The organism is Dactylosporangium sp. NPDC006015 (assembly GCF_040614215.1).
Taxonomy (GTDB): domain Bacteria; phylum Actinomycetota; class Actinomycetes; order Mycobacteriales; family Micromonosporaceae; genus Dactylosporangium; species Dactylosporangium maewongense.
On sequence record NZ_JBEXUD010000001.1, the window covers coordinates 309,881 to 424,268 of the forward strand.

The 114,388-nt window shown below is 71.6% G+C and carries 104 protein-coding genes, 1 tRNA gene and 1 pseudogene (1 of these 106 only partly in view); 50 read left to right on the forward strand and 56 right to left on the reverse strand.

Annotated features, from left to right (window positions below):
* Positions 1-325: 325 nt before the first annotated feature.
* Together hemQ and hemG are read right to left on the reverse strand one after the other, a co-directional pair.
* The gene (gene hemQ, locus ABZ321_RS01350) at positions 326-1,024 is read right to left on the reverse strand and encodes a hydrogen peroxide-dependent heme synthase (protein ID WP_354888414.1); all 699 of its coding nucleotides are present in this window, start codon (positions 1,022-1,024) and stop codon (positions 326-328) included.
* Positions 1,025-1,028: 4 nt separating this feature from the next.
* Positions 1,029-2,402 (reverse strand): protoporphyrinogen oxidase, encoded by a 1,374-nt coding sequence (hemG, locus tag ABZ321_RS01355; RefSeq protein ID WP_354888417.1) that lies wholly within the window; start codon positions 2,400-2,402, stop codon positions 1,029-1,031.
* Between the two features lie 58 nt (positions 2,403-2,460).
* Between hemG and ABZ321_RS01360 the strand changes: the two genes are divergently transcribed.
* On the forward strand, positions 2,461-3,216 hold the full coding sequence (locus tag ABZ321_RS01360) for an SDR family oxidoreductase (RefSeq protein ID WP_354888420.1): 756 nt from the start codon (positions 2,461-2,463) through the stop codon (positions 3,214-3,216).
* A gap of 126 nt (positions 3,217-3,342) precedes the next feature.
* Positions 3,343-4,494 (forward strand): HEAT repeat domain-containing protein, encoded by a 1,152-nt coding sequence (locus tag ABZ321_RS01365; RefSeq protein WP_354888423.1) that lies wholly within the window; start codon positions 3,343-3,345, stop codon positions 4,492-4,494.
* Positions 4,495-4,500: 6 nt separating this feature from the next.
* Here the strand turns inward: ABZ321_RS01365 and hemE are convergent, their stop codons facing one another.
* Complete coding sequence (gene hemE / locus ABZ321_RS01370; protein WP_354888426.1) at positions 4,501-5,508, reverse strand: uroporphyrinogen decarboxylase; 1,008 nt, start codon at positions 5,506-5,508, stop codon at positions 4,501-4,503.
* 81 nt (positions 5,509-5,589) lie between these two features.
* Here hemE and ABZ321_RS01375 point away from each other — a divergent pair, with 81 nt between their 5' ends.
* Positions 5,590-6,138 carry a DUF3000 domain-containing protein gene (locus tag ABZ321_RS01375; RefSeq protein ID WP_344503155.1) on the forward strand — a complete coding sequence of 183 codons (549 nt, stop codon included), beginning with the start codon at positions 5,590-5,592 and terminating at the stop codon, positions 6,136-6,138.
* Positions 6,139-6,184: 46 nt separating this feature from the next.
* Here the strand turns inward: ABZ321_RS01375 and ABZ321_RS01380 are convergent, their stop codons facing one another.
* Both ABZ321_RS01380 and ABZ321_RS01385 read right to left on the reverse strand, forming a co-directional pair.
* Positions 6,185-7,003 carry a hypothetical protein gene (locus ABZ321_RS01380; RefSeq protein WP_354888429.1) on the reverse strand — a complete coding sequence of 273 codons (819 nt, stop codon included), beginning with the start codon at positions 7,001-7,003 and terminating at the stop codon, positions 6,185-6,187.
* Between the two features lie 93 nt (positions 7,004-7,096).
* Positions 7,097-8,038, reverse strand: a complete 942-nt coding sequence (locus ABZ321_RS01385; RefSeq protein WP_354888431.1) for a trypsin-like peptidase domain-containing protein — start codon at positions 8,036-8,038, stop codon at positions 7,097-7,099.
* 472 nt (positions 8,039-8,510) lie between these two features.
* Here ABZ321_RS01385 and ABZ321_RS01390 point away from each other — a divergent pair, with 472 nt between their 5' ends.
* The 4 genes from ABZ321_RS01390 (at position 8,511) to ABZ321_RS01405 (ending at position 14,364) form a co-directional block, all read left to right on the forward strand.
* On the forward strand, positions 8,511-9,785 hold the full coding sequence (locus ABZ321_RS01390; protein WP_354888434.1) for an HRDC domain-containing protein: 1,275 nt from the start codon (positions 8,511-8,513) through the stop codon (positions 9,783-9,785).
* Between the two features lie 101 nt (positions 9,786-9,886).
* A complete protein-coding gene (locus tag ABZ321_RS01395) occupies positions 9,887-11,080 on the forward strand; it encodes an acetyl-CoA C-acyltransferase (RefSeq protein ID WP_354888437.1) in 1,194 nt (397 codons plus the stop codon).
* Positions 11,077-13,146: a 3-hydroxyacyl-CoA dehydrogenase NAD-binding domain-containing protein gene (locus tag ABZ321_RS01400; RefSeq protein WP_354888440.1), complete on the forward strand. Its 2,070-nt coding sequence runs from the start codon at positions 11,077-11,079 to the stop codon at positions 13,144-13,146. The genes ABZ321_RS01395 and ABZ321_RS01400 overlap by 4 nt, the downstream gene beginning before the upstream one ends.
* 123 nt (positions 13,147-13,269) lie before the next feature.
* Entirely contained in the window at positions 13,270-14,364 is a 1,095-nt protein-coding gene (locus ABZ321_RS01405) for a peptidoglycan DD-metalloendopeptidase family protein (RefSeq protein ID WP_344503162.1), read from the forward strand.
* A 287-nt stretch (positions 14,365-14,651) separates the two neighbouring features.
* Here ABZ321_RS01405 and ABZ321_RS01410 read toward each other — a convergent pair whose 3' ends face one another.
* From ABZ321_RS01410 to ABZ321_RS01420, 3 genes are all read right to left on the reverse strand, one after another.
* Positions 14,652-16,409: a diguanylate cyclase gene (locus ABZ321_RS01410; RefSeq protein WP_354888443.1), complete on the reverse strand. Its 1,758-nt coding sequence runs from the start codon at positions 16,407-16,409 to the stop codon at positions 14,652-14,654.
* An 82-nt stretch (positions 16,410-16,491) separates the two neighbouring features.
* Positions 16,492-17,694, reverse strand: a complete 1,203-nt coding sequence (locus tag ABZ321_RS01415) for a HAMP domain-containing sensor histidine kinase (RefSeq protein WP_344503166.1) — start codon at positions 17,692-17,694, stop codon at positions 16,492-16,494.
* Positions 17,691-18,356: a response regulator transcription factor gene (locus tag ABZ321_RS01420; protein ID WP_344503167.1), complete on the reverse strand. Its 666-nt coding sequence runs from the start codon at positions 18,354-18,356 to the stop codon at positions 17,691-17,693. The genes ABZ321_RS01415 and ABZ321_RS01420 overlap by 4 nt, the downstream gene beginning before the upstream one ends.
* 182 nt (positions 18,357-18,538) lie before the next feature.
* Here ABZ321_RS01420 and ABZ321_RS01425 point away from each other — a divergent pair, with 182 nt between their 5' ends.
* Entirely contained in the window at positions 18,539-19,906 is a 1,368-nt protein-coding gene (locus ABZ321_RS01425; RefSeq protein ID WP_344503168.1) for a PQQ-binding-like beta-propeller repeat protein, read from the forward strand.
* Positions 19,907-20,018: 112 nt separating this feature from the next.
* On the opposite strand, the gene ABZ321_RS01430 is transcribed toward ABZ321_RS01425, so the two are convergent.
* The 9 genes from ABZ321_RS01430 to ABZ321_RS01470 form a co-directional block, all read right to left on the reverse strand.
* Positions 20,019-21,275 carry a hypothetical protein gene (locus ABZ321_RS01430; protein ID WP_354888448.1) on the reverse strand — a complete coding sequence of 419 codons (1,257 nt, stop codon included), beginning with the start codon at positions 21,273-21,275 and terminating at the stop codon, positions 20,019-20,021.
* A 133-nt stretch (positions 21,276-21,408) separates the two neighbouring features.
* The gene (locus ABZ321_RS01435) at positions 21,409-22,782 is read right to left on the reverse strand and encodes a PQQ-binding-like beta-propeller repeat protein (protein ID WP_354888451.1); all 1,374 of its coding nucleotides are present in this window, start codon (positions 22,780-22,782) and stop codon (positions 21,409-21,411) included.
* Positions 22,783-22,813: 31 nt separating this feature from the next.
* On the reverse strand, positions 22,814-24,226 hold the full coding sequence (locus ABZ321_RS01440; RefSeq protein WP_354888454.1) for a PQQ-binding-like beta-propeller repeat protein: 1,413 nt from the start codon (positions 24,224-24,226) through the stop codon (positions 22,814-22,816).
* Positions 24,227-24,411: 185 nt separating this feature from the next.
* Positions 24,412-26,364 (reverse strand): 1-deoxy-D-xylulose-5-phosphate synthase, encoded by a 1,953-nt coding sequence (gene dxs / locus ABZ321_RS01445; protein ID WP_354888457.1) that lies wholly within the window; start codon positions 26,362-26,364, stop codon positions 24,412-24,414.
* Positions 26,365-26,469: 105 nt separating this feature from the next.
* Positions 26,470-27,720 (reverse strand): ABC transporter substrate-binding protein, encoded by a 1,251-nt coding sequence (locus ABZ321_RS01450; RefSeq protein ID WP_344503174.1) that lies wholly within the window; start codon positions 27,718-27,720, stop codon positions 26,470-26,472.
* A 31-nt stretch (positions 27,721-27,751) separates the two neighbouring features.
* Entirely contained in the window at positions 27,752-29,338 is a 1,587-nt protein-coding gene (locus ABZ321_RS01455; RefSeq protein WP_354888460.1) for a hypothetical protein, read from the reverse strand.
* A 486-nt stretch (positions 29,339-29,824) separates the two neighbouring features.
* Positions 29,825-30,094 carry a hypothetical protein gene (locus ABZ321_RS01460; protein WP_354888463.1) on the reverse strand — a complete coding sequence of 90 codons (270 nt, stop codon included), beginning with the start codon at positions 30,092-30,094 and terminating at the stop codon, positions 29,825-29,827.
* A gap of 227 nt (positions 30,095-30,321) precedes the next feature.
* Positions 30,322-31,047 carry a type I 3-dehydroquinate dehydratase gene (gene aroD, locus ABZ321_RS01465; protein WP_354888466.1) on the reverse strand — a complete coding sequence of 242 codons (726 nt, stop codon included), beginning with the start codon at positions 31,045-31,047 and terminating at the stop codon, positions 30,322-30,324.
* A 47-nt stretch (positions 31,048-31,094) separates the two neighbouring features.
* Positions 31,095-31,877 carry an RNA ligase family protein gene (locus tag ABZ321_RS01470; RefSeq protein WP_354888469.1) on the reverse strand — a complete coding sequence of 261 codons (783 nt, stop codon included), beginning with the start codon at positions 31,875-31,877 and terminating at the stop codon, positions 31,095-31,097.
* Positions 31,878-31,965: 88 nt separating this feature from the next.
* Here ABZ321_RS01470 and ABZ321_RS01475 point away from each other — a divergent pair.
* A tRNA-Ser gene (locus ABZ321_RS01475) sits at positions 31,966-32,033 on the forward strand.
* A 111-nt stretch (positions 32,034-32,144) separates the two neighbouring features.
* Positions 32,145-33,686: a TROVE domain-containing protein gene (locus tag ABZ321_RS01480; protein WP_354888472.1), complete on the forward strand. Its 1,542-nt coding sequence runs from the start codon at positions 32,145-32,147 to the stop codon at positions 33,684-33,686.
* A 7-nt stretch (positions 33,687-33,693) separates the two neighbouring features.
* Here the strand turns inward: ABZ321_RS01480 and ABZ321_RS01485 are convergent, their stop codons facing one another.
* Complete coding sequence (locus ABZ321_RS01485; protein WP_354888475.1) at positions 33,694-34,857, reverse strand: TRAM domain-containing protein; 1,164 nt, start codon at positions 34,855-34,857, stop codon at positions 33,694-33,696.
* Between the two features lie 8 nt (positions 34,858-34,865).
* Entirely contained in the window at positions 34,866-36,875 is a 2,010-nt protein-coding gene (locus ABZ321_RS01490) for an APC family permease (RefSeq protein WP_354888478.1), read from the reverse strand.
* Positions 36,876-36,972: 97 nt separating this feature from the next.
* On the opposite strand from ABZ321_RS01490, the gene ABZ321_RS01495 reads away from it, so the two are divergent.
* Together ABZ321_RS01495 and ABZ321_RS01500 are read left to right on the forward strand one after the other, a co-directional pair.
* A complete protein-coding gene (locus ABZ321_RS01495) occupies positions 36,973-37,638 on the forward strand; it encodes a TrkA family potassium uptake protein (protein WP_344503182.1) in 666 nt (221 codons plus the stop codon).
* On the forward strand, positions 37,635-38,345 hold the full coding sequence (locus ABZ321_RS01500) for a TrkA family potassium uptake protein (RefSeq protein ID WP_354888964.1): 711 nt from the start codon (positions 37,635-37,637) through the stop codon (positions 38,343-38,345). The genes ABZ321_RS01495 and ABZ321_RS01500 overlap by 4 nt, the downstream gene beginning before the upstream one ends.
* Positions 38,346-38,414: 69 nt before the next feature.
* Here ABZ321_RS01500 and ABZ321_RS01505 read toward each other — a convergent pair whose 3' ends face one another.
* The 4 genes from ABZ321_RS01505 to dut form a co-directional block, all read right to left on the reverse strand.
* Positions 38,415-39,134, reverse strand: a complete 720-nt coding sequence (locus ABZ321_RS01505) for a DUF3159 domain-containing protein (RefSeq protein WP_354888481.1) — start codon at positions 39,132-39,134, stop codon at positions 38,415-38,417.
* 6 nt (positions 39,135-39,140) lie between these two features.
* On the reverse strand, positions 39,141-39,548 hold the full coding sequence (locus tag ABZ321_RS01510) for an OB-fold nucleic acid binding domain-containing protein (RefSeq protein WP_344503184.1): 408 nt from the start codon (positions 39,546-39,548) through the stop codon (positions 39,141-39,143).
* 63 nt (positions 39,549-39,611) lie between these two features.
* Positions 39,612-40,295, reverse strand: coding sequence for a DUF3710 domain-containing protein (locus tag ABZ321_RS01515; RefSeq protein ID WP_354888967.1), 684 nt, complete (start codon positions 40,293-40,295; stop codon positions 39,612-39,614).
* An 80-nt stretch (positions 40,296-40,375) separates the two neighbouring features.
* Positions 40,376-40,837: a dUTP diphosphatase gene (gene dut / locus ABZ321_RS01520; RefSeq protein WP_354888485.1), complete on the reverse strand. Its 462-nt coding sequence runs from the start codon at positions 40,835-40,837 to the stop codon at positions 40,376-40,378.
* 51 nt (positions 40,838-40,888) lie between these two features.
* Between dut and ABZ321_RS01525 the strand changes: the two genes are divergently transcribed.
* Positions 40,889-41,329, forward strand: coding sequence for a DUF3093 domain-containing protein (locus tag ABZ321_RS01525; protein ID WP_344503186.1), 441 nt, complete (start codon positions 40,889-40,891; stop codon positions 41,327-41,329).
* On the opposite strand, the gene ABZ321_RS01530 is transcribed toward ABZ321_RS01525, so the two are convergent.
* The gene (locus tag ABZ321_RS01530) at positions 41,316-42,113 is read right to left on the reverse strand and encodes a hypothetical protein (protein ID WP_344503187.1); all 798 of its coding nucleotides are present in this window, start codon (positions 42,111-42,113) and stop codon (positions 41,316-41,318) included. The genes ABZ321_RS01525 and ABZ321_RS01530 overlap by 14 nt on opposite strands.
* Before the next feature lie 79 nt (positions 42,114-42,192).
* Positions 42,193-42,489, reverse strand: coding sequence for a DUF4193 domain-containing protein (locus ABZ321_RS01535; RefSeq protein ID WP_344503188.1), 297 nt, complete (start codon positions 42,487-42,489; stop codon positions 42,193-42,195).
* A 357-nt stretch (positions 42,490-42,846) separates the two neighbouring features.
* Here ABZ321_RS01535 and ABZ321_RS01540 point away from each other — a divergent pair, with 357 nt between their 5' ends.
* Positions 42,847-43,383, forward strand: a complete 537-nt coding sequence (locus ABZ321_RS01540) for a LytR C-terminal domain-containing protein (protein WP_344503189.1) — start codon at positions 42,847-42,849, stop codon at positions 43,381-43,383.
* Positions 43,384-43,421: 38 nt separating this feature from the next.
* Here ABZ321_RS01540 and ABZ321_RS01545 read toward each other — a convergent pair whose 3' ends face one another.
* Positions 43,422-44,219 (reverse strand): inositol monophosphatase family protein, encoded by a 798-nt coding sequence (locus ABZ321_RS01545; protein WP_354888490.1) that lies wholly within the window; start codon positions 44,217-44,219, stop codon positions 43,422-43,424.
* 251 nt (positions 44,220-44,470) lie between these two features.
* On the opposite strand from ABZ321_RS01545, the gene ABZ321_RS01550 reads away from it, so the two are divergent.
* Together ABZ321_RS01550 and ABZ321_RS01555 are read left to right on the forward strand one after the other, a co-directional pair.
* Positions 44,471-46,117: an RNA polymerase sigma factor gene (locus ABZ321_RS01550; RefSeq protein ID WP_344503191.1), complete on the forward strand. Its 1,647-nt coding sequence runs from the start codon at positions 44,471-44,473 to the stop codon at positions 46,115-46,117.
* Positions 46,118-46,412: 295 nt separating this feature from the next.
* Positions 46,413-46,646: a hypothetical protein gene (locus tag ABZ321_RS01555; protein WP_344503192.1), complete on the forward strand. Its 234-nt coding sequence runs from the start codon at positions 46,413-46,415 to the stop codon at positions 46,644-46,646.
* A 1,387-nt stretch (positions 46,647-48,033) separates the two neighbouring features.
* Here the strand turns inward: ABZ321_RS01555 and ABZ321_RS01560 are convergent.
* Positions 48,034-49,746 (reverse strand): DEAD/DEAH box helicase, encoded by a 1,713-nt coding sequence (locus ABZ321_RS01560; RefSeq protein ID WP_344503193.1) that lies wholly within the window; start codon positions 49,744-49,746, stop codon positions 48,034-48,036.
* A 142-nt stretch (positions 49,747-49,888) separates the two neighbouring features.
* Positions 49,889-50,167 (reverse strand): DUF3039 domain-containing protein, encoded by a 279-nt coding sequence (locus tag ABZ321_RS01565; RefSeq protein ID WP_344503194.1) that lies wholly within the window; start codon positions 50,165-50,167, stop codon positions 49,889-49,891.
* Between the two features lie 29 nt (positions 50,168-50,196).
* Between ABZ321_RS01565 and ABZ321_RS01570 the strand changes: the two genes are divergently transcribed.
* Together ABZ321_RS01570 and ABZ321_RS01575 are read left to right on the forward strand one after the other, a co-directional pair.
* Positions 50,197-51,138 carry a pseudouridine-5'-phosphate glycosidase gene (locus ABZ321_RS01570; protein WP_344503195.1) on the forward strand — a complete coding sequence of 314 codons (942 nt, stop codon included), beginning with the start codon at positions 50,197-50,199 and terminating at the stop codon, positions 51,136-51,138.
* Complete coding sequence (locus ABZ321_RS01575) at positions 51,135-52,028, forward strand: PfkB family carbohydrate kinase (RefSeq protein ID WP_354888495.1); 894 nt, start codon at positions 51,135-51,137, stop codon at positions 52,026-52,028. The genes ABZ321_RS01570 and ABZ321_RS01575 overlap by 4 nt, the downstream gene beginning before the upstream one ends.
* 80 nt (positions 52,029-52,108) lie before the next feature.
* Here the strand turns inward: ABZ321_RS01575 and ABZ321_RS01580 are convergent, their stop codons facing one another.
* From ABZ321_RS01580 to ABZ321_RS01595, 4 genes are read right to left on the reverse strand one after another with little or no spacing between them, the layout of a single operon-like run.
* Positions 52,109-52,480 carry a DUF3099 domain-containing protein gene (locus ABZ321_RS01580; RefSeq protein WP_344503198.1) on the reverse strand — a complete coding sequence of 124 codons (372 nt, stop codon included), beginning with the start codon at positions 52,478-52,480 and terminating at the stop codon, positions 52,109-52,111.
* A 31-nt stretch (positions 52,481-52,511) separates the two neighbouring features.
* A complete protein-coding gene (gene mscL / locus ABZ321_RS01585; RefSeq protein WP_354888498.1) occupies positions 52,512-52,961 on the reverse strand; it encodes a large conductance mechanosensitive channel protein MscL in 450 nt (149 codons plus the stop codon).
* 10 nt (positions 52,962-52,971) lie between these two features.
* A complete protein-coding gene (locus ABZ321_RS01590) occupies positions 52,972-53,565 on the reverse strand; it encodes an HhH-GPD-type base excision DNA repair protein (protein WP_354888501.1) in 594 nt (197 codons plus the stop codon).
* A 27-nt stretch (positions 53,566-53,592) separates the two neighbouring features.
* Positions 53,593-53,766, reverse strand: coding sequence for a hypothetical protein (locus ABZ321_RS01595; protein WP_354888504.1), 174 nt, complete (start codon positions 53,764-53,766; stop codon positions 53,593-53,595).
* A gap of 106 nt (positions 53,767-53,872) precedes the next feature.
* Between ABZ321_RS01595 and ABZ321_RS01600 the strand changes: the two genes are divergently transcribed.
* The 4 genes from ABZ321_RS01600 (at position 53,873) to ABZ321_RS01615 (ending at position 57,111) form a co-directional block, all read left to right on the forward strand.
* Complete coding sequence (locus tag ABZ321_RS01600; protein ID WP_344503201.1) at positions 53,873-54,532, forward strand: DUF998 domain-containing protein; 660 nt, start codon at positions 53,873-53,875, stop codon at positions 54,530-54,532.
* Between the two features lie 143 nt (positions 54,533-54,675).
* Positions 54,676-54,954 carry a hypothetical protein gene (locus tag ABZ321_RS01605; RefSeq protein ID WP_354888507.1) on the forward strand — a complete coding sequence of 93 codons (279 nt, stop codon included), beginning with the start codon at positions 54,676-54,678 and terminating at the stop codon, positions 54,952-54,954.
* Positions 54,951-55,298, forward strand: a complete 348-nt coding sequence (locus ABZ321_RS01610) for a type II toxin-antitoxin system PemK/MazF family toxin (protein ID WP_344503203.1) — start codon at positions 54,951-54,953, stop codon at positions 55,296-55,298. Before ABZ321_RS01605 ends, ABZ321_RS01610 begins: the two co-directional genes overlap by 4 nt.
* 166 nt (positions 55,299-55,464) lie before the next feature.
* The gene (locus ABZ321_RS01615; protein WP_354888510.1) at positions 55,465-57,111 is read left to right on the forward strand and encodes a glycosyltransferase 87 family protein; all 1,647 of its coding nucleotides are present in this window, start codon (positions 55,465-55,467) and stop codon (positions 57,109-57,111) included.
* Here ABZ321_RS01615 and ABZ321_RS01620 read toward each other — a convergent pair.
* The gene (locus ABZ321_RS01620) at positions 57,095-57,526 is read right to left on the reverse strand and encodes an SRPBCC domain-containing protein (protein ID WP_344503205.1); all 432 of its coding nucleotides are present in this window, start codon (positions 57,524-57,526) and stop codon (positions 57,095-57,097) included. The genes ABZ321_RS01615 and ABZ321_RS01620 overlap by 17 nt on opposite strands.
* Before the next feature lie 139 nt (positions 57,527-57,665).
* Here ABZ321_RS01620 and ABZ321_RS01625 point away from each other — a divergent pair, with 139 nt between their 5' ends.
* The 6 genes from ABZ321_RS01625 (at position 57,666) to sigB (ending at position 62,025) form a co-directional block, all read left to right on the forward strand.
* Positions 57,666-58,127: a heme-degrading domain-containing protein gene (locus ABZ321_RS01625; RefSeq protein WP_344503206.1), complete on the forward strand. Its 462-nt coding sequence runs from the start codon at positions 57,666-57,668 to the stop codon at positions 58,125-58,127.
* A 43-nt stretch (positions 58,128-58,170) separates the two neighbouring features.
* The gene (locus tag ABZ321_RS01630; protein ID WP_344503207.1) at positions 58,171-58,617 is read left to right on the forward strand and encodes a hypothetical protein; all 447 of its coding nucleotides are present in this window, start codon (positions 58,171-58,173) and stop codon (positions 58,615-58,617) included.
* Between the two features lie 56 nt (positions 58,618-58,673).
* Positions 58,674-59,015 carry a hypothetical protein gene (locus tag ABZ321_RS01635; RefSeq protein ID WP_344503208.1) on the forward strand — a complete coding sequence of 114 codons (342 nt, stop codon included), beginning with the start codon at positions 58,674-58,676 and terminating at the stop codon, positions 59,013-59,015.
* Positions 59,016-59,032: 17 nt separating this feature from the next.
* Entirely contained in the window at positions 59,033-60,496 is a 1,464-nt protein-coding gene (locus tag ABZ321_RS01640) for a methyltransferase (protein ID WP_344503209.1), read from the forward strand.
* Complete coding sequence (gene dtd / locus ABZ321_RS01645) at positions 60,493-60,915, forward strand: D-aminoacyl-tRNA deacylase (RefSeq protein ID WP_344503210.1); 423 nt, start codon at positions 60,493-60,495, stop codon at positions 60,913-60,915. Before ABZ321_RS01640 ends, dtd begins: the two co-directional genes overlap by 4 nt.
* Positions 60,916-61,026: 111 nt before the next feature.
* The gene (gene sigB / locus ABZ321_RS01650) at positions 61,027-62,025 is read left to right on the forward strand and encodes an RNA polymerase sigma factor SigB (protein ID WP_354888516.1); all 999 of its coding nucleotides are present in this window, start codon (positions 61,027-61,029) and stop codon (positions 62,023-62,025) included.
* Between the two features lie 355 nt (positions 62,026-62,380).
* Here the strand turns inward: sigB and ABZ321_RS01655 are convergent, their stop codons facing one another.
* Positions 62,381-64,969, reverse strand: a complete 2,589-nt coding sequence (locus ABZ321_RS01655; RefSeq protein ID WP_354888519.1) for a GNAT family N-acetyltransferase — start codon at positions 64,967-64,969, stop codon at positions 62,381-62,383.
* 40 nt (positions 64,970-65,009) lie between these two features.
* On the opposite strand from ABZ321_RS01655, the gene ABZ321_RS01660 reads away from it, so the two are divergent.
* Positions 65,010-65,279 carry a DivIVA domain-containing protein gene (locus ABZ321_RS01660; RefSeq protein WP_344503213.1) on the forward strand — a complete coding sequence of 90 codons (270 nt, stop codon included), beginning with the start codon at positions 65,010-65,012 and terminating at the stop codon, positions 65,277-65,279.
* Positions 65,280-65,444: 165 nt separating this feature from the next.
* On the opposite strand, the gene ABZ321_RS01665 is transcribed toward ABZ321_RS01660, so the two are convergent.
* Positions 65,445-66,605, reverse strand: coding sequence for an acetoin utilization protein AcuC (locus ABZ321_RS01665; protein ID WP_354888970.1), 1,161 nt, complete (start codon positions 66,603-66,605; stop codon positions 65,445-65,447).
* A gap of 203 nt (positions 66,606-66,808) precedes the next feature.
* On the opposite strand from ABZ321_RS01665, the gene ABZ321_RS01670 reads away from it, so the two are divergent.
* Positions 66,809-67,489 (forward strand): metal-dependent transcriptional regulator, encoded by a 681-nt coding sequence (locus ABZ321_RS01670; RefSeq protein ID WP_344503254.1) that lies wholly within the window; start codon positions 66,809-66,811, stop codon positions 67,487-67,489.
* Positions 67,489-67,836: a helix-turn-helix domain-containing protein gene (locus ABZ321_RS01675; protein WP_344503215.1), complete on the forward strand. Its 348-nt coding sequence runs from the start codon at positions 67,489-67,491 to the stop codon at positions 67,834-67,836. The genes ABZ321_RS01670 and ABZ321_RS01675 overlap by 1 nt, the downstream gene beginning before the upstream one ends.
* Here the strand turns inward: ABZ321_RS01675 and ABZ321_RS01680 are convergent.
* Together ABZ321_RS01680 and ABZ321_RS01685 are read right to left on the reverse strand one after the other, a co-directional pair.
* Positions 67,833-68,210, reverse strand: a complete 378-nt coding sequence (locus ABZ321_RS01680; protein WP_354888523.1) for a hypothetical protein — start codon at positions 68,208-68,210, stop codon at positions 67,833-67,835. The genes ABZ321_RS01675 and ABZ321_RS01680 overlap by 4 nt on opposite strands.
* 44 nt (positions 68,211-68,254) lie before the next feature.
* Positions 68,255-68,698: a hypothetical protein gene (locus tag ABZ321_RS01685; protein WP_354888526.1), complete on the reverse strand. Its 444-nt coding sequence runs from the start codon at positions 68,696-68,698 to the stop codon at positions 68,255-68,257.
* A gap of 337 nt (positions 68,699-69,035) precedes the next feature.
* Between ABZ321_RS01685 and ABZ321_RS01690 the strand changes: the two genes are divergently transcribed.
* A complete protein-coding gene (locus ABZ321_RS01690; RefSeq protein ID WP_354888529.1) occupies positions 69,036-69,764 on the forward strand; it encodes an NAD(P)H-binding protein in 729 nt (242 codons plus the stop codon).
* A 22-nt stretch (positions 69,765-69,786) separates the two neighbouring features.
* Here the strand turns inward: ABZ321_RS01690 and ABZ321_RS01695 are convergent, their stop codons facing one another.
* Positions 69,787-70,833, reverse strand: coding sequence for a lysylphosphatidylglycerol synthase transmembrane domain-containing protein (locus tag ABZ321_RS01695; RefSeq protein ID WP_354888532.1), 1,047 nt, complete (start codon positions 70,831-70,833; stop codon positions 69,787-69,789).
* Positions 70,834-70,900: 67 nt separating this feature from the next.
* On the opposite strand from ABZ321_RS01695, the gene lhgO reads away from it, so the two are divergent.
* Complete coding sequence (gene lhgO / locus ABZ321_RS01700) at positions 70,901-72,082, forward strand: L-2-hydroxyglutarate oxidase (protein WP_344503221.1); 1,182 nt, start codon at positions 70,901-70,903, stop codon at positions 72,080-72,082.
* A gap of 17 nt (positions 72,083-72,099) precedes the next feature.
* Positions 72,100-72,633 (forward strand): hypothetical protein, encoded by a 534-nt coding sequence (locus ABZ321_RS01705; protein ID WP_354888535.1) that lies wholly within the window; start codon positions 72,100-72,102, stop codon positions 72,631-72,633.
* Positions 72,634-72,642: 9 nt separating this feature from the next.
* Here the strand turns inward: ABZ321_RS01705 and ABZ321_RS01710 are convergent, their stop codons facing one another.
* Positions 72,643-73,794, reverse strand: coding sequence for an acyltransferase (locus ABZ321_RS01710; protein WP_354888538.1), 1,152 nt, complete (start codon positions 73,792-73,794; stop codon positions 72,643-72,645).
* Positions 73,795-73,839: 45 nt separating this feature from the next.
* On the opposite strand from ABZ321_RS01710, the gene ABZ321_RS01715 reads away from it, so the two are divergent.
* Positions 73,840-75,723 carry a hypothetical protein gene (locus tag ABZ321_RS01715; protein WP_354888540.1) on the forward strand — a complete coding sequence of 628 codons (1,884 nt, stop codon included), beginning with the start codon at positions 73,840-73,842 and terminating at the stop codon, positions 75,721-75,723.
* A gap of 42 nt (positions 75,724-75,765) precedes the next feature.
* Here ABZ321_RS01715 and ABZ321_RS01720 read toward each other — a convergent pair whose 3' ends face one another.
* The 4 genes from ABZ321_RS01720 to ABZ321_RS01735 are packed head-to-tail and all read right to left on the reverse strand — an operon-like array spanning position 75,766 to position 77,861.
* The gene (locus tag ABZ321_RS01720) at positions 75,766-76,362 is read right to left on the reverse strand and encodes a hypothetical protein (RefSeq protein ID WP_354888543.1); all 597 of its coding nucleotides are present in this window, start codon (positions 76,360-76,362) and stop codon (positions 75,766-75,768) included.
* A gap of 11 nt (positions 76,363-76,373) precedes the next feature.
* Positions 76,374-76,628, reverse strand: a complete 255-nt coding sequence (locus ABZ321_RS01725; RefSeq protein WP_354888546.1) for a hypothetical protein — start codon at positions 76,626-76,628, stop codon at positions 76,374-76,376.
* 58 nt (positions 76,629-76,686) lie between these two features.
* On the reverse strand, positions 76,687-77,079 hold the full coding sequence (locus ABZ321_RS01730; RefSeq protein ID WP_344503227.1) for a RidA family protein: 393 nt from the start codon (positions 77,077-77,079) through the stop codon (positions 76,687-76,689).
* Positions 77,079-77,861: an NAD(P)-dependent oxidoreductase gene (locus ABZ321_RS01735; protein WP_354888549.1), complete on the reverse strand. Its 783-nt coding sequence runs from the start codon at positions 77,859-77,861 to the stop codon at positions 77,079-77,081. The genes ABZ321_RS01730 and ABZ321_RS01735 overlap by 1 nt, the downstream gene beginning before the upstream one ends.
* 82 nt (positions 77,862-77,943) lie before the next feature.
* Between ABZ321_RS01735 and ABZ321_RS01740 the strand changes: the two genes are divergently transcribed.
* Positions 77,944-78,444: a LysR family transcriptional regulator gene (locus tag ABZ321_RS01740; RefSeq protein WP_354888552.1), complete on the forward strand. Its 501-nt coding sequence runs from the start codon at positions 77,944-77,946 to the stop codon at positions 78,442-78,444.
* Positions 78,380-78,835 carry a LysR substrate-binding domain-containing protein gene (locus ABZ321_RS01745; RefSeq protein WP_354888555.1) on the forward strand — a complete coding sequence of 152 codons (456 nt, stop codon included), beginning with the start codon at positions 78,380-78,382 and terminating at the stop codon, positions 78,833-78,835. Before ABZ321_RS01740 ends, ABZ321_RS01745 begins: the two co-directional genes overlap by 65 nt.
* Before the next feature lie 53 nt (positions 78,836-78,888).
* On the opposite strand, the gene ABZ321_RS01750 is transcribed toward ABZ321_RS01745, so the two are convergent.
* On the reverse strand, positions 78,889-79,428 hold the full coding sequence (locus ABZ321_RS01750) for a DUF6817 domain-containing protein (RefSeq protein WP_344503230.1): 540 nt from the start codon (positions 79,426-79,428) through the stop codon (positions 78,889-78,891).
* A 575-nt stretch (positions 79,429-80,003) separates the two neighbouring features.
* On the opposite strand from ABZ321_RS01750, the gene ABZ321_RS01755 reads away from it, so the two are divergent.
* Together ABZ321_RS01755 and ABZ321_RS01760 are read left to right on the forward strand one after the other, a co-directional pair.
* Positions 80,004-80,792 carry a hypothetical protein gene (locus ABZ321_RS01755; RefSeq protein ID WP_344503231.1) on the forward strand — a complete coding sequence of 263 codons (789 nt, stop codon included), beginning with the start codon at positions 80,004-80,006 and terminating at the stop codon, positions 80,790-80,792.
* Between the two features lie 239 nt (positions 80,793-81,031).
* Positions 81,032-83,101, forward strand: coding sequence for a S8 family serine peptidase (locus tag ABZ321_RS01760; protein ID WP_344503232.1), 2,070 nt, complete (start codon positions 81,032-81,034; stop codon positions 83,099-83,101).
* A 233-nt stretch (positions 83,102-83,334) separates the two neighbouring features.
* Here the strand turns inward: ABZ321_RS01760 and ABZ321_RS01765 are convergent, their stop codons facing one another.
* The 3 genes from ABZ321_RS01765 to ABZ321_RS01775 all read right to left on the reverse strand — a co-directional run bounded on the left by ABZ321_RS01765 (position 83,335) and on the right by ABZ321_RS01775 (position 87,373).
* Positions 83,335-86,184, reverse strand: coding sequence for a vitamin B12-dependent ribonucleotide reductase (locus ABZ321_RS01765; protein WP_354888559.1), 2,850 nt, complete (start codon positions 86,182-86,184; stop codon positions 83,335-83,337).
* A 65-nt stretch (positions 86,185-86,249) separates the two neighbouring features.
* Entirely contained in the window at positions 86,250-86,798 is a 549-nt protein-coding gene (gene nrdR, locus ABZ321_RS01770; RefSeq protein WP_344503234.1) for a transcriptional regulator NrdR, read from the reverse strand.
* A 266-nt stretch (positions 86,799-87,064) separates the two neighbouring features.
* The gene (locus ABZ321_RS01775) at positions 87,065-87,373 is read right to left on the reverse strand and encodes a LysM peptidoglycan-binding domain-containing protein (protein ID WP_344503235.1); all 309 of its coding nucleotides are present in this window, start codon (positions 87,371-87,373) and stop codon (positions 87,065-87,067) included.
* Between the two features lie 410 nt (positions 87,374-87,783).
* Here ABZ321_RS01775 and lexA point away from each other — a divergent pair, with 410 nt between their 5' ends.
* Positions 87,784-88,464 carry a transcriptional repressor LexA gene (lexA, locus tag ABZ321_RS01780; RefSeq protein WP_344503255.1) on the forward strand — a complete coding sequence of 227 codons (681 nt, stop codon included), beginning with the start codon at positions 87,784-87,786 and terminating at the stop codon, positions 88,462-88,464.
* 696 nt (positions 88,465-89,160) lie between these two features.
* Here the strand turns inward: lexA and ABZ321_RS01785 are convergent.
* Positions 89,161-90,369: a DUF349 domain-containing protein gene (locus ABZ321_RS01785; protein ID WP_344507731.1), complete on the reverse strand. Its 1,209-nt coding sequence runs from the start codon at positions 90,367-90,369 to the stop codon at positions 89,161-89,163.
* 233 nt (positions 90,370-90,602) lie between these two features.
* Here ABZ321_RS01785 and ABZ321_RS01790 point away from each other — a divergent pair, with 233 nt between their 5' ends.
* From ABZ321_RS01790 to dapF, 3 genes are read left to right on the forward strand one after another with little or no spacing between them, the layout of a single operon-like run.
* Complete coding sequence (locus tag ABZ321_RS01790; protein ID WP_354888974.1) at positions 90,603-91,235, forward strand: hypothetical protein; 633 nt, start codon at positions 90,603-90,605, stop codon at positions 91,233-91,235.
* On the forward strand, positions 91,232-92,137 hold the full coding sequence (gene miaA, locus ABZ321_RS01795) for a tRNA (adenosine(37)-N6)-dimethylallyltransferase MiaA (protein ID WP_344507733.1): 906 nt from the start codon (positions 91,232-91,234) through the stop codon (positions 92,135-92,137). Before ABZ321_RS01790 ends, miaA begins: the two co-directional genes overlap by 4 nt.
* A gap of 4 nt (positions 92,138-92,141) precedes the next feature.
* Positions 92,142-92,993, forward strand: coding sequence for a diaminopimelate epimerase (dapF, locus tag ABZ321_RS01800; protein WP_354888565.1), 852 nt, complete (start codon positions 92,142-92,144; stop codon positions 92,991-92,993).
* Between the two features lie 140 nt (positions 92,994-93,133).
* Here the strand turns inward: dapF and ABZ321_RS01805 are convergent.
* Positions 93,134-94,534: pseudogene (locus ABZ321_RS01805) on the reverse strand (NAD-dependent malic enzyme); the annotation flags it as partial.
* Positions 94,535-94,647: 113 nt separating this feature from the next.
* Here ABZ321_RS01805 and hflX point away from each other — a divergent pair.
* Together hflX and ABZ321_RS01815 are read left to right on the forward strand one after the other, a co-directional pair.
* Positions 94,648-96,045 carry a GTPase HflX gene (gene hflX, locus ABZ321_RS01810; protein WP_354888568.1) on the forward strand — a complete coding sequence of 466 codons (1,398 nt, stop codon included), beginning with the start codon at positions 94,648-94,650 and terminating at the stop codon, positions 96,043-96,045.
* A 122-nt stretch (positions 96,046-96,167) separates the two neighbouring features.
* Positions 96,168-97,727, forward strand: coding sequence for a hypothetical protein (locus ABZ321_RS01815; protein ID WP_354888571.1), 1,560 nt, complete (start codon positions 96,168-96,170; stop codon positions 97,725-97,727).
* Between the two features lie 517 nt (positions 97,728-98,244).
* On the opposite strand, the gene miaB is transcribed toward ABZ321_RS01815, so the two are convergent.
* Both miaB and ABZ321_RS01825 read right to left on the reverse strand, forming a co-directional pair.
* Positions 98,245-99,717 carry a tRNA (N6-isopentenyl adenosine(37)-C2)-methylthiotransferase MiaB gene (gene miaB / locus ABZ321_RS01820; protein ID WP_344507740.1) on the reverse strand — a complete coding sequence of 491 codons (1,473 nt, stop codon included), beginning with the start codon at positions 99,715-99,717 and terminating at the stop codon, positions 98,245-98,247.
* Between the two features lie 13 nt (positions 99,718-99,730).
* Entirely contained in the window at positions 99,731-100,513 is a 783-nt protein-coding gene (locus ABZ321_RS01825) for a 5'/3'-nucleotidase SurE (RefSeq protein ID WP_344507741.1), read from the reverse strand.
* 110 nt (positions 100,514-100,623) lie between these two features.
* On the opposite strand from ABZ321_RS01825, the gene ABZ321_RS01830 reads away from it, so the two are divergent.
* From ABZ321_RS01830 to ABZ321_RS01850, 5 genes are all read left to right on the forward strand, one after another.
* A complete protein-coding gene (locus ABZ321_RS01830; RefSeq protein WP_344507742.1) occupies positions 100,624-101,379 on the forward strand; it encodes an amino acid ABC transporter ATP-binding protein in 756 nt (251 codons plus the stop codon).
* Positions 101,380-101,407: 28 nt separating this feature from the next.
* Positions 101,408-102,367: a glutamate ABC transporter substrate-binding protein gene (locus ABZ321_RS01835; protein ID WP_344507744.1), complete on the forward strand. Its 960-nt coding sequence runs from the start codon at positions 101,408-101,410 to the stop codon at positions 102,365-102,367.
* A 146-nt stretch (positions 102,368-102,513) separates the two neighbouring features.
* Complete coding sequence (locus ABZ321_RS01840; protein ID WP_344507745.1) at positions 102,514-103,170, forward strand: amino acid ABC transporter permease; 657 nt, start codon at positions 102,514-102,516, stop codon at positions 103,168-103,170.
* The gene (locus ABZ321_RS01845) at positions 103,167-104,030 is read left to right on the forward strand and encodes an amino acid ABC transporter permease (RefSeq protein WP_344507747.1); all 864 of its coding nucleotides are present in this window, start codon (positions 103,167-103,169) and stop codon (positions 104,028-104,030) included. Before ABZ321_RS01840 ends, ABZ321_RS01845 begins: the two co-directional genes overlap by 4 nt.
* A gap of 52 nt (positions 104,031-104,082) precedes the next feature.
* Positions 104,083-107,235, forward strand: a complete 3,153-nt coding sequence (locus tag ABZ321_RS01850) for an ABC transporter substrate-binding protein (protein WP_354888577.1) — start codon at positions 104,083-104,085, stop codon at positions 107,233-107,235.
* Positions 107,236-107,387: 152 nt separating this feature from the next.
* Here the strand turns inward: ABZ321_RS01850 and rny are convergent, their stop codons facing one another.
* The 5 genes from rny to ABZ321_RS01875 form a co-directional block, all read right to left on the reverse strand.
* Positions 107,388-109,172: a ribonuclease Y gene (gene rny, locus ABZ321_RS01855; RefSeq protein ID WP_344507750.1), complete on the reverse strand. Its 1,785-nt coding sequence runs from the start codon at positions 109,170-109,172 to the stop codon at positions 107,388-107,390.
* A gap of 1,014 nt (positions 109,173-110,186) precedes the next feature.
* Complete coding sequence (locus ABZ321_RS01860; protein WP_354888977.1) at positions 110,187-110,885, reverse strand: regulatory protein RecX; 699 nt, start codon at positions 110,883-110,885, stop codon at positions 110,187-110,189.
* A gap of 923 nt (positions 110,886-111,808) precedes the next feature.
* Entirely contained in the window at positions 111,809-112,858 is a 1,050-nt protein-coding gene (gene recA / locus ABZ321_RS01865; protein WP_344507752.1) for a recombinase RecA, read from the reverse strand.
* 147 nt (positions 112,859-113,005) lie between these two features.
* Positions 113,006-113,206, reverse strand: coding sequence for a DUF3046 domain-containing protein (locus tag ABZ321_RS01870; protein WP_344507754.1), 201 nt, complete (start codon positions 113,204-113,206; stop codon positions 113,006-113,008).
* Between the two features lie 10 nt (positions 113,207-113,216).
* On the reverse strand, positions 113,217-114,388 hold the 3' portion of the coding sequence (locus tag ABZ321_RS01875) for an MFS transporter (RefSeq protein WP_344507756.1). The gene runs 52 nt beyond the window's last position; 1,172 of the gene's 1,224 nt are visible here — the last part of the coding sequence; the start codon falls outside the window, past its right edge; it ends in the stop codon at positions 113,217-113,219.

A 114,388-nucleotide genomic window follows, 5' to 3' on the forward strand; every position in this document is an offset into this window, starting at 1 on the left:
AAAGTCTTCCGGATCACGCGACAACTGCCGACATTGCGCACCCGACGGCGCACCGCAGACCCACGAAACACAAAGTCTTCCGGATCACGCGACCACCGCCGACATTGCGCACCCGACGGCGCACCGCAGACCCACGAAACACAAAGTCTTCCGGATCACGCGACCACCACCCCACGCCGCACCCCAGCCGCGGACCGCAGACGCGCTAGCGCAAGGTCGTCTGAAGTCGCGCGGTCATCGCTCGGCGGCGCGCACGCGGCAGCGCGCCGCGGCCCGGGCGGGCACAGGGCTACCGGGTCGCTCGGCGGCCGTCCCCCCGGGTGGGTTACGGCAGGTTGGCGACCAGGTCGGCGATGTCCCGGCGGCGGCCGGTGTAGAAGGGGACTTCCTCGCGGACGTGTCGCCGGGCGGTCGAGGCGCGCAGGTCCCGCATCAGGTCGACGATCCGGTGCAGGTCGTCCGCCTCGAAGGCGAGCATCCACTCGTAGTCGCCGAGCGCGAAGCTGGCCACCGTGTTGGCGCGGACGTCGGCATACCCGCGGGCCATCTTGCCGTGCTCGGCGAGCATGGCGCGGCGCTCCTCGTCGGGCAGGAGATACCACTCATACGACCGGACGAACGGATACACGCAGACCCAGGCCCGGGCCTCCTCGTCGGCGAGGAACGCCGGGATGTGGCTCTTGTTGAACTCCGCGGGCCGGTGCAGCGCCATCTGCGACCAGACGGGCGCGAGGTGGGCGCCGAGGGCCGTGCGGCGCAGCGCGGCATACGCCTCCTGCAGCGCCTCGGCGCTCAGGGCGTGCCACCAGATCATGAGGTCGGCGTCGGCCCGCAGCCCCGCCACGTCATAGGTGCCGCGGACCACGACGTCCTTCGCGGCCAGGTCGGCGAGGAACCCGGCCGCCTCCGCGGCGACCTCGGCGCGGGCCGACGGGTCGAGCGGGGTCTTCGCCTGGAACACCGACCACATCGTGTAGCGGATCGAGTCATTCAGCTCGCGGATGCGCGCGGCGTTGGTGGTCATGTCCCTATCCTTCCAGTGCCTCGAGCAGGGCGTCGGCAGCAGTCCGCCCCGACGTGACGCAGGCCGGGATCCCGACGCCGTCATAGGCGGCGCCGGCGACCGTGAGCGGCGGATGTCCGGGTGCGGTGCTGTGGGCCGTCAGCTCCGCCCGCAGCTGCCCGACCCGGTCGCGATGATGCGGCGCGTACTGCGGAAGCGCCCCTCCCCACCGGAACACCGCCGCGTCCACGGGGTCGGGCAGCCGGTCGGCGCCGATCAGCCGGGCCACCTCGGCACGGACCAGGTCGAGCAGATCGGCGTCGGAGCGCTGGAGCTGCGCCTCGTCGCCGGCCCGGCCGACGGAGGCGCGGACGATGGTGAGCCCGGACCGCCGCAGGTGCGACCACTTCTGGTCGAAGAACGTCACCGCCTTGACCGCGAACCCCTCCGTCGCCGGCACCAGCAGCCCCGACAGCTCGGGCAGCTTCGTGGCCGGCAGCGCCAGCGCGACGAGCCCGACGCTGGCATAGTCCAGCGGCACGCCGCGCAGGCCGGCGGTGGACAGCAGGCGCGCCGCTGGGGTGGCGGGCACGGCGAGGACGACGGCGTCGGCCGCCAGCGTGGACGGCGAGTGGGTCGAGCCGATGGTGAGCCGCCACCGGGAGCCGTCCCGGCGCAGGTCCCGCACGGGAAGGCCGAGCCGGACGTCGGGCAGGGTGGCGGCGACCGCGTCGACCAGCCGGCTCATGCCGCCGCGGATCGCGCTGAACACCGGCGCGCCGGGCGTGCTCCGCCGGGCGGCCAGGACGGCCCTGACCGCCCCGGTGAGGGTGTCGGAGCGCTCCGCGGCGTCGGCCAGGGCGGGCAGCGCCATCCGCAGGGACAGGTGGTCGGCGCGGCCGGCATAGACGCCGCCGAGGAGGGGCTCGACGAACCTGTCGACGACGAGGTCGCCGCGGCGGGGGCGGACCAGGGCGCCGACGGTGACGTCCTCGCCGGGGCGCAGGAGGGGCGCCGCGGCGGGGCGCTCGGGTGGGTCGGTGTCGACGGGGATGCCCATCAGGGTGCCGGGCGGCAGGTCGTGGAGGGTGCCGCCGGCGGCGACCGCGGCCTTGGAGGTGGCGGGGTGCACGATGGCGTCGCCGAGGCCGACCTGCTCGGCCAGGCGGACGGCGGCGCTCGGGCCGCCGGCCGGGTCGCCGGACAGGAACGACTCGGCGCCGCGCTCGACCGGGCCGCCGGCCAGCTCGACGGTGCGCAGCTTGCCACCTGGCCGGTCGCTCTGGTCGACCAGGATCACGTCGAGGTGCGGGGCCCGCTCGCGCAGCCGGTGCGCCGCGGCCAGGCCGGCGATGCCGCCGCCGATCACCACGACCCGCCGCCGCGCTCCCTCGGTCACGCCCTCGCCCCCCGATCAGGTGCCGCCCCGCTCATGTCCCCGAGTCTATGGTCGGCGTATGACAGAAACGCGAGTGGCAGTCGTCACGGGTGCGGCGCAGGGCATCGGGCGGAAGACCGCTGAGCTGCTGGCTGAGGAGGGGTACCAGCTGGCGGTCATCGACACGAGGGCGGCGGACCTCGACGGACTGATGTTCGAAGGGGACGTGTCGGACGAGGCGACCGTGGCGCGGTTCGTGACCGAGGTCGAGTCGGTGTACGGGGGCTGCGACGTCCTCGTGAACAACGCCGGCATCGCGTCGATCGCGCCGGCCGAGGAGACCGACGCGGCGCAGTGGCGGCGGGTCCTGGACGTGAACCTGACCGGCCCGTTCCTGCTGTGCAAGGCGTTCGGGCGGCGGATGCTCGTGCGCGGCTCGGGGTCGATCGTCAACGTGGCCTCGGTCGCAGGGCTGATGGGTGTGGCCGACCGGGTGGCGTACAACTCGAGCAAACACGGCCTGATCGGCATGACGCGCACGCTCGCGGTGGAATGGGGCGGGCGTGGCGTCCGGGTCAACGCCGTCTGCCCCGGCTGGGTGAAGACGGAGATGGACGACGAGTCGCAGGCGTCGGGGGCGTACGCGGACACCGACATCACCGAGCACGTGCCGATGGCACGGTTCGCGCAGCCCGGGGACATCGCCAAGGCGGTGGCGTTCCTCGCGGACCCGGAGCGGTCCGGGTTCGTCAACGGCGCCGCGCTCTCCGTCGACGGCGGGTGGGCGGTGGACGGCTCGTGGCAGTCGCTGCGACTGGACAGCCGGGGACGGTGAGCCCTGGGACGTACACCCGAAGTGCGTCGATATGTCGTCGGGTCGGGCGATTCTGACCAGCGAGATGTCCATCTGTGGGACGAACCCCTCTGGAAGATCTCGCCGGAGGCGAGCACACTCTCTCGGATGAGCGACCTCGCGTCCTCCCGACCGTCCCCGGACGAGCCGAGCGACCGCGCGCCGGCCCCCGGCGGTGGCCACACGCCCTGGTCCGCCGAACCCTGGTCCGCCGAACCGTGGACCGCCGAGCCCTGGACCACCGACCCGTGGCAGATCGGCACCGGCCAGCTCGAATCGGGCAACGGCGGCTCGGACCCGCTCGCCGACGTCATCGCCGACCTGGCCGACCACCTGGCCGACCCCACCGACCCGGCCGACCCGGCCGTGGCCGCCGCGGCGGCGGCAGCGGCGGCCGCCGCGCGGGCGGTGCCGGTCGACGACGTGGAGCCGACCGCGAGGACGATCTCGGCGCTGCTGGCGGACACGACGACGACGCCGGCCGAGCTCGCCGACGCGGTCGCCTGGTGCTACGACGACGAGGCGCTGCCTCTGCTGCTGCCGCTGATCCACCACGCGGACGCACGGGTGCGGCGGGCGGTCGCGCAGGCGTTGCCGAGCGTCCTGGGTGAGGCACCGCCCGACGACACCGTGCGGGCGCTGCTGGTACTGAGCAACGACCCGGACGACGACGTGCGCGACTGGGCGTGTTTCGCGCTCGGCACCCAGCTGTCGGAGGTCGACGCCCCGGTGCTGCGCGACGCGCTGGTCGTGCGGCTCGACGACCCGCACGACGACACCAGGTGCGAGGCGCTGCTGGGCCTGGCCCGGCGCCGCGACGAGCGGATCCTGCCGGTGCTGCAGGAGCGGCTCGCCCGCGACAACGTGTTCTCGCTGGAGATCGACGCCGCCGGCGCGCTCGGGCACCCGTCGCTGCACACGCTGGTCCGCGGGCACCTGTCGGGCTGGGACGACGACGTGGTCGCGCGGGTGTGCGCGGCGCTGCGGCTGACGGACCCCGACGGCGTCGGCGACGACCTGCTCGACGGGCTGGCCGAGTGGTTCACCTGCGGCGCCCCGCACGCCAGCGACGAGGACCGCTACTGGTGGTCGGTGACGCTCCAGCTGCTGGAGCACGCCGAGTACCGGGCGCCGGAGATCGCCGAGCAGGTGCACGCCCGGCTCGCCGGCGAGGCCCGCGCCACGTCGCTGATGCTCGGCTCGCGACTGGCCCAGCTCGCCGGCGACCACGGCTGGTGGCGCTGGAGCCCGACGTATTAGGACGTACTAGAGGGAATGCACGAGCGAGACGACCCTGGTCAGCACGTCCGGGTCGGTCTCGGGCATGACGCCGTGCCCGAGGTTGAAGATGTGTCCCGGCGCCTTGCGGCCCTCGGCGACCACCCGGCGCACCTCGGCCTCCACGACCTCCCACGGCGCGAACAGCACGCACGGGTCGAGGTTGCCCTGCAGGGCCTTGCCCGGCACCCGCCCCGCGGCCACGTCCAGCGGCGTGCGCCAGTCCACCCCGACCACGTCGGCGCCGGCCTCCGCCATGGCGGGCAGGAGCTCACCGGTACCGACGCCGAAATGGATCTTCGGGATGCCGGCGATCCCGTCAAGGACGCGACGGGAGTGCGGCAGGACGAAGCGCCGGTAGTCGGCCTCCGACAGCGCCCCGGCCCACGAGTCGAAGAGCTGCACCGCGTGCACGCCCGCCTCGGCCTGCACCTGGAGGAACGTGAGGGTGATGTCGGCGAGCCGCGCGCACAGGGCGTGCCAGACGTCGGGCGCCCCGTACATGAGGGCCTTCGTCTTCACGTGGTGCCGTGACGGCCCGCCCTCCACGAGGTAGCTGGCGAGCGTGAACGGCGCCCCGGCGAAACCGATCAGCGCGGTGTCGCCCAGCTCGGCGAGCAGCAGCCGGATCGACTCGGCGACGAACCCGACCGCCTGAGGGTCCAGCGCGGGCAGCGAGTCGACGTCGGCCATCGTGGCGACGGGTGAGGCGACGACGGGGCCGGTGCCGGCGACGATGTCCAGGTCGACGCCGGCGGCCTGGAGCGGCACGACGATGTCGCTGAAGAGGATCGCGGCGTCGACGTTGTGGCGGCGGACCGGCTGGAGGGTGATCTCGCAGACCAGGTCTGGGCGGCGGCACGACTCGAGCATGCCGATGCCGGCGCGCACCGCGCGGTACTCAGGCAGGGATCGGCCGGCCTGGCGCATGAACCAGACGGGCGGGTGCGGCACCGCCTGCCCGCGGGCGGCGAGTCTCAGCAAATTGTCAGTCATAGCGAGGTCATCGTTTCACTGCGTGCACTTCGGCGGCGCGGCGGCACCCCCCGAGCGGCTCCGCGGCCTTACTCTTCCGGTATGGCGCCATCGACCGCGACTCCCCCAACGTTCACCCGGGCGGTGGAGGAGCTGCGCGCGTTCACGGCGCGGCCCGAGATCGAGCTCGAGGAGATGCCGGCGCCGCAGCGGCTCGCGCCGTTCGCCCACGCGATGAGCGGCACCGTGCTGCGCGACGGTGACGAGGTCGCGACCGGGCGGCTGATCCTGCTGCACGACCCGGCCGGCCACGACGCGTGGGACGGCACGATGCGGCTCGTCACGTACGTGACGGCCGAGATGGAGGCGGAGCTCGCCGCGGACCCGCTGCTGCCGCAGGTCGGCTGGAGCTGGCTGACCGACGCCCTGGAGAGCCACGGCGCGTCCTACACGGCGATCGGCGGGACGGTCACGCAGACGCTGTCGACCCGCTTCGGCGACCTCGCCGGCCCGCCGACCGCGGCCGACCTGGAGATCCGGGCGTCATGGACGCCGACCGACGGCGACCTGCAGTCCCACGTGAGCGCCTGGTGCGCGCTGCTCGCCTCGACGGCCGGCCTGCCCCCACCGGGCGTGACAGCACTCCGATAAAGCAAAGGGCGGGCCCTTTCGAAAAAGAGCCCGCCCTCTCAGTGATTCAGAGTCCGAGCAGCGTGTCGGCCTCGTCGCACGGCTTCTTCATCTCGGTGATCTTGTTCTGCAGCGTCGTCTTGTCGCCCTTGTTGGACGCGTCCAGCGCCTCGATCAGCAGCGACAGGCACTTGCCGATGACGTCGCGCTGACGCTTCGCCTCGGTGCTGTCGGCCGTGACGCCGCGCAGCTCCTGCTGCGCCTTGGCGAGCTCGTCGGCCTTCGACTTCAGGTCGCCCTTGGTCTTGTCCAGCTCGCCCTGCGTCGAGGTGATGGTGTCCTGGCGCTGCGACGCGAGCTTCTCCGACTTGTCGAGCTTGCCGCTCTTGTCGAAGTACAGCCCGACGAACACGCCGGCGGCGATGACCGCGAGGGCGAGCAGGCTGGCGAGGATCGGCACCGCCACGCTCTTCTTCGGGGCCGGGCCGGGGGTCTGGTAGCCGCCCTGGGCGTACCCGGGCGGGCCGGAGACGGGGCCGTACGCGGTGGGCGGCGCCGACATCGGCGGGCCGGACATCGGCGGGGCCGACATCGGCGGGTTCGCCATCATCGGCGAGGTCGGCGGCGCGGAGACCGACGGCTCGAGGTTGTAGGCGGCCGGCTGCGGCTCGCCGTAGGCCGGCATCTGCTGCGTGCCCTGGTCGTACGGGTTGAACTGCGGCTGGCCGTAACCCTGGTCGTGGGTCGGGGCGGGCTGCGGCGGCACCGGGGCGCCGTACGGGTTCTGCGGCGCGGCCGGCGGCGGGTAGGCCCCCTGCGGCGCGTTCGGGTCGGGGTAGGCGTAGCCCTCGTTCGGGTTCCCCTGGGGGTTGCCGGGGTATGTCATGGTTGTTTTCCTCCTGAGAATCCTTCCGGGCAAGCGCCCCGGCCAGGGGTGTAGCTGCCGTCGCGACCGGGACGCGGCGGCGTGGTGCAGCTGTCAGCAGATGCTGATCGTTTGGCAGACCACCGAGATCGGGATGGCCAGGCCGATGCCTTCGGCCTCGCGCGCCTTCAGCGTCGCGACGCCGACCACTTCCTTCTTGGCGTTGAACACGGGGCCGCCGGAGTTGCCGGGGTTGATCGCCGCGTCGAACTGCATGAGGTCCTCACCGCTCATCGAGCGGAACGCGCTGACGACGCCGGTGGTGACGGTGTCCTCCAGGCCGAGCGGCGCGCCGACGACGAGCACGGGCTCGCCGACCTTCGGCACCTGCGCGGCCGGGACGAGCCGGGCGAACTCCTCGTCGGTGTGCAGCAGCGCCAGGTCCTTGTCGGGGTGCGCCTCGATGATCTTCGCCGGGAAGCGCTGGTTGGTCCGCTCGATGCTGACGTCGCGCTCACCCTTCTCGTACGCCTCCTGCACGACGTGGTAGTTCGTGATGAGGTTCGTGCCGCCGCCCGAGGGGGCCTTGCCGAGCGCGAACGACGTGCCGGTCGCGTACTTGGTGGTGACGCGGAACACGCTCGGGCGGACGCTCTCGGCGACCGCGGCGGCGTCGAGGTTGCCGCCGGTCTTCGCCTCGAGCTTGTCGGCGCGGTCCTCGAGCGCCTTGAGGCGGGTCTCGTCCGTGGTCTTCGCGGCGGTGGCGGCCTTCTCGGCCTTGTCCAGGCGGGACTCGAGACGAATGATGAACGCCGCCTGCACGCCGACGACCACGAGCAGGACCACGGCGATGACCAGGGCGAGGACTCCGCTGCGGCCACGGCCCGCGGCCGGCTGCTGCGGGTGTTGCACGAGGTGCGGCGGCCCACTGTGCGGCGCCGGCCCGGCGGGTGCCGAGACCGGCCAGGCGCTGGTCGGCTGGGCCGGGAAGCCACCGGTGGCCGACCCGTCCGCGGGCGACACGCCGGCGGCCGGGAACGCTCCGGTCTGGGTCATACGTGGAGGAAGTGGACCGAGCCGCTCCGAATCTTCGCCGAATCGGTCCGTGTGCCGCGGACGATCGTACGAATCGGAGGTTCCGGAAGCCACCGGGTTGGAAGGGTCATACCCGGCCGTCATGCTTCTCGTTTCCTTCCTGTCACTTTTCCACCCGTTTGTCCTGCGACCCGGTCGATGTGCGGCCTCGCAGTCGGCCCCACCCTAAACCGCTCACACAAGCCCCGCGACCTCCGAGGCAACCAACGGACAGAACCGGAAGTACCACTTCCGCCCGCGCTCGCGACCGTACCGGCACGGGCGGGCTTTGTCCGTCCCGAAATGACGTGTCGCGGGCCACCGGAACGGCCCGTGAACCGGCCGCCGGAACGATCCGTGAACCGGTCGCCGGAGCGGTCCGCGGGCGGACGGAAACCGACGCGCCGGACCCGGCTGCATCGGCGTTCCGGTGCCGCAACGTACCGTGGTCCGGGTGACCGACGAACCCCCCGCGCGGCGTCGGGACGAGGAGCCAGACAGTCCGGACAAACCGGACGACAAGACCGAGCCCGTCCTGCTGACCGCCCCCCGAGACGGGACGCCCGAGCCGATCACCGACCGGGCCGAGCTCGCGCGTGCCGTTGAGCGGTTCGCTCAGGGCAGCGGCCCGGTGGCCGTGGACGCCGAGCGCGCCTCCGGCTACCGGTACACGCACCGGGCCTATCTCGTGCAACTGCGCCGTGCCGGTGCCGGCACCGTCCTGATCGACCCTCTGCCCTTCGGACAGCTGCCAGAGCTCGACGAGGTGATCTCGCCCACCGAGTGGATCCTGCACGCCGCCAGTCAGGATCTGCCGTGCCTGACGGAGCTCGGGCTACGCCCCACCCGGCTCTTCGACACGGAGCTCGCGGCGCGGCTGTGCGGCTTCGAACGGGTCGGCCTGGCCGCCCTGACGGAGTCGCTGCTGGGGTACACCCTGGAGAAGCACCACTCGGCGGCCGACTGGTCGACGAGGCCGCTGCCGACATCCTGGCTGACATACGCGGCGCTGGACGTCGAGCTGCTGCTACAGCTGCGCGACACGCTCGCCGAGGAGCTGCACGAGCAGGGCAAGACGGAGTGGGCGGCGCAGGAGTTCGCCGCGCTGGTCGCCTCCGCCGGCGACCCGCCGCGGGTGCGGGCCGACCCGTGGCGCCGCACGTCGGGCATCCACCGGGTCCGGGGCGCCCGCGCGCTCGCCCGGGTCCGCGCGCTGTGGCACGCCCGCGACGAGATCGCCGCCCGCCGTGACGCGAGCCCCGGCCGGGTCCTCGCCGACGCGGCCATCATCGCGGCGGCCGAGGCCGACCCGAAGGACGAGCGGACGCTGCTGGCCCTGGCCGGGTTCGGCGGGCGGTCGGTGCGCCGGCTCGCGCCGACGTGGCTGGCCGCGCTGTCGGACGCCAGGACGCTGACGGACCGGGAGCTGCCCACCACCCCGCCGTCCGACGGTCCCCCGCCGCCGCACCGGTGGGCCGAGCGGGACCCGGTCGCGGCGGGCCGCCTGGCGCGCAGCCGCGAGCTGGTGACCAGCCTCGCCACCGCCAACCGGGTGCCACCGGAGAACCTGATCACCCCGGATTCGGTACGGCGGCTCGCCTGGTCCCCTCCGGAGGAGCTCACCGAGGAGGCGGTCGGCGCGGTGCTGTCCGGCTACGGCGCGCGCCCGTGGCAGGTCGCGCTGGTGACGCCCGGCCTCACCGCGGCGCTGGAGGTGCCTTCCGAGTAGGGCGCCTTCCGAGCAGGACGGCGGGGTGTGGGCGGATCCACAGGCGCAGCGGACTTACTGGCGAGTAACATTGCCGGTAATTCGTCGCTAGGAGGACACCCGTGCCCCGTCCCGTCCGCGACGTCGTCTTCGTCGACGGCGTGCGCACCCCGTTCGGCAAGGCCGGTGGGATGTATGCCAACACCCGCGCCGACGACCTCGTCATCCGCTGTATCCGGGAGCTGCTGCGCCGCAACCCGCAGCTGCCGCCGGAGCGGGTCGACGAGGTCGCGATCGCGGCCACGACGCAGATCGGCGACCAGGGCCTGACCATCGGCCGCACCGCCGCCCTGCTGTCGGGCCTGCCCAAGACCGTCCCCGGCTACTCGATCGACCGCATGTGCGCCGGCGCCCTGACCGCGGTGACCACCGTCGCCGGCGGCATCGCGTTCGGCGCCTACGACGTCGCGATCGCCGGCGGCGTCGAGCACATGGGCCGCCACCCGATGGGCGAGGGCGTCGACCCCAACCCGCGCATCATCGCCGAGAAGCTCGTCGACCCCTCGGCGCTCGTCATGGGCGCCACCGCGGAGAACCTGCACGACCGGCTCCCCGGCATCACCAAGGAGCGCGCCGACAAGTTCGGCTACGCGTCGCAGGTCAAGACCGCCGCCGCCTACAAGGCCGGCAAGCTGCAGCCCGACCTGGTCAGCGTCGCCACCCGCGACCCGGAGGCCGGCTGGGGCCTGGCCACGGTCGACGAGGCGCCCCGCGACACCAGCCTCGAGAAGCTCGGCACGCTCAAGACCCCGTTCCGCCCGCACGGCAAGGTCACCGCCGGCAACGCCGCGGGCCTCAACGACGGCGCCACCGCCGCCATCATCGCGGCCGAGGACGTCGCCCGCGAGCTGGGCCTGCCCGTCGGCATGCGCCTCGTCTCCTACGGCTTCGTCGGCGTCGAGCCCGAGGTCATGGGCTTCGGCCCGGTCCCGGCGACCGAGAAGGCGCTGCGCCAGGCCGGCCTGAGCATCGACGACATCGGCCTGTTCGAGCTCAACGAGGCCTTCGCCGTGCAGGTCCTGGCGTTCCTCGACCACTTCGGCATCGCCGACGACGACCCGCGGGTCAACCCGTGGGGCGGCGCGATCGCCGTCGGGCACCCGCTGGCGTCCTCCGGCGTGCGGCTCATGACGCAGCTGTCGCGGCAGTTCGCCGAGCACCCCGAGGTCCGCTACGGCCTCACCGCCATGTGTGTCGGCATCGGCATGGGCGCGTCCGTGATCTGGGAGAACCCGAACTGGGAGGGCGGCAAGTGAGCACGACCATCAGCAACCCGAACGAGGTCGTGACCAAGGCGCTGCTGCGCTTCGTGACCCTGCCCTCGCGGGACCGCGCCGCGGTCATCACGCTCGACAACGGCTTCGACCACACCAAGCCCAACTCGTTCGGCCCGGGCGGGCTGGCCAGCCTGGAGGCGGCGATCGACGAGGCCGTCGCGGCCGCGCCGAAGTTCATCGCGGTCACCGGCAAGCCGTACATCTTCTGCGTCGGCGCCGACATCACCGCCATGCCGCTGCTCACCGAGCGCGAGCAGGCCCTGGAGCTCGGCCGCTACGGCCACAAGGTGTTCCGCAAGCTCAAGGATTCCACGGTACCGACGTTCGCCTTCATCAACGGCGCGGCGATGGGCGGCGGCCTGGAGGTGGCGCTGCACTGCCACTACCGGACGGTCTCCGCCGGCGCCGCGGCGCTCGCCCTGCCCGAGGTCGCGATCGGTCTCGTGCCCGGCTGGGGCGGCACCCAGCTGCTGCCGAACCTCATCGGCATCGCCCCGGCCGCGCAGGTCATCATCCAGAACCCGCTCACCCAGAAGACCCTCAAGCCGGCTCAGGCCCGCGAGCTCGGCATCGCCGACGAGATCTTCGAGCCGGCCGACTACCTGGAGCGGTCCCTCGCCTGGGCGGAGGGTGTCGTCGACGGCACGGTCACCGTCACGCGCCCGGAGATCGACCGGGACATGTGGGACGGCGTGCTGTACTTCGCCAAGCACCAGCTCGACGAGCGGCTGCACGGCGCCGTCAACTCCGCCAACAAGGCCCTCGAACTGCTGGCGCTGGCTCGCAGTGCAACGTTTGAGGAGGGCACGGCGGCCGAGGACGAGGCGCTCGCCGACCTCCTCATGGGCGACCAGTCCCGGGCCAGCCTCTACGGGTTCGACCTCGTGCAGCGCCGCGCGAAGCGGCCCGTCGGCGCGCCCGACAAGGGCCTCGCCCGCGACGTCAACAAGGTCGGCATCGTCGGCGCCGGCCTGATGGCCTCGCAGCTGGCACTGCTCTTCGTGCGCCGGCTCGAGGTCCCGGTCGTGCTCACCGACCTCGACCAGGCCCGCGTCGACAAGGGTGTCGGCTACGTGCTCGCCGAGATCGACAAGCTCGTGTCGAAGAAGCGCCTCGACCCGGGCAAGGCCGCCAAATACCGGGGCCTCGTCAGCGGCTCGGCCGACAAGGCCGCCTTCGCCGACGCCGACCTGGTGCTCGAGGCCGTCTTCGAGGACCTCGGCGTCAAGAAGCAGGTCTGGGCCGAGGTCGAGAAGATCGTCCGCGACGACTGCGTCCTGGCGACCAACACCTCCTCGCTGTCCGTCAGCGAGCAGGCCGCCGGGCTCGCCCACCCCGAGCGGGTCGTCGGGCTGCACTTCTTCAACCCGGTCGCGATGATGCCGCTGCTGGAGATCGTCCGCGCCGAGCAGACCGACGACGCGACGCTCGCCACCGCGTTCGCCGTCGGCAAGGCGCTGAAGAAGTCCTCGGTGCTCGTGGCGGACCGGCCGGCGTTCGTGGTCAACCGGCTGCTGACCCGCTTCCTGGGGGTCGTCACCGCCGCCGTCGACAACGGCACCCCGATCGAGGTGGCCGACTCCGCCCTCGACCCGCTCGGCCTGCCGATGCGGCCGATGGCGCTGCTCGGCATGGTCGGCCCGGCCGTCGCGCACCACGTGGCGGGGACGCTGCACGCGGCGTTCCCGGACCGGTTCGGCGTGTCGGCCAACCTGGGCCGGGTCGTCGCGGCCGGCAAGCGCGGCTTCACCGACGCCGAGGGCAACCCCGACCCGGAGGTGCTCGCGCTGCTGGAGGTCGGCTCCTCACCGTCGACGGCCGAGGAGCTGCGCGACGAGGCGACGGCGGCCCTGGCCCGCGAGATCCGGCTGATGCTGGACGAGGGGGTCGTCGCCGACCCGCGCGACATCGACCTGTGCATGATCCTCGGCGCGGGCTGGCCGCTGCACCTCGGCGGGGTCACGCCGTACCTCGACCGCGAAGGCATCTCCGAGAAGGTGACCGGCGCCCGCTTCCTCCCACCGGGCGTGGCCAACGCGCCGTAAGTTCACCCTATCGAGCAGATGTTTCGGTAAATATCGGATTTGGACCCCGCCGACGCCTAGCGTTGGCGGGGTTCGCTCGCAGTCCCCCCGGCTGCACGGCTCACTCGTCCCCGGGGGTGCACCATGCGCAAAATCATGTCCGTCGCCGCGCTGTTCCTGCTGACGCTGGCGTATCCGGTCGATGCGCAGGCCGCCTCGACGGCGACCGTGGTCTCCCCGAAACGCCCGCTGAACGTCCGGGCCGGCAGCGCCGTGTGGACGGCACCGCTACGGACCCTGCCGCACGGCAGTTCCGTCGCCATCGACTGCCAGGTCAAGGGCCAGCTCATCAACCAGGGCAGCGTCCGGGTCACGGACCTGTGGGACCGGCTCACCGACGGCTCCTACGTCTCCGACGCGTGGATCCGCCGCGGCGGTGCCATCCCCGCCTGCGGCCCGGCCGCCCCCGTCGCCCCCGCCGCGGTGCCGGCCGCCGCGAACACGACCACCGGCACCGTCGCCTCCGGCTCCATCCCGCTGAAGGCCCGCACCGGCCCCGCGCACGGCGCCCCGCTCATCGCCGCCCTGGCCGACGGCACCCCGCTGACGCTCGTCTGCCAGCAGCGCGGCGAGAACATCGTGGGCACGCAGCGCGTCACCCCCATGTGGAACCGCCTGCCGGAAGGCACGTTCGTCTCCGACGCCTACGTGCGCCGCACCGCGACCCCGCCCCCGTGCACCGCGGCCAACCAGCCCGTCGCCGCCCCCGCCGCACCGGCTTTCGGCGCGTGGACCAACCCGCTGCCCGGCTTCCGAGCCCGCCCCGGCTTCCGTACCGCCAACAACCCCAGCCACATCGGCGTCGACATCATGTCCTTCACCGGCACCCCGATCCACGCCGCCTCCGCCGGCACCGTCGCCGAGGTCGTCTGCAACATCGAGGCCGGCCACAGCTGCGACCAGACGGGCAGCGCCTCGGTCGGCGGCTGCGGCTGGTACGTGAAGATCCAGCACCCCGGCGGCATCGCCACCCTGTACTGCCACATGGTCCGCAAGGCCCTGGTCCAGCCCGGCGAGCAGGTCAAGGCCGGCCAGGTCATCGGCTACGTCGGCAGCTCCGGCAACTCCTCCGCCCCGCACCTGCACTTCGAGGTCCACATCAACGCCCCGCCCACCGGCCCCCAGAACGCCATCGACCCCCTCCCCTTCATGCGCACCCACGGCGCCCCCATCGGCTGACGCTGCAACTCCCCACCGCGCGCGACGGATCGGTGCGCGGGCCCATCTGCACGTTTGATCGAATGACGAATCTGGCCGTCATGACGACCAGAACTGCAATTCGATCACCGCGGAGCAAGCGAAGATCGGCGGCCCAGGCAGGGTCGCGGGAGTGCGCACCGGATGCGGCGCGCATGCGCCGCTTGGTCTGCCTCGCGTCTCGGCGCGGGCAGTGCGGCGCGGAGCGGCGCATTGGGGCCGCGGGTGAGAATCCCCGCCGGGACCCGCCGCGGCAGCGGTGGGGGGAATTACAGCGCGCGGTGGCGGCCGGGGCGGTCGGGGCCGCGTTTGGCGGCGTACATGGCCTGGTCGGCGGTGCGGAGGACCTCGTCCGGGTCCTCGCCCGGGCCGGCGAGGTGGAGGCCGACGCTGGCGCCGATGCGGACCTCGTTGCCCACGACGTGGAAGGGTTCCGACAGTGACGCGCGCAGCCTGGTCGCGAGGGCGGCGGCGTCGTCGGGGGTGACGACGCCGGGCAGGAGCAGGACGAACTCGTCGCCGCCGACGCGGGCCAGCACGTCCGTGGGGCGCAGGCAGAGGGAGAGGCGCCCGCCGACCTGGCGCAGGAGCTCGTCGCCGGCCTCGTGACCGAGCTCGTCGTTGACGGGCTTGAAGCCGTCGAGGTCGACGAAGAGCACGCCGACGGGGGTGTGCTGCAGGGAGGCGGTGAGGCGCTCCTGCAGGCGGCGGCGGTTGGGCAGGCCGGTGAGCGGGTCGTGGTGGGCGTCGTGGGCGAGGCGGTCCTGCATCTCGCGGCTGTCGGTGATGTCGCGGGCGTTGATGACGACGCCGTTGAGTGCGGCGTTGTGCAGCTGGTTGGAGGCGGTGAAGTCGAACCAGCGGTGGTTGCCGTCGGCCTGCAAGACCCGGACCTGCATGCGCTCCAGGCCGCCCTTCTCGCTCAGCAGCGCGGCGAAGCGTTCGCGGACGTGCTGGCGGTCGTCGGGGTGCAGCAGGTCGAAGACGGACGTGCCGACGGCGACGAAGCCGAGTATCCGTTTGCCGCTGGGGCTGGAGTACACGACGGACCCGTCGTCGTCCAGGACGGTGACGACGTCCGGGGCATGCTCGACGAGGGCGGCGAAGCGCTCCTCGGCACGGCGTCGGACGAGCTGCGAGCGGTACCCGAGGACGGCGAGCCCGGCGACGCCGACGAGGAGCATGGTGAGCAGCGCCAGGTTGATGGTGAGGCTGCGGTTGCGGACCGGGCCGTCGAAGGTGGCGGTGGACTGGGTCCGCACGTACGCCCAGCCGCCGGGCAGCCCACCGTGGACGGCGGCGATCATGGACCTGCCGCCGGAGCGGTACGTGACGAACACCGACTCCTCGGAGCCGATCTTCTTGATGATCTCCGAGTCGACCATGGTGCCGACCGCCGAAGGGTCGCTGGATGCGCCGACGGTGCCGCCGGCGTCCACGACAAGGGAGAGGTGCGACGGGTCGCTGAGCTTTTCCAGGTACACCTGGAGCTGCCCCTTCAGGACCGGGATGAAGCCATAGATGAGCGCGACGGGATCGCTGCCGACGACGATCGGCACGGCGACCGCCTGGACGAGGGTGTCCTTGACCGTCATCAGGGAGGAGAAGCCGGGCCTGCCCAGCGCCAGCCCGGAGATCAGCGGCTTCCAGCCGACCGCCGCCTGGTCGGGGAACAGGTTCGCGGCCTTCGTGGCGTTGACCGGGTTGCCGGTGAGGTCGGTGAGGACGACGCCGTACGAGAAGAACGTCGACTTCTTGGCGTACTCGACGAGCGCGGCCCGGTCGCCCGCGTCACCGGGGGTCAGCGACAGGGGGTGGCTCGCGACGAAGTCGTTGAGCTCCTTCGCCGAGAGGAAAAGCAGCTGCTCGACCAGGCCGCCGTTGTTGGTGGCGAGGGCGAGGGTGTCGGCGCGGTGCACGGTCTCCGCGGCCCGCAGCGCGGAGCGGTTGACCGAGATGCCGACCGCCCCGATCGCCAGCAGCAGGGCGGCGCTGATGCCCACCACCAGCCAACTGCGCAGCCGCATCCGCGTTCCTCCGACGTGTCTGTGGAGGTCTCATCGGCGGCGAAGAGGGCGGAACTGAGAAACTGTGCCCGCGATCACAGCGTCACTGAGGTTTGACCGGCGCCGTGCCCGTCAGCACCGGCGTGACCGCCGCCGCGGGGAGGCTGACGGTCACCTCGAGGCCGCCGCCGTCCAGAGCGACGGCGCTGACCCCTCCCCCGTGCGCCTCGCAGACCGCGCGGACGATCGACAGGCCCAGCCCCGAGCCGCGGGCACCGGTGCGCTCCCGCCCGCCGCGCCGGAAGGGCTCGAAGAGCACGGGCACGTCGGCCGGGGCGACCTCGAAGCCGGTGTTACCCACGACGAGCCAGGCGAGGGTCTCGTCCGTGCCGGTGCGGACCCAGATGCGCCCGCCGAGGTGGTTGTACCGGACGGCGTTCTCGACGAGGTTGCCGGCGAGCCGTTCGAGCAGCCCGGGGTCGCCGACGACCCGCGCCGGCGCCAGGTCGGTGGTCACGTCCAGGGTGAGCCGGGTGATCTCCTTGCCCATCGCGGACATGGCGACGGTGACGCCGGTGGCCAGGTCGGTGGGGACCTTCCGCCCGAGCCGCCGGCCGGCCTGCGCCTCGGTGCGCGCCAGCAGCAGCAGCGACTCGACGAGCGCGTTGGCCCGCATGGACGCGTCGCGCACGACGTTGGACATCCGGCGGAACTCCTCGACGTCGGCCTCCGGGTCGTCGAGGGTGACGTCGACCTCGGTCCGCATGACGGCGAGGGGGGTCCGCAGCTCGTGGGAGGCGTTGGCGACGAAGCGTTTCTGGGTGTCGAACGCCTCGCTGATCCGGTCGAGCATCGCGTCGAACGTCTTCGCCAGCTCCGACACCTCGTCGTCGGCGCCGTCGTAGTTGATCCGGGCGTCGAGGGTCTCGCCGGTGAGCCGCTGCGCGGTGGTGGTGACCTTCTGCAGTGGGCGCAGCGCCCGGCCGGCGACGACGTACGCGCCGGCGACCCCGACCGCGCCGATCAGCAGCAGCGCGAGGCTGCCGCGGGTCACGAGCTCCCATTCGGCGGCGTCGGCGAGCTCCGTCTGCCACTGGCGGGCGTCGACCTCGCTGCCGTCCTGCAGGACGATCCGGGTGCCGGGCTGCAGCTCGTCGGCGGGCCGGATCGCGCTGTCGACGAGGATGTAGGCCAGCACCACGAGCACGAGCCCGGCGCCGACGAGCAGGATGCCGTTGAGCAGGGTGAGCCGCAGCCGCAGCGTCGGGCGGAACACGGCTGCGCGGCGGGCGTCGTAGATCGTCATTCGGGTGGCCTGGTCCTGTATCCGGCGCCGACGACGGTCTCGATGAGCGCGGGGTCGCCGAGCTTCTTGCGCAGGGTCATCATCGTGACCCGCACGGTCGTGGTGAACGGGTCGGCGTTGGCGTCCCACACGCGCTCGAGCAGCTCCTCGCTGGACACGACGGCGCCGCGGGCCTTCAGCAGCTCCTCCAGCAGCCCGAACTCCTTGCGGGTCAGGTCGAGCGGCTGCCCGCCCCGGGTCGCGACCCGCTTGGCCTGATCGAGCACGAGGTCGGCGATGGTCAGCACGGGCGGGGCGGCCGGGGTCGCCCGGCGGCCCAGCGCCTGGACCCGCGCGACCAGCTCGTCGAACGCGAACGGCTTCGTCAGGTAGTCGTCGGCGCCGATCTGTAAACCTTCGACCCGGTCGGCGACGCTGCCGCTCGCGGTCAGCATCAGGACCCGGGTCAGCGCCCCGGACGCGACCAGGTCGGCGCAGATGTCGTCGCCGTGGACGCCGGGCAGGTCGCGGTCCAGCACGACCACGTCATAGCGGGTGACCATGGCCATCTCGTGGCCCTGGGTGCCGTCGTACGAGACGTCGACCGCCATGCCCTGTCGTCGCAGCCCTCGCACGATCGCGTCGGCGAGGTGCCGCTCGTCCTCGACCACCAGCACGCGCACGCCACATCACCCCCACCCGGTCGGGCCAGTGTCAGGCACCGGCTGTGAAGTCCGCGTGAGCCGCCACGGAGCGGCTCGCACCGCCGCCGGAAGGCGGCGGCAGCCGTCGTCGGAAGCGGCGGCGTCAGCCAACGTATACCGGACCGTTGGCGACCATGGCCCGCGCCGGGCACCCTGAACATGTGGAAGAGCGGCTGATCGATCTCGGCGTCGTCAACGACCAGGACGATCGGCTGGAGGCCGGGCCGCCACCGGCGGTGCCAGGCCGGCGGCAGTGGCCGTTCGTGATGGTGCTGGCGCTGCTCGCGACGTTCACCGGCGGCTCCGGCGCGGGCTCGTCCGTGGAGGACCTCGGCGTCCTGGCCGAGCACACCGTCGGGTTCGTCGCCGACCGCGGCATGCTGTACGCGCTGCGGGAGGACCCGGCCGTCACCGCGTATGACTGGGGCACGGGCGAGGAGCGCTGGAGCCGCAGGATCCTGCCGAACTCCGGCCAGGTCTACCTCGCCGCGGACCGCGCCTACATCCGCCACCGCCCGTGCACCGATGCCACCGGCTGGAGCCTGGAGCGGCTCGACCCGGCCGACGGCCGCCAGCAGTGGTACGCGGCGGGCGCACCGGTCGCGGTGCTGCGCATCGACGACCGGCCCGGGCTGCTGCTCGTCGACGAGCGCACCGGCACGTGCCCGCCGGCGGTGCCGCAGCGCAACACCCCGCAGACGCCGGTCCACCTGGCGGCGATCGACGCGGAGACCGGGATCGTGCGGTGGCAGTTCCAGATGCCGGCCGGCGGCCGGCTGGTCTCCCCCGACGTGCCCGGCAGCGACTGGTTCGCGATCTGGTATACGACAGGGCACACCGAGATCCGGGCCGCCGCGACCGGCGCGGTGCTCAGCGCCGCGGAGGTGCCCGAGCTCGCCGACGGCCCGCCGCAGAGCGTCCGCATCGTCGGCGACATGCTCGTCGTCGTCGCCGTCGGCCTCGACGGGGCGATGATCACCAGCTACGGGCACACGCCGCTGGAGTTCCGGTGGCGGCTGCTCTTCCAGTCGGCCGAGCCGGTGCCGATCGCCGAGCTGGCCTACGGTCCGGTCGTCGTCGCGTGCGGCCCGATGGTGTGCGTGCCCAACTGGCGCGACATCGCCGTCATCGACCCGCGGACCGGCGTGCAGCGCTGGCGCCGGCAGATCCAGATGGATGCGGTCGGCTCCGGTGTACTGGTCGCCCGGGACCGCGAGGACTTCATGCGGATCCGCATCGTCGACTGGGAGACCGGCAACGACCGCAGCGAGCTGACCGGCTGGGGGCTGATCCCGACGGCCACGGACGGCAGCGACGACGCCGCCGGGACCGCCGCGACCGCCGGCGCCACGTGGGCGCTGGTCCAGAAGCCCGACGGCAACGGCTCACGGATCGGGCGGGTGAACCTGCGCACCGGGGAGGTCGAGATCCTCGGCCAGGTAAGCCCGATCCCCTCCCGGTGCGCGCTGCGCGGCCACCGCCTGTCGTGCCTGGCCGACGGCGACAGCCTCCGCCTGTGGCGGCTGTGAGTCGTCCACGGCCGAAGCCGCGGGCCGCCTCCGCGAGCGCGCCGGTCAGCCGCGACGGCAGCTGCGAGCGAGCCGCGAGGAGCGCAGCCGGACAAAGCGACGGCCCGCGGGTCTACGGCAGGCGGAGCAGGACGACCTCGTCGCTTTCGGTGGCGCAGGCGACGAGGGCCGCGTCGATCTCGCACGAGACGAGGGCGCCGGGGACCGAGACCGACGGGGCCGGCGCCGGGCCGCGGTCGGACCAGGCGAGCAGCGTGTCGCGGTCGGTCTGCAGGCCGATCAGGACGCGGGGGCCGGCGGCGGCGAGGAAGCTCCAGCCGGGCGGGACGGTGATGCCGGTGTCGGCGGCCATGGCCGGGGCGCCGCCGGGTGCGACGGCCGGCAGCGCCCTCGGCACGATCCACAGCAGCGCGCCGTCGGACGGGTCGACGGCCGCGGTGCGTTCGCCGCTGACGCACAGCGCCGCGTCGCACGGCAGGATCGTGAGCGGGCTGCCGATGCCGGTCGGCACCTGGGCCTTCCAGCGTTCGACGAGGCCGCGACTGTACGCCGTGATCCGGGTGCTGCCCGTCGGCACGTCCGACCGGGCGACGAGCAGCAGGTCGCCGACGACGGCGACAAGATCGTCGGCGGGCCCCGCGATGCCCTGGACCGGGGCGGTGCGCGTGCCGGTGACGAGGTCGACGGTGCTGAGCCCGCCGGCGCCGTCCAGCAGCGCCGCCCACGTGGCACCGGTCGCGGCGGCGTCGACGGCCACGCGGGTGCCGGGGTCGACGGCGGTGTCCCACTGGACGAGGCCCGCGGTGTCGATGAGCTGCCAGCGCAGCACTCCCGCGGTGGGCGTGTTGTCGGCGAGGGCACGGCAGCCGTCGGACCAGAGGCTGCGCATGACGACGGTGCCGGTGCCGCCGGGCGGGGTGCGCACGGGCACGCCGACGGCCCGCCACTGCTCCCGCCCGGTCGCCCTGGTCACCGCGACGGTGGTGCCGGTGACGCCGGAGCGGCACAGGTCCGGCGAGAGGACCGCCAGTTCGCCGCGGATGTCCACGTACGACAGCTGGGCCAGCCCCTCGGGGGTGAACATCCACCGCAGCGTGCCGTCGGTGGCGTCGTAGGCCTCCACCGGCGTCGGGGTGCGGTCGCTGTCGAGCACGAAGAGCGCCCCGCCGGCGACGTGGTAGTCGCCGTTGCGCAGTGGCTGGCGGGTCACCTCGTGCGGGCGCCCCGGCGCCGGCGCGGCGGACACCAGGGAGAGCAGCATCGCCAGGACGGCGGCCAGCCCCCAGCCGCGGGGCAGCCCGGCGGTGTCGTCGTCGACGTGGTCCCAACCGCCGTCGATGACGCCCAGATCGATGGTGACCGTGCTCACCGGCACGGCTCCATTGTGCGCCGATCATCACCGGCCCGGCAGCCGCCACACGGACAACGGTGGACCGCACCGCCACTCGGACCGGCCGCCGGACGAGGGGCGGTCCGGAGACCGCGTACGGGGAAGCCGGCGGTCAGTGCCGGGACGGGAGGCGCCACACGGACAGGCCGCCGACCACGATGCAGGCGAGGGCATCGCCGTCGACGGAGCACTCCGGGTTGCCGAACCAGTTCTCGGCGCGGGCGAAGACGGCGACCACGCCGGTCTCCGGGTCGAGCTCGCCGAGCATGGCGGTGCGCATATCCACGAGCCGCCACAGCAGCGGCCGCCGGCCGGTGGTGAGCACGTGCCAGCCGGTCAGCTGCTTGAAGACGGTGCCGGTGCGGCTGTCGACGAGCGCGACGGGCCCGGGATCCGACGGGTCGAAGCGCGAGCCGGTGATCAGGCGCCGACCGGCCATGCCGAGCGCGTGGGTCTGCTCGTCGAGGTGCCAGCGGTGCTGGCCGGTGGTGCTGTCGTAGGCGTCCATGCCGCCGCTGTCGCCGGAGCAGAAGAGGTCGGCCGCGCAGCGGAAGAGGCCACTGCCCTGCGCACCGGGCCAGTGGAACAGCAGCCGGCCGGTCGGCAGCTCGTACACCTGCGAAGCCGGTGAGCCTTCGGGGTAGACGACGACCCGGTCGGCGGCGCGGCCCGTCTCGTCGTGCCATCCGGCGTCGAACATGGCCGAGACGCCCGACCAGGCGAGCTGATGGGTCGCGCGGACCCGGCCGGTCCGGGCGTCCCACCGCGTCAGCCGCCCGTCCCGGCCGAGCACGTCGAACCGGTCGAGCCGCGACTGGTACGTGTTGGAATAGCTGACGTTCACGTCGGACCCCTGCGGGACCGTGACTGCCCAGACCTGCGCCCCGGTCCGCGCGGACAGGCCCAGGAACCGCCGCTCCGGCTGCGCGAAGGCGCGGTTGACGTCCGATTCGGAGTCCGGCCACACGACCTCGACGCGCCGCTCGTCGGGCACGTCCTCGACGACGACCACGTCGCCGGTCGTGCCGGTGAACGTGACGTGCGAACGCTTCCACAGCTCCTGGCCGGTGGCCGCGTCGAGCACGACGAGGGCGCTGGAGTCGCCGGCGCCGGTCCGGTCCTCGCTCATCAGCAGGACCACGTCGTCGCCCGCGGTCACCAGCTGCTGCTGCGCCTCGGCCGAGCGGTGCCACAGCAGCTCGCCGTCGATGAGGTCGTGTGCCTCGATCATCGGTCCGGGGTCGGTTCCCTGGTACCGGGCGAAGAACAGCCTCCCGCCGGCGGTCTGCGCCCGGAGGACCTGCTGTTCGATCGTGTAGAGCAGACCCGCCCCGGACCGTGGGCCGGCCGAGACGAGCAGGCCGAGGGTCACGGCGAGGACCGTGGCGACGGCGACCCACCGCCCCTGCAGCCGGCGCCGGGGCTCGGGCGGCTCCGGCGGCTGCCACGGGACGCTGAGGTCGAGCTCGATCACGGTCTCCGCCACGGCCCCAGGGTGCCATGACCCCCCTGTCGCGTCACCCGTCAGTGTCCGGGCGGGGCGGCAGGCGCCAGACGGTCAGCTCACCCACCATGACGCACGCGAGGGTGTCGCCGTCCGCGCTGCAACTGGGTGGCCCGTACCAGTCCCCGGACCGGCCGAAGACGGTGATGCGCCCGGTCGCCGGGTCGAGCTGGCCGAGCACCGCGGTGCGCTGGTCGAGCGGGCGCCACAGCAGGAGCCGCTGCGGGCTCGCCTCGCGGATCAGCCGCCAGCCGGCGAGGTCCGTGACGATCTTCCCGGTCCGCGCGTCGACGACGGCCAGCGGGGGCGCATCGCCCGTCGCCTGCTCCAACGTGCTGACCAGGAGCCGGCCGCCCGCCCCGCCGATCACCTCCCGGTACGGGCCGAGCCGCCACCTGGGCGCGCCGGTGGTGCCGTCGTACGTGACGATGCCGCGCTCGTCGGCCGCGCAGAACAGGTCGGCCGCGCACGGGTACAGACCCTCGGAGAGGGACGCGTCGGTGCGGAACAGTGCCCGCCCGTCGGTGAGGTCGAACACGATCGCGCCACGCTCCCCGTCCGGGTAGACCAGGGCACGGTGCGGGACCGCGTCGGGGGCGAACTGCCAGCCGGCCCCGGTGCCGAACATGGCCGGCACGCCCGACCAGGCCAGCTGCACGGTCGACAGCACGGCCCCGGTGCGGATGTCCCGATGGGTCACCAGCCCCGACTGGTCGAGCTGGTAGACGCCGGTGACGCGGCCGGTGGGGTACCGGCCTTCCCAGGTGTAGCTGAGCGCGGCACGGGGCGGCGCCTCGTGCTCCCAGACCGGGGCCCCGGTGCGCTCGTCGAGCGCGAGCACGTGCCGCGGCGCCCCGTCCCAGGCTCGGTTGACCCTCGGGTCGGGCTGCTCCTCCGGCGTGGACACGACGATCCTGCGCTGTTCGAGCTGCTGCTCAACGATGACGAGGTGGTCGCGGGTACCGATGAACGACGCATTCTGCCGGGACCACAGCTGCCGGCCGGTGGCCGAGTCGACCACCGTCAGCGTGGTGCTGAACCCGTCGTCCTCGTCGGAGTACCGCATCAGGATCAGCGCGCCGTCGCTGACGCTCGCCGGCTGCTGCTGCGGAGTGGTCGGGAAGTCCCACAGGCGCGCACCGTCCGAGCGGCGGTGCCCCTCGATCCGCGGGTCGGAGACCGACTGCTGAAACCGGTCGATGAACAGCATGTCACCGAAGACGGTGACGCCGCGCACCTGGTCCCCGATCCGGTAGAGCGGGGTGAGCCGCGTCCCCGGACCGGCCGCGCCGAGCGAGCCGAGCGCGGCGGCGAGCACCGCACAGACCGCCACCAACCGGGTCCTCAGCCGCCGCCGTGGCGGCGCGGGAACCTCCGGCGGCTCCCACGGGCTGCTGAGGTCGAGCTCGATCACGGTCTCAGCCATGTGAGTCAGAGTCCCACGCCGACGCCCCGGTTGCGTGCCCGCGGGCTGCGCCTCCGCCCCCACCGCTGCGCGGACCACGTGACCGGCGCTCCCGTCGCCCTGCGCTTCGCGAGGTGCGGGCTCAGGTCGTACACAGGCGAAACGGCGGATCCGAAGAAGGATCCGCCGTTCCGGTGGCGCTGGGGTCAGGTGCGGGCGCGGGCGGGGACCGTGGGCTGCTCGGTCTCGTCGAGGCGGCTGACCCACTCGGTGACCTGGCGGGACACGTCCTGCGCGGTCAGGCCCAGCTCCGAGAGGATCTCGGCGCGCGTGCCATGCGGGTGCCAGGCCTGCGGGACGCCGAGGTCGCGCAGCGGGACCCACACGTCGGCGTCGCGCAGCGACTTGGCGATCGCGTCGCCGACGCCGCCGGTGCGGACGCCGTCCTCGATGGTGACGACCAGGCGGTGCTCGCGGGCCAGGCCGACCAGCTCGACCGGCACCGGCCGGACCCACCGCGGGTCGACGACGGTGACGCCATAGCCCTGCTCGGCGAGGCGGGCGGCCGCGTCGACCGCCAGGTGCGCGAACGCGCCGACGCTGACCAGCAGCACGTCCTTGCGCTCGTGCTCGCTGAGCACGTCGACCCCGCCGAAGCCGTCAACCCCGCCGACGCGCCGCACCGCGGGCAGGTCCGCGGGGACCGCGCCGGTCGGGAAGCGCACGATCGTCGGGCCGTCTTCGATGCTCACGGCCTCGCGCAGCTCCTCGCGGACGGTCTGCGCGTCGCGGGGCGCGGCCAGCCGCAGGCCGGGGACCACGCCGAAGACCGCCATGTCCCAGATGCCGTAGTGCGACGGGCCGTCGGGGCCGGTGATGCCGGCCCGGTCGAGCACGAACGTCACGGGCAGCTTGTGCATGGCCACGTCGAGCAGCACCTGGTCGAACGCGCGGTTGAGGAACGTCGCATAGACCGCGACCACCGGGTGCAGGCCGCCGATCGCGAGCCCGGCCGCCGACGTCGCCGCGTGCTGCTCGGCGATGCCCACGTCGTACGCCCGCTCGGGGTACTTCTTCATCAGCTTCGCGATGCCGGTCGGCTCCGCCATGGCGGCGGTGATCCCGACGATGTCGGCGCGCTCGTCGGCGATCGCGACGAGCTCGTCGGCGAACACGCCGGTCCACTTCACCGCGGCCGGGGCGAGCAGCTTGCCGGTCTCGATGTCGAAGGCGCTGCCGGGGCCGTGCAGGCAGTCGGCCTCGTCCTCCTCGGCGGGCCGGTAGCCGAAGCCCTTGCGGGTCACGGCGTGCACGATCACCGGGCCGCCGAACGACTTCGCCTTGCGCAGCGCCGACTCGACCGCGACCTGGTCGTGGCCGTCGACGGGTCCGACGTACTTGATGCCGAGGTCTTCGAACATCGCCTGCGGCGCGACCGCGTCCTTGATGCCCTTCTTGACCGCGTGGAGCACCTCGTACAGCGGCGGGCCGACCAGCGGCGTCCGGCCGAGGGAGTCCTTGACCAGGTCGAGGACCTTCTCGTAGCTCGGGTTGAGCCGCAGGTTGGACAGGTGGTCGGCGAGGCCGCCGATCGTCGGGGAGTAGGAGCGCCCGTTGTCGTTGACGACGATGACGAGCGGGTTCTTCGCGCCGGCGATGTTGTTCAGCGCCTCCCAGCACATACCGCCGGTGAGCGCGCCGTCACCGACGACCGCGACGACGTGCCGCGGCTCGCCGCGCAGCGCGAACGCCTTCGCCAGGCCGTCCGCATAGGACAGCGCGGTCGAGGCGTGCGAGTTCTCGATGATGTCGTGCTCGCTCTCGGCCTGGCTCGGGTAGCCGGTGAGCCCCCCGCGCTGGCGGAGCAGGTCGAAGCCGTCCTGGCGGCCGCTCACGATCTTGTGGACGTAGGCCTGGTGGCCGGTGTCGAAGAGGATGCGGTCCTTCGGCGAGTCGAAGACGCGGTGCAGGGCGAGGGTCAGCTCCACCACACCGAGGTTGGGGCCGAGGTGGCCGCCGGTGCGGGAGACCTTGGCGACGAGGAAGTCGCGGATCTCCGCCGCGAGCACCTCCAGCTGCTCCGTCGAGAGGTCACGGAGGTCACCCGGGCTGCGGACGGAGCTCAGCAGGGTGGCGGCCTCGGTCTCTTCAGTGCTCATGGGGCTCAACTCTAACGGGGGCGCGCATCGGCGCACGTCGGCTGGACGAATCTTGACAGCTTCCACACATGCTCGTTACCTGGTCACCGGCTGTCGCACACGGCTTCAACCACTTGCCGCCGCGGCGAACCTCACGGTGTCCCTGTCCTGCACGAACAGCGTCAGGGCCGCGTCGATCGCCGCGCTGCGCTTCGTCCCGGCGACGACACCGTGCGTGAGCGACCCCACCACCCGGGTGGAGCTGTCGGTCCACTCGGCGATCGCCTGCGCGAGATAGCCGGTGTACTTCGCCTTGTCGGCGTCGAGCCGCGCCGGCACGGACCCCTTCTGCGGGTTGAACGCGTCCTGCCCGCTGACCGAGCCGCACTCGATCAGCCACTGCTCGGCGGCGCGCCGGTGCGGCGCCCCGCGCGGCAGCGTGAACGAGTCGGACAGGAAGTCGTACACCTTCTCCGAGCCGGGGCTCGCCACCACCGAGTAGCCCTGCTGGAACGCGAGGCCCTTGGTCCGCAGGTACGCGTCGGCCCAGTCGCCCATCACGTTGTAGGCGGCGGTGCCGGCGACGACCTTGTCCAGCGCCGGCTGCCAGTCCCCGGCGGCGGTCGCGACGTCGGACTGGTCGAGGACCCGCACGAACAGCGTCAACGCCTCCTGCACCGGCGCGCTCTTCCAGTCCGTCGCGCCGCTCCAGAGTCCGGTGTACCCGTCGGCGCCGAGCTCGCCGAGCAGCACGCACTCGAGCAGGTGCTTCTGCGTCCAGGTGGGTCCGATCGACAGCGGCAGGACGCCCTTGCCCCGCAGCACGGCCGCCTGGCTCAGGAACTGCGACCAGCTGATCGGCGGCGTCAGGCCGTGCGCCTTCAGCACCGCCGGGTTGTGCCAGAGCAGGTTGGCGCGGTGGATGTTCACCGGCACCGAGTAGATCTTGCCGTCGAACGTCAGCGCCTCGACCAGGCCCTTCGGCAGTCGCTCGCGCCAGCGCTGCTGGTCGTACAGGTAGCGGACGTCCTCGAGGTAGCCGGCCGCGACGTCGTTGTCGAGCTCGAGACCGGCGTGCGCCTGGTAGGAGTCGGGCGGGTCGTCGTTCTCCAGCCGGGTCGCGAGCACGGTCCGGGCGACCGTGCCCGCCCCGCCCGCGACGGCGGCGTTGTCGAACTCGACCCCGGGGTTGACCCGGCGGAAGTCGGCGACGAGCGCCTCCAGCCCTTCCTTCTCGCCGGGCCCCGCCCACCACGAGAACACCTCGACCTTGCCCGACCCGTCGTCGCCGATCTCGTCCCCGCTGACCGCGCAGCCGGGCAGCCCGAGGACGGTCAGCCCGCCGGCGACGAGCAGCGTTCTCCGGCTAAATCCCACTTTTTCAGTATCTTCGCCGTTTGCGGCCTCGTCAGCGGTTCGGCGGCATCCAGTCCTGGTCCGACCCCTGTCCCGGCTGCTGCTCCTGTACGGGCACCGGCGGCTGCTCCGGATGCTGGCCCGGATGCTGGCCGTTGTACTGGGCGGCCTCGGGTGCCAGGCCGATCTCGTTCGCCAGCGTCGCCGTGCTCAGCCCTTCGACCCTGGCCCGCATGTCCGCGTACGTCGCCAGCGACATCGGCGCCGTCACCACCGCACCCGCCCGGGCGATCACCTCCGACACGACGGAGGCGAGCACCATCCCGAGCACGATCTTCCCGTCGGCCCCGGTGACCCTCACCGGCTCCAGCGAGAGCGACGACGCCCCGCCGGTCCCACCCTGGACGATGATGCCGACGATGGCCCCGACGAACGCGGCGGCGAACCCGAGCGCGAGCGCCGTCGCGATCCGGCTGATCGAGGCCCCGAGATCCTGGTGGAACAGCTTGAAGCAGCGGGAGATCGCCGACGCGCCCCGCTCGAACGTCACCACCGCCGGCAACAGCGTGAACACCGCGGCGAGGTAGATCGCCGGCAGGAAGCACGCACAGAACCCGACGCAGATGATCAGCCCTGCCAGCATCTGCCACCCCAGCAGCGGAAACACCCGCCGCGCCGCGAGCAGCAGCGCCGCACCGAGCCGCGGCCGCAGCCCCGCCGCGATCGTCACCGCCACGTGGTTGGACGCGATCGACACCACGAACGAGACGAACACCCCGACGAACGACCCGAGCAGGATCAGCCCCAACGCCGCGAACAACTGCCCGGGATCCGACGGGACCGGCGCCCCCGTGACCGGGTCCGTCTGGCTCAGGTCGTCCGACACGTCCAGGCTCACCATCGACAGCGCCACGCTGTACGCCAGCATCACCACCAACCCGATGAGCTGCAGCAACGCGAGCTTGTCCCAGCCCCGCCGCAGGATCGCCATGCTGCGCCGCCACCAGCCCGCGAAGTCGGGACTGACCAGCGGGTCACCCTCACCGATCACCCCCGCGACGGGCACCATCTGATAGATCGCGTACGCCTGCGCCGGGTCGTACACACCCCCGTATCCCTGCGACTGGCCATACCCCCCAGCCGGATACTGCGGCGCCCCATACGCACCAGGCTGCCCCGGGTAACCGAACTGCCCCTGCCCCGGATAAGGCGCCTGCCCTGGATACGGCGCCTGCCCCGGGTAGTACGGCTGCCCCGGATACGGCGGCTGCCCCTGATACCCGGGCTGCCCCTGATACGGCGACTGTCCTAGATGGCCGGGCTGACCGGGCTGCTGCGGCTGACCCGGATGGCCGGGCTGCCCGTACGCGCCCGACCCGTGCTCCTGCGCCGCGGGGACGGGCGGCCTGATCCGCGCACCATCTCCGGCGCCGGCCTCGCCGCCGTCCGCCGACGCGGCACCGGCCGAGCCGGTCTCCCCGGCAACCGCACCCGGCACAGAAGGAGCGACACCCTCAGCCTCCGGGCCGGACTCCCCCGGCAGCGGAACGGTGCGCGGCTGCCCGGAATCCACCGGCGGCACCGGCTCGGACGGCTGGGCCGGTCCCGTGGACTCGTCGGGCCCGGGCGGCTGGGTCATGGTTCCTCCGTATCGCGGACTGCGCCATGCGGCACGACACAGAAGATAGGGCCCCGCCGCACACCCCGCCGCCCCACCAGGCGCCAAACCGACTGCCCGACCAGCCGACCATCCCCGGAGAACCCCGCCGCCCAGTCACCGCCCTCCCAGCCGACCAACCCCCGCCAAACAAACCCGCTGCCCGACCAGTCACCCCGCCCCGAGCAAATCCGCCGCCCTACCAACCCCGACCAGCAAACCCGCAGCCCAATCAGCCACCCACTCGGAGCGAACCCCACCGCCCGACCGACCCCGACCGGCGACCCACTGCCCGACCAGCACCTACCCCAGGCAACAACCCCACCGCCCGATCGACCAACCAATCGATCAAACCGCCGCTCGACCAGCCACCCATCCCCGAGCGGCAACCACCGCCCGGCCAACCGTGACCGGCGACTCGCTGGCCTTGTCAGCGGACCAACCGTGACCGGCGAACTCGGGGCTCGGTCAGCCGAGCATGCCTGAGTAGACGATCGTCAGCACGAAGCCGACGAGCCATAAGCCGCCGCACCACCACGACAGCTTGACCTCGGTGCTCCTGTCGTCGGTCCGCAGCGCCTTCACCGCGACGAGCGCGGCCACGACCATCACCGTCAGGCTCGCGATCCAGACGGTCCAGGCGGCAGGGCTCCGCTCGACCTTCGGCCCACCGGAGTCGAGCCCCAGGACCAGCCTGATCAGCGGCACGAGGAACAGCACGGTGAACGCGATCGTCACCTGTGCCACCGTCCGACGCACCGGCCGCCACTGATCCCGTCGCGGCCGGCCCTCGCCGCCACCCGCCCCGGCTCCCGCGGCCCCGGGCTGCGAACCCCCGGGCGCCGCAGCACCAGACTCCCCGGCCCCGGCCGCGTCTGACGACCCGGCCGACGGTGGAGACTCCGGCGATGCCGCAGGATCCGGCGAGGAAGGCTGGGACGGGCGCTGAGGGTCGGCCGGCTCGGTCATGCGGCACGCCGGTCGGCGAAGCGGGGCGAGAACAGCTCCAGCAGCCGCACCGTCTCCTCGAAGGGCAGCTGGCCGGGGGCGGGACGGCCGCCGATGAACGAATAGGTGATCCGCGAGCCCAGGACGGGCAGCATGAGCCGGGAAGCGGCGCCCTCGGGGCCCATGCCGATGGCGATCACGCCGCGGTGGTGATGGCGGAGGGTGAAGTCGGTGAGGGTGCGCAGGTCGTCGGGGCCCTGGGCCATGGTGCTGATCTTGACCAGGTCGGCGCCGGCGGCGAAGCCCTCCTCGGCGAGCTCGTCCAGGCGCGCCGCGGCCGGGGTGGCCGTGAAGTCGTGGTGCGACAGCACGACCACCGTGCCGTGGGAGCGGGCGGCGGCGACGACACCGGCGCGGATCTCGGTGGAGGCCAGCTCCACGTCGACGGCGTCGACCTCGGGCATGAGGTTCTCGTAGAGCCGCAGGCGCGAGGGCTCGTCGCCCGCCCAGTAGCCACCCTCGTCCTTCGAGCGGATCGTGGCGAGCGTCGGCATGCCGGCGAACGGCCGGACCTGGCGCAGCGCGTGCTCGGGGTCGGTCGAGGCAAACCAGTCGACGCGCAGCTCGGCGACGTCGACGCGCAGGTCACGGGCCTGCGCCGCGTCCCGCCCGGCGTCCTCGTCGCCGAAGCTGACCGCGACCAGCGGCACCTCTTCGGCGAGCCGCTCCCGCAGCGTTGCCATGCAGCACTCCCCCCACCGTCCGCCTCAAGCGAAGCGACAGGGGGAGTCTACGTGCGCGGTACGACAGATCCCCGCCGGCGCAGGGTCCGCTCGTAGTCCTGGAAGCGGGCCTTCGCGATCACCGACCGGTCGGGCGCGCGCAGCACGATCCCCTCGGCCCGGCCCGGCGCACCGTCGAGCCCCACCAGCGTCGCCGGCAGCGAGGCGGTCAGCAGCTCCTGCATCTCCGCGATCCCCGGCGGCAGCGCCGAGCCGGCCCGGTGCCACAGCCGCGGCGTGAGCGAGAGCCCCGCGGCGGCAGCGAGCGCGGCCAGCGTGGACTCCGGCACGAACGGCTGCCCGCCGGCCTCTCGCCACGCGGACACAGCGGCGGAGGAAAGCGACAGCGGCGTGGACCAGTCAGGCAGGTCGACCACGTCGAAGAGCCGCCAGCCGAAGAGCGTGGAGTCGCTCGTGTACTGCCTGGCCGCCCCGCCGACCTTGCCGCCGTAGAGCTCCAGGAAGTAGACACGGATCCCGTCCCCGGCCGGCAGACCCGCGGCGACCGGCTTCAGCTGCTCCACGATGCCGAGGGCAGGGTTACCGATGAGGTCGCCCTTCGCGTACAGGAGCTCCTCGCGCGATCCGATGAGGTACGAGCCGTCGGGCAGCAGGACGATCCGGCTGTTGGTCCCGTCGACCTTCTCCGTCGCGATGACGTCGCCGGGAAACACCGTGGCAGGGGAGGTCAGACCCCCGTTGCGGGGATCCAGGGTGTGGTACGTCGGAATCGACGGGTACTTCGTCAGCGAGTTGAGCAGCCGCAGATCGACGGCACGGACATCGAACATCGCCACATCATCGGGCAGGAAAATGCGGCGCGGCACGCGATTAACCGCTGCTACGGTTCCCGGCACAAGATGTCCCGCCGTGGTGACCCGGTGCGCAGGCACCGGATACTTCGACTGTTAATCGAGAGGTCGCAGGTTCGAATCCTGCCGCCCCGGCTCATCGGGGTGTAGCTCAGCGGACAGAGCACTTTGTGCCGGCGCCGCCTGGATCTCGGGTCACCACGACGGGACATCTCTGTCTTTTCCGCAAAGGGACGGTGATTCCTCATGGCCAAGTTCAACTCGCAGCAGACGAAGCGGCGCCCCGACGGGGTCACCTACCAGGGAGGCCCGGGCTACTCGCGCGACCTGAAGTCGGAGCTGTTCCTGCTCGCCGTCGCCAACATGGTCGGCGAGCAGACGTTCTACGAGTCGGCCGGCGACCGCGACCAGCGCTACCGCGAGCTCGTCGGCGCCGCCGCCGTGCGCCACCCGGAGTGGACCGCCCGGTTCCTGCGCTGGCTGCGCGGCGGGGCGAACCTGCGCTCCGCGTCGCTGGTCGGCGCCGCCGAGTACGTCCGCGCCCGTCTCGCCGCCGGCCTGGTCAACGGCACCGGCGAGCACCGGCAGGTCGTCGCCGGCGTGCTGCAGCGCGCCGACGAGCCGGGTGAGCTCCTCGCGTACTGGGCGTCGCGCTACGGCCGGTCGGTGCCGAAGCCGGTGAAGCGTGGCGTCGCCGACGCGGCGAAGCGGCTGTACACGGAGCGCAACCTGCTCAAGTACGACACCGCCAGCCACGCGTTCCGGTTCGCCGACGTGCTCGACCTGACCCACCCGGCCCCGGCCGGCCCGGCACAGGGCGACCTGTTCACGTTCGCGCTCGACCGCCGGCACAACCGGCCCGAGCCGCGCGTGGCCGAGTCGCTCCCGATGATCGCCGCCAACGCCCGCCTGCGGGCCGACGCGGCCGGGGACCCGTCCGTGCTGCTCGACGCCGGGCGCCTGCGCGCCGCCGGCATGACCTGGGAGGACGCGCTGTCGCTGGGCGGCTCCCGGCTGCCGAAGAACCGCCTGTGGGAAGCCCTCATCCCGTCGATGGGGTACATGGCCCTGCTCCGGAACCTGCGGAACTTCGACCAGGTCGGGGTGTCGGACGCGGTCGCGGGGCAGGTCGCGGCGAAGCTGGCGGATCCGGGCGAGGTGGCGCGGTCGCGGCAGCTGCCGATGCGGTTCCTGTCGGCGTACCGGGCGGCGCCGTCGCTGCGGTGGGCGTGGGCGCTGGAGCGGGCGTTGAACCAGAGCCTGGCGAGCATCCCGTTCCTGCCCGGTGACACGCTGATCCTGATCGACACGTCGGGGTCGATGCACTCGGTGTTCTCCAAGGACGGCACGCTCATGCGGTGGGACGCGGCGGTGATCTTCGGGTTGGCGCTGGCGCTGCGGTGCGAGCGGGCGAAGGTCGTGTCGTTCTCGACCCGGACCACCGTGTTCCCGGTCGAACCGGGCGAGTCGCTGCTGCGCGGCATCGACCGGTTCAAGGCGAAGGGGCACTTCCACAACGGCGGTACCGACACGGCCTCGGCGGTGCGGGAGCACTACCGCAGGCAGGACCGGGTGGTGATCCTGACCGACGAGCAGGCGTCGTTCGACGGTGACGTGTCGACGTCGCTGCCGGCGGGCACGCCGCTGTTCACGTGGAACCTCGCCGGATACCGCATGGGTCACACCCCGCAGGAGCGCAACCGCTGGACGTTCGGCGGCCTCACCGACGCGGGCTTCGGCATGATCCCCCTGCTGGAGGCCGGCGAGCGCGGAACCTGGCCGTTCTGAACAACGACTAGGAACGGGTGAAGAGCCCGATCGTCTCGAAGTGCTGGGTCATCGGGAAGCTGTCGAAGGCACGGATCTCCGGCAGCTGATACCCGAGGCCCAGCAGCAGACCGGCATCGCGGGCGAACGCGGCCGGGTCGCACGCGACATAGGCGATGGCGCGCGGTGACCTGGCCGCGACGGCCGTGACCACCTCGCGGCCCGCACCCGCCCGGGGCGGGTCCAGCACGACCAGGTCGACGCTGCGCCAGCGCGGGTTGCCGATCGCCGCCGCCACGTCGTCGTTGACGAACCGGACGTTGGCCACCGAGCGCAGCGCCTTGCGGCCCGCGGCGACGGCCCGGCGGTCGCCCTCGACGACGGTGACCGGGCCGCAGTGCGGGGCGAGGGTGGCGGCGAAGAGGCCGACCCCGCCGTACAGGTCCCAGACCCGCTCCCCCTCCGCCGGCCGCAGCATCTCCAGCACGGCGCCGGTGAAGGCGGCGACGGCGTGCGGGTGCACCTGCCAGAAGCCGCCGGCGTCGACGCTCCAGTCGTGCCCGGCGGCGACCTCGCGGACGCGGACGGGCGGTCCGGTGAGCGCGCCGCTGCGCCCGGCCCGGGTCAGCACCGCGGTCTCGCCGCCGGACGCCGCGACGGCCTCGACGGTCGAGCCGGGAGGCCAGCGGCGGGTGGTGACGGGCAGCGCCTGGATCGCCGGGTGCGCGATCCGGCAGCGGTCGACGGGGATGACCTCGCTCGACCGGTGCCGGTGAAACCCGGCCCGCCCCTCGTCGTCGACGGCGTACTGGACCCGGGTGCGCCAGCCGAGCGCGCCACCGGGGAGGGCCTCCACCGGTACCGACGCGGAAACACCGGCGAGTCGCGCCAGCTGCTCACCGAGGACCTGGGACTTCAGGCGGCGCTGGGCGGCGGGGTCGGCGTGCTGCCAGTCGCAGCCGCCGCAGGCCCCGGGGCCGGAGAACGGGCACGGCGGGATGACGCGGTCCGGCGACGGCAGCAGGATCTCGACGGCGTCGGCGCGCAGGAAGCCCTTGCGTTCGTCGGTGATCCGCGCGAGGACCCGCTCCCCCGGCAGCGCGTGCCGGACGAAGATCACCCGGCCGTCGTGCCTGGCCACGCAGTGCCCGCCGTGGGCGACCGAGCCGACTTCGAGCTCCAGCAGTGTCATCCAGTCGCTCATTCAGGGGGGGTTTCCTGTGTACGGCGTGGGCCTCGCTGCGGCCCGCGCGTGAACGCGGCGTCGAGCTTGGCGATGTCGACGTCGTCGATGGAGCTCAGCTGCCAGGGCACGCTGGTCACCATGACGCCGGGCTCGAAGAGCAGGCGCCCCTTCAGCCGCAGCGCGCTCTGGTTGTGCAGCAGGTGCTCCCACCAGCGCCCGACCACGTACTCGGGGATGAAGACGGTGACCACGTCGCGGGGCGAGTCGCGCCGCTTCGACCGCACGAAGTCCAGGATGGGGCGGGTGATCTCGCGGTACGGGCTGTCGACGACCGTCAGCGGCGCCGGGATGCCGCGGCGCTCCCACTCGGCCTGCAGCGCCCGGGTGTCGTGGTCGTCGACGTTGACGGTCAGCGCGGTGAGCGAGTCGGGCCGGGTGGCCTGCGCGTAGGCGACGGCCCGCAGCGTCGGGCGGTGCACCTTGCTGACGAGGACGACCGCGTGGTTGCGCGACGGCAGGACGGGACGGTCCTCCGACGGGGTCAGCTCGCGGGCGACCGTGTCGTAGTGCTTCTTGATGCCGACCATCAGGAAGTAGATGACGATCATCGCGATGATGGCGATGTACGCGCCGAGCAGGAACTTCGTGATGAGCACGACGACGAGCACGGCGCCGGTCATGCTCAGGCCGATCATGTTGATCGTCCGGGACCGGATCATGCGGGACCTGGTGCTCTTGTCGCGGACGGTGCGCAGCAGCCGGTTCCAGTGCCGGATCATGCCGGCCTGCGACAGCGTGAACGACACGAACACGCCCACGATGTACAGCTGGATCAGCCGCGTGACCTCGCCCTGGAACCCGATGATGAGCACCATCGCGGCGAGCGCCAGCAGGATGATGCCGTTGGAGAAGGCGAGCCGGTCGCCGCGGGTGTGCAGCTGGCGTGGCAGGTAGCGGTCCTGGGCGAGGATCGAGCCGAGCACGGGGAAGCCGTTGAAGGCGGTGTTGGCGGCGAGGAACAGGATCAGCGCGGTGATGACGGCGACGACGTACAGCATGATCGAGCCGGACCCGAAGACCGTCTCGCCGAGCTGGGTGGTGACCGTCTTCTGCACGTAGTCGTGCGGGCCGCCGATGATCTGTCGGGCGGGGTCCTCGACGAACTGCAGGCCGGTCTTGCGGGCCAGCAGGATGATGCCGAGCAGCATCGTGATCGAGATGCTGCCGAGCAGCAGCAGCGTGGTCGCCGCGTTCTTGCTCTTCGGCTCCTTGAACGCGGGCACGCCGTTGGAGATCGCCTCGACACCGGTGAGCGCGGCACAGCCGGACGAGAAGGTCCGCAGCAGCAGGAACGCCATCGCCCACTGGTTGAGGTGCACCTGCTCGGCCGCGATCTGCAGCCCGGCGCTCGGCGCCCGCAGATCGTCACCCAGGATGAAGATCTTGAAGAAGCCCGTGAGGATCATGCCGATCATCACGATCATGAACCCGTAGGTCGGGATCGCGAACGCGCTGCCCGACTCGCGGATGCCGCGCAGGTTGAGCGCGGTCAGTAGGGCGATCGCGATGATCGCGATGGCGACCTTGTGGGTGGCGACCCACGGCAGCACCGACCCGAGGTTCGCCACGCCGGACGCGGTCGACACGGCGACGGTCAGCACGTAGTCGACGAGCAGCGCGCTGGCGACCGCGACGCCGAACCGCGGGCCGAGGTTGACCGACGCCACCTCGTAGTCGCCACCACCGGACGGGTACGCGTGCACGTTCTGCCGGTAGCTCGCCACGACCGTGAGCATCACCACAGCGACGGCCAGGCCGATCCACGGCGACACCAGCAGCGAGGTCGCACCCGCGATCGACAGCGTCAGCAGGATCTCGTCCGGCGCGTACGCGACCGACGACAGCGCGTCGGAGGCGAAGACCGGGAGGGCGATGCGCTTGGGCAGCAGCGTGTGTTTCAGCCGGTCCGAGCGGAACGGTCGGCCCAGGAGCAGCCGCTTCATCAGGGAGGTGGGACTGGCCACGACCGCTAAGCGTACGGGTCGCGCGCCTGCCGGATACACCGGTCCGACCCGCGCATGGCATCCTCAACACGAGAGCCGCACACATCGGAGGCGTTACGTGCACGTGGTGATCATGGGGTGCGGACGCGTGGGCTCGACCCTCGCGATCAGCCTCGAGCAGCGCGGCCACTCGGTCGCGGTGATCGACTCCGACGCCGACGCCTTCCGTCGCCTGGGCGGGGACTTCACCGGCGCGACCGTCACCGGCGTCGGCTTCGACCGCGACGTGCTGCTGTCCGCGGGCATCGAGCGCGCCGACGCCTTCGCCGCCGTCTCCTCCGGCGACAACTCCAACATCATCTCCGCCCGGGTCGCCCGCGAGACCTTCGGCGTCGAGCGGGTCGTCGCCCGCATCTACGACCCGAAGCGCGCCGAGGTGTACGAGCGGCTCGGCATCCCGACCGTCGCCACCGTCCGGTGGACGGCGGACCGCATGCTGCGCCACCTGGTCCCCGAGGGCAACGTCGAGATCTGGCGCGACCCGACCAGCACGGTCTCCATCATGGAGATCCCGATGCACCCCGACTGGATCGGCCACTCGGTCGGCGACCTGGAGGCCCGCAGCGGCACCCGGCTCGCGTACCTGATGCGCTTCGGCCTCGCCATGCTCCCGACCTCGTCGACCGTGATCCAGGACGGCGACCTCGCCTTCATGCTCGTGACCGACGAGATGATCGCGTCCGTGACGAAGGTCACCGGCTCCGCACCCGAAGGGGGACACTGATCATGCGGATCGCCATCGCCGGTGCCGGCAACGTCGGCCGCTCCATCGCCACCGAGCTGGTCGACAACGGCCACCAGGTCATGCTCATCGAGCGGGTGCCGCGCATGGTCCGCCCCGAGCGGGTCCCCGCCGCCGAGTGGATCCTCGCCGACGCGTGCGAGCTGTCCTCGCTGCAGGAGGCCGACCTCTCCTCCTGCGACGTGGTCGTCGCCGCCACCGGCGACGACAAGGTCAACCTGGTCGTCTCGCTGCTGGCCAAGACCGAGTTCGCGGTGCCGCGGGTGGTCGCCCGCATCAACCGCGCCGAGAACGAGTGGCTCTTCAACGAGCAGTGGGGCGTCGACGTCTCCGTCAGCAAGCCCCGCCTCATGGCCGCCCTCGTCGAGGAGGCCGTCTCCGTCGGCGACCTGGTCAGGCTGATGACCTTCCGCCAGTCCGAGGCCAACCTGGTGGAGATCACGCTGCCGGAGACCGCGCCGTACGTCGGCCACCCGGTCCGCGAGGTGCCGCTGCCGCACGACTCCGCGCTGGTCGCCATCCTGCGCGGCAGGCGCGTCCTCGTCCCGACCCCCGACGACCCGCTGGAGGCCGGCGACGAGCTGGTGTTCGTCGTCACGTCGGAGATGGAGGACGCGGTCCGCGCCGTCATCCTCGGCGCCGACTCGGTCGAGAACACCCGCAAGAAGCGCGGCCCTCAGTTCTTCTGACCTCTCATGATCCGGAAGACTTTGTGCTGCTATAGCGACACAAACTCTTCCGGATCACGGAAAACGCTGTCAGTCGGCGGGGCGGACCTCCGGGCGGGCGGGCTCGGGCCGGTCGGGCTCGGGTTCGGAGGCGCGGATGATGCGGCGGGCCTGCCAGACGGTCAGGGCGGCCAGCAGGGCGTACGGCGGCCAGCCGAGCGCCAGGCGGGCGACGCCGAGCAGGTCCGCGTCGCCGGCGCGCCAGAGCTGGATCTGCACGCCGAGCTTCGCCAGGTAGACGACGGCCCAGAGGACGGTGAGCCAGGCGAAGGCGCGGCGCAGGCGGGGGTTCTCGCGCCAGCGGTTGCCGCCCTTGTCGAGCATGACGGACCAGAGCCACCCGACCAGCGGGCGGCGGAAGGCGACGGAGGCCAGCATGCCGACCGCGTACGCGGCGGTGAGGGCCATGCCCGGCAGGTAGATGTCCTTGGCGTCGCCGCTCTTCCAGGCCAGGTACGCGCCGATCGCGATGCCGACGACGCCGTTGACCGCGTGGCGGACCGACTCGCGGCGGCTGAGCCGGTAGACGGCCATGGAGAGCGCGGCGGCGACCGCGACGATCAGGGAGGTCCGCAGCGACCACCAGCCGAAGTGGTCGCCCAGGAAGTTGACCACGATGAAGAGCGTGATCGGGATGCTCGACTCGATGAGGCCGCGCACGCCGCCCAGCTGCTCGGACATCTGCACCGAGAACGGGGGCAGCGGGGCTTCCTCGTCGGGGTCGGTCTCCGCGGTCTTACCTGGTTGCATCCGGCCTCATCTGGGTGTGTCGAGCTCGTAATACGGGTTGTAGAGCACCTTACGGCCGTCGCGGACCGCGATGCGCCCCCTCGCCGTGATCGCTCGACCCGGCTCGATGCCCGCGATGTGCCGGCGGCCCAGGAAGACCAGGGTCACCAGGTCGCTGCCGTCGAACAGCTCCGCCTCGAGGGTGGGCAGGTTGGTGCGCGGGGTGTAGACCACCGTGCGCAACCGGCCCTTCAGGCTCACGACCTGACCGCGGACGCAGGCGAGCGCGGGCATGCTGCCGCACTGCTTGGCGTCGCGTTGCAGCTCTTCGGCGTCGAGCTCCGCCTCGCTGGCGGTGAGGCGGCGGAAGAACTTCCGCAGCCCGCGCGCCTGCTCGACGGACGGATCGACGACTTTCTCACTGTCCGTGGTCATGACGTCGGTGCCACCCTCCTCGGCCAGACATGACACCCACTACGACGGTACAGCTCACGGGTGTTATTTGCGCCGGGGCCTCGGTGACGGCTTTCTGCGGTCCGCCCCGTTTGCCTCATCGACACCGTTGGCCGCGTCGGTGAGCGCGACCTCGGCCGAGCCGTCGTTGGCGGTCGCCTCGGCGACCTCCTTCGGCAGGTGCAGCGGGAGCGGCTCGCGGACCGGCATGGCCTCGTGACCCCGGTCGACCACCAGGTTGCGCAGGCACGCCACCAGCGGCGGCGCGACACCCGGGTCGACGGCGGCGGGGCCCTGGAAGACCGCACGCACGAGCCAGCGGGGGCCGTCGATGCCGACGAAGCGGATGTCCGTCAGGCCGTCGGGGGTACGGACGCGGGCGCGCAGCTCGGTGCCCCACTCGCCGTCGGCGTCCTCGGCCGCGACGCCGTCGGCGAACAACTGCTTGCGGATCTCGCCGCGGACCTCGTCCCAGATGCCCTCGCTGCGCGGTGCGGCGAAGACCCCGAGCTGCAGCGCGCTGTCGTTGTTGACGAGCACGATCTGCTGGATCTTGCCCTCGTTGTCCGCCTGTACGCGGACCTCCACGTCGTCGACCGCGGGCACCTTGAGCGCACCCAGGTCGAGCTGGGGGATGCCGGCGGGCGCCTCGGTGATGTCGTACGGGCCTTCGGGCCGGTCCGCCTTGGACGCGACGGGCTCCTCAGGGTCGTCGTCGACCAGGCCCAGCTCCTCCTCGAGCCTGCGGGCACCGCCCGCGCGGGTGTCGTCCTTCGCGTGCCGCCCGCTCCCGCTCTTGCGCGAGAAGATCACTGCTCTTCCTCCAGTTCAGCATGACCACCGGTTGATCCGTGACCGCCGGCTCCGCGCACAGTATCGGGAAGATGGTCGACGCCGTGGAAGTGTGCCCGCTCCACGCGCTGGACCACAAGCTGGGCAATCCGGTCACCCCGGCTGATTTTGGCCGTGATCACCCGATCGTGATTGACCAGGTTCACCAGGATCTCCCCGCGGTACCCCGCGTCGATGGTGCCCGGCGCGTTGAGCACCGTCACACCGAGGCGGTGCGCGAGACCCGACCTCGGGTGGACGAGCCCGACGTAACCGTCCGGCAGGGCGATGGCGATCCCCGTGGGGACCAGCGCCCGCTCCCCCGGTGCGAGGTCGAGGTCGCATGCCGCGACCAGGTCGGCGCCGGCGTCGCCGGGGTGCGCGTACGCCGGCAGCGGCAGCTCGGGGTCGAGCCGCCGGACGTGAACCTCCACCGTCATGCCTCCATCCTGCCGGGTGCCCCCGGGCTCCGGACACGTACCCTCGCACACGTGACTTCGTACCGTGAGCGTCTCACCGTCGCGTGGTGGCTCTGGCTGCCCGCGGTGGCGGTCGCAGCGCTCCTCGCGGCCGAGGTCAAGCTCGGCGCGCCCGGCCTGGCGACCTGGATCCCGTACGTGGTGCTGCTGCCGCTGGCCACCGTGGGGCTGTGGCGGCTGGGCCGCATCCGTGTCGAGGTGTCCAACGGCGAGCTGCGGGTCGACGACGCGCACATCCCGCTGCGATATATCGGTGAGGTGACGGCGCTGTCGGCCGCGGACAAGCGCGACCTGCTGGGGCCCTACGCGGACCCGGAGGCGTTCGTGATCCAGCGGCCGTGGGTCGCCGGTGCGGTCCGCGTCGACGTCGCGGACGACGCCGATCCCACGCCGTACTGGCTGATCAGCACCCGCCACCCGGAGAAGCTCGCGGCGGCGCTCAGCCCTCGATGACCTTCCGGCCCGGCTGCAGGTCCTTCTTGATGTCGGCGCCGAGGGACATGGTCGCGCGGCGGTTGAGGAACCCGCCGACGGCTGCCCCGGTCAGGAACGGCCCCAGGGTGCTCAGGTTGCGCCCGAAGCGCTTGAGCAGCCGGTCCCGCAGCTCCTTGCGCAGCGCGGTGCCCATGGCGGCCGCGACGCTGCCGCCGACCCGCAGCGGGTTGACGCCACGGCGCTCCGCCCAGGCCTGGACCAGCACCACGGCGCGCTCGGCGCCGGTGCCCTCCACCGGGCGGCCGTAGACGGCGTGCAGCTCGCCGATCAGCTTCATCTCCACGGCGACCACCGCGACCGTCTCCGCGGCCAGCAGGACCGGCGCGGACAGCAGGCTGGGCGTCACGGCCCACTCGACGGCGGCCACGCCGCCGCCCGCGGCGCCGATGCCGGCGGTGACCCGGGACGCGTTGCGGATGAGCCGCTCGGCGAGCGCGTCGCCGGTCAGCCCGCCGTGGTGCGCGACCAGTGTGTCCAGGTCGCGCACGGGAATGTGCGGTGCGACCCTCGTCACGCTGTCCGTGATCCAGGCGATCGCCTTCTTCGGCCGGAACAGGTCCTTGACGCCCCGCTCGCGGATCTCGAGGCGCACCAGCCGGCCGAGCAGGCGCCGGCGCTCCTTCTGCTCGACGCCTTCGTCGGTCAGGGCCGTCACGGCGGCTGACAGCTCGGCCTCGTCTGCCGCCTCGCCCTGCGTGCCCTCCACGGGCTGGTTCTCGGCGAGCTCGTCGGGCTGGGCCATCGTCTACCTCCGCAGGTGTGAAACGGTGCCGCCTACGACTCAAGCACGCCTTCGCCAGATCCGCGTGATCAACTTGCGGTCAGGCGCACTCCCGGCAGATCAGCTCCCCGTTGCGCTCGGCGGCGAGCTGGCTGCGGTGGTGCACCAGGAAACAGCGCGAGCAGCGGAACTCGTCGGCCTGCATCGGCAGGACCTTGACCGTCATGTCCTCGTCGGCGAGGTCGGCGCCGGGAAGCTCGAACGTCTCTCCCAGGTCGGTCTCGTCCACGTCGACGATCGCCGACTGCGCATCGGTCCGGCGGGACTTCAGCTCTTCGAGGCTGTCCTCCCCCAGGTCGACCTCGTCGCGACGCGGCGCGTCGTAGTCGGTGGCCATCGGTGTTCACACTCCCAATTCATTCGCCCGTAGGTGTCGCGCCCGGTGTAACGTCCAACGGGCGGCGTACCTTACCGCCCTCGTGCGTTTGTTGTACGCCCACTCGCGGAAACTTGTTCCCAATGTGACCCATGCGACACAACGTCGTCCCGACAAGTTGCCCGCCGGGCTCAGCGGATGCGACCTTACCTCCACCTGACGGTTTCCGTGGGGAGTCATCCCGCAACGGCGAGTAGGAACTTTGCGGTATGCCGGGTGGGGACTTCAACATGGATCTCCGACAGGCGCTAACCTTCCCGGCAGCCAGAGCGTCTATCTGGTGACGGAGTCGCTCTGGGGCGGGGAGATAACACGGCCATGAGTTTCGCGCGGGTAAGGGCACTGGCCCTGGTTGGGCTGCTCGTGGTCACCGCGGCGGTGTTCGTGACCATCGCGTTGATCAAGGACCGCCAGACCGGTCCGGTATCGGCCAACGAATGCGCGCAGGACGCGGTGATGGTCAACAACAGGTTGCCCGAGGAGAAGCAGGTCAACCTCAACGTCTTCAACGCGACCTCGAAGCCCGGCCTGGCCGGCGAGATCACCAATGACTTCGCCAGCCGAGGGTTCAAGGCCACGGTGCAGAACGCGGCGCCCAACCCGGCGGTGAAGAAGCCCGAGACGAAGGTCGCGGTCCTCCGCTTCGGCCCGAAGGCCGTCGGCGCCGCGTGGCTCGTCCGGGCGTATTTCCTCGACAAGTCCGAGGACGAGTTCGACAAGAACCGGCAGGACGACAAGGTCGACGTCATCCTGGGCGCGAAGTTCCAGCAGCTGCCGACGGTGACCGAGGTCAAGCAGTCGATCGGCGCGCTGGGCAACCCCGAGCTGCCCGAGGGCACCTGCGCCGAGGCCTAGAAACTCCTCAGGGCCTCTCAGTGCTTCTCAGTGGCCTCTCACGGGCCCTTGTCCGCGTCCAGCTCCACCAGGCGGTCGTGGAGGGCCTTGTGCAGCGCCGGCGGGGCGGCCACCACCATGTCCGGGCCGGGCACGGCGCCCGCCAGGCCCGTCACGAGCAGACCCGCCTCCGCGGCGACCAGGCCACCGGCGGCGTGGTCCCAGGCGTTGAGGCCCTTCTCGTAGTACGCGTCGAGGCTGCCCTCCGCGGCCAGGCACAGGTCGATCGCGGCGGCCCCGAGGCGACGCACGTCGCGGATGTCGCCGATCAGACCGGCGAGCACTGCTGCCTGGTGGAGGCGGCGGTCGGCGGCGTACCCGAAGCCGGTGCCGACGAGCGCCTGACGGAGATCGGTCTGCCGGGAGCCGGACAGCCGCCGGCCGTCGGCGTGGGAGCCGCCGCCGAGCACCGCGGTCCACTCGCGACCGGTCGCGGCGTTGATGACCACCCCCGCCACCACGACGCCGTCGACCTCCGCGGCGAGCGAGACAGCGTACTGCGGCAGGTCGTAGAGGTAGTTCACGGTGCCGTCGATCGGGTCGAGGATCCAGCGCACCGCGCTCGCCTGCTGGGAGTCCCCGTACTCCTCGCCCAGCACGGCGTCGCCCGGCCGGGCGTGCCGGATGGCCTCCCGGACCTGCCGCTCGACCGCCTGGTCGGCGGCCGTGACCACGTCGGTGAGCGTGGACTTGGTCGCCACGGGGTCCACGCCGGCGGCGCGCATGGCCTTGGCGAGGGCCGCAGCCTCCCGGGCGATGGGCACCGCGAGGGCCAGCAGTTCGTGTCCGCGATCCATACGACCCATCCTGTCAGGGCCCCGATCCGCCCATCCGTTCGGTCACAACGTGGCGTCTAGGCCCGCTAGGCGGGATGTTGGGGCGAGAGAGCGTTACAATTCACGCGCTGCCCGCTGTCGCTCGTGAATCCGCCCCGGACGCACGGCACACGGGCGCCACCAAAAGCACCCAGGCCCACTCAGCACGGCCGCGCCGTGCGCGAACTCGGCCGCACCGGCCGTCGCTCGCTCATCGCACCGGAAGGTCGTTCGTGACAGCAGCTCACCAGCCCAGCGTCGACGTACGCTCGCTCGCCGACTCGCTGATCGCGCGTGCGGCCGCCAATGGCGGCCACCTCACGTCGGCGGAGGTCGCGCAGGCGGTCGACACCGCAGATGTGACCCCCGCACACGCCAAGAAGCTGCTCAGGAGTCTCGCCGAGGCGGGAGTCACCGTCGTCGTCGACGACTCCGCCAACGGGCGGCGCCGGGTCGCGGCGGCACGGTCCGCGACCCCTGCATCCAAGGCGGCCACCGCCAAGGCCGCACCCGCGCGCAAGGCGCCGGTCGCCAAGCCGCTGACAGCCGTCGAGTCCACACCGGATTCGGGGGTGGAGAGGGCGCCCGTGAAGAAGGCACCGACACCAGCAGCTCCCGCCAAGAAGGCCGCCCCGGTCGCGGCAGCGACCGCTCCGGCGAAGGCCGCGCCGGCCAAGAAGGCGGTGCCGGCGAAGAAGGCCGCCGGGCCCGTCAAGAAGGCCGTCCCCGGCGACGCCGACCCGGCCGCCCCGAAGGGCGCCGGCGAGGAGCCGGAGCTCGAGGAGATCGACGACGCCGAGCTCGCGGCGGAGATCGAGGACGTGGTCGTCGAGGAGCCGGTCGAGGTCGTGAAGGCCGTCGAGGCCGACGCCGAGGCCACCGCGACCGACGACGACTTCGCGTGGGACGACGAGGAGTCCGAGGCGCTCAAGCAGGCCCGCCGCGACGCGGAGCTGACGGCGTCGGCCGACTCGGTCCGTGCCTACCTGAAGCAGATCGGCAAGGTCCCCCTGCTGAACGCCGAGCAGGAGGTCGAGCTGGCCAAGCGGATCGAGGCGGGCCTCTACGCGGCCGAGCGGCTGCGGGCCGCCGAGGACGCGGGCGAGCCGATGGTCATGCCGGCCAGCCGCGACTTCATGTGGATCTCCCGCGACGGCGAGCGCGCCAAGAACCACCTGCTCGAGGCCAACCTGCGTCTGGTCGTCTCGCTCGCGAAGCGGTACACGGGCCGCGGCATGGCGTTCCTGGACCTCATCCAGGAGGGCAACCTCGGCCTCATCCGCGCCGTCGAGAAGTTCGACTACACCAAGGGCTACAAGTTCTCCACGTACGCCACCTGGTGGATCCGGCAGGCCATCACCCGCGCCATGGCCGACCAGGCCCGCACCATCCGCATCCCGGTGCACATGGTTGAAGTGATCAACAAGCTCGGTCGCATCCAGCGCGAGCTGCTCCAGGACCTGGGCCGCGAGCCCACCCCGGAGGAGCTGGCCAAGGAGATGGACATCACGCCGGAGAAGGTGCTGGAGATCCAGCAGTACGCGCGCGAGCCCATCTCCCTCGACCAGACCATCGGCGACGAGGGCGACAGCCAGCTCGGCGACTTCATCGAGGACTCCGAGGCGGTCGTCGCGGTCGACGCGGTGTCCTTCTCGCTCCTGCAGGACCAGCTCCAGCAGGTGCTGCAGACCCTCTCGGAGCGGGAGGCGGGCGTGGTGCGGCTGCGGTTCGGCCTCACCGACGGCCAGCCGCGGACCCTCGACGAGATCGGCCAGGTCTACGGCGTGACCCGCGAGCGCATCCGCCAGATCGAGTCGAAGACCATGTCGAAGCTACGCCACCCGTCGCGTTCGCAGGTCCTGCGCGACTACCTCGACTGATCCTCGCATTCCGCTGTGCGCGAACCCGGGCTGTCCCTTTTGGGGCAGCCCGGGTGTGTTTCCGGTCACCGAGGGCATGAGGGAGGGGCGCCGCCGCCTCAACCCACTTGTGATCGCCGCCGTGGCGCGATAGGAAGCACGTAGCGGGTGTTGCAGTTCCGGCTCCCGCGGGCACGACAGAAGTGTGACATCGGTCCCGCAGGCGAGGTGGGAACGATGTCGGGCAACACGGTGTTGAACCATCTGTGAACGACGCAAGGAAGCGTTCGTCGGTGACGATCAGAGGAGGAAGGCGATGACCCCGACCCTCACGCCGCCGCCGGAGACGGCAGCGCCCCCAGCCGCCGAGGAACGGTGCGACCGCTGCAGCGCGGCAGGCAAACTACGAGTTCGGCTCGCCGAAGGCGGCGACCTGATCTTCTGTGGACATCACGCAAACAAGTACGCCGACCAACTGGTCAAGATCGCGGTGGAGGTGGCCGTCGCCCCAGACTTCACGTGGCGCGGCACCGAGATCACGGCCAGCTGACCAATACCGCGCACGTAGGGCGTCCCGGCATCCCGGGCGCCCTACGGCCATCTCCAGGCCCGGCCCCGTTCCCGGCGCTCACCTGACCCCCGCGCGCTCGCCTGCCGACCACCCGCTCACCGGGCGACCACGCGTTCCTTCCGGTGACCACGCTCGTACCGGCGACCGCCCCCTTCGGGTACTCACGCGCGCTCTCACCAGCAGCGCCCCTCCTCCCGACAGCCCCGCACACCTCTCGCCGGCCGCAACGTTTCTTCTGACAACTGCGCACTCTCCCGCCGGTCGCGCCGCCCCTACCTGACTCGGGCTGGCCGCTCCTTCTGACGCTGCGCACTCTCTCGCCGACGGCAGGCTCCTTCCCAGCGGCCGCGTGCTCTTGCGCTGGCCACGCGCTCACCGATGGCCGGGCGTGCTGGTGCCGCCGCATGCCGTCCCACCATCACAGGCCGCACTGAAGCCCCGGCCCACGCCCACCACCCCCATGATCGGCGACCAGTCCGACCATCCGGGAACGGGAAGATCGGCCCGACCAGCCGTCCTTCTTCGGTCCCCGACAACCGCCACCGCCGTACTTACCGTCACGGACCACCCGCGCCACCACTCACTCGCGCGACCCCGGCGGCAGATTCACCCAAACGCGACCAATCGCACCACCACTTGGCGAAACCACCACGGCACCCGCCACCGCGATGATCCAAGGAGCGCAGCGGCCACCCGGACGACCAGCCCCGTCCTTCGATCACCACCAGCAACACCGACAACCAACACCGCTACGCGAGCCGGCATCCGGAAGACCAACCCGCACCGCCGCTCGCTCCCGCACCGCGCACTTTCACCGGCGACCAATCGCCTCAAACGCGACCAATCACATCTTCATCCGAGCCGACGCCACAAGAACCACCCCGCACCCGCCACCACCATGATCCCAGGATCGCTGTGGCCGCCCGCACGACCAGCCCCATCCTTCGACCACCACCGGCAGGACCGACAACCAACCGCGCCGCCGCTCACTCCCCCAGCGCGCGACTCCAGCGGCGGCATCGCCCCGAACGCGACCAATCACATCTTCACCTGGGCCGAGCGTCTCAAGAACCACTACGCATCCGCCGCCACCATGATCCAAGGATCGCTGCGGTCGCCCGGGCGACCAGCCCCGTCCTTCGATCACCACCGGCAACGGCGAGAACCCAGCCGTGCCGCTGTTCGTTTCCCAGCGCGCATTCTCACCGGCGGCCGACGGCTCAAACGCGACGAATCGGATCTTCACCCGAGCTCAGCGGCACGAGAACCGCCGCGGCCGAGGGGCCGCCTTGATCGAATGGCGGATCCGGTCGGTATCGCGGCCGGATCCGCTACTTGATCAACGGCGGGCTGGAGCGAGGGCGGGTTACATGGTCTGGATGGTGGCGATCCGCTCCTCGAGCTGCTCGATCGTCGCCTGGGCGCTCGGGGGGCCGCCGCAGAGGCGGCGGAGTTCGGCGTGGATCTTGCCGTGGGGCAGGTTGGTGCGGTGGTGGTGGGCGGCGACCAGGGTGTTCAGCTGGCGGCGCAGGACGATGCGGCGCTCGCCGGCGGTTTTCGGAGGTTCGGGAGCCATGGTGGCGGCGGCGGCCGGGGCGCGGCGCTTCTCGGCCGCGAGCTGCTCGGCCTGGCGCTTGTTGAGCAGCGTGGACACCTGGTCGGCAGTGAGGAGGCCGGGCAGCCCCAGGTACTCCTCCTCCTCGGCGGAACCGGTCTGCGCCGGCACGCCGAAGGCGGTCCCGTCGAAGATGACCTGGTCGAGCTCGGCCGTCGCGGAGAGGGCCTCGAAACTCTTCAGCAGGTCGTCGCCGACCTTCTCCTCGCGCTGGGCGCGCTCCAGCAGGTCGTCCTCGAAGCCTTCCTTCGTCTTCGGGGCGCCGAGGACGTGGTTGCGCTGCGCCTCCATCTCGGAGGCGAGCTCCAGCAGGTGCGGCACGCTCGGCACGAAGACGGTCGCGGTCTCGTTGGTGCCGCGGGCGCGCACGAAGCGGCCGATCGCCTGGGCGAAGAAGAGCGGGGTGGAGGCGCTGGTGGCGTACACGCCGACGGCCAGACGCGGGATGTCGACGCCTTCGGAAACCATCCGGACGGCGACCATCCAGCGCTCCTGCGACGCGGCGAACGAGGCGATGCGGCCGGAGGAGCCCTGGTCGTCGGAGAGGACCACGACGGCCTTCTCGCCGGTGATCTCGCCGAGGACCCTCGCGTAGGCGCGGGCGGCGGTCTGATCGCTGGCGATGACGAGGCCGCCCGCGTCGGGCATGCCGCCGCCGCGCAGCACCTGCAGGCGGGCGTCGGCGGCGCGCAGGACCTGCGACATCCAGTCGCCGGTCGGGTCGAGGGCGGTGCGCCACGCCTGGGCGATGAGGTCCTGGGTCATGGGTTCGCCGAGGCGGGCGGCCAGCTCGTCGCCGGCGGAGGTGCGCCAGCGCGTCTCACCCGAGTAGGCGAGGAAGATGACGGGCCGCACGACGCCGTCGGCGAGGGCCTCGGCGTAGCCGTAGGTGGTGTCGGAGCGGGAGCGGGCGATGCCGTCGTTGCCCCGCTCGTACTGCACGAACGGGATCGGGTTCTCGTCGGACCGGAACGGGGTGCCGGTCAGCATCAGCCGCCGCACGGCGGGCTCGAACGCGGCCTTGACCCCGTCGCCCCACGACTTCGAGTCGCCGGCGTGGTGGATCTCGTCCAGGACGACAAGGGTCTTTCTCGTGATCGTCCGCCGCTTGTGTACCTCCGGAGCGATGCCGACCTGCGCGTAGGTGACGACCGTCCCGTGGAAGTCGGACGACGTGTGCACGTCGGCGTTGCGGAAGCCCGGGTCGAGGTCGATCCCGACACGGGCGGCGGCCTCCGCCCACTGCTTCTTCAGGTGCTCGGTCGGCGTGACGACCGTGACGTTGTCGATGGTGCCGTCGGCGAACAGCTCCAGGGCGATCCGCAGGGCGAACGTCGTCTTGCCGGCGCCGGGCGTGGCGACGGCGAGGAAGTCATCGCGCTTGCCGCGCAGGTACTCCATCAAGGCCTTGCGCTGCCACACCCGGAGCGTCTGTCCTGCCTGCACCACCGGACGCGGCGGCATGCGGCACCCCCTCGAGGACCATGAACCCACACGGAAACGCCTCCGGGTCTTGGTGGACCGCGAAGGCGTTGCTCAGCCTAGCGGGCGCGGACGGGCCAGGTGCCGATCCGCGCCGAACGTCACTGTGAGAGGAGGACGACCGTCAGGACGGGTCGTCGTTGTGCACCACGTTTTCGTAGATGTCCTTGCAGACCGGACAAACCGGGAACCGGCTCGGGTCGCGCGACGGCACCCACAGCTTGCCGCACAGCGCCCGCACCGGCGTGCCCTCGATCATGGCCTGCATGATCTTGTCCTTGGGCGCGTAGTGCGAGAACTTCTCGTGGTCGCCGGCGTCATAGCGATAGTCGGTCTGCTCCTCGACGCGCTCGTCCGTGAGCGTCGAGCCGCCACCGCCTGGAGTCTCGGGAGTCGTTGTCACGGTCCCAGTCTGCCAGGCCGACGGCCACGATGCCGCACGGCGAGCGGGGTTATCGTTGCGTGGTGATCAACCATGCCATCCGTTACGGAGCCGAGGTCGCGGCCGCCAGGGAAGCCGGCGCGCCGGTCGTCGCGCTGGAGAGCACCATCATCTCGCACGGGCTGCCCCGGCCGTCGAACCTGACCGTCGCGAGGGACATCGAGGCGACCGTGCGGGCCGCGGGTGCCGTCCCGGCGACGATCGGCATGCTCGGCGGCGAGATCGTGGTCGGCCTGTCCGACGAGGAGATCGTGCACCTGGCCGGCAGCGACGACGTCGTGAAGCTCTCCGTGCGCGACCTGGCCCCCGCCGCGGCGGGGCGGGCCGACGGCGCGACGACGGTGGCGGCGACCTCGGCGATCGCGATCGCGGCCGGCATCGCGGTCTTCGCCACGGGCGGGCTCGGCGGGGTGCACCGCGGCGCGGGCACGACGTTCGACGAGTCGGCCGACCTGACGGCGCTGTCCCGGCTGCCGATCACCGTGGTCTGCGCCGGGGTGAAGTCGATCCTGGACGTCGGCGCCACGTTGGAGCGGCTGGAGACGCTGGGCGTGAGCGTCGTGGGGTACGGGACCCGCCGCTTCCCCGGCTTCTACCTCACCGACGGCGGGTTCGATCTGGACTGGTCCGTCGACGACCCGGCCGGCGCGGCGGCCATCGTGCGGGCGGCCCGGGCTCAGGCAGTACACCAGGGGGCGACGATCATCGCCAACCCGCTGCCGGTCGACGAGCAGCTCGACCCCGACCTGCACGACCGCGTCCTGGCCGAGGGCCTCGCCGGGCTGGAGCGCGACCACGTGACGGGCAAGGACGTCACCCCCCACCTGCTGTCGCACTTCCACGCCGCCACCGAGGGCCGCTCGCTGGACGTGAACGTGAGGATCATCCTGCGCAACGCCGACCTGGCGGCCCGCATCGCCGCGGCGCTGTGACGGTCGTCGTCGTCGGTGACGTGGTCACCGACATCGTCACGGTCCACGAAGGGCCCCTCGCCATCGGCTCCGACACGCTCGCCTCGGTCGCGATCCGGGGCGGCGGGTCCGCGGCCAACACGGCCGCCTGGCTCGGCTCCGTCGGGCACCCGGTGGTGTTCGCGGGGGTCGCCGGCGACGACGAGCCCGGCTCCGCGCGCCTGGCCGAGCTGGTCGCGGCGGGCGTCACGACCACCGTCCGCCGCGTGCCGGAGGTCGCGACCGGGACGGTGGTCGTGCTCGCCTCCGACGCGGAGCGGACGATGTTCACCGACCGGGGCGCCAACCAGCTCCTGTCCCCCGCCGACGTCGACCGCGCCCTCGATCTGGCGCTCGCCGCGACACCCGGCGCCAGGCACCTTCACCTGTCCGCGTATGTCCTGTTCGACCCGGACTGCGCGCCCGCCGGCCGTCACGCGCTGGTCGAGGCGCGCCGCCGCGGCCTCACGACCAGCCTCGACGCCGCGTCGGCCGCGCCGCTGCAGCGCCTCGGGTCGTCGTTCTGGGCGTCGGTACCGGACGTCGACCTGCTCTTCGCCAACCTGGACGAGGCGCAGGTCCTCGCCGGGGACGGCACCGCGGCCTCGCTGGCGACGGCGCTGCTGGACCGGGCCGGCGCGGTGGTGGTGAAGTCGGGGGCCGCCGGGGCGACCTGGGCCGGACCTTCCGCCGCACCCGTCCATGTACCGGCGGCGCCGGTCGCACGGGTGATCGACCCGACCGGCGCCGGCGACGCGTTCGCCGCGGGGTTTCTGGCGGCGTGGCTCACCGGCGCGTCGCCCGCGGAAGCGCTGGCCGGCGGCGCCCGGCTCGGCGCCCTGGCGGTGTCCAAGGTCGGCGGCCGCCCGTAGCTCCGCGCCCTGGCGGTGTCCAAGGTCGGCGGCCGTCCGTAGTGCCGCGCCCGGCCCCTGGCCGTCCAGGGGCCGTCGCCTCAGCCGTCGATGACCTTGGGCTCCTTGGGCTCCGCGTGCTCGCGGTCGCTGAGCGCGTGGCCCGGATCGGGGTGTGACTGCTGCGGCTGCCGCCGGGACTGCAGCTTGTTGCGGAGCAGGTGCTCGGGCCGCGGCCCCCTGTCGTTGGCGAGCAGCACCGCCGCCCACGGCAGGACCAGCGCCCCGGCCACCAGCAGGCTCAGCCACAGCCACAGCAGCGGCACCTTCGCCGTGACCAGCACCGCCGCGACGATCACGCAGAGGCCGCGCAGCAGCATCATCGCCACATACCGCCGCTCGCGGGATCGAAGCTCCTGCTCGGGCGAACGCTCGGCGGTGGTGATCAGCTGCGGTTTCTGCCTGCGTCCCATCATCACCACCGAGTCTGCCACGTTTCGCGGATCAGGTGTCCGACGGCTTCACCGGCGCCGCATGCGCACCGCCGCTGGGGTCCGTCGGCCGGTTGACGCTGCCGGTCGCGAGCAGGTCGCGGATCTCGGTCAGCAGCCGGATGTCTTCGGCGGGCGCGGACGGCTCCGGCTCGATGCCCCGCTTGCGCCGCTCGGCCAGCTTGTTCATCGGCAGCACCACGAGGAAGTAGACGGTCGCCGCGGTCAGCAGGAACCCGATCACCGAGTTCAGGAACGCCGGCCACGCCAGGAACTGCGACCCGATCTTCAGCCCCTGGTTCTTGTCGTCGACCCCGATGCCGCCGGTCAGCTTGATCAGTGGTTGCAGGAAGCCGTCCGTGAACGCCTTGACCACGTCGTTGAACGCGGCCCCGATGACGACGGCGACGGCAAGCTCGATGACATTGCCGCGCGAGATAAAGTCCTTGAAACCCTTCAGCACGGTAGGCACACTACGACCCCGGCCGCCCCAGCGCACCCGGTGCTTTCGCCGCCGCCTTCATCTGTTTCTTGAACTCCCTGACCTTTCCGAGGGAGTCGCCGTCGACGATGTCGGCGACGGAGCGGTGCGAGCCGACCTCGCCGTATCCGCCGGCCGCCTCGCGCCAGCCGTCGGGCTGCACGCTGTACTGCTTGCCGAGCAGCGCCACGAAGATCTGCGCCTTCTGCTTGCCGAAGCCCGGCAGCGCCTGCACCCGCCGCAGCAGCTCGCCCCCGGAGGCGACACCGGTCCACATCGCGGCGGTGTCCCCGTCGTACCGGTCGACGAGCACCCGGCACACCTCCTGCACCCGGGCCGCCATCGCCTTCGGAAACCGGTGCAGCGCCGGCGGCGTCGCGAAGATCTCCACCAGCGCGTCAGGGTCGAACTCCGCCAGCTCCTGCGCCGTCGGCTCATGCCCCAACCGCTGCGAAAGCACCCAGGGCGACGAGAACGCCTTTTCGAGCGGAATCTGCTGATCCAGCGTCATCCCGACCAGCAACGCCAGCGGGTCCCGGTCGAGCAGCGCATTCGCCTCAGCGGGAATCGGCAACGAGAACGGCATGCGTACATCTTGCCTTGCCGGCCCGTCTCAGAACGGTGGCAGCTCCGGGTTGTACGAGTCTTTGTCCTGCATCCAGGTATTGGCCCGCTTCTCCACGGGCCACCGCGCGTCGATGACCGCCGCGGCGTCCTTGACGGTCCCGCATCTCGTCGAGAAATGAGAACGGCATGTCGTCATCCTCCCGAGCTGGACGGGTGTCACGATCGCAGCATGCGATGTGACCGGCGTCACATCGGCGTCGTGTCGGATCGTGGGGCGGTTGTTCGAGAGACGGGTGACAGGTCGCCACGAAGGAAGGACCCCCGCCATGACCACCACCGTTCCGGACCACATCCGTGCCAACCGGGTCACCCGGTCGCTGCTCGGCTACGGCGTGCTCGCCGGGCCGTTCTACGTCGGCGTCAGCCTCGCGCAGGCGTTGACCCGTGACGGGTTCGATCTGACCCGGCACGCCTGGAGCCTGCTGTCCAACGGCGGTCTCGGCTGGATCCAGATCACCAACTTCGTCCTGACCGGCCTGATGGTGATCGCGGCCGCCGTCGGGCTGCACCGCGCGCTGCCGGGAAGTCCGTGGGCGGCGCGGCTCGTGGCGGTCTACGGGGCGAGCCTCGTGGCGGCCGGTGCACTGCGGGCCGACCCGGCGATGGGCTTCCCCGCCGGTACACCTGAAGGACCGGGAACGGTGAGCTGGCACGGCATCGGGCACCTCGCCGCGGGCGGCATCGGCTTCCTCTGCGTGATCGTGGCGTGCTTCGTCGTCGCCCGCCGCTTCGGCCGCGAGGGCGGCAAGGGCTGGGCCGTGTACAGCCGGGTGTCCGGCGTGCTGTTCCTCGCCGGTTTCGCCGGCATCGCCTCCGGCAACAGCGCGCCGGCCCTGACCCTGGGCTTCGTCGCGGCCGTGATCGTCATCTGGACCTGGCTCGCGGCCGTCTCCGTCAAGCTGTACCGGGCCCTCCCCGGATGCTGAAGGGCCCGGCGGGAACAGGGAGCAGGGTGTCGCCGACGGCGCCCTGCTCGACGACGGCTGATCGAAGTTGACCGCGGAAACGCTGAATGCCTAGGATCAGTGGCCATGTGGCCATACATATGGGGAACGCTATAGTGTTGACTATGGCGAAGACGACGGTCAGCGTGTCGACCGAGGCGAGGGACGTGTTCGCGGCCGTCGCCGCGAGTCGCAACACGACGATGTTCGCCCTGCTCGAAGAGACCGCGCGGAGGCTGGAGCGGGAAGAGGCGATGCGCCAGGCCACACTCGACTACGGGCGGCTGGAGAAGGAGGACCCGGCCGGCTTCGCCGAGTATCTCGCCGAGGGTCGCCTGTGGGACCTGACCTCGGGCGACGGCCTCGGCGACGCGCGGGCCGAGTTCCCGGAGCTCAACCCGTGATCCGTCGGGGCGACGTGCTCATCGCCGACCTGAGTCCCGTCATCGGCCATGAGCAGGGCGGGCGGCGGCCGGTGCTGGTGCTGTCCCCGGCGGGCTATCACGCGTGGCCCATCGAGATGGCGGTCGTCGCGCCGATCACCTCGCGCGACCGGCGACTCCGACACCACATCCCTCTCGGGCGTGAGGCCGGCCTGCGCACCGAGCCGAGTTTCGTCATGCCGGAGTACGTACGTGCGATCTCGCGACAACGCCTCACCGGTCGCGCGCTCGGTGCGGCGCGGCCGGCAACCCTTGACGAGGTCGAGCGCTGGGTCTCGCAGTTCACATCGGAGCCTCCGTTCTGACCGCCGGTCCCGAGCCTTCGGCGCTCGTCCTGTGAGCGCGGCCACCGGGCGGTTGTAGCGTTCCGGACAAGGACAGGGCGTCTGGGCGCCGGGACAGGGCCGCTACCTCGGGAAACGCTGATGAGCGGGGGCCGCCAGGGTTGATCTGGCGCCATAGCCTGGTGCGATGTTCGAGCGCAGGGTGGTCGCGGCATGGGCCGTGTTCGGGGGGATCGCGGCGGTGTCGGCCGCGCTGGTGTGGCGGCGGCCTGATGCGCAGCGCCTGTCGGACCTGCACATCTACTACGGGGCGGCGAAGTTCGACGGGCCGCTCTACGACTACGTGGCCGAGAACGGGGGGCCGTTCACGTACCCGCCGTTCGCGATGGTGCTCTTCAGGCCGCTGAGCATGCTGCCCGAGGCGACCCTCGGCGTGCTGTGGCTGGCGATGACCTGCGCGGCCGTGATCGCCATCGCCCGCACGGTGACCAGATCCAGCACCTCGACCAGCACCTCGACCGGCACCTCGACCGGCACCGCAGCCCGCACCGCGACAGGCACCTCGACCGTGACAGGCACCGCGGCGCAGAGCGGCGGAGGCGTGGGGAGCCGGTTCTTCACGCGGGGGCTGATGGCGGCCGGGGTGGCCACGGCGTTGCTGGTGTCGGCGCCGGTGCAGAGCAACCTGCGGTTCGGGCAGGTGAGCATCTTCATCGTGCTGCTGGCGCTGGTCGATGCGGGGCAGGTGGTGCCGGCGCGGTTCCGGGGGATTCTGGTCGGGGTGGCGGCGGCGATCAAGCTCACGCCGCTGCTGTTCGTCGTGTACTTCCTGGTGGCGCGGCGGTACAAGGACGCGGCGCGGGCGGGGGCGGCGTTCGTGGCGTGCGCGGGGGTCGCGGCGGTGCTCATGCCGGGGGCCAGCGTGCGGTACTGGGGCGGCACCATCTTCCAGACATCGCGCATCGGCGACCTCGCCTCGCTGGGCAACCAGTCGGTGCACGGGATGCTGCTGCGGATCGGGCTGTCGCCCGCGACGCTGCCGGTCGTGTGGGCGGTGCTGATCGCGGCGATCTGCGGGGCCGTGCTGCTGCGGGCCAGGGCGCTGCACCTGCACGGAGAGCCGGTGCGGGCGGCGGTCCTGGTGGGCTGCGCGACCGTGGCGGCGTCGCCGGTGTCGTGGACGCACCACCAGGTGTGGACGGTGCTCGCGGCGATGCTGCTGGTCGCGGCCGAGGGGGCGTGGCGGCGGGTGGCCGGGGTCGTGCTGCTGGTCGTGATGACGCTGTCGCTGGGGGTCGTGCTGCGCGGCGTGGCGCTGTACCCGGGCTGGCAGTTCCTGCTGGAGAACGCCCGCTCGCTCGGGCTGGTCGCCGTCTGCGTCGCGGGGGTCGGGGGCGCCGCGCTGCGGCTCGACCGGCGCGCGCGGCTCCGCACGACGAGGCGGATCGCGGTCGCGGCCGTGGCGGGGCTCGCCGCGCTCGCGCTCACGCCGCTGCCCGCCGGCGCCGACCCGACGTTCAAGGCGTACTCGGCCGGCGACCTCACCAACCCGCGCTACTTCTACTTCACCGGCACGCCGGCCGCGGGTGAGCCGATCGCGTACATGATCCGGCGGGAGAAGACGAAGGTCCGGGTCAACGGCGTGGTCGGGACCGAGGTGGCGGGGCTGCGGTACACCTCGGCACCGGGCGGGGCGGCCCGCAGCATCCCGCTGCTGGAGGCGGACGCGGGGGTGCGCACGTTCTCGTTCCGCAGCGCGAACCTGAGCCACGGCCGCCTCGACGTGCTGGACGCGAGCGGGGAGGTCGCGGCCAGCTTCACGAACCTGGCGTGAACCGCTCCGCCTCCAGCACCGACTTGAGGCGGCTCAGGATCCGCGACCAGGCGTCGTCGCGCTCCGGGTCGGGCTCGCGGTCGAGGTCGTCGCAGGTGAGCGAGACCCGGCAGAGTCCCGGCTCGGCGGCGGTGATCTCCCACGTCAGCCAGCAGTGCACCTCCTGCTCCGCGCCGATGCCGGTGTACAGGTTGTGCACCAGCAGCCGCCCCTCCTCGACGTGCACGATGTGCCCGTGCAGCACGTCGGGGACCGGGCCGGCCGCGGCCCGGTAGACGATGGGTGCGCCCGGGATGAACTGCGAGTCGACCGCGAGGCCGAGGTAGAAGCGCCGGGTGAAGGCGGGCTCGGTGATCGCTTGCCAGACGCGGGCCGGGTCGGCGGCGATGTACAGGCTGCAGGTCGAAGTCCTCATACCCGTATCGTGCCGAGGTGACTTGGGAGGCGCTTGCGCCCGACTTGGCCCCGCCGCCCGTACAGTGGCCGCGGCGTCAACCCGAGCAGCAGCAGGCCCACCGGTACAGTGGCCGCGACGACGAACCGAGGAGCCTTGCGTGGAAGACCTGATCGCCGAGCTTGAGGCGCAGGAGGAGCGGCTGCGGTTCACGCGGTTCGACAACGACGACGCCTGGACGCTGGGGTCGCTGCTGGTGCGTCTGGGCAAGGAGCGCGGGCTGCCGATCACGATCGACATCCGCCGGCACGGTCATCAGCTGTTCCACGCGGCACTGCCCGGCACGGCACCCGACAACGACCGCTGGATCGAGCGCAAGATCAGGGTCGTGGAGCGGCTGAACGCGTCCTCGTATCTGGTGGGGCGGCGGATGGCCGCGCAGGGCAAGGCGATGGACGCGGCGTACGGCGTCGACCCGGCCGACTACGCCACGCACGGCGGCGCGTTCCCGATCCGGGTCGTGGACGTCGGCGTCGTCGGGGTCGTGACCGTGTCGGGGCTGCCGCAAGCCGAGGACCACGCGCTCGTCGTCGAGGCAGTAGGGCTGTTCCTCGATAGATAGAGGGTTGTCTCAGCGCGCGGGCGGGCCGAGGATTCCGCGTGTGATGAAGCGACTTCTCGTGTGCGTCGCCGCCACCGCGGCCCTCGCACTGACCGGCTGCTCCGACGACGCGCCGACGAACAACGGCGCGGTCGCGGCACCCAGCGTGCAAGAGTCCCTGACGCCGCAGACCGGCCCGGCGCCGACCAAGCCCGGCGCGAGCCCGCAGGCGGGGTGCCCGGTCGACGCGGCGACGCTGGAGAAGGCGTTCGTGGCGAACCTCGACGTCTCCAACGCGGTCGACATCGGCAAGGGGCTGACCGACATCAGCTGCGCCGACGACTGGGCGACGGCGGTGACCCAGCCCGAGGCGATGGACAAGGCGACGGTCCTGTTCCAGTACGACACCGGGAAGAAGCAGTGGCTGGCGATCGCCGGCGGCACCGACGGCGCCTGCCGGTCGCACGTGCCGGCCGCGGTGGTCAAGAAGCTGAAGAACTGCGTCAGCTGACACCGGAGTTCGTGCGGGGGGCTAACGAAAAGTCCGGCTTTATGGTCACATAGGTCATGGAGCGTGAAGCACTGCTCCGGCTCCTCGACGAGGTGCCGGGGGAAGCGTTCGTGGCCTGCAAGGACGCGATCCGGGCCGGCGCGGAATACGTCGTGTGGGACGACACCGTGCCGGCCGATCAGCTCGCGCGCAGCTACTCGCGGCGGGCCCAGCACATGGCGAAGATCGGCACCCCGATGCTCGGCGGCGACGACGCGATCGCCCGGCTGCAGATCGCCGGCGGCCGGCCGCTGCGCATCGGCGAGGCGAAGGTCGAGGACCCGCCGACGCACTTCCAGCTCTTCCTCACCGCCGACGCCACGCGCGTCGTGGCCTGTTTAGGAATCGACCAACGTTGACGTAGCAGGATGTCAGGGTGGACGCACTGCTCGACGCCGACGGTCTCGCCCGGCTCCGCGAGGCGCTGACCTCCGCCCGGTACACCTCCCAGGGCATCAAGGACCTGCTGGGTGAGGCCGCGACGGCCGCCCTCGCCCGCAACGACTTCCGCGCCGCGCTCAAGCGCACCGAGGAGCAGCCCGGCCGGCTCGCCACCCTCGTGCGGCTCTTCGTGTGCGGCCAGACCTTGCCCTTGCCCGCCGTCGCCGAGGCGCTCGATCCCCTGCCGCTCGCCGCCGCGCTGCCGCTGCTGGAAGCGGATGGGGATGGCGTACGGGCGGCCGTCGAGCTGGAGCCGTACGGCGACTGGTGGGTCGTGGCCGACCTGTCCGCCGGGATGCGACCCGGGCGGCCGCTGCCCGGCGACCACGTGCTCGGCATCGGCGGCGCCTCCACCACGCTCGCCGCCGCCGCCCTGCGCGACCCGGTGGCCACGGCGCTCGACCTGGGCACCGGCTGCGGCGTGCAGGCGCTGCACCTGTCGACGCACGCGGCGAAGGTCACCGCCACCGACCTGCTCCCCCGCGCGCTGCGCTTCGCCGCGACGACCGCCGCCCTCAACGGCCTGGACTGGGAGCTGCTGCACGGGGACATGACCGCACCGGTCGCCGGGCGCCGCTTCGACCTGGTCGTGAGCAACCCGCCGTTCGTCGCCGGACCGGGGACGACGGACCACACGTACCGTGACTCCGGCCGCCCCGGGGACGCGGTCTGCGCCGAGCTCGTCGCCGCCGCCCCGGGCCTGCTCACCGACGGCGGTCACATGCAGTTCCTGGCCAACTGGCTGCACGTCAGCGGCGAGTCGTGGGAGGACCGGGTCGCCGACTGGCTCGCCGGGACCGGCCTCGACGCGTGGGTGATCCAGCGGGAGGTGTCCGACCCGGTCGCGTACGTCAACCTGTGGCTCTCCGACGCCTCCGTCGACCCCGTGCAACAGCCGGCCATCGCGGCGGCCTGGCTCGACTGGTTCGACGCGCGGAAGGTCGACGCGGTCGGGTTCGGCCTCATCACGCTGCGCGCCGGCGGCCACGACGACCCGACGGTGCGGATCGAGGACCTGCGGCAGACCGTCGACGGGCCGCTCGGGCCGCTGATCGGCGACTGGTTCGCCCGCCAGGACTTCCTGCGGTCGGGTGACCTGCTGGGCACGCGGTTCGCCGCGGCGCCGGGCCTCACCCTGCGGCAGGAGGCCACCCAGGGGCCCGACGGATGGGAGGTCGGCCGCCAGGTCCTCGCGCTGCCCGACGGGCTGCGGTGGCGCGAGGAGGTCGACCCGGTGGCCCTCACCCTCGTCGGCGCCTGCAACGGCTCCGTCACCTTGCGCGACCAGGTCGACGTCTTGGCGGCCGCGCACGATGTACCGCCGGACGTCCTCGCCGACGTGGCGGTCCCCCTGGTCGCCCACCTCGTGGAGCGCGGCATCCTGCTGCCCGCCTCGTGAGGGCGCTCGTACAGACGGTGAGCCGCGCATCGGTCACCGTCGACGACGCGGTCGTGGGGTCGATCGGCTCCGGCCTGCTCGTCCTGGTCGGCGTCACGCACACCGACGACTTGACGACGGCTGCGACCCTTGCCCGGAAGGTGCACGAGCTGCGCATCCTTCCCGAGGAGAAGTCCGCCGCCGACCTGGGCGCGCCGCTGCTGGTCGTCTCGCAGTTCACGCTGTACGGCGACGCGCGCAAGGGCCGCCGCCCCACCTGGATCGCCGCCGCCCGCCCGGAGGCAGCGGAGCCGCTCATCGAGGCGTTCTGCCAGCACCTGCGAGACCGGGGCGCAGTGGTGGAAACCGGGCGCTTCCGGACCCACATGCTGGTCGAGAGCGTGAACGTCGGACCCCACACGGTGATGCTCGAAATCTAGGACTCACGGATTCGTGCCACGGCTCGGCCGCCTCACCGCCACTTCACGCCCGCTGGGCGAAGCTTCTCCCGTAGGAATGATCGCGCCACTTGCACACGGGAGGCGAGCGAAGTGGCCCAGCCGCTGAGTGACACCACGGAGTTCAACGCAGTCGACGTCGAGACCGACGAGCAGCACGAGCCCCAGATCGACAACACGGGCGTCTCAGCGGACCTCGTTCGCGCATACCTCAACACCATCGGACGGACCAAGCTGCTCACCGCCGAGCAGGAGGTCGAACTCTCCAAGCGGATCGAGGCCGGGCTCTACGCGGAGGAGAAGCTCAGCGCGGGCGACGTCCACCCCGCCTGGATGAACACCTACGAGGTCGTCGTCCGCGAGGGCCGCGCCGCCAAGGCGCACCTGCTCGAGGCCAACCTGCGCCTGGTGGTCAGCATCGCCAAGCGGTACACCGGCCGCGGCATGGCGTTCCTGGACCTCATCCAGGAGGGCAACCTCGGCCTCATCCGCGCCGCGGAGAAGTTCGACTACACCAAGGGCTACAAGTTCTCCACGTACGCCACCTGGTGGATCCGGCAGGCCATCACCCGCGCCATGGCCGACCAGGCCCGCACCATCCGCATCCCGGTGCACATGGTCGAGCAGGTCAACCGCATGGTCCGGGTCCGCCGCGACCTCTCCGCCACCCTCGGCCGCGAGCCGGTCGTCGCCGAGATCGCCGCCGCCCTGGGCATCGAGGAGTACCAGGTCATCGAGCTGATCTCGTACGACCGGGAGCCGGTCAGCCTCGACCAGGCCGTCGGCGAGGACGGCGAGAGCGCCCTCGGCGACTTCGTCGCCCGCATCGACCCGCGCGAGGAGCCCGGCGACAGCGTCTCCCAGGGCATGCTGAAGTCCGAGGTCGAGATCGTCCTCTCCACCCTCTCCCAGCGCGAGCAGGCCGTGATCAGGCTCCGCTTCGGCCTCGACGACGGCCGCCAGCGCACCCTCGACGAGGTCGGCCGCGAGTTCGGCCTGTCCCGCGAGCGCATCCGCCAGATCGAGAAGGTCACCCTCCTGAAGCTCCGCCACCCGTCCCGCGCCAAGCGCCTCGAGGCCTACGCCAGCTGAGCTCCGTATCCGCGCACCTCGGCGCCTTGATCGACAGGAACCTGTGGCTGCGGCGACAGCCAGACGTCCCTGTCGACCAAGGCGCCGTCGTTCTACGGATCACGGCAGCGACGCGACGGCATGCGGCCGGATGCCGCCCCGGCACCAGGCGCCCAGATCGATCTTCGCGGTGATCGAAGGACGGATCCGGCCGCCCGTACGACCAGAACCGTCCTTGGATCACGGGACCGGGGCACCCCGCTGCTGGACGCAGGCGGGGGGGGCGGCCACCGGATGCGGCGCAGCCGCTGGCCCTGCCTCGCGTCTCGGCGCGGGCAGTGCGCCGCATTGGGATTCTCCGCGGAAGTACAGCTCCTCAGTACAGGCGGCGGGGGCCGCTGTCGGGGCGCGGCAGCGGGGACGTGAACGTGGCGGTCGCGTGAAGGACCGCCAGGCCTTCGGGGCGGGCCAGGATCGGGTTCAGGGACAGCGACGACACGGTCGGCTGGTCCTCGGCCAGGCGGCCGATGCGCAGCAGCAGGTCGGCGAGGGCGTCCAGGTCGACGGGTGCGGAGCCGCGGTACCCGGTCAGCAGCGGCGCGGCGCGCGGGGCCCGGACCAGGGCGGCCGCGTCGCGGTCGGTGAGCGGGGCGGGGCGCCACGCGCGGTCGCCGAGCAGGTCCGCCGCCTCACCGCCGAGGCCGAAGCCGACGACCGGGCCGAAGGCGGGGTCGTCCACGACCTCGACGACGCACGCGACGCCGGGGGCGACCATCGGCTGGACGAGGACCTCCACGCCGGCGCCGAAGAGGCGTTCGAGCTCCTGGTAGGCCTCCGTGACCAGGCCGGGCGACGTGAGGTTGAGCCGGACCGCGCCGAGGTCGATGCGGTGCCGCCACGGCTTCGTCGCGACCTTCAGGGCGACGGGCAGGCCCAGCGACTCGGCGACCGCCGGGACCGACGCGCCGGAAGCGCGCAAGGACGGGACCACCGGGATGCCGTACGCCGCGAGCAGCTCGTCCACGGAGTCCACAGAGTCCACAGAGGACGCAGAGGACGCAGAGGACGCAGCCGGGGCGGGCGGGAACGACGGCACGGTGCCGACGGGTTCGCGGCGCCAGGCGGCGTAGCGGGCGACGCGGCCCAGGGCACGCACCGCCTCCTCCACCGCCGGATACGTCGGCAGCGCCAACGGGTCGCCGGAGCGGTAGGCGGGCGCGACGGCGAAGGACGGGTCGGCGGGCAGGACCACCGCGAGGGGACGGCCGGGCTCCAGCGCGCGCAGCAGCTCCGCGACGCCGAGCTCGCCCGGGAGGGCCAGAGCGGGCGCGTAGGCGGCGATGACCGCGTCGGCCGAGTCGTCGGCGAGCGCTTCCCGCACGGCCTGGACGAAGTCCGCGTCGCCGACGGAAGGGCCGAGGTCGCGGACGGAGGCGACGCGCAGCCCGGCCGCCGGCGCCTTCGCGACGGTCAGGACGCCGAGGGCTGCGGCGTTGGTGACGACGGCGACGCGGTCGCCGGTCGGCAGGGGCTGGCCGGCGATGAGCAGGCCGACGTCGAAGAGCTCGGCGACCGTGTCGACGCGGATCACGCCGGAGCTGGCGAAGAGGGCGGCGACCCCGCGGGCGTCGGGGCCGGTGGCGACGGCGTCGAGGGCGGGCGGCCGCACGGGGCTCGCGACGGCGGCGACCGGTTTGCGCCGGGCCAGCTCGCGGGCGATGCGGGCGAACTTGCGCGGGTTGCCGAACGTCTCCAGGTAGAGCAGCACCGCGTCCGTCTGGGGGTCTTCGCGCCAGTACTGGAGGGCGTCGTTGCCGGACACGTCGGCGCGGTTGCCGGCGGACACGAAGGTCGACAGGCCGAGCCCCCGGCGGTCGGCCTCGGCGAGCAGCGCGGTGCCGAGCGCGGCGGACTGGCTGAAGAAGCCGACCCGGCCGCGGCGCGGCAGGAGCGGCGCGAGGGTCGCGTTGAGCTGGACGCCCGGGTCGGTGTTGGCGATGCCGAGGCAGTTGGGGCCGACGAGGCGCATGCCGCGGCTGCGGACGGCGCGCAGCAGGGCGGCCTGCGCCTCGGCACCGGCGGGTCCGGCCTCGGCGAACCCGGCGGACACGACGACGAGCCCGTGCACCCCGGCCGCGGCGCAGTCGGCGACGACGGAGGGCACCGCCTCCGCCGGTACCGACACCACCGCCAGATCCACGGGCTCCGGATGGCCGGCGAGGACGGGCACCGCCGGCAGGCCGCCGACGGTCGGCGCCGACGGGTGCACGGGGATGATCGGGCCGGCGAACCCGGCCGCCTTGAGGTGGGCGAGTATTGCGGCGCCGATGCCGGTGCCGTCGGCGCGGGCACCGTAGACGGCGACGCCCCGCGGGTTGAGCAGCCGGCCGATCGAGCGGGTCTCGGCGCGCTGCTCGCGGGCCCACTGCACGCGCATCGAGTCGGGGGTCGCCGCGATCGGGAACCACAGGTGCACGACGCCGTCGGCGAACTCGCGCTCGATGGAGAAGCCGGCGGCCATGAACACGCGCAGCATCGCCTGGTTGACCGGCAGGACGTCGGCCTCGAACTCGGTGATGCCCTCCTGCGACGCGGCGGCGACGAGGTGCTCGATGAGGACCGAGCCGATGCCGCGGCCCTGGTGCGCGTCCTCGACGACGAACGCGACCTCCGCCTGGTGCGAGCCGGCGCCGAGCCGCTCGTAGCGGCCGACGGCGATGAGCTCGCCGCCGTGCTCGATGACGAACGCCTCCCGGTCGTGGTGGTCGACGTTGACGAACCGGTCGAGGTCCCGCTGCGGGATCCGCGGGTACGCGGAGAAGTACCGCAGATACCTGGTCCGCTCCGAGAACCGCGAGTGCAGCGCGACGATCCGGTCGGCGTCGTCGGGCCGGATCGGTCGCAAGTGGACGGTCGTGCCGTCCGACAGCAGGACGTCCGCGGCCCGCTCCGGTGATTCGGTCACGCCTTCATGTTCGCACTGCCGGGTTTAGTACGGTGTTCGGATGATGCTCACCCCGGCCGACGTGCAAGCCGTCCGGTTCACGAAGGCGGCGTTCGGCAAGCGCGGCTATGACGAGGACGAGGTCGACGCGTTCCTGGACGTCGTCGCGCAGGCGCTGACCGCGCTGCACGACGAGCTGTCCACGCTGCGGGGCACGCCCTCGCCGGAGACCTCGTTCGGCACGTCGACGGCGGCCGAGTCGGCGATGCTGGCCGAGCTCGACCGGATCAAGCAGCGCCTGACCAGGCTCGAGGCCGTCGTGCGGCATTAGCTCGACCTTGTGCCGTTTGCCGCCGGTGTACGGCGTGGGCCACGGCCTGTGGCGTCGGCGTGCAGGTCCGGCCGTACGACGTCGGCCACGGCCGTCGGCGTCTACTTGACCGTGACGGTCCGGCGTACAGCGGCGGCCTGACGGTGACGGTCCTGCTGTTCGGCGTCAGTCGCGCGGGTCGTGGGGGTCGAGGCCGAAGAACGGGAACGCCGCCGCGCGGGTCGCCATGATCGCCCGGTCCACGGCGTCGGGGGTCTGGCCCGGCACCCACGGCGTCCACTCCCCCGACCCTCCGTCGGTCATCGACGTCGGCACGGGGTTGTTGGAGCGCTTGCTCGCCGCGAGCGACTGCCACGACGCCGGGATCGGCGTCTGCGGGTCGATGGCCTCGCCGGTGACGACCGCGAGCAGGTGCGTCCAGGCCCGCGGGACGCACTCGACGAGCGCGTACCCGCCGCCGCCGCTGGCGACCCACTTGCCGCCGGCCACCTCGGTGGCGAGGTCGCGCAGCGCGAGGTACGCGGCCCGCTGCCCGTCCACCGTCAGCCACAGGTTGGCCAGGGGGTCGTGCCGGTACGTGTCGGCGCCGCACTGCGTGAACAGCAGCTGCGGCCGGAACGCGCGCAGCACCCCGGGCACGACGGCGTGGAACGCGCGCAGCCAGGCGGCGTCGTCGGTGCCGGGCGGCAGCGCGACGTTGACCGCGGAGCCCTCCGCGCCCGGCCCGCCGGTCTCGTCGGGGTACCCGGTCCCCGGGAAGAGCGTCCGCGGCGACTCGTGGAGGCTGACGGTCAGGACCCGGGGGTCGTCGTAGAAGATCTCCTGGACCCCGTCGCCGTGATGTACGTCGATGTCGACGTACGCGACCCGCTCGGCCCCGAGCTCCAGCACGCGAGCGATCGCGACCGCGGGGTCGTTGTAGACGCAGAAGCCGGCCGCGCGGGCGGGCATCGCGTGGTGCAGCCCGCCGGCGATGCTGACGGCCCGGTCCGCCTCTCCGAGCCAGACCGCCTCCGCCGCGGCGCGGGTGGCGCCCGCGATGAGGGCGCTGGCGTCGTGCATGCCGGGGAACGTCGGGTTGTCCGACGTGCCGAGCCCCATGATGCTCAGCCGCCGGCCGGTCGACGCGGCACGGACCACGGCGATGTAGTCCGGGTCGTGGACGGTGCCGAGCACGTCGTCGCTCGCCGGCTCCGGCACCCGCAGCGTAACCCCTTCACGGTCGAGGACGCCCAGCTCACGGGCGAGCGCCATGGTCAGCTCGACCCGCACCGGATCGAGGGGGTGCTCGCCCATGTCGTACCGCAGCAGCGCGTCGTCCCACATGACCAGTGTGTTCACGTGACCGGCCCCTCCGTTCCACTGTGCGCGGGTACCCTGCGCGCGCCGGTAGGATTGCGTGAAGCGGTGACCCCCGCTTCCCACACCAGCTCGGCGACGACGGCACCGTCCAAGATCGCCTGGTTGGCTGTCACGTTCCAATCTTGACGTACGCGACGAGTACCATCGCGTACCGGGAGGGCAAGGCAGTGAACGACCTGGTCGATACCACCGAGATGTACTTGAAGACGATCCTGGAGCTCGAGGAGGAGGGCGTCGTCCCCAAGCGCGCCCGCATCGCCGAGCGACTCCACCAGAGCGGACCCACCGTCAGCCAGACCGTCGCCCGCATGGAGCGTGACGGCCTGCTGATCGTCGAGGGTGACCGCCACCTCGCGCTGACCGACGAGGGCCGCGTGCACGCGGTCGCCGTCATGCGCAAGCACCGCCTCGCCGAGCTGCTGCTGGTCAACGTGATCGGCCTGCCCTACGAGGAGGCGCACGAAGAGGCGTGCCGCTGGGAGCACGTCATGAGCGACGCCGTCGAGCAGCGGGTGTATGAGCTGCTGGGGCGCCCGACCCGCTCGCCGTACGGCAACCCGATCCCGGGACTGGAGAGCCTCGAGGGCAGCGCCACGCCCCACGACCTGTCCGACCCCGAGCGCAACCTCGCCTTCCCGGGCCTCGCCGGGGCCGTCGTGGTGAGCCGCATCTGCGAGAGCGTCCAGACCGACGCCGACGTCCTGCGCCAGCTCCACACCGCCGGCATCGACCCCGGCGCCACGGTCACCGTGGCCCAGGAGCGCGACGGCGTCAGCATCGACCGGGCCGGCGAGCGCATCCGGCTGCCCCGGGAGGTCGCGTCGCGGGTGTTCGTCGCGGCCCACTGATGCATCCCGGGTGCACGGTCCAGGAGCTGGTCGACCGCGTCGCCGGCAAGTGGAGCGTGTGCATCATGGTGGCCGCCGCCGACGGCCCGATCCGGTTCACCGAGCTGGAGCGGGCCATCACCGGCATCAGCCGCCGCATGCTGACCCTCACGCTGCGCAACCTGGAGCGTGACGGGATGCTCGTGCGGACCGTCTACCCGACGGTCCCGCCACGGGTCGAGTACTCCCTCACCCCCATGGCCGCCGAGCTGCACGCCGCCCTCCTCGCCATCACCACCTGGGCGGAACGCCACCGCGCCGACGTCGCCCAGGCCCGCGAACACTACGACGCCCGCACCACCGCCTAGCCACCCTCCGACCAGAACCGTCGCAGCCGGTCGAGCGCCTCGTCCCTGGTCATCGCCGCCACTGCCCGCTCATCCACGCCGACCCGCGTGATCAGCAGGTGCACGAGGTCGGCCGGCAGCGACGGCTGCCGGCGGACCGGCTCCCCCCGGTCCGGCCTGGCGCCGTCGCGCACGCAGGCCCAGAACTCGGCCTCCGACACCTGCAGCTGATCGCTCAGGATGTGCGCCCACAGCGCGGGCCCGTATCCGGTGCGGTCCGGCGGATGGGAGATCCTGGTCCGCAGCGTCCGCCCGTCCTTGAGCGTCAGTTCATAGATCAGGTGATGGGTCCCGGTGCGTCCGTGTGCGTCGCGGACGCGCACCCATCCGTCCACCTGACAGAACCGCTCGTGGTCCTGCCTGGTCGGCGCCGGATGCCTCATCTTCCCGGTCCGACCAGCCAGTCCCGGAGTTGCTCGTCGGTGCTGAGGCCGACGAGCTGGACGAGCCCCCAGTTGCCGGCGTGGTTCGGGGCGTCCAGGAGCCGGTCCTGCCAGTCCTCGGCGTACTCACGCAACGCATCGACCATCTCGTCGACGGCCACCCCGAACGTCGCCCCGTCGGCGGCGAGCGGGAGTCCGGGGATGAAGATCGACCACCCACCGGCCTCGGCGACGACCTCGGCCCTGGCCGGCACCGACGAGGCGAGGAGTGCCCGCAGGCGCTCCTGGTCGACGACCGCCGCGCTCCGGTGCTCCCGCTGAACCGTCACCACCCGCCCCCGCCCGGCGTCGTCGAGGAGGTCCTTGAAATGCGCTCTGGCCTCGGAATAGCTGGTGTAGTGCACGCAGTTCACGATCGACCCTCCGGCGAAGTACGTCAAGTACGTGACGTACGCTCGTCAGCGCAGGCACGCGCCCATCATGTGAGCACATGCCCTTAGACTGTTGGCATGATGTCGATGCCAGCACTCCCGCTCCGGCCTCTTACCCTGCAGGACGTTGCCGTCCTCGCGGACACACACGAGCATCGGTTCGAGCTGGCTGAGGGGAATCTCGTCGTCATGCCACCAGAGAGTTGGAGGCACCAGCAGATCAGCGCGCTTCTCGGCGTATGGCCGGGAGCCGCTCGACGAGTTGCTCGCCGGTGAGGTGCCGGACCTGGACTGAGACGGTGGCCACACCGTGTCACGTTCTCGGAGCCGGGGCGTCAAGTAGGCCATGAAGCGAACAGTGCTCGTCACCGGGGCGACCGGGACGCTCGGGCGGGACGTGGTTGCCGTCCTGCGGGAACGTGGACATGACGTGCGGGGGCTCAGCCGGTCGAAGCCGGGCTACGTGCACGGCGACCTGCTCACCGGGGCGGGAATCGACGAGGCCCTCCGAGGGGTCGACGTGGTCGTGCACGCGGCCACCGACGGGCGGCGGGACGTGGCCGCCGCGGGCAAGCTGATCGAGGCGATGCGGCGGGCTCCAGGAAAGCCGGAGCTGGTGTTCGTGTCGATCGTCGGGGTCGACCGGATCCCGTTCGGCTACTACAACGCCAAGGTGGCCATCGAGAAGATGGTGGCGGAGTACGGCGGGACGAGCTTCCGGGCGAGCCAGTTCCACGACCTGGTGCTGACGATCGCGAAGGGTATGACGAGGCTGCCGCTCGTCGGGTTCTATCCGGCGTTCGACCTGCGGCCGGTCGAGGTGCACGACGTGGCGGTGCGGCTCGCGGAGATCGTCGAGGGCGAGCTGCCGGCGACGCCCGCCGACCTGTCCGGGCCGCAGCGGCGCAGCGCCCGTGACCTGTGGCGGGTGTACCTCGGGCGGGCCGGGAAGCGGCGGCTGCTGATCCCGGTCAGGCTGCCGGGCAAGGCGTTCCGGGCGCTGCGCGGCGGGGCGGGGACAGGCCCCGGCGGCGGCACCGGCACGTGGGAGGAGTACCTGGCCCGGAAGCTGTGACCGCGGCCCGGCCCCACGAGGCTCAGGACTGCGACGGCGACTGCGACGGCGGCGCGGGTGCCTGCGAGGGTGCCGGCGCCGGCGAGGGTGACGTCGCGTGGCGGATGCGGCGCAGGCCCACGGCGCCCGCGACGCCGGCGGCGGCCACGTCGGCGACGGTGAAGAGCAGGCGCGACACGAGCGTCAGGGCCCACGCCGTCGCCCACGGCACGCCCAGGCCGGCCAGGGCGATCGCCATCAGGAACTCGCGGGCGCCCAGGCCCGAGGGGGCCACGATGACGAACGTGCTGATGCTCATCGCGAGGGCCATCGCGAAGACGCTGCCGGTGAGGCCGGACAGGCCCGGCAGGTGCGAGCGGACCAGCAGCCAGACGTGCAGGCCGGCGGTGACGTAGCCGGCCACGCACCACGCGACGCTGGAGAGGATCGGGCGCCAGGTGATCGGCCGGTCCAGCGGCGGGCGGCGCAGCACCCGCATGGCCCGCCCGACGATCCACGTCAGCAGCGGCGGGTAGCAGCAGGCGACCGCGAACGGCAGCAGGATCACCGACGCCCAGACGGCGACGGAGCCGAAGACCTCGTGTCCCGAGGCCTTGACGCCGTCGAGGGCGGTGCCGAAGCCGGGGGTGGTCAGGATCAGCCCGGACGTGACGCCGAGGCCGCTGACCAGCACCGAGCCGATGAACACCTTCGAGCGGGAGACGCCGGCGCGGCGGCCGAGCTCCATCTGCACGACATATGCCCACACCGAGCCGGGCAGGTACTTCCCGAGGGAGCCGACCAGCATGATGGGGGCGGCGTCGCGGACCCGCAGCGGGTGGTCGATGCTGCCGACCATCGCCCGCCACGCCATCATCGTCGTCCACAGGGAGACGACGGCCGCGAGGAGCGACGCGATCAGCGACGGCCACGACAGGGCGCGGAACGTCGCCGCCACATCGGACCATTGCCGGACCGTGGTGGCGACGATGAAGTAGACGATGCCGGCGGCGGCGAGGATGCGCACGGCGGTGATCAGGCGGGCCCGCCACGGCTTGGCTGGTGCCACTTCGACGACAGGCTGACCCACGGTCGGGAACGCTAGCACGGCTAGGATGCGAGGTACCCAGCGCCAATCAGGGGCTTGAGGAGGCAGCGTGCGGTTCGTGGTCATCGGTGGTGGGATCGTCGGCCTGGCCACGGCGCACCGGATCACCCTGGAGCACCCGGACGCCGAGGTCACGGTCGTGGAGAAGGAGCAGCGCTGGGGCGCGCACCAGACCGGGCACAACTCCGGCGTCATCCACGCGGGCGTCTACTACAAGCCCGGCAGCCTCAAGGCCACGCTGTGCAAGGCGGGCAGCGCGTCGATGGTGGACTTCTGCCGGGAGCACGGCATCCCGCACAAGGTGACCGGCAAGCTGATCGTGGCGACGGAGGAGTCCGAGCTGCCGCGGCTGCGCAGCCTGCACGAGCGGGCCGTGGCCAACGGGCTGCCGGCGAGGCTGGTCGACGCCGCCGAGGCGCGGGAGCTCGAGCCCGAGGTCGCCTGCGTGCAGGGCATCCACGTCGCCTCGACGGGCATCGCCGACTTCGGCGCCGTGTGCGAGACCCTCGCGACCCTGCTGGAGAAGGCCGGCGCGACGCTGCGCCTCGGCGCGCGGGTGAGAGGCATCTCCACCCTGCACGGCGAGACGGTCGTGCACACGGAGGTCGGCGACATCTTCGCCGACGTGCTCGTCAACTGCGCCGGCCTGCACGCCGACCGGGTCGCGAAGATGGCCGGCATCACCCCGCCCGCCCGGATCATCCCGTTCCGCGGCGAGTACTTCGAGCTGCGACCCGAGCGCCGCCACCTGGTGAACGGCCTGATCTACCCGGTGCCGGACCCGCAGTTCCCGTTCCTCGGGGTGCACCTGACGAAGATGGTCGACGGCAGCGTCCACGCCGGCCCCAACGCGGTCCTCGCCACCGCCCGCGAGGGCTACTCGTGGTCCCGCGTCCGCCCCGGCGACGTCGCCGACACGATCGCCTACCCCGGCATGTGGCAGCTGGCCCGCAAGCACCTGCGGTACGGGCTCACCGAGGTCCGCCGCTCCTTGTCGAAGAAGCGGTTCGCCGAGAGCCTGGCCCGCCTGGTGCCCGCGGTGACGACCGCCGATCTCGTTCCGGCGTCGGCAGGTGTACGGGCACAGGCCATCACCCGGGAAGGCGCCCTCGTCGACGACTTCCTCATCGTCGCCGAGGGCCGGCAGGTGCACGTCCTCAACGCCCCCTCCCCGGCCGCGACCAGTTCTCTGGAGATCGCGAAGTACATCGTCGACCGCCTGCCGAAGTAGGCGGTAGGGTGCGCGTCGTGCGAAGGGTTGTCGCGGCGCTCACGGCGCTGCTCGTGCTCACCGGCTGCGACGACGCCGGCGCGAGCCCGGCCGCCGCGACCCCGTCCACCGCCCCGGCGGCGGCCTCCGGCGGCGCCTGCCAGCTGCTCGACTTCCCGGTCGTCAACGCGAAGCTCGGCCTGCAGTACGGCGTTGCCGCCGCGGCGACACTGGAGAACACGTTCACCTGCGTCCTCCAGCCGCAGAAGACCCCGCTCCCCGACCTGATCCTGTCGGTCAGCGCCACCACCATCGGCCCCGACATCTACGCCACCGCCGTCCAGCCGAAGGGCGCCGCCCCGGTCCAGGGCCTCGGCGCCGCGGCGTACCAGCGGCAGTCCCCCGCCGCGGAGGGCACCGGCCCGGCCGTCGAGGTCGGCTGGCTGGCCGGCAACAAGCGCATCATCCAGCTGACGGTCCACCTCCCCGCCGGTACCGGCGACGACAAGGCGGCGGAGCTCCTGCCGAAGCTCGTGGACCTCGCCAAGCTGATCGACCTCAGCAGCCTCTGACCGGCGGGTTCAGCGGTCGGCGGTCACCACGTCGCGGGTGACCTGGCGGACCGGCGGGGCGGCCACCGGGCGCCGGGGGTGCGGCGGGGTCCAATGCTTGAGGCGCAGGGCCGGGCGCTCGACGAGGTGCCAGGAGACGGCCGCGAGCAGGGCCGTGGCCAGGGCCGACGCCATGACGTACGCGGGCAGGCCCCACTGGTGGACGCCGAGGGCGGCGAGGGTCTGCTGGGTCGGGAAGGCATAGATGTAGATGCCGTACGAGTAGTCGTGGGTCCGGCCGATCCGGTGGGTCCACGACGGCAGGGAGCAGGCGGCCCACAGCAGCAGGTAGGCGAGCGCCGGGTAGCCGAGCACGGGGAAGGCGCCGAACCGGAGCGTGGCCAGCAGCAGCGCCGCCGCGGCCGCCGCCAGCGCCGGGTGCGCCGGGATGCGGTCCTGGTACAGCTGCGCCGACGCACCCAGGAGAAACAGGAAGCCCAGGTAGATGAGCAGCTGGGTGTCGAGCGACCCGAAGAAGGGGATCGGCCCGAACGACCCGCGGGGGTGCGGGACGGTGTGCGTCTCGGGCAGCTGGTGGAGGAGGTCGCTGAGCAGGACCGAGTAGGTGCCGGCGGTCAGCAGCAGGACGAGTCGCGGGGAACGGCGGACCACGCCGCAGGCGGTGAGGGCGGTGAGCACGCCGTACCAGAACAGCTCGAACGACAGGCTCCACAGCGACCCGTTCACGACGGAGACGCCGCCGGTGAGCCGGCCGTAGGGCGTGTCGGTGAACAGCGTGCCGATGCCCCACTGGTGCGGCTGCCCGAGGGCGTTGTGCCGGGCGAACGCCAGCGCCGCGGGGAACGTCGCGAAGCAGCCGGCGCAGGCGGCGGTGACCAGCAGGCACGCCCACAGGCCGGGGAAGATCCGCAGGCACCGGTGCCAGGCGAACCGGACGGCGCCCAGGCGGCCGGCGCTCGCCGTGACGAGGAAGCCCGACAGGACGAAGAACCCGTCCACCGCCAGGGCGCCGAGGTCCGCCTGACCGCCGGTGAACCCCAGCCCCGGTGTCGCCCGCCCCAGCCCGAGCGGCCACGAGTGTCCTACCAGGACCGCGAGGGCCAGGCACAGCCGCAGGAAGCCGAGCGCATTCGAGCGGGGCGAGTACCGATCAGCCAACACATCCTGACAAACGACCAGATGCCCGACTTCGTCGTTAAGTGAGTTGTGTCAGTATCCTCACCCCCGAAGACGGACACCCTTCTCCCCCACACGTCGCCGAAGCCGGACGCCACACCCAAGCAACTGGTCACCGCCGCGCTGGTCGCGGCCGCCTGGCTGGTCATCGCCCTGCTGTACCTCGCCGGGGTCGCGTACGTCGTCCCGCCGCTGCTCCTCGTCGCCACCGCGGCGCTCCTGCGCGGCGGCCGGACCGTCCTCGACCGGATCATGCTCGCCATGGGCCTGCTGCTCGGCCTCACCTGCCTCGGCGCGCTGGTCTTCGCCGTCTGGCCGTGGGGCCTGCACCCGGTGACCGCCGGCGGCACCGCCGCCACCGCCCTGATCGTCGCCGCCGCGAAGACCGGCCGCCGCCCGCGGCTGCCGCGCCTCGGACCCACCGACGCGATCGCCGCGCTCGCCGTCGCCGCCGTCGGCGCGATCGTCGCCTGGCCGCTGCTGCGCGACGGCCGGACGGGCCGCCTCGCGCAGGTCATGGAGGGCGAGGACCTCGCCCGGCACGCGGCGCTCTTCGACGCGATCCGCCACGCCGGCGGGTACCTCTTCCAGCACCCCGGCCAGGGCAGGACGCTCGTCTACGAGGGGATGGTGTCCTACCCGCAGGGCTCGCACCTGACCGCCGCACTGCTCGACGGGTTCGCCAGGTCGTCCGCCGTCGGCATGGGCACCGGCACCGGCATGTTCGACCACTACCTGGCCTTCGTCACCGGTGGCTACCTGCTGCTCGTCGCGACCATCGTCTGGGCCGCGCAGTGGATCGGCGCCGGCGGCCTGACCCCGGCGCGCACCGCCGTGCTCGCGGCCGGGATCGCCGGGCTGTGCGCGTTCGGCGAGCCGCTGGACCTCGTCCGGTTCGGCTACCCGAGCCAGGTCCTCGGCCTGGCGGAGGCGCTCATGCTCCTCACCGTCCTCGTCCGGCCCGTGCCCCGCCCGCGGCAGCAGCTGCTGCTCGTCGCGGCGCTGCTGGCGGCGGTCGGGTTCACGTACTACCTGTACCTGCCCCCGGTCGGCCTGGCCGCGATCCTGTGGCTCATGCGGGAGCGCCGCAACCACCGCATGCGCCGCATCCCCGCCGTCGCGCTCGCGATCGCCGTCACCAGCGCCGTGCCCCTCGCCATCGGCGTCCTCGTCGCCGGCCAGGCGGGTGCGCTGCTCAGCGTCGGCTCCCTCCGGCTCGGCCGCGAGGGCCTCGCCGTCCTGCTGTGTGTCGTCGCGTCGGGCCTGCTGACCAGGCGCGGCCGCAGGAGCCGGATCTGGCGCTCGTACGCCCTGACGTTCGTCCCCGTGGCCGGCTTCGCCACCGGGATGCTGGCGGTGCAGCGCGTCTTCGGCTCGGGCAGCGGCTACTACGCCAACAAGGCCCTGTTCCTGGTCCTGGTGCTGCTACTGGCCGGCCTCGGCGCCCTGGCCCTGCACCTCCCCCGGCGGCCGCTGGGCTCGCCGCATCTGCGGACCGCGTCGGTGCTGATGGCGATCGTCGCCCTCATCGGCGGCGAACGGGCGGGCGACCAGCGCGACCACCTCGACACCCAGCGGACCTGGCTCGCCGGCGCGGCCGCTGACCAGGTCGCCTACGCCAGGGCCGCCCTGGCCCTCGCCCCCGGCGACCCGACCGTCGTGATCGGCGACGACCCCGGCTACGACTCCTACCGCCTGACCCTCTTCATCTCCACGCTGCACCGCACCTCCGGCGAGATGGCGGGCGCCACCTACCACATCGGCCCGATCAACTCCCCGGACCGCCTCGACGCCGTCGTGGTGCGGATGCCGGGCCCGATGCGCCTGCTCGCCCTCACCGACGACGCGTACACCCGCGCCGAGGCACTCCGCGACCGCCACCCGGCCGTCGCGATCGACATCGTCCGCCCCTGAACCCCGTTCCGCGGCGTGACCGCCGCGGAACGGGGGTGCGGCCTACTTCGTGGGCTTGCGCAGCGCCTTCAGCGACGCGTGGGCGGACTTGGCCGCGGCGCGGACCGGCTGGACCTGGGAGCGCAGGGCGTCGCCGTCGGAGCCCGGCTTCAGGGCCAGGAGGGCGTCGACCTTGCCCTTCAGGGTGGCCTCGACCGCGTCCAACTTCGCGGTGTCGGCGCCGGGGCGCGAGCGCAGCGCGGCGATGACGGCGAGCTCGGTGTCGATGGCGGCGGTGAGACGCACCTTCGGGCCGGTGAGGACGAAGACGCGGTAGTCGAAGACCATCGACTGGGCGTCGGCCTTGACGGCGGCGGCGGTCGTCTCGCCCTGGACCTTCGTGCGCAGGGCGGTCAGGCCGGTGCGCTGGTCGGCGATGAGCTTCGTGAGGGTGTCGCGGTGGCCGGACTGGACCTGCTTCGCGCCGGCCAGGTTGGTCTCGAACTTCTTCAGCGCGTCGAGCCGCTTGTCGATGCGGCCGGCGACGGCGGTCTTGGCCCCCTCCAGCGTCGCGGCGCGCGCGGACGGCTCGGCCCAGGCGGCGCCCGGGACGAAGACGGCGGCGAGCACAAGGGTCAGGGCGATCAGGGTGCGCTTCATCAAGGTCCCTCTCAGTCTTCGTCGTCGGCGGGCTGGGCGTCGCCGGACAGTTGCTGCTCCACCTGGTCGAGCAGCTGGTCGACATCCCCGGCGGTGCCGCTGGTACCGGCGGTGCCGGCGGTGCCGGTCGAGGTGGTGGCGGCGGCCGGCGCGGCCGGCGTCTGGGTCGAGACCGCGGCTGGCTGATGGCCGCGCCGCTGCTGGCGCCCGCACCCGCCGGCGAACAGCAGCACGACCGCGAGCGCGACGGCGATGGTTCGTCTCATGGGGGACATGGTGCGTCCCGCGGGTAAGCGCACCCCGCGGGACAACGTAAGGATCAGGTCAGAGCGCCGCGACCACCTCCACCTCCAGCAGCGCCCCGTCGCGGAAGAGCCGGGACACCTCGACCGTGGTGCTGGTCGGCGGCGGGCCGGTGAAGACGGCGCGGCGGACCTGGCCGTACAGGGGCAGCATCGCCATGTCGGTCAGGTACGTCCGGACGTTGACGACGTCCGCGAAGGTGGCGCCGTGCGCGGACAGCAGCGCGCCGATCAGCTCGAACACGCGGGTGGCCTGGGCGACCATGTCACCCGGGCCGACGAGCGCGCCGTCGTCGTCGAGGGCGATCTGACCGGACAGGAACAGCAGCGCGCCGGTGCCGGCGTCGATGCGGGCGACGTGCGAGTACGCACCGACAGGTGCCGCCACGCCGGACGGGTTGTCAAGGACGAGCATCAGGTTCCTTTCGGGGATGAGACGGCGATCGTGGACAGGTCGGCCGAGGGGTCGGCGGCCGCGAGGTGCCGGCCGGCGGCGAGCGCGACCGGCAGGTCCCGGCCCGCGACGCTCAGGGCGAGGTCCTTGGCCGCCAGCCGGACCGGGAAGCGAGCCTTGCCGGACAGGCGCTGGACGGCGTTGCCCAGCGGGCCGGACCCCAGCGCGTCCAGGGCGTCGGCGCGCGGCACCCCCAGGTCGTCGGCGACCTGCAGCGCCTCGGCCAGCGCGGCCAGCGCGGTCACGAGCGCGGTGTTGAGCACCACCTTCATCGCCGCGCCGCCGCCCGACGGGCCGCACCGGCGGACGTCCCCGAGCGTGGCGAGCACCGGTGCGACCCGGTCGACGGCGGCGTCCGTGCCGCCGGCGAAAATCCTCAACGTCCCGCCCTCGGCGGCGCCGGTGCTTCCGGCCACGGGGGCGTCGACCAGGTCCACGCCGGCGGGCAGGGCGGCGGCGAGCTCACGGACGGCGTCCGGGCCGATCGTGGACATCTCGACGAGCGTCGCCCCGGGCGGCAGCTCCGCAGCACCGACGACGGACATGACGACGGGGCCGTCGGTGAGCATCGTGATGACGACGTCGGCGTCCCGGACGGCCTCCCGCGCGGACGCGGCGACGGCGACGCCCTCGACGGGGCGCGGCGTGCGGCTCCACCCCGTGACGGGGAACCCGTGCGCGGCCAGCCGGCGGGCGATCGGCGCCCCCATGCTGCCGAGCCCGAGCACAGCGATCTTCTGCATGCGTCCGACCGTATTGGCGCACGACCGATGCGACCAACGAATGTCTGGCATCGCCGCCATGCGGTGTGGGAATGTCTGGAGCGTGCAGACGGAGATGCTGGAGGTGTTCCGGGAGGTCGCCCGGCAGCGCTCGATCACCGCCGCCGCGGCGACCCTGCGCTACACGCAGTCGGCGGTGTCCCGGCAGGTCGCGGCGCTGGAGCTGGAGGTCGGGGCGCGCCTGTTCGACCGGCTGCCGCGCGGGGTCGCGCTCACCGAGGAGGGCCGCTGCCTGCTGGAGCACGCGACCGCCGTCCTCGACCGGCTCGCCCTGGCCCGGCGCGAGGTCACCGCCGTGCACGCGGGCACCGCCGGCCGCCTGCGGGTGGGCGCGTTCGCGACCGCCGACGCGGCGCTGGTCCCGCGCGCCCTGGCCCGCTTCCGCGCCGGCCACCCGGATGTCCGCCTGTCACTCATCGAGGGCGTCACCGGCCGTCTCCTGGCCGCGCTCCTCGCCGGCGACGCCGACGTGGCCCCTGGTGACGACGAGCGCCGACCGCCCGTTCGACGACCCGCGCTTCACCACCCACCACATCCTGGATGAACCCGTCCTCCTCGCGGTCCCCCAGCACCACGAGTTGGCGTCAGCGGCGTCGGTACCGCTGGCCGCGCTGGCGGACGAGGCGTGGATCGCGGGCTCGGCCGCCCCGGAGGAGACCCTGCTCGGCCCGAGCGTGCGGCTCGGTTTCCGCCCCAGGATCGACTTCGTCGCCGCCGAGTGGACCGCCAAGCTCGGCTTCGTCGCCGCCGGCCTCGGCGTGACCCTCGTGCCCGCCCTGGCCGCCCGCGCCGCCCCCGCCGACGTCCGCCTGCTCCCCCTCGACCCCGCCGAGGTCCCACCCCGCACCGTCCTGGCCGCCACCCTCGCCGGCCGGACGACGCCCGCGACGGTCACCGGTTTCCTGGCCGTCCTCCGGGACCTCGCCGCCACCTGAGCGCGGTCTCGCTCCCCATACGACGCCGAGGCTCGACGATCAGTACATCGGCTTCACTGACGCGATCCCATCAACCGCTGGATCTCGTCCGCCACCTCGGGCGACGTCGATGGCGCCCAGCGGGCGAAGAGGTCGCGGAAGTAGTCGCCGTGCTTGACCAGCAGCGCCGGATTCTGCTCGATGACGTCGAGTTCGTTGACGATGCTCAGATCCACGAACGGCCCGATGTGACGGGGTTCGAGGACGCGTTCCTGCCCGATGAAGCGGTCATGCACGGTGGAGTTGGTGACCAGATCCGGCCAGGTACGGTCACGGTCACAAGCCCCGTACAGATAGACCAGTTCCTCGGCCTCCAGGCCGATCACGGATCGGAGCAGGTCCCGGTCGGTCCAAACGATCAGCGCCAGGTCGAACCCGTCAGTGCTGTAGGCAGCGTGGGTGAGACCCGCCAGTCGCACGTGTGGGGCGGCACCGACCGCCGCGAGGCGCTGCTCCACCCGGCACAGGTGGGAGTAGAGCGTGCCGCCGGGATGCTCGATCGATTCCGCGCCATGGTCTCGCAGAAACGCCCGCGCCGCGCTGTCGAAGGTCATAGGCGTGACCCTAAGCGATTCGACGCGCACCGGGTGTTCCCGTAACCTGCCTCGGACGCGTCCTGAGGAACGGAATGTCCCCCGGACGGTAGCGTCCGGGAGACATCCCTTCAGTCGGTCTCAGCTGTACCTGACCGATCTTGGGGTGTCCCCCACACCTACGGGGTCCCCCCGACGAAAGAGAGCGTCCCTCCTGCGGTCGGTCGCGATTCTCGATGTCGGGCTCGGCCAATCCATCGCCCGCGCTCCGGGCCGCCCGGCGCCGCGCCGCTGCTCGGGTTACGGCGGTGTCGCTCCTCCTCAGGTGGCGACGGCACCAGGACCGCTCCGGCGCAAACTGGTGCTGGAGGGCATCGACGAGTAGTGCCCCAACCTCGGGTTGATCTGGACCGACGGCGGGTACGGCCAACGCGGTTCGACGCTCAGACGACTGGTCGGCTCATGCGAGCAGGAACCGGGTATCGGTTACCCGGCACTCTCTGCCGAGAGGGCGTCGACTCGTGACGCTTTCCACCCGGAACGAGTTCCAGGGCTCGACGTAACAGCGCATCTGAACAGGACAAGGAGACGCTCCGATGACGACAACTGCGCAGAACCGTGTCGAAAGTGAAATTCGGAATTCTCTGTCCGAATCGGGGATCGATTCACTCGACGCCCTGGTGAGACGGCTCGCGAGTTCGCCCGCCGCTCAGCCCGCCCACGAAGATTACCTGCCCATGACCGAAGAGTCCGACCGGAATTCATCTCCGGAGGAGCCGCGGCCGCCGAAGCCGCACCGCCCTCCGGAGATGAACCTCGTCATCGACGGTGAACATCACGACCCGGCCGTAATCGCTGAATTCAATGGACGTGCATTGTATTCAACGCCAGGGTTCGACGCAAAGAGAGAGCCGACCCTTTACAGTTTCACGACCCGAGCATCCCTCCATGACCATCTGGTGAATACGCGCTACGATACCCTGCGCAATGCGCGTCCCGAGACCGCACGGAGGCGCAACGGGGCCGTCCTTACCGGTGCAGATGACATCGGAACGAGCAACCCGGACTCGCTGCCAGAGATCTCATACTACTTCGAGCACGAAAGTAGGCAGGGTGATTGGCTACAGAATGGACCCGGGCGCGGCTGGAGCAATCTGAAGCTGGTAGGGCGCGGATTTCTGAACCTGGGGGACTGGGACAACATCATTTCCTCCGTGGACTGGTGCCGCTGGGACGTCTCTCTATTCGATTGGCCCGGATTCCGCGGCGGTGCCCTCCCCAATTCAGAGCTGTACCTCCGCGCCGGACGAACGACCTACCACCTGTCCGAGCTTGGATGGAACGACCGGGCTTCGTGTACGGCGAACTGGGGAATCCGAGGGTAGCGATATTCCGCCACCAAGCTCGCCTTGTTGCCGAAAGTTAACAGCGGAACGAAGCCCGGCGATCGTTCGGCTTGACCAGCCGTACGGAATCACAACCTCGCCGACTGTCCTCATGCTACGACCGCACAATCATGAGATGGCGGCCTTGGTGTCCGTTTGCCGCCGACAGCGACGATCCGACTATTCGCACGACTGCCGGTCCGCCTTAAGGCCTCGCCCGTACCCAGAAGGGACTGCGAATGGCGCGCATCACCATCAACGGAATCTCGCTGGACCCACTCGCCCAGGCGCACCTGCTCACCGCCGCCGGCCTTGCCGCGCCGGACGCCGCACGCTCGGACTACGTCCTCGTGCAGACCGCGGCGCCGCTGACGGGAACGGAGAAGGCCCAGCTTGCCGATCTCGGCGTAGAGATCCAGGAGTACGTGCCTGAGGACACGTACCTGTGTCGCTTCCGCCCAGCCGACCTTGGACCGGTACGCTCACTCCCGTTTGTCACCTGGGCCGGTGTCTACATGAAGGGCTTCAAAATCCCGGCGGCGTTACGTGGTGCCCAGCCCGCTCCCGCCGGTGCGATCCTGCCGGAGCCCAATGGGCACGGGCCGTCCCGCAAGCCGCACACCGTCGACGTCGTACTGCACCGGGGCGTGGATGCGATGTCCGAGCAGGTGCGCAATGACGTCGCCGCGGCAGCAAGAGTGGACCCGGCCGGTTTGCGGCCCGGCGACCGCAAGGTTCGGGTGACCATCGAAGAAGGACAGTTGGACGAGCTGGCCTCACTGGATGAGGTACGCCAGATCGAGCCCGTGCCCGAGCGGCAGCTGTTCAACAACATCGCTCGCCAGATCGTCAACGCTGACGTGCTTGTCAATGGTACGGCGTACCAGGGTGATGGGGAGATCATCGCGGTCGCGGACACAGGATTCGACCGCGGGTCCACAACGAACGTGCATCCGGCCTTCAACGGACGAGTGAAGAAACTCTATGCCCTCGGTCGGACCAATCCGGCCAGGACCGACGACCCGCACGGGCATGGGACGCATGTGGCCGGCTCAGCCTTGGGCGACGGCCACTCGGCCACCATGGGTGGCGCGATCCTCGGCACCGCGCCGATGGCGGAGTTGGTACTCCAGTCCACACTCGACTCCGCTGGAAGACTGGGCGGGCTGCCGGTTGATCTGCACGACTTGTTCCGGCCACCGTATGACAACGACGGTGCCCGGGTGCACACCAACTCCTGGGGCGCCGTGGAACCCGGGTTGCCGTACGATGCGTCAGCCTTTGAGATCGACGACTTCGTATGGAACAACCAGGATATGGTGATCTGCTTCGCAGCCGGCAACGACGGCCGGGACGGCAATAGCAACGGGGTGGTCGATGCGGGCTCGATCGGCTCGCAGTCAGCCGCCAAGAACTGCATCACGGTCGGGGCGAGCGAAAGCCAACGGCCATTCGCGCCGACGTACGGCGAGTTCTGGCCCGGCGACTTTCCGGCCGACCCGCTCAACTCGGATCAACAGGCTGACGATCCGGATGGCATGGTCGCGTTCAGCAGTCGTGGCCCGACCAAGGAGCTGCGATCCAAGCCGGACGTGGTGGCTCCGGGCACCTGCATCCTGTCGGCCTTGTCCCGCAAAGTGACGTCGCCTCCGACGACATTCGGGCCATCGTCAGACCCGCTGTACTTCTTCGACAGCGGCACGAGTATGGCCACCCCGCTCGTTGCCGGGTGCGCGGCCGTGCTGCGCGAGACACTCATCAAGAACGGTACGCCCAAGCCATCAGCCGCTCTGGTCAAGGCGCTACTGATCAATGGTGCGGTCGAACTGTCAGGCCAGTACTCACCGACCGAGGCCGGACCGTCGCCCAATAACAACTCCGGCTTCGGTCGCGTAAACCTGGCCAACTCGTTGATCATTCCAGGTCCGAACCCGGATGGTGGTTTCGGAGAGGGTGGCCCACTGGAGCAGGGCGATGAAGACGGCATCACGATCGATATCCCAAGGGAGCCGCCGCACCGACCCGGGACGCACGTGCCCACCGCTCCCGGCGTGAACTTCAAGATGACGCTCACGTGGACGGATCCACCCGGACCCGCCCTGCAGAACGACTTGGACCTCATCGTGGTTGCGGCGGACGGCAGCGAGCGGCACGGCAACATGGGAACGTCAGCCAAGTTCGACCGAACGAACAATGTCGAGCAGGTGCTCTGGACGAATATGCCTCCTGGGCAGGCGACGATCACGTTCCGCGCGTTCCGGATCACCCAGGTTCCGCAGCCTTACGCCTACGCCTGGCGGATCACCTGACCTGACGGCTGAGTCGTGCTCGATGGGTTCGTTGACCTTGATGGTGTGCGGCACGGGCTCGGGTCCTCCTTCGGTCAGGTGTCGTTGCCTGCCGAACCCAGGTCGTGTCCGCGTCCTGAGCAACGGAAAGTCCCCCGGACGGTAGCGCCCGGGGGACATCCCTTGGTCAGACTCGCCGATGCCTCGTTGATCTCAACGTGCCCCTGGAGGGGACACACTGAGAATGGTCACACTCAGCTGCAGCCGCTGGTGGAGCCGCAGCCCTCGCACACGTAGCAGCTGCCGGCGGGGCGCATCTTCGTGCCGCAGGTGAAGCACAGCGGCGCGTCGGCGGCCTTGCCCTGGACCAGTTCGAGCAGCTCGGTCGACGAGCCCACCTTGCGCGGCGCCGGCGTCTCGACCTCGACCGGCTTCGCCACCGGCTTCGTGGTGGCCGCGACCGGGGCGGAGTTGCGCATCTCGGTGAGGTCGACGTCCGGCTCGCCCGCCTCGGCCCGCAGCTGTGCGGCCCGCTCGGCGCTCGTGAGGATGCCCAGCTCCGAGCGGGTGTCGAAGTCCAGGAAGTCCAGCGCCAGCCGCCGGAAGATGTAGTCCATCACCGACGAGGCCAGGCGGATGTCCGGGTCGTCGGTCATGCCCGCCGGCTCGAACCGCATGTTGACGAACTTGCTGACGTAGGTCTCCAGCGGGACGCCGTACTGCAGGCCGATGGAGATCGCCACGGAGAAGGCGTCCATGACGCCGGCCAGGGTCGAGCCCTGCTTCGACATCTTCAGGAAGACCTCGCCGAGGCCGTCGTCCGGGTACGACGACGCGGTCAGGTACCCCTCGGCGCCGGCGACGGAGAACGACACGGTCGAGCTGGGGCGCTTCTTCGGCAGCCGCTTGCGGACCGGGCGGTACTCGATGACCTTCTCGGTCTTGACGACCTCCTGCACGACGGGCGCTTCCGCGACCGGCTCTTCCTTCTTCGACTTGCTGACAGCCGACAGGGGCTGGCCGACCTTGCAGTTGTCGCGGTAGATCGCGAGGGCCTTGAGGCCGAGCTTCCAGCCCTGGAAGTAGATCTCCTCGACGTCCTCGACGGTGGCCGCCTCCGGCATGTTGACCGTCTTGGAGATGGCGCCGGAGATGAACGGCTGGATCGCCGACATCATCCGTACGTGACCCATGGGGGCGATGGTCCGCTCACCCATGGCGCAGTCGAAGACGCTGTAGTGCTCGGCGCGGAGGCCGGGGGCGTCGACGACGTGGCCGTGCTCGGAGATGTGCTCGACGATCGCCTCGACCTGCTCCTCCTGGTAGCCCAGGTTGCGCAGGGCGCGCGGGACGGTCTGGTTGACGATCTGCATCGAGCCGCCGCCGACGAGCTTCTTGAACTTGACCAGCGCCAGGTCCGGCTCGACGCCCGTGGTGTCGCAGTCCATCATCAGGCCGATGGTGCCGGTCGGGGCGAGGACGCTGGCCTGCGAGTTGCGCCAGCCGTGCCGGGCGCCGATCTCGTTGCCCCGGGCCCACTCCGCCGTCGCGGCGACCTTGATGGCCACGTCGACCCCGCCGACGGTGGTGATGGCGTCGTTGGCCGTGGCGTGCTGCTGCATGACCCGCTGGTGCGGCAGGGCGTTGCGGGCGTAGCCGTCGTAGGCGCCGACGATCCCGGCCAGCTCGGCCGAGCGCCGGTACGCGGTGCCCGACATGAGGCTGCTGATCGTCGCGGCGACCGCGCGGCCACCGTCGGAGTCGTACGCGAGGCCGCTGGCCATGAGCAGCGCGCCGAGGTTGGCGTAGCCGATGCCGAGCTGCCGGTACGCACGGGTGGTCGCGCCGATCTTCTCGGTCGGGAAGTCGGCGAAGCAGATCGAGATGTCCATCGCGGTGATGACGAACTCGACCGACTTGACGAACTTCTCCACCGCGAACGAGCCGTCGGCGTTGAGGTACTTCATCAGGTTGAGCGAGGCGAGGTTGCAGCTGGAGTTGTCCAGGTGCATGTACTCGCTGCACGGGTTGGACGCGGTGATCCGCCCGGTCTCCGGGCAGGTGTGCCACTCGTTGATCGTGTCGTCGTACTGGATGCCGGGGTCGGCGCACTCCCACGCGGCCTGGGCGAGCTTGCGGAAGAGCTCACGGCCCTTGACCGTCGACACGACGCTGCCGTCGAGGCGGGAGCGGAGCGCGAACTCCGCGTCTTCCTCGATCGACTGCATGAACTCCGCGGAGACCCGGATGGAGTTGTTGGCGTTCTGGTACTGGACGCTGACGATGTCCTTGCCGCCGAGGTCCATGTCGAAGCCGGCGTCGCGCAGGGCGCGGATCTTGTCCTCTTCGCGCGCCTTGGTCTCGATGAACTCCTCGACGTCCGGGTGGTCGACGTCCAGGATGACCATCTTCGCGGCGCGGCGGGTCGCGCCGCCGCTCTTGATCGTCCCGGCGGACGCGTCGGCGCCGCGCATGAAGCTGACCGGGCCGCTGGCGGTGCCGCCGCTGCTGAGCAGCTCCTTCGAGGAGCGGATCCGGGACAGGTTCACGCCCGAGCCCGACCCGCCCTTGAAGATCAGCCCCTCTTCCTTGTACCAGTCGAGGATGCTGTCCATCGAGTCGTCGACGGCGAGGATGAAGCAGGCGCTCACCTGCTGCGGCGACTGGGTGCCGACGTTGAACCACACCGGCGAGTTGAAGCTGAACACCTGGTGCAGCAGCATCCAGGTCAGCTCGTGGGCGAACACCTCGGCGTCGGCGGACGTCGCGAAGTACCCGTGGTCCTCGCCGGCCTTGCGGTACACCGTCACGACGCGGTCGATCAGCTCCTTCAGCGACCGCTCGCGGGCGTCGGTGCCGACGGCGCCGCGGAAGTACTTGGTGGTGACGATGTTCGCCGCGTTCACGGACCAGAAGTCGGGGAACTCGACGCCGCGCTGCTCGAAGTTGATCGAGCCGTCGCGCCAGTTGGTCATGACGATGTCGCGACGCTCCCACGTCACCTCGTCGTAAGGGTGGACCCCCTCGGTCGTCCACACCCGCTCGACGCGCAGGCCCTGTGCCTCTTTGCGCGACGCTGCCTTGGTCTTCGTCTCCCCCGCCATCCGCGGCCCCCTCATTGTCTTCGGTGGTGTTCTGGTTCGTGTCTCGTCGCTTGTACTGGCGCCGCTCAGCCGACCGGTTCGGCGGCGCGCTCCCCCTGTGGCGGCGCCGCCTGGTGCTGCGGGGCGCCCTGTGCGGTGCTCTGGTGCTGTGTCGCGCTGGCCGGGCGGTTCGAGGCCGCGCGCAGCGACGCGATCTCACGCTCGAAGTCCTGCAGCGAGTCGAACGATCGGTAGACGCTCGCGAAGCGGAGATACGCCACCTCGTCGAGCTCCCGCAGCGGCGCCAGGATGGCGAGGCCGACCTCGTGGCTCGGCAGCTCGGCGGCACCCCTGGCGCGCACGGTCTCCTCGACCTTCTGCGCGAGGACGGCGATCGCGTCCTCGTCGACCGGCCGGCCCTGGCAGGCCTTCCGGACCCCGGCGACGATCTTGCTTCGGCTGAACGGCTCGGTCACTCCGCTGCGCTTGACGACCGCGAGGACGGCCTCCTCGACGGTGGTGAACCGCCGACTGCACTCGGGACAGGACCTCCGCCGGCGGATGATCTGGCCGTCCTCGGCCTCCCGGGAGTCGACCACCCGGGAGTCGGCGTGGCGGCAGTACGGGCAGCGCATGCGATGGCCTTCCAGTCTACGTCGGATATGTCCTGACAAAACGCACGCGAATGCCCAACGGTCGGCCTTGGATGCTGGCCTCCGCTGGTTCTTCACCGTAAGTAAGGGTGATTGCCGAATCCACAACCTGTGGACGACTTACAGCCCTGTAACTACTACATCTAGGGGTAGACGCTATGCCTGACCGCTACGTGGACGCAAGTTGAACGGAGATTTCCGCCCCCTGCGTGTCGCGGCTCTCAGTGGCCGCAGCACATTTGTCCTGATCAGCGCTGCCGGGGCAGGGTAAGCCGCTGTCCGGCGTCGACACTGTAGCCGTCCAAGTTGTTGAGACGGCGGATCTCCTCCATGGTCGCGTCGCGCCCACGGCCCCCCGCGTGACGGGTCGCGATGTCCCACAGCGTGTCGCCCGGCTGCACGATCACCACGGGCGCCGGTCCCGGCTGGTCGGCCGCCTGCCCGGGCACCGCGACGAGCGTGAACAGCCCGCCGGCGACCACCAGCAGCAGACAGAAGAGCACGACACGGCCGCGCCGGGTGAGCCGGATGGGTGGGTTTCGCGGGTGCTGTCGCATCTCAGCCCTCGATTCCGTACAGCCGTTCGATCGAACGGACGTACGATGGTCTACCAGAGCGGGAAGACCCGAGTCCAGCAACACGCCGAAAAATCGGCGCGCCACGTAGTACAGATGTTTGAAACTGTCACACCTCGGCGATACGGTGATCCACACACGATCGAGACGATTGATCGGGATACCCGAAATTTGCGACAGCCGGCGCCGTCACACCCGGTGGCGGTCAGGTGGCGGGCCCCTCAAGGCCCGTCCGCACCCGCGGCCTTCCCACCGCGGGTGCCAACAAGAGGGAGGACGACGTGTCAGCCGACGACCGCACCGACGAATCCGCCGAATCCGCCGAGGTCACCGCGATCGGCAGCGGCAGCAGCCGCCGGGCCGGCACCCGCCGCCGCGGAGGCGAGCCGGAGATGCGCGCGGTCACCGCGGTGGTCAGCGCCTTCCCCGACCTGTTCGCCGCCGACCTGACCGTCCGCCAGCGGCGCATCCTGGAGTTCATCCGCAGCGCCGTCGACCGCAACGGCTATCCCCCGAGCGTCCGCGAGATCGGCGAGGCCGTCGGCCTGGTCTCCCCCTCCAGCGTCGCCTACCAGCTGAAGGAGCTGGAGCGGAAGGGCTATCTGCGCCGCGACCCCAACCGTCCCCGCGCCGTCGACGTCCGCCCCCCGAGCGAGCTCGTCGCCGTCGACGAGGAGGCCGAGCGCGCCGCCCGCCCCGCCCCCGCCTACGTGCCGGTCCTGGGCCGCATCGCCGCCGGTGGCCCCATCCTGGCCGAGCAGGCCGTCGAGGACGTCTTCCCTCTCCCCCGCGAGCTCGTCGGCGAGGGCACCCTCTTCATGCTCCAGGTCAAGGGCTCCTCGATGATCGAGGCCGCCATCTGCGACGGCGACTGGGTCGTCGTCCGCCAGCAGCCGACGGCCAACAACGGCGACATCGTCGCCGCCATGATCGACGGCGAAGCCACCGTGAAGACCTACCGCAACCGCGACGGCCACGTCTGGCTCATGCCGCAGAACCCCGCCTTCGACCCGATCGAGGGCGACCACGCCACCATCCTCGGCCGCGTCGTCACCGTCGTCCGCCGCATCTGACCTCCCTCCCCCTTCCCGCACCACCCCGCCTCAGGGCCCGCCCAGCCACCCGGCTGAGCGGGCCTTCGCCTTGCTCCCCTTCGTCTCCGCTCCCCCACCTACAGCCGCCCTCTCTCATGATCCCGAAGACTTGTTGTTGCCTGAGCGACCAAAACCCTTCCGGATCACGGAAAAACCCCGCCCGGGCCGGCCAGCACCCACCACACCCCGCCGACCACCGCGGGACATCACCACCCCGGCACACGAGCAGCCCACCCTCATGATCCCGAAGACTTATTGCCGCCCAAGCAACCAAAACCCTTCCGGATCACGGAAAACCCCGTCCGGGCCGGCCAGCACCCACCACACCCCGCCGACTGCCGGGGGACATCACCACCCCCACATGCGAGCAGCCCACCCCTCATGATCCCGAAGACTTGTTGTTGCCTGAGCGAGCACAACTCTTCCGGATCACGGAAAGAGCGCCTGCCGGTCAGCATCCACCGACACCCCGCCGCCAGCGGCACCTCGGCAGGCAAGCGGCCCGCGGAGCCATTTCTCGTGATCCGGAAGACTTATTGCTGCTCCGGCGACCAGAAGTTTTCCGGATCATCGCGGGGGCATAAACGACGTTGACCACTACACGCCGCGGCGTGTAGTGGTCAACTTTCTATGTCGGACGGGCTCGGGGGCCCGTCACTGGAGAAGTCTCGAGGGTCAGCCGGTGTGCTCGGCCATCGCCAGGAACTTGCGCTTGCTCTCCAGAGCCTTCTCGGCCTCCTTGATGCGGCGCTGGTCGCCGGCGGCCTGGGCCGAGGCCAGCTGCTGCTCGGCGCGGGCCACCTGCTCCCGCATCTGGGCGAGCAGGGGGCTCGCCTCCGGCGGGGTGCGGCGCCAGGCGGCGTCCATCGCGGTCTTCACCTTGTCCTCGACCACCCGGAGGCGCCGGTCCAGACCGGTCTGCGCCTCGCGGGGCACGCGGCCGACCTCGTGCCAGGCCGCCTGGATGTCGCGGAGCTTCGCCTGGGCACCCTTCGGGTCGGCGTCGACGTCGAGCGCCTCCGCCTGGACCAGGAGGGCCTGCTTGGCGTCCAGGTTGCCCTTGAACTCGGCGTCGCGGGCGCTGAAGACCTCGCTGCGGCGCTTGAAGAACGAGTCCTGGGCGGCGCGGAACCGCTCCCAGAGCTTCTGCTCGGTCTCCTTCGCGGCGCGGGGCGCGGTCTTCCACTCGGTCATGAGCTCCTTGAGGCGGGCGGCCGTCGCGTTCCACTCAGTGGACTCGGCGATCTGCTCGGCCTCGACGACGAGCTCCTCCTTGCGACCCTGGGCCTGCTTGCGGCTGGCGTCGAGGGTCGCGAAGTGGGCGCCGCGGCGGCGGGTGAAGGCGTCGCGGGCTGCCGCGTACCGCTTCCACAGCTCGCTCTCGGCCTTCTTCTCGACGCCGTGGATGGACTTCCACTCGTCGAGGATCTCCTTGAGGCGGTCGCCCGCGGTCTTCCAGCCGGTCGCGTCGGCCGCGATCTGCTCGGCCTCCTCGACCAGGGTGGTCTTGCGGGTGAGCGCCTCGGCGCGAGCGGCGTCGCGGGCCGCGCGGGCAGCGCCTGCCTTCTCCTCGGCGATCGAGGTCAGCTTGTCGAGGCGGGCGGCGAGCCCGTCGATGTCGCCGACCACGTGGGCCTCGTCGAGGCCGCTGCGCAGCCGCTTGATGGTGGACAGCGACTGGCCGGCGTCGGCGGCGCCGCTGCCGAGGCGGGCCTCGATCAGGTCGACCTCGGTCATCAGGTCGGCGAACCGGCGGGCGAAGTGGGCAAGGCCCTCCTCCGGTGTGCCGGCCTGCCACGATCCGATGGCCCGCTCTCCGGCTGCCGTCTTCACGAAGACGTTGCCGTCAGCGTCGATCCGTCCAAACGTCGTAGGCTCGCTCATCTGCCATCCTCGCTCCCGGCGTCCGTGGGATCGGGTATCCCACTGTCACGCCGCCATCGCACAGCAAAGTTCCCCAGGGCATTCTCACAGGTGCGCCCCGGGGGCGGTCGAGGGCCTGCGGCCGAACCGTGACCATTCCGGTGCCGAACGGGCCGCAGGATGCCACAAAGACCGTCCCCGATAACGTTAAGACCGTGCCACTCGTCGCCGCCGCCGTCTGCCCACATCCGCCGATGCTCGTGCCGGAGGTGGCCGCGGGGGCCGCCGGGGAGCTCGACGAGCTGCGGGCCGCCTGCCGCGTGGCGGTGGCGCACCTGTCCGGCGCCGAGTCCCTGGTCGTGGTCGGTGCCGACACGTCGACGGTACGCCGTGAGCCACCGTTCGGGGGGACCCTGGCCCCGTGGGGCATCGACAAACGGATCGGCGAGGAGACCAGTAGCCCCCTGCCGCTCAGCCTGCTCATCGGCGCCTGGCTGCTCCAGGACGTACATTTCGGAAATATCCAGTTCTACAGCGTCGCCGCCGACGCGACCCCCGGCGAGTGCGCAGCACTGGGGCAGCAGCTGACCAGTACCGACGCCGCGCTCTTGATCCTCGGAGACGGATCCGCGTGCCACGGCGAGAAGTCGCCCGGCTACGACGACCCGCGGGCCGAGGGCTTCGACGCGGCCGTCGCCGACGCCCTCGCCAAGGGTGACACCGCGGCCCTGCTCGACCTGGACGCCGCCCTCGCCATCGAGCTGCTCGCGGTCGGCCGGGCGCCGTGGCAGGTCCTCGCGGGCGCGGCCGGCAGGCCTGAGACGACCGAGCTGCTGCACCGCTCCGCCCCGTACGGCGTCGGCTACCTCGTCGCGAGCTGGCGGTGACCCGGGTCGTCGCGGTCGTCGGCCCGACCGCAGCCGGCAAGTCGGCGCTCAGCCTCCGGCTCGCCCACGAGCTCGGCGGCGAGGTGGTCAACGCGGACTCGATGCAGCTGTACCGCGGCATGGACATCGGCACCGCGAAACTTTCCGTCACCGAGCGTGACGGGGTGCCGCACCACGTGCTGGACATCTGGGACGTGACGGAGCCGGCGAGCGTCGCGGTGTACCAGCGGCTCGCCCGCGCCGCGATCGACGACATCGCCGCCCGCGGACGGGTTCCGCTGCTGGTCGGCGGCTCGGGCCTCTACGTGCGGGCCGTGCTGGAGGACTTCGACTTCCCGGGCACGGACGCGGCGCTGCGGGCGGCGCTCGAGCAGGAGCTCGCCGAGGTGGGCCCGGAGGCGCTGCACGCCCGGCTCAGGAGCACCGACCCGGAGGCCGCGGAGCGCATCCTGCCCGGCAACGGCCGCCGGATCGTCCGCGCGCTGGAGGTCAACGCGCTGACCGGCACCACGTTCACCGCACGCCTGCCGTCACAACCGCGTCCCGTGTACGAGTCGCTGCAGCTCGGCGTGGACGTCGACACGGCGGTGCTCGACGAGCGCATCGAGGCGCGGGTGGACACGATGTGGGCGGCGGGGCTGGTCGACGAGGTGCGCGCCCTGGAGAAGGTCGGCCTGCGCGACGGCCGGACCGCCGGCGCCGCGCTGGGCTACAAACAGGTATTGGACCACTTTTCCGGTTTGTCGGATGAGCCGGAGGCCAAGGCCGAGACGGTCCGGGCCACCAGGCGGTTCGTCCGGCGGCAGCGGTCATGGTTCCGCCGGGATGACCGGATCGTGTGGCTCGATGGTGGTGCTGGTGACATCACTGCGACGGCGCTGGAGCTCGTGCGGCAAGATTGACGCCATGCGCTTCGCCAAGGGACATGGAACGGGCAACGACTTCGTCATCCTGCCCGACCCCGACGGCGTGCTGCCGTTGACGCCCACGTTCGTCGCCGCGCTCTGCGACCGCCGGCGGGGCATCGGCGCCGACGGCGTCCTGCGCGTGGTCCGCAGCGCCGCCCACCCCGACGCCGAGGCGTCCGCGGGGACGGCCGAGTGGTTCATGGACTACTGGAACGCGGACGGCTCCCAGTCCGAGATGTGCGGCAACGGTGTGCGCGTCTACGCCCGCTACCTCGCCGAGGCCGGCCTGGTCGCGCCGGAGGGGTCGTTCAACCTGGTCACCCGCGCGGGGGTGGTGCCGGTCACCATCGGTGAGGAGATCGCCGCCGGGATGCCGATGCCGCGGGTGTACGTGCAGAGCGAGGCCACCAGCGAGGGACGCGTGTTCGAGGGCACGGCCGTGGACGTCGGCAACCCGCACCTGGTGTGCCCGGTCGACGAGCCGACCCTGGAGCGGCTCGACCTGAGCCACGCCCCCGGGATCGATCCGCTGATCTTCCCCGCCGGCGTCAACGTCGAGTTCGCCGCGGCCGGGTCGCCTCCGGCCGGCGCCGACCTGTACCGGCGGATGCGCGTCTACGAGCGCGGCTCCGGCGAGACCCAGTCGTGCGGCTCCGGCGCGTGCGCGGTGGCGGCGGTCGCCCTCGAGCACGCCGGCCTGGAGACCGGCGTGGTCGTCGTGGACGTGGCGGGCGGCCGGCTGACGATCACGCAGACCGGCTCGGAGTTCCTGCTCGCCGGGCCGGCCGTGATCGTCGCGCACGGTGACGTCGACGCCCAGGCGATCCGGCAGCTGGCCCCGACCTTCTGACCCCGCTCCGCCGGCTCCGCGGCCGTTGAGCCGGCCCAGGGGCGGTTCGCCCCGGGCCGGCCCTGGCGGCCTTACGGCTGCTCGACGGGCGTCGGCTCCGCCTCCGCCGCACCGTCGACGGTGCTGTCCAGGTGGACGCCCTTGGCGGCGGCCCTGACGGCGGCGGCGACGGCCGGGGCGACCCTCGCGTCGAAGACGCTGGGCACGATGACGCTCGGGTTGAGCTTGTCCTCGCCGACGGTGTCCGCGATCGCCTGCGCCGCCGCGATCGCCATCGCCTCGGTGAACTCGCGCGCCTGCGCGTCGAGCATCCCGCGGAAGACGCCCGGGAAGGCGAGCACGTTGTTGATCTGGTTCGGCTGGTCGGAGCGGCCGGTCGCGACGATCGCCGCGTGCTCGCGGGCCTCCCGCGGGTCGACCTCCGGGTCGGGGTTGGCCAGGGCGAACACGATCGAGCCGGGCGCCATGGTCGCGATGTCGTCGCCGGTGAGCAGGTTCGGGGCGCTGACCCCGATGAACACGTCGGCGCCCCGGAGCGCGCCCTTGAGGTCGCCCGAGTAGCCGGACTTGTTGGTGTTGTCGACGAGCCACTGCCACGCGCCCGACAGGCCGGACATGCCGCGGTGCAGGGCGCCCGGCCGGTCGGTGGCGATCACGTCGCCGACGCCCTGGTGCAGGAGCAGCTTGATGATGGCCGTGCCGGCCGCGCCGGCACCGCTCACGACGACCCTGATGTCACCGATGGACTTGCCGACCACCCGCAGCGCGTTGGTGAGCGCGGCGAGGACGCAGATCGCGGTGCCGTGCTGGTCGTCGTGGAACACGGGGATGTCCAGCATCGCCCGCAGCCGCTCCTCGATCTCGAAGCAGCGGGGCGCGGCGATGTCCTCGAGGTTGATGCCGCCGTACGCGGGGGCGATCGCCCGCACGATCGCGATGATCTCCTCGGTGTCCTGGGTGTCGAGGGCGACCGGCCACGCGTCGACGCCGCCGAACCGCTTGAACAGCGCCGCCTTGCCCTCCATGACGGGCATGGCGGCGGCCGGGCCGATGTTGCCGAGGCCGAGCACGGCGGAGCCGTCGGTGACGACCGCCACCGTGTTGCGCTTGATGGTGAGGCGGCGGGCGTCGTCCGGGTTCTCCGCGATCGCGAGGCAGACCCTGGCCACCCCGGGCGTGTACGCCCGTGACAGCTCGTCACGGTTGCGCAGGGCGACCTTCGGGGTGACCTCGATCTTACCGCCGAGGTGCAGCAGGAACGTGCGGTCGGACACCTTCCGCACGTCGACGCCGTCGAGCTTCTCGAGGCAGGAGACGACCTGCTCGGCGTGCGCGGAGTCGGCGGTGTCGCAGGTCAGGTCGACCACGACGGCGGTGCTGTCGGAGTCGACTACGTCGACCGCGGTGACGACACCCCCTGCCTCGCCGACCGCGGTGGTGAGGCGCCCGATCGCCGAGGCGTCGGCACGGACGGAGACACGGATCGTGATTGAGAACCCGGCGCTGGGCAATCGGTGCGTGGCAGTCGTCACGTACCCCATTCTCACTCGCACGTTCACCCGGCGGCGCACCGGGACATATCAAGTGCCGTATGGCCGATGAAGTGTCACGATTGGAGGGTTGTACTGATCGACTTTAGGAGAACATGTTGCGAGTGACTGCCGCAGAATCCTGGGATCTCGCCGAGGACGGCGACGGCCTGGAGCTCGAGGAGCGGCATGCGCTTCGCCGTGTCGCAGGTCTGTCGACCGAGCTCGCCGACGTCACCGAGGTCGAATACCGCCAACTGCGCCTCGAGCGGGTCGTGCTCGTCGGGGTGTGGACCGAAGGCACCGCCACCGACGCCGAGAACTCCCTCGCGGAGCTCGCCGCGCTCGCCGAGACCGCCGGGTCGCAGGTCCTCGACGGGCTGATCCAGCGCCGCAGCCGGCCTGACTCCAGCACCTACATCGGCTCCGGCAAGGTCGACGAGCTGCGGGCCGTGGTGCAGAGCAGCGGCGCCGACACCGTCATCTGCGACGGGGAGCTGTCCCCCTCGCAGCTGCGGACCCTGGAGGCGAAGGTCAACGTCAAGGTCATCGACCGGACCGCGCTGATCCTGGACATCTTCGCCCAGCACGCGAAGAGCAAGGAGGGCAAGGCCCAGGTCGAGCTCGCGCAGCTGCAGTACTTCCTGCCGCGGCTGCGAGGCTGGGGTGAGGCGCTGAGCCGGCAGGCCGGTGGCTCCGCCAGCGGCAACGGCGGCGTGGGCCTCCGCGGCCCCGGTGAGACCAAGATCGAGACCGACCGGCGCCGGATCCGCACGAAGATCAGCCGGCTCAAGCGCGAGATCGCCGCGATGGCGACGATCCGCGACACCAAGCGCGCCACCCGGCGCCGCAACCGGGTGCCCAGCGTCGCGATCGCCGGGTACACCAACGCCGGAAAGTCGAGCCTGCTCAACCGGCTCACCGGCGCCGGCGTGCTGGTGGAGGACGCGCTGTTCGCCACCCTGGACACGACGACCAGGCGGTCCCGCACCGACGACGGCAGGCTCTACACCCTGTCGGACACGGTCGGGTTCGTCCGGCACCTGCCGCACCAGCTGATCGAGGCGTTCCGCTCCACGCTCGAGGAGGTCGCCGAGGCCGACCTGGTCCTGCACGTCGTGGACGGCTCGCACGCCGACCCCGAGGAGCAGGTCCGCGCGGTCCGCGAGGTGCTCGCCGAGGTGGGCGCCGACGCCGTGCCGGAGCTGCTCGTCGTCAACAAGATCGACGCCGCCGACGAGGAGACCCAGCTGCGGCTGAAGTCACTCTGGCCGGACGCCGTGTTCGCCTCCGCGCGCACCGGCTCGGGCATCGACGCGGTCAAGGCCGCGCTCGAGCAGCGGCTGCCGTGGCCGGCGATCGAGCTGACCGCCGTCGTGCCGTACGAGCGGGGCGACCTGGTCGCCAGGGTCCACACCATCGGTGAGGTGCTGGAGACCGCCCACCTGGCGGAGGGCACGCGGATCCGGGCGCGGATCAATGACGCCCTTGCAGCGGAGTTGGCCCCATTTGCCGTGAAGTAATAGGTTTATCCGATCACTGCGAGTGAGAGCCGGACCGGGCGCACCCACATCTGGTCCGGCTCTGCCAAACTTGTGCGATGCGACAGCGGGTGGGCCTGGCTTTGAGTGCGGCTTGTGGCGTGGTGACGAGTCAGCTCCTGGGGCTCGGAGCCCCCGCCGCGGCCGCTCCGAGCCCGTCCGCCACCACCGGCCAGTCCGCGGCCGCGGGCGCGGGCCAGCCCATCTGCACCCCAGACTCCTCGAAGATCAACGAGATCTCCGGTCTCGTCGCGACCGCCACCGGCTACTACGCGATCAACGACAGTGCCCCCGCCGGCGGCAAGGCCAGGATCTTCACCCTCGACGCGAGCTGCAAGGTCGTCGGCACCCCGATCAACTACGACCCGGTCGCCCGCGACCCCGAGGACCTCGCGATCGACAAGAACGAGACGCTGTGGATCGCCGACATCGGTGACAACACGGAAGCGTCCGGCGGCAGCGCCGCGCCGCGCCCCACGGTCGCGGTCTGGACCTTGGCGAAGGGCGCGAAGGCCCCGGTCATCAACCGCCTCGCGTACCCCGACGGCAAGAAGCGCGACGCCGAAGCCCTGCTGCTCAACGGCGACGGCACGCCGATCATCATCACCAAGGAGCCCGTCGGCGAGGTCTGGGTGCCCGAGGGCCCCCTGCAGCCCAACACCACCAAGGGCGTCAAGCTCAAGCAGGTGGGCACGTTCACGCCCCAGGAGACGAAGACGCCCAACCCGCTCTCCTTCCTCGGCTATAAGGCGATCACCGGCGCCGCCTCCTCCCCCGACGGCACCCGCGTCGTCATCCGCACCTACTCCGACGCCTACGAGTTCGACGTCAAGGACGGCGACGTCGTCAAGGCGATCACCAGCGGCAAGCCCCGCATCACCCCGCTGCCCAACGAGGCCCGCGGTGAGGCGATCACCTACTCGACCGACGGCAAGCAGTACATCACCGCCTCCGACGTCCCCGCCGACGTCAGGGCGCCGATCCTCCGGTACACCCCGCAGAACGTCACGCCCGGCAAGGCCGGCGGCGCGGTCCTGCCGACCCCGAAGCCCGACGACCGGTCGTTCCTGGAAGACCTGACGCTGCAGGACATCACGTACATGGTGGCCGCGATCGGCATCCTCGGCCTGATCCTCGTGGTCGCCGGCATCATCGGCATCCGCCGCTCCCGCGCCGCCCGCCGCCTCGCGGCCGCGACCTCCGGCCCGATCCGCGGCTCCGCTCCCCGCCCCGGCGACGACGACGCCCCGCCGTCCGACGACAACACCACCGGCACCGTCTACGGCGCCCGCCCCGGCGCCTCCGCCGCCCGCGGCGCCTCCGCCCCCGGCGGCACGGTCTACGGCGCGTCCGGCCCCGCCGGCGCCTTCTCCAACGACCCCGGCCCCTTCGGCGGCAACGACGGCGGCTTCGGTGGCGGCGGCAACGCGGGCAACGGCGGCTTCGGTGGCGGCTCGCACCCGTCCGACCCGCGCGACTTCAACCACCAGCCCGGCTTCGCCCCGCCGTCCTACGACCAGCCCCGCGGCTTCCCGCCTCCGGCCCCGCAGGGCGGCGGCATGTACGGCGCCCCCCAGCCCGGCTACGACCAGCGCGGCGCCTACGGCTCCGGCCACCCAGGCGACCACGACGGCTACGAGCGCGGCTACGCCCCCCACCGCTGACCCCGCGCGCTCCTGCCCTTTGCTCCCCTGATCCCGAGTGATTCCGGTAACCCGCACGGGATCACAGAACACAACCCGTCGACCGCTCAACCGGTTGCCACCAGGCCCATCTCCCCTGATCCCGAATGATTCCGGTAGCCCTGGCCACCAGAACCGCACAGGATCATGAGAGCGGCGGCCGGTCGACCAGTGCGCCGGCACTCCGGTGAGCACTTCCGTGGTCGCCCGGCCGCGGCACCGCCCTCACACGATCAAGCACCTTCGAGGGCGCGCCTCGGTGCTCCCACCACGCCAAACCGCCCCATGCCACAACCCGTCGACCGCTCAACCGGGCGGCACCAGGCCCGTCTCCCATGATCTGAATGGTTTCGTGCGGTCCTGGCTACCAGAACCGCACGGGATCATGGGAGAGCCAACTTGCCGAGTGCGGGGGGTGGGCGGGTTCTCGTGATCCGGAAGAGTTGTTGTGGCTATGGCGACAAGAAGTCTTCCGGATCATGAGCGAGCGGCATCGGGGTCAGCAGGAGCTGGCCGGGGAGGGGGACGGGGGTGGGGTGCCGATGGTGGGCATGCCGAGGGAGACGCCGGGGGTGCGGGTGACGCGGCCGGCCTCCCAGGCGTCGCCGGCGCGGGTGCGGCGGTGGGACAGCAGGGGGCCGTCGGCGTTGAGGTGGTGCGGGGCGGCATACGTGACGGTGGTGTGCACGATGTCGCCGGGGCGCAGCGTCACCGACGGGTCGGTGGCGAAGTGCACGAGGCGCCCGTCGCGCGCGCGGCCCGACATGCGGCCGGTGGCGCCGTCCTTGCGGCCCTCGCCGACGGCGACCAGGACCTCGACCGGGGTGCCGACGAGCTTCTTGTTCTCGTCCCAGCTGATCTCTTCCAGGGTGGCGATCAGCCGGTCGTACCGCTCCTGCACGACCGCCTTCGGGACCTGCTCGTCCATGGTGGCGGCGGGGGTGCCGGGGCGCTTGGAGTACTGGAAGGTGAAGGCGCTGGAGTAGCGGGCGGCGCGGACCACGTCGAGAGTGCGCTCGAAGTCGGCATCGGTCTCGCCGGGGAAGCCGACGATGATGTCGGTGGTGATGGCGGCGTCGGGCATGGCGTCGCGCACCTTGGAGATGATGCCCAGGTAGCGGTCCGCGCGGTACGAGCGGCGCATCGCCTTCAAAACAGCGTCGGAGCCGGACTGCAGGGGCATGTGCAGCGAGTGGCAGACGTTGGGCGTCTCGGCCATCGCGGCGATGACGTCGTCGGTGAAGTCCTTCGGGTGCGGGCTGGTGAAGCGGACCCGCTCCAGGCCCTCGACGTCGCCGCAGGCCCGCAGCAGCTTGCCGAAGGCGAGCCGGTCGCCGAACTCGACGCCGTAGGAGTTCACGTTCTGCCCGAGGAGGGTGACCTCCAGGACCCCTTCAAGAGCCAGGGCCCGGACCTCGGCGAGGATGTCGCCGGGGCGGCGGTCCTTCTCCTTGCCGCGCAGGGCCGGGACGATGCAGAAGGTGCAGGTGTTGTTGCAGCCGACGGAGATGGAGACCCAGCCGGCGTAGGTGGACTCCCGCCGGGTCGGCAGCGTGGAGGGGAAGACCTCCAGTGACTCGAGGATCTCCACCTCGGCGGCGGCGTTGTGGCGGGCGCGCTCCAGCAGCACCGGCAGCGAGCCGATGTTGTGGGTGCCGAAGACGACGTCGACCCAGGGGGCCTTCTTGACGATGTCGCCGCGGTCCTTCTGCGCCAGGCAGCCGCCGACGGCGATCTGCATGCCGGGCTGGGCGAGCTTCGTCGGGCGCAGGTGGCCGAGGTTGCCGTAGAGGCGATTGTCGGCGTTCTCGCGCACGGCGCACGTGTTGAACACGACGACGTCGGGTTCTGCGTCGGCGGGCACCGGGACGTAGCCGGCGTCCTCGAGAAGGCCGGAGATGCGCTCGGAGTCGTGCGCGTTCATCTGGCAGCCGTAGGTGATGACCTTGAAGCTGCGAGGGGTCTCAGTCATAGCAGCGAGAAGTCTAGCCGCCGACGTGCTCTCCGGCGGTATCCACCAGCCCCGGCAGGAGCACGTCGCGGGCCTCGTGCGGCGGGCGGATCGGCGTGACCGCGACATAGCCGTCCAGCAGCCACGCGTCGTCGCTGCCGGGCTCCGCGCCGTGGTCGCTCTGTTCGAGGGACATCCGCACGTACCCGTGGCCCTGCTCCATCAGGACCATCTGCACCGTGCCGAACTGGGCCAGGGTCGCCCGGCGGATGCCGCGCAGGTCGCCGGCGTCCAGGTTGGGCACGTTGACGTTGAGCACGAACCCCGGCGCCAGCAGCGGCAGCAGGTCGCCGGCGACCTCGGCGGCGGTGTCCCAGCGTTCCTCGAGCTCGCCGGAGGTCGCGCGGAACGGCACGTCCAGGGAGACCGCCATGGCGCGGCAGCCGTTCGCGACGGCGGTGAACGCGGCGCCGACCGTGCCGGAGTGCAGGACCGCGGCGCCGGTGTTGGGGCCGCGGTTGATCCCGGAGAGCACGACGTCCGGCTCCGGCCCGTACGCGCCGCGCGTCGCCATCAGCGCGATGAACGCGGGCGACGCGGAGACGGCGTACGTCGGTACATCGGCGAACAACGCGGCACGTGTCTCGGTGGCGATGCGGCCGTCGGCCTCCACACCGGTGAGCGAGCTGCCCGCGCCGCTGGCCTCACGGGCCGGCGCCGCGATCACCACGTCGTGGCCTTGGCGGACGGCCATCGCGGCGAGCGCGTGCAGGCCAGGGCTGTCGATGCCGTCGTCGTTGGTCACCAGGATACGCATGGTCATCATTGTGACAACCACCGGCCGTTATCCGTCCGTGACCGCTATGCGGCTGTTCGTGGGTATGAGCACCGCTAACGTCGAGCGCACCGACGGAGCCAAGCACTGCGATGGGGCGGATGATGACGAACGAGCCTTTGATCGTGCTCAGCGGCGTCAACAAATGGTTCGGCGAGCTGCACGTCCTCAAGGACGTCAACCTGTCGATCGCCCGGGGCGAGGTCGTGGTCGTGATCGGCCCGTCCGGCTCCGGCAAGTCGACGCTGTGCCGGGCGATCAACCGCCTGGAGCCGATCAACAACGGCGACATCGTCTTCGACGGCACCCGCCTGCCGCAGGAGGGCCGGCCGCTGGCGCGGCTGCGCAGCGAGGTCGGCATGGTGTTCCAGTCGTTCAACCTGTTCGCGCACAAGACCATTCTCGAGAACGTGATGCTCGGCCCGGTGAAGGTCCGCAAGGAGAAGCCGGCGGTCGTGCGGGAGCGCGCGCTCGGGCTGCTCGACCGGGTGGGGATCGCCGCGCAGGCGGAGAAGTACCCGGCGCAGCTGTCCGGCGGTCAGCAGCAGCGCGCCGCGATCGCCCGGGCCCTCGCCATGCAGCCCAAGGCGATGCTCTTCGACGAGCCGACGAGCGCGCTGGACCCGGAGATGGTCGGCGAGGTGCTCGAGGTCATGACGGGCCTCGCGAGCGAGGGCATGACGATGGTCGTCGTCACGCACGAGATGGGCTTCGCGCGGCACGCCGCCAACCGGGTCGTGTTCATGGCCGACGGCCAGCTGGTCGAGGAGGCGGACCCGAAGACGTTCTTCGCCAGCCCGCGCACCGACCGCGCCAAAGACTTCCTGTCAAAGATCCTGACGCACTAGAAACCCACGAAAGGGGATAGCGACCATCATGCGCATCACGCGGATCGCAGCGGCAGCCGCCGCCGTCACGCTCGCGCTCGGCCTGGCCGCCTGCGGCAAGGACGGCACGCCCACGCCGTCGGCCGAGGGCGGTAGCTCCGGCGCGGCGGCACCGGCCAGCGACACCTGCACCTCGTCCGGCACCACGTTCACGCCGGCCACCGGCGTGGCGATCACGGGCAGCCCGACGTTCGACCGCATCAAGGCGGCCGGCAAGGTCGTCATCGGTGTCAAGTTCGACCAGCCCAACCTGGGCTACAAGGACGCCGCCGGCAAGCGCTGCGGCTTCGACATCGAGATCGCCCAGCTGATCGCGTCGAAGCTCGGCATCGACCCGGCGAAGATCGAGTACAAGGAGATCGCCTCCGCCAACCGCGAGACGGCGATCAAGGGCGGCGAGGTCGACTACTACGTCGGCACCTACTCGATCACCGACAAGCGCAAGGCGGACGTGTCGTTCGCCGGCCCGTACTTCGTCGCCGCGCAGGACCTGCTGGTCCGCAAGGACGACTCGTCGATCACGGGCTCCGACAGCATCAAGGGCAAGACGGTCTGCTCCGCGACCGGCTCCACGCCGATCCAGCGGGTCCGTGACCAGAAGCTGACCGACAAGATCGTGGAGTTCAAGACCTACTCCGAGTGCGTGTCGCAGCTGCTGGACAAGAAGGTCGACGCGGTCACCACCGACGACGCGATCCTGAAGGGCTTCGCGGCGCAGGCGCCGTCGCAGCTGAAGGTCGTCGGCAAGCCGTTCCTCGACCCGGCCACCGGCAAGGCCTACCCGGAGAAGTACGGCATCGGCCTCGGGCACGACGACAAGGCCCTGCGCGACTTCGTGAACGCCTCGCTGGAGGCCGCGTTCGGCGACGGCACCTGGCAGAAGATCTACGACGGCACGCTCGGCAAGTCGGGCTCGGCGGGCAGCCCGCCCACCCTCGAGAAGTACTGATCCAGCCACAGACGGGGCGCCGCCAATCCGAACGGCGGCGCCCCGTCCCATGAACTCAAGCGCGTCCCATGAACTAAAGCGCGTCCCGCGAACAAAGCGCGTGCCGTGGACGAGCAACAAAGGGCGGAAGTGGAGGTCACCCCGGCGTGAGCGACTTTTTTCATGTCCTGACGGACAACTGGGACGTCATCGGCTCCCACTTCTGGGAGACGGTGAAGCTCTTTCTGATCTCCGCCGTCGGATCGATCGTCCTCGGCACGCTGCTGGTGGCGATGCGGGTCTCCCCCATCCCGGCGCTGCGCGCGTTCGGCAGCTCCTACGTGCTGCTGCTGCGCAACACACCACTCACCCTGATCTTCGCGCTGCAGGTCTTCGCGCTGCCGAAGCTCGGCGTCAACTTCGAGTTCTTCACCGGCGCGTGCGTGGCGCTGACCGCGTACACGAGCGCGTTCGTGTGTGAGGCGCTGCGCTCCGGCATCAACACGGTGCCCGTCGGGCAGGCCGAGGCGGCCCGCGCGCTGGGCATGACGTTCCTGCAGGTGCTCACCAACGTGGTGCTGCCGCAGGCGTTCCGCACCGTCGTGCCGCCGCTGGTCAGCGTGCTCAACGCCATGCTGAAGAACACCACCGTCGCGGCCGGCTTCTCCGTCGCCGAGGCCGGCGCGATCACGTTCTACCTCTCGGAGCGCGGCGAGAACCAGATCTACGGCCTGCTGTGGATCACGATCGGGTTCCTGATCCTCGTGGTGCCGCTGGTGACCCTGCAACGGATGCTCGAACGACGCTGGAAGGTCGCCCGATGAGCAACGTCCTCTACGACCTGCCCGGCCCTAAGGCCCGCGTGCGGTACCGCATCATCGGCATCGTCAGCGCACTCGGCATCGTCGCGCTGCTCGCGTACGTCGTCTGGCGCTTCTACGACACCGGCCAGTTCGAGGCGCTCCGCTGGGAGCAGTTCCAGTACACGAAGATCCAGCAGGACCTCCTCGACGGCTACCTCACCACGTTGCGCGCCGCCGGCGCCGCGGCCGTGCTCGCGCTGCTCCTCGGCGCGCTGCTGGCGACCGCGCGCCTGAGCGACCACGCGGTCTTCCGCGCGCCGGCGTCGGGCTTCGTCGAGCTGTTCCGCGCCATCCCGCTGCTGATCCTGATCTTCTTCGCGTACTACGGCCCGATCCAGCTCGGCTACAAGGTCGGCCCGTTCTGGCCGCTCGTGATCGGCCTCACGCTGTACAACGGCGCGGTCCTGTCCGAGATCTTCCGGGCCGGCATCCTCGCCGTGCACCGCGGGCAGTCCGAGGCCGCGTACGCGCTGGGCATGCGCAAGTCGCAGGTCATGACGTCGATCCTGCTGCCGCAGGCGGTCCGGGCCATGCTCCCGGCGATCGTCAGCCAGCTGGTCGTACTGCTGAAGGACACCGCGCTCGGGTTCATCATCCAGCTGCCGGAGCTGCTGTACTACGGCAAGCAGTTCGGCGGCCGGCTGCTCTTCGGCTTCCCGTACGTCCCCGGGTACCTCGTCGTCGCCGCCGTCTACATCGGCACCTGCGGCCTGCTGTCGTGGTTCGCCTTCTGGCTGCAGAAGCGGCTCATGGGCGGCCCCAAGCAGGTGAAGACGGCCGCGCGCCCCGTCAAGCTGGCCGACGTCAACCAGGCCGTGTGAGCTAGGCCGTTGGTTGATTGGCAACGTTGCGCGTAGTACGTACGCTGCGCGGGTGGCGGACACCGGCTTTCGTTTGGGCATCGACTTCGGCACCTCGAACACCGTCGCCGTCCTCCGCTGGCCGGACGGGCGCACGAAGCCGCTGCTGTTCGACGGCTCGCCGCTGCTGCCCTCCGCCGTGTACGTCAACGCCGACGGCACCATCCTCACGGGCCGTGACGCGGTGCACTCGGCGCGCCTGCAGCCGCACCGCTTCGAGCCGTACCCGAAGCGCCGCGTCGAGGAAGGCACCGTCTGGCTCGGCGAGCAGGACGTCCCGGTCCTCGACCTCGTCACGACCGTCCTGCGCCGGGTCGCCGCCGAGACGTACCGGGTCGCCGGCGCGTACCCCAACGAGGTCAACCTGACCCACCCGGCGACCTGGCCGCCGCAGCGCCGCCAGACGCTGTCGCAGGCGGCCGTCGCCGCGGGCTTCCCGAGCCCCTTCCTCTCGTCGGAGCCGGTCGCCGCCGCGTCCTATTTCGTCGGTACCGTCGGCACCCACGTCCCTGTCGGCGGCATCGCCGTCGTGTACGACTTCGGCGCCGGCACCTTCGACGCGAGCGTGGTCCGCCGCAACGCCGGCGGTGGCTTCGACGTCCTCGCCAGCGAGGGCCTTCCCGACGCGGGCGGGCTGGACGTGGACGCCGCGGTCGTGGCATACCTGGGCCGCGCGTTCACCGGCCGCGAGGGCGACCAGTGGCGCCGCCTCACCAACCCCGAGAGCGAGTCCGACCGGCGCGCCGCCTGGCAGCTGTGGGAGGACGCCAGGCTCGCCAAGGAGATGCTCAGCCGCGCCGCGACCACGTATGTGCATGTGCCGCTGTACGACGAGAGCGTGCCGATCGGGCGCGAGCAGCTCGAGCAGCTCGCACGGCCGATCCTCGACCGGACCGTGACGGCGACGCAGCTCGCGGTGTCGTCGGCGGGCGTCGCCGGGCAGCCCCTGGCGGCGGTGTTCCTGGTCGGCGGCTCGTCGCGCATCCCGCTCGCCGCGACGCTGCTTCACCGGGCGTTCGGGCTGGCACCGACGGCGATCGAGCAGCCCGAGCTGGTGGTGGCCGAGGGTGCGCTGCACCTCGCGCCGCCGACGGGGCGGGCGCACGTCGGGGGCGCGCCGACGCCGGTCGCGTCGGGGCCGTTCGGCCCGGTGCCGGTCCCGTCCTCTGGCGGGCCGTCCTCTGGCGGGCCGTCGTCCGGTGCTCCCTCGTCCGGTGCTCCCTCGTCCGGTGCTCCCTCGTCCGGTGCTCCCTCGTCCGGTGCTCCCTCGTCCGGTGCGCCGTCCTCCGGTGGGCCGACTTCTGGTGGGCCTTCGCATGAGGTCAGCGGGGACGTCTCGGCGCAGCCCGTGTCGGCGACGCCGGTGTCCCCGGGGTTCAGCATGCCGTCGATGAACCCGGGGTTGCCGCCGCTGCTGCAGACCGGATCGATGCCGGTGGTGCCGAGCCGTCAGCAGCCGCCGCAGGTGTACCAGCAGCCGCAGCCACCGCAGCAGCGACCGCCCGTGCCGCAGCAGCCGGTCCAGCAGCCGGTCCAGCGGCCGCCGGTGCCGCAGCAGCCGGTCCAGCGGCCGCCGGTGCCGCAGCAGCCGGTCCAGCGGCCGCCGGTCGGTCAGCCCGTGCCGCAGCAGCCCGCGCAGTACCAGCAGCCGATGCAGCCTGTTCCGCCGGTTGTCCCGCAGCAGCCCGTGCCGCCGGTTCCTCAGCAGCCCGTGCCGCCGGTCGTTCCGCAGCAGGCGCCCGCGCAGTACCAGCAGCCGGTCCAGCCGCAGGTGCAGCAGCGGCCGCCGGTCGTCCCGCCGGCGCAGTTCCAGCAGGCGCCGCCTGTACAGCGGCCGCAGGTGAGCGCGCCGCCCGCGGCTGGGCCTCCGGTCAACGCCGTGCAGGGCTGGGCGCCCACGTCGGGTCCGCCGGCGTCCGGGCCGCCCGCCTACCCGTCGTCCGCGCCACCCTCGGCGAACGGCCGGGGCGGCAAGACGCTCGTCGCCGCCGTCGGTGGCGGGGTGCTCGCCCTGCTGCTGGTCGTCGCGGGCATCGTCTGGGCCGTCAACCGCAACGGTGACGACGTCGAGCCGGGCGGCGGCGGCAGCAGCCCGACCAACCAGGCGGGGCCCGCGGCCTCGCCGGCCTGCGGGCACAAGGTCGGGTTCCTCGGCATCCTGGCCGGGACCGGCTCCAAGGACAGCAACGGCATGCGCAACGCGACCAAGCTGGCCGTCGACGACTACAACGCCAAGCACGCCGGCTGCAACGTCGGGTTCGTCGAGTTCGACACGAAGGGCACCGAGGAGGGCAGCAAGGCCGCCGCGGAGAGCCTGGTCGCCGACAGCGAGGTGATCGGCGTCGTCGGTCCCTCGTACCGCACGGAGGTCCTCGGCGCCGCCTCCGTCCTGGAGAAGGCCGGCATCCCGTTCTTCACGACGTACGCGCCCGACGTCGACCTCGCCGCGAAGGGCTGGTCCACGTTCCACCGGCTCATCGCCAACGACAAGGACCAGGCGGCGGCCGGCGCACGGTACATCAAGAACACGCTGCGCGCCTCGAAGGTCGTCCTGGTCTACGACGACTCCGACTTCGGCGGCGTCGCCCGGCAGGCGGTCAGCGCCACGCTCGGCAGCAGCGTCACCACGAGCGTCTCGATCCGCCGCACCGCCACCGACTTCTCCGCCGCCGTCACCCAGGTCACGAACGCCGCCCCCGAGGCCGTGTACTACGCGGGCGAGGCCGATGACGGCACCGCGTTCCTGAAGGCCCTGCGCGCCGCGAAGCCCGCCATCGCGGTCGTCGTCAGCGACCGGCTCTTCACCCAGCTGTTCGTCGACACGCTCGGCAAGGCCGCCGACGGCATCGTCGTCACCTGCCCCTGCATCCCGAGCGACCACGCCGGCAACGACTACGCGTCGCGCTACCAGGCCGCGTACAAGACCAGCGCCGGCTACTACGGCCCCGAGGCCTACGACGGCGCGAGCATCATCCTGGCCGGCTTCACGGCCGGCAAGGCCACCCGCGAGGACATGCTCGCCTTCGTCAACAAGTACGACGCGAAGGGCATCGCCCGGTCGTACAAGTTCGCCTCGAACGGCGACCTCTCGGTCCCCGACCCCCTGATCTGGTCCTACAAGATCGGCGGCGGCTACGCGTCGTCGGAGAGCTCGATCGCCCCGTAACGGCACGCTGCGGGCGTCCGCGGCGTCCCCCGCCCACGTCCGGCCGCCGGCACCCCACACAGCCGGCGGCCTGTGTCGGGGGATGCAGGGGCGCTTTCGGCAGGCCGTTCCTTCGGCGGGCCGGGGCCATGCCCCTCCGCTCTCGGTTCTTCCTAGCGGGCGATCTCGGTGACGCGCGATTCGCGGACGACGGTGACGCGGATCTGGCCGGGGTAGGTCAGCTCCTCCTCGATCTGCTTCGCGACATCGCGGGCGAGGACGGCGGCGCCGATGTCGTCGACGTCGTCGGGGCGGACCATGACCCGGATCTCGCGGCCGGCCTGCATCGCGAAGACCTTCTCGACGCCCGACTTGCCGGCGGCGATCTCCTCGATGCGTTCGAGGCGCTTGACGTACGCCTCCAGGCTCTCGCGGCGGGCGCCGGGACGGCCACCGGAGCAGGCGTCGGAGGCCTGGGTGAGGACGGCCTCGATCGTCTGCGGGAGGACCTCGTTGTGGTGGGCCTCGATGGCGTGCACGACGTCCTCGGACTCGCCGTACTTGCGGGCGACGTCGGCGCCGATCAGGGCGTGGCTGCCCTCGACCTCGTGCGTGAGCGCCTTGCCGATGTCGTGCAGGAACGCGCTGCGCTTGATGAGCTTCGGGTCGAGGCGCAGCTCGCTGGCCATGATGCCGGCGATGTGGGCGGTCTCGACGAGGTGCTTGAGGACGTTCTGGCCGTAGGAGGTGCGGTAGCGCAGCCGTCCCAGCAGTGTCATCAGCTCCGGGTGCAGGTCGGTGATCCCCACCTCGACCAGGGCGTCCTCGGCGGCGCGCAGGCAGAGGCGCTCGACCTCGTGCTTCGCCTGCTCGAACACCTCCTCGATCCGGTGCGGGTGGATCCGGCCGTCGAGGACGAGCTTCTCCAGCGTGAGCCGGCCGATCTCGCGCCGGACCGGGTCGAAGCACGACAGCAGGACCGCCTCGGGCGTGTCGTCGATGATCAGGTTGACCCCGGTCGTCGACTCGAACGCGCGGATGTTGCGCCCCTCGCGGCCGATGATCCGGCCCTTCATCTCGTCGCTGGGCAGGTGCAGGACGCTGACGACGCTCTCCGCGGTCTGCTCGCTGGCGACCCGCTGGATGGCGTCGACGACGATGTGCCGGGCCCGCTGGTCGGCGGTGTTGCGGGCGTCGTTCTCGATGTCGCGGACGAGGAGGGCGGCCTCCCGCTTCGCCTGCGCCTCGATCGTCTCGATGACCTCGACCCGGGCGGCGTCGGTCGTCAGGCCCGCGACCCGTTCGAGCTCCTCGCGGTGCCGCTCCTCGCCGGCGGCGATCTCGACCTCGCGGCGGGTGAAGGCCGCCTCGCGTTCGAGCAGGTCGGCCTCGGTGCTGGTGATGCGCCGGTCACGCTCGGCGAGCCGCTCGGCCTCCTCGGCGAGCAGTCGCTCCCGTTCGTCGAGCCGGCGCTGGCGCCGCTCCGCGTCCTGCGACTGCTCCTTCGCGACCGTGGTCAGCTGGCTGACCTCCCGCTCCCCCGCCCGGCGCGCGGCCGCCCTGGCCTGCTCCGCGTCGACCTCGGCCTGCCGGTGCGCCCGCTCCAGCAGCGAGTCGGCCTCGGCCCGCGCCGCGTCGAGGATGCGTCGCGCCTCCGACCTGGCGGAGCTGGCCTCCGCTTTCGCGGCGGCGGCTTCGGTACGCGCAGCGGCCGCCACGGCCCTCGCCTCGTCCACGGCGGCGGTGGCGTCCTCGGCGGCGGTGCGCAGGGATGCGAGCGAGTGCTCCTGCCGGTCCTTCTCGGCGAGGAACGCGGGATCTTCGGCGACAGGCTGAGCGGGCGCGGCGGCCGTGGTGTGCAGCCGGCGCATGATCTTCAGCGAGACCAACAGCGCGGCGAGGACGCCGAGGCCGATGACGACGACCACGACGAGGAGCACGACCTGAAGGCCGGTCACGCGGTCACCTCGGCGGCACTGGTCGCGTGCTGACGACCTGCGAGTCGTTCGCGGAGGATGGCAGGGGCGCACTCCGTCACGACGTCACCTCGCTCCGCTCGGCGCTGCGCAGGGTGGCGCAACGCGGGATGTTGTGGAGGAGACGCCCGACCACAGCCTGCCATCAAGATGTATCAATATCGAGACACAGGGTGCCCCGAAGACCGGTCGACACCACACCTCCCGCAAGGCGTGGCGCTTATATGTCGTGCATAAACGTTGCTGATCTGTGACGCGATCTATGTTGTGCGGTAAACCCGCGGTGGTTGGGCGGTCTCCATCTGGTAACGCCGAGGCTAGGTCGTGAAGGGCGCTTCGGTCAAGGACTCATGATCGGGCACCATACGGGACTTAAGTCCGTCAAGACCCCCGCCAGGCGAAACACCCTACCAGTGACATTTGACCAGACCTTTCCGGCATGTCGGTCGCACTCACCCCAAAATTGTCGACCGCCAGTAGTCGTCTGTTCGCAAGCTGCTCAACCTCGGCATCAGCCCTGCTGCAATCATTCCACCACACACCGTGCGCCCACCAACCACACCATCGAAGCTCGTCGCACTCCACCCTCTCGCCACGCCGCCGACGCCAGGTGGCGTTCTGCCAGCTGCCCTCACCTCGCCGACTCCCGGACCACACCGGGTGCCCCGCTCGTACCCTCCGGCGTCCGTTTCTACGCGGTGACGCTTCTCTCGGGGTGGCGACCGGGCCGGGGCGCGTGATCAACGGAGGGATCTGGCCGTGATCGCGGCCAGCCCCGTCCTTCGATCAAGCCGACCGCACGGGGCGCTCCCGGGCCAGCCGACCTCGTGGGTGGTGCTCCCGGGCTTCAGCTTTCAGCGCGGGCTGAGGCGCCATCAGCTTTGATGCCGGCGCCTCTCCGGCGGGCTCAGCGTTTGGTCGGGGTTGAGAGCAGCGTCGGCGGGGCGTCCGGGTCAGCTCCGTCCGCGGGCTCAGCGGTGCCCCTCGCGTGCGGGCTCAGCGTTGGTCGGGGTCGAGGGCGGCGTCGGCCAGGGCGTCGGCGTCGATGCCGTCGGCGAACTCGGCGGCGTCGTCCCGGGCCGCCAGGCCTTCCTTGACCAGGCGGATGGCCATACCCGGGGGGTACCCCTTCCTCGCCAGCATCCCGACCAGCCGGCGGAACACCGCCTCGGGTGGGGCGTTGGACTCGACGCGGAGGCGCCTGGCGACCAGAGCCCTCGCGGTCTGCTCCTCGACGTCGGGGTCGAGCTCGTCGAGCGCCTCACCGACCTCGTCGGACGAGACGCCCTTGCGGCGCAGCTCCCCCGCCAGCGCCCTGCGGGACAGTCCCTTCCCGTGGTGCCGACTGGCCACCCACGCCCGGGCGAACGCGGCGTCGTCGATGATGCCGACCTCGTCATACCGGTCGAGGATCTCGTCGGCGATCTCGTCCTCGACGCCACGTTTGCGCATGGCGGTGGCGAGCTCGAGCCTGGTCCTCGGCCGGACGGCGAGTTGCCGCAGGCAGATCTCGCGGGCCGCCTCCCTCGGATCGAGCGGCGCCGCCGGCTGTCCACCTCGGCGGGAGCCGCCCCGCCGGCCCGACCGGCCTTCCGAACCGTCGCCCCGCTGCCCGGACCCGTCCTGAGGATCGGACTGAGGCCCGGCCTCCGCAGGGTCTCCCCACAGCGCTGACTCGCCCTGCCGCTCCGGGATGGAGTCGTGCCCGGGACCGTCCTGGGACTGCCTGCGCGCCCCGCGCTTCTGACCCGATCGGCGACCGCGACCGGAGCCGCCACTGGTGTCGCGGTCCGAAGCGGGTGCGGTGGTGGACGGCAGGTCCTCGGTAAGACTGCCGCTCCAGGGATCCCCGGCGGCGTCAAGCGGAGACGTGGCCGGGCGCTCCCCGGCGGCACCACGCGGCGCGGCGGATGCCCGGCCGCGCCGGGCGCCGCGCTCAAAGCCAGAGCCAGAGCCAGAGCCAGAGCCAGAGCTGGAGCTGGAGCTGGAGCCGGAGCCCGAGCCCGAGCTGGAGGTCTGACCAGGTGGAGCACCGGCCGGAGCCGCCGGCCAGCCCGGCGGGAGCTCGCCGGCGGGAACCCCGCGCCCCGGAGCGGTCGGCCAGCCGGGCGGAAGCTCCCGGGCGGTCGTCGGCCACGGCGGCGGAGCGCTGTCAGTGCTCACACCCGGCCCGGCTGAGGTCGAGGCGTCGCCGGACGGGTCTCGTGGCGTCGTTCCTGCCATGGGCGCCGGTGGCGCGGCCACGGCGCCGCCCGGCTGAGCCTCGGCGGACAGCCACGGGTTGTCGTCGCTCATGTCGGCGAGGATCCAAGGCACGCCACTCGCCGCCGGATCAGGACCAGCGGACGCACCCGCCGACGGGTCGGGACCGGCGAAGGAGGGCTCAGCGTCCTCGGGTTCCGTTGACTGCTGGCTGGGATCGTCGGATCGCCGCCTGCCCGGCACGAGCACACCTCCGAAAACCATGAACAGCGCGGGCGGGCCGGCCGTGGGACGGACCTCCAAACCAGGAGACCCTCCCACGAACCGGCACCGATCGCCGCGTGAGCCGCGCTAAACCGGACGTAAAGCCCCCGAGCGCGTGGGACCCAGCGCCAGGGGAACAGCGCCCGGAACGGTCAGAAGTCGACCGGAGCCACCTCGGGGCCGCCGGCGGCGTCCGTGGCCTGGCCGACACCCACGCCCAGCTTCTCCTTGATCTTCTTCTCGATCTCGGCGGCGACGTCGGGGTTCTCCCGCAGGAACTTGCGGGAGTTCTCCTTGCCCTGGCCGAGCTGGTCGCCGTCGTAGGTATACCAGGCGCCGGCCTTGCGGATGATCGTCTGCTCGACACCCACGTCGATGAGGGAGCCCTCGCGGGAGATGCCCTTGCCGTACATGATGTCGAACTCGGCCTGCTTGAACGGCGAGGCCACCTTGTTCTTCACGACCTTGACGCGGGTCCGGTTGCCCACGACGTCGGTGCCGTCCTTGAGGCTCTCGATGCGCCGCACGTCGAGGCGGACCGACGAGTAGAACTTCAGCGCGCGACCACCCGTGGTGGTCTCCGGGCTGCCGAACATGACGCCGATCTTCTCGCGGAGCTGGTTGATGAAGATCGCGGTGGTGCCGGAGTTGTTGAGGGCACCGGTGATCTTCCGCAGGGCCTGGCTCATGAGGCGGGCCTGCAGACCGACGTGGCTGTCGCCCATCTCGCCCTCGATCTCGGCGCGGGGCACGAGGGCCGCGACGGAGTCGATGACGATGATGTCGAGCGCGCCGGAGCGGACCAGCATGTCGACGATCTCGAGGGCCTGCTCACCGGTGTCCGGCTGGGAGACGAGCAGCGCGTCGGTGTCGACGCCGAGGGCCTTGGCGTAGTCGGGGTCGAGGGCGTGCTCGGCGTCGATGAACGCCGCGATGCCACCCTGGGCCTGCGCGTTCGCGATCGCGTGGAGCGCGACGGTCGTCTTACCGCTGGACTCAGGCCCGAAGACCTCGATGACCCGGCCGCGGGGCAGCCCGCCGATGCCGAGCGCCACGTCGAGAGCGATGGATCCGGTCGGGATCACGGACATCGGCGCGATGACCCGCTCACCGAGCCGCATGACCGAGCCCTTGCCGAACTGCTTGTCGATCTGCGAGAGGGCGAGCCCGAGCGCCTTCTCCCGGTCAGGTTGCACTGCCATGTCCGTCACCCCTGAGTTCGCGGTCTTCGTCGGCGTTCGTTTATTCACGCTGACAAGGTAAGCGCCGGGTATGACAAAAAATCGGCGCCGACGCCTGAGGAGATTACCCGTACATCTGTACGATCAACGAGCCGACACGCCAAAAAGTCACCTTAACCTGCTAGGAACACGCTCCGGGTATGCGGCGACTACGGCGCGCCACACCACGGCCACATCCTCGCCACCTGCGAGGGCTTCCTTGATCGTCCTGCCGCCGAGCTGGGTCAGCACCTGATCGTTGGCGATGCTGCCGGCGTACGCCGCGCCGAACGCCTCTTCCAACCGCTGCCAGAAATCCGTCAGTCGCACGCGGCCAAGACTAAGACCTCCGCAGCGCCAGCGCGGCCAGCGGCACCACGGCGATCCCCGCCAGCACCGACAAGGTGGCGAACCCGAACAGGTCGACCACGACCCCCGCGAGCGCGCCCGCGGTGGCCGCCGACACGCCCATGATGACGTCCGACAGCCCCTGCACGCCGGCGCGCTCCCCGACGGGCACGGACTCCGACAGCAGCGTGGATCCGGCCACCATCGTGCAGCCCCAACCCACCCCGAGCAGGCCCATCCCGACCGCCAGCCGGACCGTGTCGTCGCCGGCGGTGCCGCTCAGGGCGCACGCCGACGCCAGGAGCACGACGCCCGCCAGGATCACCGGGCGGCGGCCGAACCGGTCGGCGGCCCAGCCGACGACGGGCGACAGCGCGTACATGCCGGTGATGTGGATGCTGATCACCAGCCCGACGATGCGCAGCAGGTCACCGTGCGCGTGCACGTACTCACCGATGTGCACCGGGGTCATCGACATGACGCCGACCATCACCACGTGCCCGACCGCGACGGCGGAGACGCCGAGCCGCGCGCCGACACTGGCCCGGATCGCCGCGAAGGCCGACGACCAGGAAGACGACTTGTCCGATGAATCCGACAAGGACATCGATCGTGCCGTCAGCAGCGGATCGGGCCGCAGCAGCACGAACAGCGTGACGGCGCCGGCAAGGAACGCCAGCGCGCTGAACAGGTACGGCCCCGCGTACTCGGGCGCACCCCACGGCATCGTCACCCTGTCCGCGAACGGTGCCAGGTTCGGGCCGACCACCGCGCCCAGCGTCGTCGCCCACACGACCAGCGACAGGTGCCGCGCCCGGCGGTCGTTGTCGGCGAGGTCGACGGCCGCGTACCGCGACTGCAGGTTGGCCGCCGAAGCCCCGCCGAACAGGAACGTGCCCACGAACAGCAGCGGCACGAGCCGCCACGACACCGCGGCCACCACCAGGAGCGAGCCGAGCACGCCCACGCCGTACGCGAACACCAGCCCCGGCCGCCGGCCGCCGGTGCGCATCAGTCGCGTCGCCGGGATCGCGATCAGCGCCGCCCCGATGACCGCGGCGCTGCCGGAGAGTCCCGCGGCGCTCGGGCCGGCCATGTCGGCGGCGAGCAGCGCACCGATCGACACCCCGCTGGCGACGCCGAGCCCGCCGATCACTTGCGTGG

Coding starts and splice junctions, on each gene's coding strand:
- hemQ (WP_354888414.1), bottom strand. CDS start 1,024: ATGACCACCAACGCCGCGCGCATCCGCGAGCTGAATGACTCGATCCGC.
- ABZ321_RS01360 (WP_354888420.1), top strand. CDS start 2,461: ATGACAGAAACGCGAGTGGCAGTCGTCACGGGTGCGGCGCAGGGCATC.
- ABZ321_RS01365 (WP_354888423.1), top strand. CDS start 3,343: ATGAGCGACCTCGCGTCCTCCCGACCGTCCCCGGACGAGCCGAGCGAC.
- hemE (WP_354888426.1), bottom strand. CDS start 5,508: ATGACTGACAATTTGCTGAGACTCGCCGCCCGCGGGCAGGCGGTGCCG.
- ABZ321_RS01375 (WP_344503155.1), top strand. CDS start 5,590: ATGGCGCCATCGACCGCGACTCCCCCAACGTTCACCCGGGCGGTGGAG.
- ABZ321_RS01380 (WP_354888429.1), bottom strand. CDS start 7,003: ATGACATACCCCGGCAACCCCCAGGGGAACCCGAACGAGGGCTACGCC.
- ABZ321_RS01385 (WP_354888431.1), bottom strand. CDS start 8,038: ATGACCCAGACCGGAGCGTTCCCGGCCGCCGGCGTGTCGCCCGCGGAC.
- ABZ321_RS01405 (WP_344503162.1), top strand. CDS start 13,270: ATGCGCAAAATCATGTCCGTCGCCGCGCTGTTCCTGCTGACGCTGGCG.
- ABZ321_RS01410 (WP_354888443.1), bottom strand. CDS start 16,409: ATGCGGCTGCGCAGTTGGCTGGTGGTGGGCATCAGCGCCGCCCTGCTG.
- ABZ321_RS01415 (WP_344503166.1), bottom strand. CDS start 17,694: ATGACGATCTACGACGCCCGCCGCGCAGCCGTGTTCCGCCCGACGCTG.
- ABZ321_RS01440 (WP_354888454.1), bottom strand. CDS start 24,226: ATGGCTGAGACCGTGATCGAGCTCGACCTCAGCAGCCCGTGGGAGCCG.
- dxs (WP_354888457.1), bottom strand. CDS start 26,364: ATGAGCACTGAAGAGACCGAGGCCGCCACCCTGCTGAGCTCCGTCCGC.
- ABZ321_RS01455 (WP_354888460.1), bottom strand. CDS start 29,338: ATGACCCAGCCGCCCGGGCCCGACGAGTCCACGGGACCGGCCCAGCCG.
- aroD (WP_354888466.1), bottom strand. CDS start 31,047: ATGGCAACGCTGCGGGAGCGGCTCGCCGAAGAGGTGCCGCTGGTCGCG.
- ABZ321_RS01470 (WP_354888469.1), bottom strand. CDS start 31,877: ATGTTCGATGTCCGTGCCGTCGATCTGCGGCTGCTCAACTCGCTGACG.
- ABZ321_RS01480 (WP_354888472.1), top strand. CDS start 32,145: ATGGCCAAGTTCAACTCGCAGCAGACGAAGCGGCGCCCCGACGGGGTC.
- ABZ321_RS01485 (WP_354888475.1), bottom strand. CDS start 34,857: ATGACACTGCTGGAGCTCGAAGTCGGCTCGGTCGCCCACGGCGGGCAC.
- ABZ321_RS01505 (WP_354888481.1), bottom strand. CDS start 39,134: ATGCAACCAGGTAAGACCGCGGAGACCGACCCCGACGAGGAAGCCCCG.
- ABZ321_RS01510 (WP_344503184.1), bottom strand. CDS start 39,548: ATGACCACGGACAGTGAGAAAGTCGTCGATCCGTCCGTCGAGCAGGCG.
- dut (WP_354888485.1), bottom strand. CDS start 40,837: ATGACGGTGGAGGTTCACGTCCGGCGGCTCGACCCCGAGCTGCCGCTG.
- ABZ321_RS01530 (WP_344503187.1), bottom strand. CDS start 42,113: ATGGCCCAGCCCGACGAGCTCGCCGAGAACCAGCCCGTGGAGGGCACG.
- ABZ321_RS01535 (WP_344503188.1), bottom strand. CDS start 42,489: ATGGCCACCGACTACGACGCGCCGCGTCGCGACGAGGTCGACCTGGGG.
- ABZ321_RS01540 (WP_344503189.1), top strand. CDS start 42,847: ATGAGTTTCGCGCGGGTAAGGGCACTGGCCCTGGTTGGGCTGCTCGTG.
- ABZ321_RS01545 (WP_354888490.1), bottom strand. CDS start 44,219: ATGGATCGCGGACACGAACTGCTGGCCCTCGCGGTGCCCATCGCCCGG.
- ABZ321_RS01555 (WP_344503192.1), top strand. CDS start 46,413: ATGACCCCGACCCTCACGCCGCCGCCGGAGACGGCAGCGCCCCCAGCC.
- ABZ321_RS01560 (WP_344503193.1), bottom strand. CDS start 49,746: ATGCCGCCGCGTCCGGTGGTGCAGGCAGGACAGACGCTCCGGGTGTGG.
- ABZ321_RS01570 (WP_344503195.1), top strand. CDS start 50,197: ATGCCGCACGGCGAGCGGGGTTATCGTTGCGTGGTGATCAACCATGCC.
- ABZ321_RS01580 (WP_344503198.1), bottom strand. CDS start 52,480: ATGGGACGCAGGCAGAAACCGCAGCTGATCACCACCGCCGAGCGTTCG.
- ABZ321_RS01590 (WP_354888501.1), bottom strand. CDS start 53,565: ATGCCGTTCTCGTTGCCGATTCCCGCTGAGGCGAATGCGCTGCTCGAC.
- ABZ321_RS01600 (WP_344503201.1), top strand. CDS start 53,873: ATGACCACCACCGTTCCGGACCACATCCGTGCCAACCGGGTCACCCGG.
- ABZ321_RS01605 (WP_354888507.1), top strand. CDS start 54,676: ATGGCGAAGACGACGGTCAGCGTGTCGACCGAGGCGAGGGACGTGTTC.
- ABZ321_RS01615 (WP_354888510.1), top strand. CDS start 55,465: ATGTTCGAGCGCAGGGTGGTCGCGGCATGGGCCGTGTTCGGGGGGATC.
- ABZ321_RS01620 (WP_344503205.1), bottom strand. CDS start 57,526: ATGAGGACTTCGACCTGCAGCCTGTACATCGCCGCCGACCCGGCCCGC.
- ABZ321_RS01630 (WP_344503207.1), top strand. CDS start 58,171: ATGAAGCGACTTCTCGTGTGCGTCGCCGCCACCGCGGCCCTCGCACTG.
- ABZ321_RS01635 (WP_344503208.1), top strand. CDS start 58,674: ATGGAGCGTGAAGCACTGCTCCGGCTCCTCGACGAGGTGCCGGGGGAA.
- ABZ321_RS01660 (WP_344503213.1), top strand. CDS start 65,010: ATGATGCTCACCCCGGCCGACGTGCAAGCCGTCCGGTTCACGAAGGCG.
- ABZ321_RS01665 (WP_354888970.1), bottom strand. CDS start 66,605: ATGTGGGACGACGCGCTGCTGCGGTACGACATGGGCGAGCACCCCCTC.
- ABZ321_RS01675 (WP_344503215.1), top strand. CDS start 67,489: ATGCATCCCGGGTGCACGGTCCAGGAGCTGGTCGACCGCGTCGCCGGC.
- ABZ321_RS01690 (WP_354888529.1), top strand. CDS start 69,036: ATGAAGCGAACAGTGCTCGTCACCGGGGCGACCGGGACGCTCGGGCGG.
- ABZ321_RS01720 (WP_354888543.1), bottom strand. CDS start 76,362: ATGAAGCGCACCCTGATCGCCCTGACCCTTGTGCTCGCCGCCGTCTTC.
- ABZ321_RS01725 (WP_354888546.1), bottom strand. CDS start 76,628: ATGAGACGAACCATCGCCGTCGCGCTCGCGGTCGTGCTGCTGTTCGCC.
- ABZ321_RS01730 (WP_344503227.1), bottom strand. CDS start 77,079: ATGCTCGTCCTTGACAACCCGTCCGGCGTGGCGGCACCTGTCGGTGCG.
- ABZ321_RS01735 (WP_354888549.1), bottom strand. CDS start 77,861: ATGCAGAAGATCGCTGTGCTCGGGCTCGGCAGCATGGGGGCGCCGATC.
- ABZ321_RS01750 (WP_344503230.1), bottom strand. CDS start 79,428: ATGACCTTCGACAGCGCGGCGCGGGCGTTTCTGCGAGACCATGGCGCG.
- ABZ321_RS01755 (WP_344503231.1), top strand. CDS start 80,004: ATGACGACAACTGCGCAGAACCGTGTCGAAAGTGAAATTCGGAATTCT.
- ABZ321_RS01760 (WP_344503232.1), top strand. CDS start 81,032: ATGGCGCGCATCACCATCAACGGAATCTCGCTGGACCCACTCGCCCAG.
- ABZ321_RS01765 (WP_354888559.1), bottom strand. CDS start 86,184: ATGGCGGGGGAGACGAAGACCAAGGCAGCGTCGCGCAAAGAGGCACAG.
- nrdR (WP_344503234.1), bottom strand. CDS start 86,798: ATGCGCTGCCCGTACTGCCGCCACGCCGACTCCCGGGTGGTCGACTCC.
- ABZ321_RS01775 (WP_344503235.1), bottom strand. CDS start 87,373: ATGCGACAGCACCCGCGAAACCCACCCATCCGGCTCACCCGGCGCGGC.
- lexA (WP_344503255.1), top strand. CDS start 87,784: ATGCGCGCGGTCACCGCGGTGGTCAGCGCCTTCCCCGACCTGTTCGCC.
- ABZ321_RS01785 (WP_344507731.1), bottom strand. CDS start 90,369: ATGAGCGAGCCTACGACGTTTGGACGGATCGACGCTGACGGCAACGTC.
- ABZ321_RS01790 (WP_354888974.1), top strand. CDS start 90,603: ATGCTCGTGCCGGAGGTGGCCGCGGGGGCCGCCGGGGAGCTCGACGAG.
- dapF (WP_354888565.1), top strand. CDS start 92,142: ATGCGCTTCGCCAAGGGACATGGAACGGGCAACGACTTCGTCATCCTG.
- miaB (WP_344507740.1), bottom strand. CDS start 99,717: ATGACTGAGACCCCTCGCAGCTTCAAGGTCATCACCTACGGCTGCCAG.
- ABZ321_RS01825 (WP_344507741.1), bottom strand. CDS start 100,513: ATGCGTATCCTGGTGACCAACGACGACGGCATCGACAGCCCTGGCCTG.
- ABZ321_RS01830 (WP_344507742.1), top strand. CDS start 100,624: ATGGGGCGGATGATGACGAACGAGCCTTTGATCGTGCTCAGCGGCGTC.
- ABZ321_RS01835 (WP_344507744.1), top strand. CDS start 101,408: ATGCGCATCACGCGGATCGCAGCGGCAGCCGCCGCCGTCACGCTCGCG.
- ABZ321_RS01845 (WP_344507747.1), top strand. CDS start 103,167: ATGAGCAACGTCCTCTACGACCTGCCCGGCCCTAAGGCCCGCGTGCGG.
- recA (WP_344507752.1), bottom strand. CDS start 112,858: ATGGCAGTGCAACCTGACCGGGAGAAGGCGCTCGGGCTCGCCCTCTCG.